The organism is Blautia sp. St.27G3, assembly GCF_059728505.1.
Window position 1 is genome coordinate 634,385 of record NZ_BAAGFO010000001.1, and the last position, 115,343, is coordinate 749,727.

The 115,343-nt window shown below is 45.0% G+C and carries 116 protein-coding genes, 2 tRNA genes and 3 pseudogenes (2 of these 121 running past the window's edge); 14 read left to right on the plus strand and 107 right to left on the minus strand.

Annotated elements, in window-relative coordinates:
• Both AC6I2O_RS02865 and AC6I2O_RS02870 read right to left on the minus strand, forming a co-directional pair.
• Positions 1-509 carry the 5' portion of an HAD family hydrolase gene (locus tag AC6I2O_RS02865; protein ID WP_120393394.1) on the minus strand. 151 nt of this gene lie to the left of the window's left edge, so the window shows 509 of its 660 coding nt (coding positions 1-509); it begins with the start codon at positions 507-509; its stop codon lies beyond the left edge, outside the window.
• 88 nt (positions 510-597) lie between these two features.
• Positions 598-933, minus strand: coding sequence for a hypothetical protein (locus AC6I2O_RS02870; RefSeq protein ID WP_497741745.1), 336 nt, complete (start codon positions 931-933; stop codon positions 598-600).
• A gap of 262 nt (positions 934-1,195) precedes the next feature.
• Here AC6I2O_RS02870 and AC6I2O_RS02875 point away from each other — a divergent pair, with 262 nt between their 5' ends.
• Positions 1,196-2,752 carry an ASKHA domain-containing protein gene (locus tag AC6I2O_RS02875; protein ID WP_497741746.1) on the plus strand — a complete coding sequence of 519 codons (1,557 nt, stop codon included), beginning with the start codon at positions 1,196-1,198 and terminating at the stop codon, positions 2,750-2,752.
• Positions 2,753-2,784: 32 nt separating this feature from the next.
• Here the strand turns inward: AC6I2O_RS02875 and AC6I2O_RS02880 are convergent, their stop codons facing one another.
• The 5 genes from AC6I2O_RS02880 to AC6I2O_RS02900 all read right to left on the minus strand — a co-directional run bounded on the left by AC6I2O_RS02880 (position 2,785) and on the right by AC6I2O_RS02900 (position 7,637).
• On the minus strand, positions 2,785-3,525 hold the full coding sequence (locus tag AC6I2O_RS02880) for an ABC transporter permease (RefSeq protein WP_120393304.1): 741 nt from the start codon (positions 3,523-3,525) through the stop codon (positions 2,785-2,787).
• Complete coding sequence (locus tag AC6I2O_RS02885) at positions 3,522-4,436, minus strand: ABC transporter ATP-binding protein (RefSeq protein ID WP_497741747.1); 915 nt, start codon at positions 4,434-4,436, stop codon at positions 3,522-3,524. Before AC6I2O_RS02885 ends, AC6I2O_RS02880 begins: the two co-directional genes overlap by 4 nt.
• Before the next feature lie 96 nt (positions 4,437-4,532).
• Complete coding sequence (locus AC6I2O_RS02890) at positions 4,533-5,264, minus strand: LytR/AlgR family response regulator transcription factor (protein ID WP_120393393.1); 732 nt, start codon at positions 5,262-5,264, stop codon at positions 4,533-4,535.
• Positions 5,265-5,319: 55 nt separating this feature from the next.
• Entirely contained in the window at positions 5,320-6,729 is a 1,410-nt protein-coding gene (locus AC6I2O_RS02895) for a sensor histidine kinase (protein ID WP_497741748.1), read from the minus strand.
• Positions 6,726-7,637, minus strand: a complete 912-nt coding sequence (locus AC6I2O_RS02900; RefSeq protein ID WP_497741749.1) for an AraC family transcriptional regulator — start codon at positions 7,635-7,637, stop codon at positions 6,726-6,728. Before AC6I2O_RS02900 ends, AC6I2O_RS02895 begins: the two co-directional genes overlap by 4 nt.
• 392 nt (positions 7,638-8,029) lie before the next feature.
• Here AC6I2O_RS02900 and AC6I2O_RS02905 point away from each other — a divergent pair, with 392 nt between their 5' ends.
• Complete coding sequence (locus AC6I2O_RS02905) at positions 8,030-10,288, plus strand: glycogen/starch/alpha-glucan phosphorylase (protein ID WP_497741751.1); 2,259 nt, start codon at positions 8,030-8,032, stop codon at positions 10,286-10,288.
• Positions 10,289-10,479: 191 nt separating this feature from the next.
• On the opposite strand, the gene AC6I2O_RS02910 is transcribed toward AC6I2O_RS02905, so the two are convergent.
• The 9 genes from AC6I2O_RS02910 to AC6I2O_RS02950 form a co-directional block, all read right to left on the minus strand.
• The gene (locus AC6I2O_RS02910) at positions 10,480-10,977 is read right to left on the minus strand and encodes a metallophosphoesterase (RefSeq protein ID WP_497741752.1); all 498 of its coding nucleotides are present in this window, start codon (positions 10,975-10,977) and stop codon (positions 10,480-10,482) included.
• A gap of 3 nt (positions 10,978-10,980) precedes the next feature.
• Positions 10,981-11,580, minus strand: a complete 600-nt coding sequence (rdgB, locus tag AC6I2O_RS02915) for an RdgB/HAM1 family non-canonical purine NTP pyrophosphatase (protein WP_120393298.1) — start codon at positions 11,578-11,580, stop codon at positions 10,981-10,983.
• A gap of 59 nt (positions 11,581-11,639) precedes the next feature.
• Positions 11,640-12,917 carry a lectin like domain-containing protein gene (locus AC6I2O_RS02920; protein WP_497741753.1) on the minus strand — a complete coding sequence of 426 codons (1,278 nt, stop codon included), beginning with the start codon at positions 12,915-12,917 and terminating at the stop codon, positions 11,640-11,642.
• Positions 12,914-14,077 (minus strand): THUMP domain-containing class I SAM-dependent RNA methyltransferase, encoded by a 1,164-nt coding sequence (locus AC6I2O_RS02925; RefSeq protein ID WP_497741754.1) that lies wholly within the window; start codon positions 14,075-14,077, stop codon positions 12,914-12,916. Before AC6I2O_RS02925 ends, AC6I2O_RS02920 begins: the two co-directional genes overlap by 4 nt.
• A complete protein-coding gene (gene yfcE, locus AC6I2O_RS02930) occupies positions 14,074-14,616 on the minus strand; it encodes a phosphodiesterase (protein WP_120393295.1) in 543 nt (180 codons plus the stop codon). The genes AC6I2O_RS02925 and yfcE overlap by 4 nt, the downstream gene beginning before the upstream one ends.
• A gap of 75 nt (positions 14,617-14,691) precedes the next feature.
• On the minus strand, positions 14,692-15,000 hold the full coding sequence (locus AC6I2O_RS02935; RefSeq protein ID WP_120393294.1) for a rhodanese-like domain-containing protein: 309 nt from the start codon (positions 14,998-15,000) through the stop codon (positions 14,692-14,694).
• A 111-nt stretch (positions 15,001-15,111) separates the two neighbouring features.
• A complete protein-coding gene (locus AC6I2O_RS02940; protein ID WP_120393293.1) occupies positions 15,112-15,297 on the minus strand; it encodes a hypothetical protein in 186 nt (61 codons plus the stop codon).
• A gap of 304 nt (positions 15,298-15,601) precedes the next feature.
• Positions 15,602-16,792: an LCP family protein gene (locus AC6I2O_RS02945; protein WP_120393292.1), complete on the minus strand. Its 1,191-nt coding sequence runs from the start codon at positions 16,790-16,792 to the stop codon at positions 15,602-15,604.
• Between the two features lie 171 nt (positions 16,793-16,963).
• Positions 16,964-17,047, minus strand: a tRNA-Leu gene (locus tag AC6I2O_RS02950).
• A gap of 166 nt (positions 17,048-17,213) precedes the next feature.
• Here AC6I2O_RS02950 and AC6I2O_RS02955 point away from each other — a divergent pair.
• Positions 17,214-17,298 (plus strand) — tRNA-Leu (locus tag AC6I2O_RS02955).
• Positions 17,299-17,425: 127 nt separating this feature from the next.
• Here the strand turns inward: AC6I2O_RS02955 and AC6I2O_RS02960 are convergent.
• The 21 genes from AC6I2O_RS02960 to AC6I2O_RS03060 form a co-directional block, all read right to left on the minus strand.
• On the minus strand, positions 17,426-17,812 hold the full coding sequence (locus tag AC6I2O_RS02960; RefSeq protein WP_497741755.1) for a MerR family transcriptional regulator: 387 nt from the start codon (positions 17,810-17,812) through the stop codon (positions 17,426-17,428).
• Positions 17,813-17,875: 63 nt separating this feature from the next.
• Positions 17,876-18,796 (minus strand): sensor histidine kinase, encoded by a 921-nt coding sequence (locus tag AC6I2O_RS02965; RefSeq protein ID WP_497741756.1) that lies wholly within the window; start codon positions 18,794-18,796, stop codon positions 17,876-17,878.
• A 75-nt stretch (positions 18,797-18,871) separates the two neighbouring features.
• Positions 18,872-19,546 carry a response regulator transcription factor gene (locus AC6I2O_RS02970; RefSeq protein ID WP_120393289.1) on the minus strand — a complete coding sequence of 225 codons (675 nt, stop codon included), beginning with the start codon at positions 19,544-19,546 and terminating at the stop codon, positions 18,872-18,874.
• A gap of 16 nt (positions 19,547-19,562) precedes the next feature.
• Entirely contained in the window at positions 19,563-22,337 is a 2,775-nt protein-coding gene (locus AC6I2O_RS02975) for an ABC transporter permease (RefSeq protein ID WP_497741757.1), read from the minus strand.
• Positions 22,334-23,152 carry an ABC transporter ATP-binding protein gene (locus tag AC6I2O_RS02980; RefSeq protein WP_120393287.1) on the minus strand — a complete coding sequence of 273 codons (819 nt, stop codon included), beginning with the start codon at positions 23,150-23,152 and terminating at the stop codon, positions 22,334-22,336. The genes AC6I2O_RS02975 and AC6I2O_RS02980 overlap by 4 nt, the downstream gene beginning before the upstream one ends.
• 114 nt (positions 23,153-23,266) lie before the next feature.
• Positions 23,267-23,443 carry a hypothetical protein gene (locus tag AC6I2O_RS02985; RefSeq protein ID WP_497741758.1) on the minus strand — a complete coding sequence of 59 codons (177 nt, stop codon included), beginning with the start codon at positions 23,441-23,443 and terminating at the stop codon, positions 23,267-23,269.
• 11 nt (positions 23,444-23,454) lie between these two features.
• On the minus strand, positions 23,455-26,235 hold the full coding sequence (locus tag AC6I2O_RS02990) for a glycoside hydrolase family 3 protein (RefSeq protein ID WP_120393286.1): 2,781 nt from the start codon (positions 26,233-26,235) through the stop codon (positions 23,455-23,457).
• A gap of 210 nt (positions 26,236-26,445) precedes the next feature.
• A complete protein-coding gene (locus AC6I2O_RS02995) occupies positions 26,446-27,153 on the minus strand; it encodes a response regulator transcription factor (protein WP_497741759.1) in 708 nt (235 codons plus the stop codon).
• Positions 27,128-28,645 carry a sensor histidine kinase gene (locus AC6I2O_RS03000; protein WP_497741760.1) on the minus strand — a complete coding sequence of 506 codons (1,518 nt, stop codon included), beginning with the start codon at positions 28,643-28,645 and terminating at the stop codon, positions 27,128-27,130. The genes AC6I2O_RS02995 and AC6I2O_RS03000 overlap by 26 nt, the downstream gene beginning before the upstream one ends.
• 2 nt (positions 28,646-28,647) lie before the next feature.
• On the minus strand, positions 28,648-29,595 hold the full coding sequence (locus tag AC6I2O_RS03005) for a sugar ABC transporter substrate-binding protein (RefSeq protein WP_497741762.1): 948 nt from the start codon (positions 29,593-29,595) through the stop codon (positions 28,648-28,650).
• A gap of 167 nt (positions 29,596-29,762) precedes the next feature.
• Complete coding sequence (locus AC6I2O_RS03010) at positions 29,763-30,626, minus strand: DUF362 domain-containing protein (RefSeq protein ID WP_120393282.1); 864 nt, start codon at positions 30,624-30,626, stop codon at positions 29,763-29,765.
• A 150-nt stretch (positions 30,627-30,776) separates the two neighbouring features.
• Positions 30,777-32,123: an MATE family efflux transporter gene (locus tag AC6I2O_RS03015; protein WP_497741764.1), complete on the minus strand. Its 1,347-nt coding sequence runs from the start codon at positions 32,121-32,123 to the stop codon at positions 30,777-30,779.
• A gap of 18 nt (positions 32,124-32,141) precedes the next feature.
• Positions 32,142-32,564 carry a MarR family winged helix-turn-helix transcriptional regulator gene (locus AC6I2O_RS03020; RefSeq protein WP_120393280.1) on the minus strand — a complete coding sequence of 141 codons (423 nt, stop codon included), beginning with the start codon at positions 32,562-32,564 and terminating at the stop codon, positions 32,142-32,144.
• Positions 32,565-32,820: 256 nt separating this feature from the next.
• Complete coding sequence (locus AC6I2O_RS03025; RefSeq protein WP_120393279.1) at positions 32,821-33,309, minus strand: prolyl-tRNA synthetase associated domain-containing protein; 489 nt, start codon at positions 33,307-33,309, stop codon at positions 32,821-32,823.
• Positions 33,310-33,372: 63 nt separating this feature from the next.
• On the minus strand, positions 33,373-33,894 hold the full coding sequence (locus tag AC6I2O_RS03030; RefSeq protein WP_120393278.1) for a GNAT family N-acetyltransferase: 522 nt from the start codon (positions 33,892-33,894) through the stop codon (positions 33,373-33,375).
• Positions 33,895-33,943: 49 nt separating this feature from the next.
• Positions 33,944-35,917, minus strand: coding sequence for a CotH kinase family protein (locus AC6I2O_RS03035; protein WP_497741766.1), 1,974 nt, complete (start codon positions 35,915-35,917; stop codon positions 33,944-33,946).
• An 84-nt stretch (positions 35,918-36,001) separates the two neighbouring features.
• The gene (locus AC6I2O_RS03040; RefSeq protein WP_120393276.1) at positions 36,002-36,673 is read right to left on the minus strand and encodes a DUF4956 domain-containing protein; all 672 of its coding nucleotides are present in this window, start codon (positions 36,671-36,673) and stop codon (positions 36,002-36,004) included.
• Between the two features lie 61 nt (positions 36,674-36,734).
• The gene (locus AC6I2O_RS03045; RefSeq protein WP_120393275.1) at positions 36,735-37,424 is read right to left on the minus strand and encodes a polyphosphate polymerase domain-containing protein; all 690 of its coding nucleotides are present in this window, start codon (positions 37,422-37,424) and stop codon (positions 36,735-36,737) included.
• Between the two features lie 235 nt (positions 37,425-37,659).
• Positions 37,660-39,090: an alanine/glycine:cation symporter family protein gene (locus AC6I2O_RS03050; protein WP_497741767.1), complete on the minus strand. Its 1,431-nt coding sequence runs from the start codon at positions 39,088-39,090 to the stop codon at positions 37,660-37,662.
• Positions 39,091-39,238: 148 nt separating this feature from the next.
• A complete protein-coding gene (locus AC6I2O_RS03055; protein ID WP_120393273.1) occupies positions 39,239-39,550 on the minus strand; it encodes an AzlD domain-containing protein in 312 nt (103 codons plus the stop codon).
• 53 nt (positions 39,551-39,603) lie between these two features.
• Positions 39,604-40,314 (minus strand): AzlC family ABC transporter permease, encoded by a 711-nt coding sequence (locus AC6I2O_RS03060; RefSeq protein ID WP_120393272.1) that lies wholly within the window; start codon positions 40,312-40,314, stop codon positions 39,604-39,606.
• Between the two features lie 239 nt (positions 40,315-40,553).
• On the opposite strand from AC6I2O_RS03060, the gene AC6I2O_RS03065 reads away from it, so the two are divergent.
• Positions 40,554-41,321 carry a hypothetical protein gene (locus tag AC6I2O_RS03065; RefSeq protein WP_497741769.1) on the plus strand — a complete coding sequence of 256 codons (768 nt, stop codon included), beginning with the start codon at positions 40,554-40,556 and terminating at the stop codon, positions 41,319-41,321.
• A gap of 145 nt (positions 41,322-41,466) precedes the next feature.
• Here AC6I2O_RS03065 and AC6I2O_RS03070 read toward each other — a convergent pair whose 3' ends face one another.
• From AC6I2O_RS03070 to AC6I2O_RS03245, 36 genes and pseudogenes are all read right to left on the minus strand, one after another.
• Entirely contained in the window at positions 41,467-42,507 is a 1,041-nt protein-coding gene (locus tag AC6I2O_RS03070) for a M15 family metallopeptidase (protein ID WP_497741771.1), read from the minus strand.
• Positions 42,508-42,697: 190 nt separating this feature from the next.
• Entirely contained in the window at positions 42,698-44,392 is a 1,695-nt protein-coding gene (locus AC6I2O_RS03075) for a VWA domain-containing protein (RefSeq protein ID WP_120393269.1), read from the minus strand.
• A 57-nt stretch (positions 44,393-44,449) separates the two neighbouring features.
• Complete coding sequence (locus AC6I2O_RS03080; protein ID WP_120393268.1) at positions 44,450-45,244, minus strand: hypothetical protein; 795 nt, start codon at positions 45,242-45,244, stop codon at positions 44,450-44,452.
• Positions 45,220-45,753: a hypothetical protein gene (locus AC6I2O_RS03085; RefSeq protein WP_497741773.1), complete on the minus strand. Its 534-nt coding sequence runs from the start codon at positions 45,751-45,753 to the stop codon at positions 45,220-45,222. The genes AC6I2O_RS03080 and AC6I2O_RS03085 overlap by 25 nt, the downstream gene beginning before the upstream one ends.
• Before the next feature lie 243 nt (positions 45,754-45,996).
• A complete protein-coding gene (locus AC6I2O_RS03090; protein ID WP_497741774.1) occupies positions 45,997-46,896 on the minus strand; it encodes a sensor domain-containing diguanylate cyclase in 900 nt (299 codons plus the stop codon).
• A 248-nt stretch (positions 46,897-47,144) separates the two neighbouring features.
• Positions 47,145-47,695, minus strand: a pseudogene (locus tag AC6I2O_RS03095) (ABC transporter permease).
• Positions 47,688-48,416: an ABC transporter ATP-binding protein gene (locus AC6I2O_RS03100; RefSeq protein ID WP_497741775.1), complete on the minus strand. Its 729-nt coding sequence runs from the start codon at positions 48,414-48,416 to the stop codon at positions 47,688-47,690. Before AC6I2O_RS03100 ends, AC6I2O_RS03095 begins: the two are co-directional and overlap by 8 nt.
• A gap of 171 nt (positions 48,417-48,587) precedes the next feature.
• Positions 48,588-49,337, minus strand: coding sequence for a MerR family transcriptional regulator (locus AC6I2O_RS03105; RefSeq protein WP_497741776.1), 750 nt, complete (start codon positions 49,335-49,337; stop codon positions 48,588-48,590).
• Positions 49,324-49,611, minus strand: coding sequence for a hypothetical protein (locus AC6I2O_RS03110; protein WP_147412317.1), 288 nt, complete (start codon positions 49,609-49,611; stop codon positions 49,324-49,326). The genes AC6I2O_RS03105 and AC6I2O_RS03110 overlap by 14 nt, the downstream gene beginning before the upstream one ends.
• 127 nt (positions 49,612-49,738) lie before the next feature.
• Positions 49,739-50,485, minus strand: a complete 747-nt coding sequence (locus AC6I2O_RS03115) for a hypothetical protein (protein ID WP_120393262.1) — start codon at positions 50,483-50,485, stop codon at positions 49,739-49,741.
• Between the two features lie 15 nt (positions 50,486-50,500).
• Complete coding sequence (locus AC6I2O_RS03120) at positions 50,501-51,358, minus strand: KilA-N domain-containing protein (protein WP_120393261.1); 858 nt, start codon at positions 51,356-51,358, stop codon at positions 50,501-50,503.
• A gap of 83 nt (positions 51,359-51,441) precedes the next feature.
• On the minus strand, positions 51,442-51,711 hold the full coding sequence (locus AC6I2O_RS03125) for a hypothetical protein (protein ID WP_120393260.1): 270 nt from the start codon (positions 51,709-51,711) through the stop codon (positions 51,442-51,444).
• On the minus strand, positions 51,711-52,076 hold the full coding sequence (locus tag AC6I2O_RS03130; protein ID WP_120393259.1) for a hypothetical protein: 366 nt from the start codon (positions 52,074-52,076) through the stop codon (positions 51,711-51,713). The genes AC6I2O_RS03125 and AC6I2O_RS03130 overlap by 1 nt, the downstream gene beginning before the upstream one ends.
• Positions 52,077-52,094: 18 nt before the next feature.
• Entirely contained in the window at positions 52,095-53,099 is a 1,005-nt protein-coding gene (locus AC6I2O_RS03135; RefSeq protein ID WP_120393258.1) for a virulence RhuM family protein, read from the minus strand.
• A gap of 225 nt (positions 53,100-53,324) precedes the next feature.
• Positions 53,325-54,524 (minus strand): annotated as a pseudogene (gene tnpC / locus AC6I2O_RS03140) (IS66 family transposase); the annotation flags it as partial.
• Between the two features lie 65 nt (positions 54,525-54,589).
• Positions 54,590-54,943: an IS66 family insertion sequence element accessory protein TnpB gene (gene tnpB / locus AC6I2O_RS03145; protein ID WP_497741777.1), complete on the minus strand. Its 354-nt coding sequence runs from the start codon at positions 54,941-54,943 to the stop codon at positions 54,590-54,592.
• Positions 54,944-54,957: 14 nt separating this feature from the next.
• The gene (gene tnpA, locus AC6I2O_RS03150) at positions 54,958-55,353 is read right to left on the minus strand and encodes an IS66 family insertion sequence element accessory protein TnpA (protein ID WP_497741778.1); all 396 of its coding nucleotides are present in this window, start codon (positions 55,351-55,353) and stop codon (positions 54,958-54,960) included.
• Positions 55,354-55,578: 225 nt separating this feature from the next.
• Complete coding sequence (locus tag AC6I2O_RS03155; RefSeq protein WP_120392752.1) at positions 55,579-56,163, minus strand: GNAT family N-acetyltransferase; 585 nt, start codon at positions 56,161-56,163, stop codon at positions 55,579-55,581.
• 14 nt (positions 56,164-56,177) lie between these two features.
• Positions 56,178-56,651: an SAM-dependent methyltransferase gene (locus AC6I2O_RS03160; protein ID WP_120392751.1), complete on the minus strand. Its 474-nt coding sequence runs from the start codon at positions 56,649-56,651 to the stop codon at positions 56,178-56,180.
• 119 nt (positions 56,652-56,770) lie between these two features.
• A complete protein-coding gene (locus tag AC6I2O_RS03165; RefSeq protein ID WP_120392750.1) occupies positions 56,771-57,583 on the minus strand; it encodes a MerR family transcriptional regulator in 813 nt (270 codons plus the stop codon).
• A gap of 120 nt (positions 57,584-57,703) precedes the next feature.
• Positions 57,704-58,255: a DUF3795 domain-containing protein gene (locus AC6I2O_RS03170; protein ID WP_120392749.1), complete on the minus strand. Its 552-nt coding sequence runs from the start codon at positions 58,253-58,255 to the stop codon at positions 57,704-57,706.
• A gap of 25 nt (positions 58,256-58,280) precedes the next feature.
• On the minus strand, positions 58,281-58,865 hold the full coding sequence (locus AC6I2O_RS03175; RefSeq protein ID WP_497741779.1) for a DUF6144 family protein: 585 nt from the start codon (positions 58,863-58,865) through the stop codon (positions 58,281-58,283).
• Between the two features lie 132 nt (positions 58,866-58,997).
• The gene (locus AC6I2O_RS03180) at positions 58,998-59,429 is read right to left on the minus strand and encodes a pyridoxamine 5'-phosphate oxidase family protein (protein ID WP_120392747.1); all 432 of its coding nucleotides are present in this window, start codon (positions 59,427-59,429) and stop codon (positions 58,998-59,000) included.
• A 66-nt stretch (positions 59,430-59,495) separates the two neighbouring features.
• Entirely contained in the window at positions 59,496-59,879 is a 384-nt protein-coding gene (locus tag AC6I2O_RS03185; RefSeq protein ID WP_497741780.1) for a GNAT family N-acetyltransferase, read from the minus strand.
• A gap of 30 nt (positions 59,880-59,909) precedes the next feature.
• Complete coding sequence (locus AC6I2O_RS03190) at positions 59,910-60,404, minus strand: VanZ family protein (RefSeq protein ID WP_120392745.1); 495 nt, start codon at positions 60,402-60,404, stop codon at positions 59,910-59,912.
• 51 nt (positions 60,405-60,455) lie between these two features.
• Positions 60,456-60,920 (minus strand): VOC family protein, encoded by a 465-nt coding sequence (locus tag AC6I2O_RS03195; RefSeq protein ID WP_120392744.1) that lies wholly within the window; start codon positions 60,918-60,920, stop codon positions 60,456-60,458.
• A gap of 56 nt (positions 60,921-60,976) precedes the next feature.
• Positions 60,977-61,390 (minus strand): DUF3788 domain-containing protein, encoded by a 414-nt coding sequence (locus AC6I2O_RS03200; protein ID WP_120392743.1) that lies wholly within the window; start codon positions 61,388-61,390, stop codon positions 60,977-60,979.
• 351 nt (positions 61,391-61,741) lie between these two features.
• Positions 61,742-63,127 carry a magnesium transporter gene (gene mgtE, locus AC6I2O_RS03205; RefSeq protein ID WP_120392742.1) on the minus strand — a complete coding sequence of 462 codons (1,386 nt, stop codon included), beginning with the start codon at positions 63,125-63,127 and terminating at the stop codon, positions 61,742-61,744.
• A gap of 209 nt (positions 63,128-63,336) precedes the next feature.
• Positions 63,337-63,612 (minus strand): MFS transporter, encoded by a 276-nt coding sequence (locus tag AC6I2O_RS03210; protein ID WP_497741781.1) that lies wholly within the window; start codon positions 63,610-63,612, stop codon positions 63,337-63,339.
• A 38-nt stretch (positions 63,613-63,650) separates the two neighbouring features.
• Positions 63,651-64,795 (minus strand): IS3 family transposase gene (locus tag AC6I2O_RS03215; RefSeq protein ID WP_497741782.1). Its coding sequence is split into 2 segments (ribosomal slippage): positions 63,651-64,552 and positions 64,552-64,795, totalling 1,146 coding nucleotides; the frame shifts between segments, so codons are not numbered across the junction.
• 68 nt (positions 64,796-64,863) lie between these two features.
• A complete protein-coding gene (locus AC6I2O_RS03220; protein ID WP_497742487.1) occupies positions 64,864-65,775 on the minus strand; it encodes an MFS transporter in 912 nt (303 codons plus the stop codon).
• A complete protein-coding gene (locus AC6I2O_RS03225; protein WP_120392740.1) occupies positions 65,768-68,335 on the minus strand; it encodes a PEP/pyruvate-binding domain-containing protein in 2,568 nt (855 codons plus the stop codon). Before AC6I2O_RS03225 ends, AC6I2O_RS03220 begins: the two co-directional genes overlap by 8 nt.
• A 2-nt stretch (positions 68,336-68,337) precedes the next feature.
• Positions 68,338-68,943 carry a TetR/AcrR family transcriptional regulator gene (locus tag AC6I2O_RS03230; RefSeq protein ID WP_120392739.1) on the minus strand — a complete coding sequence of 202 codons (606 nt, stop codon included), beginning with the start codon at positions 68,941-68,943 and terminating at the stop codon, positions 68,338-68,340.
• A gap of 349 nt (positions 68,944-69,292) precedes the next feature.
• The gene (locus AC6I2O_RS03235) at positions 69,293-69,721 is read right to left on the minus strand and encodes a DUF3788 domain-containing protein (protein WP_120392738.1); all 429 of its coding nucleotides are present in this window, start codon (positions 69,719-69,721) and stop codon (positions 69,293-69,295) included.
• Positions 69,722-69,735: 14 nt separating this feature from the next.
• Positions 69,736-70,665, minus strand: a complete 930-nt coding sequence (locus AC6I2O_RS03240; protein WP_497741783.1) for a helix-turn-helix domain-containing protein — start codon at positions 70,663-70,665, stop codon at positions 69,736-69,738.
• Positions 70,666-70,932: 267 nt separating this feature from the next.
• Positions 70,933-71,184, minus strand: a complete 252-nt coding sequence (locus AC6I2O_RS03245; protein WP_120392736.1) for a hypothetical protein — start codon at positions 71,182-71,184, stop codon at positions 70,933-70,935.
• 159 nt (positions 71,185-71,343) lie between these two features.
• On the opposite strand from AC6I2O_RS03245, the gene AC6I2O_RS03250 reads away from it, so the two are divergent.
• Positions 71,344-71,646 (plus strand): helix-turn-helix domain-containing protein, encoded by a 303-nt coding sequence (locus AC6I2O_RS03250; RefSeq protein WP_497741785.1) that lies wholly within the window; start codon positions 71,344-71,346, stop codon positions 71,644-71,646.
• Between the two features lie 272 nt (positions 71,647-71,918).
• Here AC6I2O_RS03250 and rlmD read toward each other — a convergent pair whose 3' ends face one another.
• The 6 genes from rlmD to AC6I2O_RS03280 all read right to left on the minus strand — a co-directional run bounded on the left by rlmD (position 71,919) and on the right by AC6I2O_RS03280 (position 78,144).
• On the minus strand, positions 71,919-73,235 hold the full coding sequence (gene rlmD, locus AC6I2O_RS03255; protein WP_497741786.1) for a 23S rRNA (uracil(1939)-C(5))-methyltransferase RlmD: 1,317 nt from the start codon (positions 73,233-73,235) through the stop codon (positions 71,919-71,921).
• A gap of 84 nt (positions 73,236-73,319) precedes the next feature.
• Entirely contained in the window at positions 73,320-74,240 is a 921-nt protein-coding gene (locus AC6I2O_RS03260) for a radical SAM protein (protein ID WP_120392773.1), read from the minus strand.
• A 148-nt stretch (positions 74,241-74,388) separates the two neighbouring features.
• The gene (locus AC6I2O_RS03265; RefSeq protein WP_497741787.1) at positions 74,389-75,282 is read right to left on the minus strand and encodes a DMT family transporter; all 894 of its coding nucleotides are present in this window, start codon (positions 75,280-75,282) and stop codon (positions 74,389-74,391) included.
• A gap of 48 nt (positions 75,283-75,330) precedes the next feature.
• Complete coding sequence (locus AC6I2O_RS03270; protein ID WP_120392772.1) at positions 75,331-76,248, minus strand: DMT family transporter; 918 nt, start codon at positions 76,246-76,248, stop codon at positions 75,331-75,333.
• 26 nt (positions 76,249-76,274) lie between these two features.
• A complete protein-coding gene (locus AC6I2O_RS03275) occupies positions 76,275-76,763 on the minus strand; it encodes an NUDIX hydrolase (RefSeq protein ID WP_120392720.1) in 489 nt (162 codons plus the stop codon).
• Between the two features lie 31 nt (positions 76,764-76,794).
• Entirely contained in the window at positions 76,795-78,144 is a 1,350-nt protein-coding gene (locus AC6I2O_RS03280) for a CCA tRNA nucleotidyltransferase (protein ID WP_120392771.1), read from the minus strand.
• A 167-nt stretch (positions 78,145-78,311) separates the two neighbouring features.
• Between AC6I2O_RS03280 and AC6I2O_RS03285 the strand changes: the two genes are divergently transcribed.
• Complete coding sequence (locus tag AC6I2O_RS03285; RefSeq protein WP_497741789.1) at positions 78,312-79,550, plus strand: trigger factor; 1,239 nt, start codon at positions 78,312-78,314, stop codon at positions 79,548-79,550.
• A 261-nt stretch (positions 79,551-79,811) separates the two neighbouring features.
• Positions 79,812-80,012 (plus strand): cold-shock protein, encoded by a 201-nt coding sequence (locus tag AC6I2O_RS03290; RefSeq protein WP_120392718.1) that lies wholly within the window; start codon positions 79,812-79,814, stop codon positions 80,010-80,012.
• Positions 80,013-80,096: 84 nt separating this feature from the next.
• Here AC6I2O_RS03290 and AC6I2O_RS03295 read toward each other — a convergent pair whose 3' ends face one another.
• The 7 genes from AC6I2O_RS03295 to AC6I2O_RS03325 all read right to left on the minus strand — a co-directional run bounded on the left by AC6I2O_RS03295 (position 80,097) and on the right by AC6I2O_RS03325 (position 86,981).
• Positions 80,097-80,711: a DUF3793 family protein gene (locus AC6I2O_RS03295; RefSeq protein ID WP_120392717.1), complete on the minus strand. Its 615-nt coding sequence runs from the start codon at positions 80,709-80,711 to the stop codon at positions 80,097-80,099.
• Between the two features lie 80 nt (positions 80,712-80,791).
• The gene (locus AC6I2O_RS03300; protein WP_120392716.1) at positions 80,792-81,073 is read right to left on the minus strand and encodes a DUF2325 domain-containing protein; all 282 of its coding nucleotides are present in this window, start codon (positions 81,071-81,073) and stop codon (positions 80,792-80,794) included.
• Positions 81,074-81,294: 221 nt separating this feature from the next.
• On the minus strand, positions 81,295-82,068 hold the full coding sequence (locus tag AC6I2O_RS03305) for a helix-turn-helix domain-containing protein (protein ID WP_120392715.1): 774 nt from the start codon (positions 82,066-82,068) through the stop codon (positions 81,295-81,297).
• Between the two features lie 202 nt (positions 82,069-82,270).
• Complete coding sequence (gene dnaB, locus AC6I2O_RS03310; protein WP_120392714.1) at positions 82,271-83,599, minus strand: replicative DNA helicase; 1,329 nt, start codon at positions 83,597-83,599, stop codon at positions 82,271-82,273.
• Positions 83,600-83,652: 53 nt separating this feature from the next.
• Complete coding sequence (gene rplI, locus AC6I2O_RS03315) at positions 83,653-84,099, minus strand: 50S ribosomal protein L9 (protein ID WP_497741790.1); 447 nt, start codon at positions 84,097-84,099, stop codon at positions 83,653-83,655.
• Between the two features lie 2 nt (positions 84,100-84,101).
• Positions 84,102-86,168 (minus strand): DHH family phosphoesterase, encoded by a 2,067-nt coding sequence (locus tag AC6I2O_RS03320; protein WP_497741791.1) that lies wholly within the window; start codon positions 86,166-86,168, stop codon positions 84,102-84,104.
• Between the two features lie 120 nt (positions 86,169-86,288).
• Entirely contained in the window at positions 86,289-86,981 is a 693-nt protein-coding gene (locus tag AC6I2O_RS03325) for a GTP pyrophosphokinase (RefSeq protein ID WP_497741792.1), read from the minus strand.
• Positions 86,982-87,216: 235 nt separating this feature from the next.
• Here AC6I2O_RS03325 and AC6I2O_RS03330 point away from each other — a divergent pair, with 235 nt between their 5' ends.
• Positions 87,217-87,954, plus strand: coding sequence for a heavy metal-binding domain-containing protein (locus tag AC6I2O_RS03330; protein ID WP_497741793.1), 738 nt, complete (start codon positions 87,217-87,219; stop codon positions 87,952-87,954).
• Positions 87,955-88,126: 172 nt separating this feature from the next.
• Here AC6I2O_RS03330 and rpsR read toward each other — a convergent pair whose 3' ends face one another.
• The 10 genes and pseudogenes from rpsR to AC6I2O_RS03380 form a co-directional block, all read right to left on the minus strand.
• Positions 88,127-88,390, minus strand: coding sequence for a 30S ribosomal protein S18 (gene rpsR, locus AC6I2O_RS03335; protein ID WP_120392711.1), 264 nt, complete (start codon positions 88,388-88,390; stop codon positions 88,127-88,129).
• A 38-nt stretch (positions 88,391-88,428) separates the two neighbouring features.
• Entirely contained in the window at positions 88,429-88,893 is a 465-nt protein-coding gene (locus AC6I2O_RS03340) for a single-stranded DNA-binding protein (protein ID WP_120392710.1), read from the minus strand.
• Between the two features lie 19 nt (positions 88,894-88,912).
• A complete protein-coding gene (rpsF, locus tag AC6I2O_RS03345; RefSeq protein ID WP_120392709.1) occupies positions 88,913-89,200 on the minus strand; it encodes a 30S ribosomal protein S6 in 288 nt (95 codons plus the stop codon).
• Between the two features lie 134 nt (positions 89,201-89,334).
• Entirely contained in the window at positions 89,335-89,520 is a 186-nt protein-coding gene (locus AC6I2O_RS03350) for a DUF951 domain-containing protein (protein WP_120392708.1), read from the minus strand.
• Positions 89,521-89,624: 104 nt separating this feature from the next.
• On the minus strand, positions 89,625-90,350 hold the full coding sequence (locus AC6I2O_RS03355) for an NAD-dependent protein deacylase (RefSeq protein ID WP_120392707.1): 726 nt from the start codon (positions 90,348-90,350) through the stop codon (positions 89,625-89,627).
• A 114-nt stretch (positions 90,351-90,464) separates the two neighbouring features.
• A complete protein-coding gene (locus AC6I2O_RS03360) occupies positions 90,465-90,719 on the minus strand; it encodes a hypothetical protein (protein ID WP_120392706.1) in 255 nt (84 codons plus the stop codon).
• A gap of 96 nt (positions 90,720-90,815) precedes the next feature.
• Positions 90,816-91,205 carry a hypothetical protein gene (locus tag AC6I2O_RS03365; RefSeq protein WP_120392705.1) on the minus strand — a complete coding sequence of 130 codons (390 nt, stop codon included), beginning with the start codon at positions 91,203-91,205 and terminating at the stop codon, positions 90,816-90,818.
• A pseudogene (locus AC6I2O_RS03370) lies at positions 91,190-91,759 on the minus strand (sugar ABC transporter substrate-binding protein); the annotation flags it as partial. The gene AC6I2O_RS03365 and the pseudogene AC6I2O_RS03370, both read right to left, overlap by 16 nt.
• Before the next feature lie 371 nt (positions 91,760-92,130).
• Positions 92,131-92,802, minus strand: a complete 672-nt coding sequence (locus tag AC6I2O_RS03375) for an alpha/beta hydrolase fold domain-containing protein (RefSeq protein WP_497741796.1) — start codon at positions 92,800-92,802, stop codon at positions 92,131-92,133.
• 8 nt (positions 92,803-92,810) lie between these two features.
• Positions 92,811-92,969, minus strand: coding sequence for a hypothetical protein (locus AC6I2O_RS03380; RefSeq protein ID WP_497741797.1), 159 nt, complete (start codon positions 92,967-92,969; stop codon positions 92,811-92,813).
• Between the two features lie 289 nt (positions 92,970-93,258).
• Here AC6I2O_RS03380 and AC6I2O_RS03385 point away from each other — a divergent pair, with 289 nt between their 5' ends.
• Positions 93,259-94,041 (plus strand): helix-turn-helix domain-containing protein, encoded by a 783-nt coding sequence (locus tag AC6I2O_RS03385; RefSeq protein WP_497741798.1) that lies wholly within the window; start codon positions 93,259-93,261, stop codon positions 94,039-94,041.
• Positions 94,042-94,088: 47 nt separating this feature from the next.
• Here the strand turns inward: AC6I2O_RS03385 and AC6I2O_RS03390 are convergent, their stop codons facing one another.
• The 4 genes from AC6I2O_RS03390 to AC6I2O_RS03405 all read right to left on the minus strand — a co-directional run bounded on the left by AC6I2O_RS03390 (position 94,089) and on the right by AC6I2O_RS03405 (position 100,213).
• Complete coding sequence (locus AC6I2O_RS03390; protein ID WP_497741799.1) at positions 94,089-96,020, minus strand: alpha-amylase family glycosyl hydrolase; 1,932 nt, start codon at positions 96,018-96,020, stop codon at positions 94,089-94,091.
• Between the two features lie 218 nt (positions 96,021-96,238).
• Positions 96,239-97,714 carry a sensor histidine kinase gene (locus tag AC6I2O_RS03395; protein WP_497741801.1) on the minus strand — a complete coding sequence of 492 codons (1,476 nt, stop codon included), beginning with the start codon at positions 97,712-97,714 and terminating at the stop codon, positions 96,239-96,241.
• Positions 97,704-99,260 carry a response regulator gene (locus AC6I2O_RS03400; protein ID WP_497741802.1) on the minus strand — a complete coding sequence of 519 codons (1,557 nt, stop codon included), beginning with the start codon at positions 99,258-99,260 and terminating at the stop codon, positions 97,704-97,706. The genes AC6I2O_RS03395 and AC6I2O_RS03400 overlap by 11 nt, the downstream gene beginning before the upstream one ends.
• The gene (locus AC6I2O_RS03405; RefSeq protein WP_120392689.1) at positions 99,257-100,213 is read right to left on the minus strand and encodes a substrate-binding domain-containing protein; all 957 of its coding nucleotides are present in this window, start codon (positions 100,211-100,213) and stop codon (positions 99,257-99,259) included. Before AC6I2O_RS03405 ends, AC6I2O_RS03400 begins: the two co-directional genes overlap by 4 nt.
• Before the next feature lie 201 nt (positions 100,214-100,414).
• Here AC6I2O_RS03405 and AC6I2O_RS03410 point away from each other — a divergent pair, with 201 nt between their 5' ends.
• A complete protein-coding gene (locus tag AC6I2O_RS03410; protein WP_497741803.1) occupies positions 100,415-101,944 on the plus strand; it encodes a hypothetical protein in 1,530 nt (509 codons plus the stop codon).
• A gap of 362 nt (positions 101,945-102,306) precedes the next feature.
• Positions 102,307-104,838 (plus strand): TIM-barrel domain-containing protein, encoded by a 2,532-nt coding sequence (locus AC6I2O_RS03415; protein WP_497741804.1) that lies wholly within the window; start codon positions 102,307-102,309, stop codon positions 104,836-104,838.
• A 93-nt stretch (positions 104,839-104,931) separates the two neighbouring features.
• Here the strand turns inward: AC6I2O_RS03415 and srtB are convergent, their stop codons facing one another.
• Genes srtB through asnS form a run of 4 tightly spaced genes read right to left on the minus strand, consistent with a single transcriptional unit; the run spans position 104,932 to position 109,039 of the window.
• The gene (srtB, locus tag AC6I2O_RS03420; RefSeq protein WP_120392687.1) at positions 104,932-105,816 is read right to left on the minus strand and encodes a class B sortase; all 885 of its coding nucleotides are present in this window, start codon (positions 105,814-105,816) and stop codon (positions 104,932-104,934) included.
• 15 nt (positions 105,817-105,831) lie between these two features.
• Positions 105,832-106,956: a sensor histidine kinase gene (locus AC6I2O_RS03425; RefSeq protein ID WP_120392686.1), complete on the minus strand. Its 1,125-nt coding sequence runs from the start codon at positions 106,954-106,956 to the stop codon at positions 105,832-105,834.
• Positions 106,946-107,641 carry a VanR-ABDEGLN family response regulator transcription factor gene (gene vanR, locus AC6I2O_RS03430; RefSeq protein WP_120392685.1) on the minus strand — a complete coding sequence of 232 codons (696 nt, stop codon included), beginning with the start codon at positions 107,639-107,641 and terminating at the stop codon, positions 106,946-106,948. Before vanR ends, AC6I2O_RS03425 begins: the two co-directional genes overlap by 11 nt.
• A gap of 9 nt (positions 107,642-107,650) precedes the next feature.
• Entirely contained in the window at positions 107,651-109,039 is a 1,389-nt protein-coding gene (gene asnS, locus AC6I2O_RS03435) for an asparagine--tRNA ligase (RefSeq protein WP_120392767.1), read from the minus strand.
• 236 nt (positions 109,040-109,275) lie between these two features.
• On the opposite strand from asnS, the gene AC6I2O_RS03440 reads away from it, so the two are divergent.
• The 3 genes from AC6I2O_RS03440 (at position 109,276) to AC6I2O_RS03450 (ending at position 113,106) form a co-directional block, all read left to right on the plus strand.
• Entirely contained in the window at positions 109,276-110,139 is an 864-nt protein-coding gene (locus tag AC6I2O_RS03440; RefSeq protein WP_120392684.1) for a YitT family protein, read from the plus strand.
• A gap of 72 nt (positions 110,140-110,211) precedes the next feature.
• Entirely contained in the window at positions 110,212-110,721 is a 510-nt protein-coding gene (locus tag AC6I2O_RS03445) for an RNA polymerase sigma factor (RefSeq protein WP_120392683.1), read from the plus strand.
• A gap of 186 nt (positions 110,722-110,907) precedes the next feature.
• Positions 110,908-113,106: a beta-propeller domain-containing protein gene (locus AC6I2O_RS03450; RefSeq protein ID WP_497741806.1), complete on the plus strand. Its 2,199-nt coding sequence runs from the start codon at positions 110,908-110,910 to the stop codon at positions 113,104-113,106.
• Between the two features lie 81 nt (positions 113,107-113,187).
• Here the strand turns inward: AC6I2O_RS03450 and AC6I2O_RS03455 are convergent, their stop codons facing one another.
• From AC6I2O_RS03455 to AC6I2O_RS03465, 3 genes are all read right to left on the minus strand, one after another.
• On the minus strand, positions 113,188-114,129 hold the full coding sequence (locus tag AC6I2O_RS03455) for an alpha/beta fold hydrolase (RefSeq protein WP_497741807.1): 942 nt from the start codon (positions 114,127-114,129) through the stop codon (positions 113,188-113,190).
• 92 nt (positions 114,130-114,221) lie between these two features.
• Positions 114,222-115,085, minus strand: a complete 864-nt coding sequence (gene rsmA / locus AC6I2O_RS03460) for a 16S rRNA (adenine(1518)-N(6)/adenine(1519)-N(6))-dimethyltransferase RsmA (protein ID WP_497741809.1) — start codon at positions 115,083-115,085, stop codon at positions 114,222-114,224.
• Positions 115,086-115,174: 89 nt separating this feature from the next.
• On the minus strand, positions 115,175-115,343 hold the final stretch of the coding sequence (locus AC6I2O_RS03465; protein WP_497741810.1) for a TatD family hydrolase. Its footprint extends 623 nt past the window's final position; only the last 169 of its 792 coding nucleotides appear in the window; its start codon lies beyond the right edge, outside the window; it ends in the stop codon at positions 115,175-115,177.

Genomic DNA, 115,343 nt, shown 5'->3' on the forward strand with positions numbered 1-115,343 from the left:
GAATCTCCTACGTACACAGCGCGCTCCCGCTCTACCTGAAGTTCCTCCAAAGCCTGCCATACCGCATCAGGAAATGGCTTTCTTCTGCAACCTTCCCGCTCTCCAATCGCAGCGGCAACCAGATCGCCAAAATACACATCGCGCAGTTTTTTGACTGCAAAATCGGCCTTATTGGAGACGATGGCCACCTGATAGCCTTCTTTATGAAGATAATCCAAAAGTGACATCACGCCGGGATATGGCTCTGTCTCATCCATACAATGCTTACCATAGTACTCGCAAAAAAATGTATACACCTCATCAAAATGCGGATTGTCCAATCCGTCCGGCAGCATTCTCTCGATCAGTTTACGAATGCCGTTTCCTACAAAACCACAGATCTCATCCAGCGTATAGCTCCCAAATCCGTACCTGCCAGCCGCTGCATTTGCTGCGTTTGTCAAATCAGCCAACGTATCAAGAAGTGTTCCGTCCAAATCAAAAATTACCGCGTCATACCGTCTGTTCATGCTCTCTTTCCTTTTTACAACAAATTCGATCACCCATGCCATTTATTGTAATGCAAAGCAACTGGATTTTCAACCTCTCTTTCGTTTTTCACGATGCCTTCGCATATACAGCGTCTTCTTTTGTCACCTGCAATGCTTCATCACAAACCTGTAACTCTGCTTTACATGCCGCAGGCTCATATGCTCCTCCTGAAGCCCCCCGCAACATACGCCACACTTCATCAATACCTGTCATACCGGCAGCTGTCACCACGGTAAACATAAACCACAGGACTACTGCGACAAACCCTGCAAGTAAAGCGGAACAGGCAAAAGACCGTATTCCAAACACCCAAAACGCCAAAAGCTCTTCCAGCACCCCGGCCAGTGCACATACTACCTTTCCTCTCGCGGTAAGTTCCCTGTATATTCTCTGCGTTTTCATTCCCCTTACTCCCCGTTTCCTAAATTTATAACTCGAATACTTGTTCGCAAACATTTGTTCTTTTCGTATTTTACTACACATGTTTCGACATTGCAACCCTTTTTTCGAACATTTATTCGAAATCATAAAATTATTCTTTTGCTCTATCCAAACAATTTTATGCTATACTTATCCGTATAAAAAACAGGCAATTTCCGAAACTACTCTCAGGATCAGAAGCAACTGCCTAATCCATTTAAAAACCGAAAAGGAGAAATATCCCTTGAAATCCACAGACACATTCAGTCAAAAAATACACCTGAAGCTCACCGCACCGACAGAGGAACGCCCGGAAGGCGACCGTGAACGCATTCTTGCCGGACTGGAACAAGCAGGCTATTATCCTGCGCGCATGACGCTGCACGTACTGCGGATGCTCTATCCGCTTGCCCGCAACAGTTCCTGGGACATCACAGTCACTGCAATCTGGCAGGAACACGAGTACCTTATTACCAATATAGAAAGCGGCGACACAACACAGGCCCATTACGGCCTTGCCGTCGATCTTGGCTCTACTACGGTAGTGATGCAGCTGATTGACCTAAATACCAGCCAGGTTCTTGCAGAATCGAAGCTTATGAACGGGCAGATTGCATTCGGGGACGACATCCTGACGCGCATCATCTATGGAAAGGACGACCCGGCACGCCTTCAAGAAATTACCAGGGCAACCTGTAATACCTTTTCAGCCTTATTGGAACAGATTGAAAAATCCTCAGGTATCCCGGCAGCCTCCTGCCCGATGATGATTGTTTCCGGAAACACGACAATGGTGCATTTCCTTCTGGGGCTCAATCCCTGGACTGTTTTTTCTTCTCCCTATGCGCCGGTTGCGTGCGATCCCGGTTTCTTTACCGGTACCGAAATCGGCCTGCCCTTCCCCGGCATTGTTTATTTTGTTCCGGCAATTGCCAATTATCTGGGAGGAGATATCACAAGTGGGCTTTTGATCACAGATTTCTATAAAAAAGACGGTCTTTCTATCTTTTTTGATATTGGGACAAACGGAGAACTCGTGCTTGGCAACAGCAGTTTTTTGCTCGCCGGCGCCGGCGCCGCAGGACCTGCTCTCGAAGGCGGTATCAGCAAGTATGGCATGCGTGCCCTTCCAGGCGCCATTGATACCGTAAAAATTGACGGAGCTTCCATCTGCTGTACGACAATCGGAAACACAAAGCCAGTCGGAATCTGCGGCTCCGGCATCATTGACCTGATCGCACAGATGCGTTTAAATGGCTGGATTGATGTCTCCGGAATTCTAAATCCTTCGGCCTCTGACCGCATTGTCTGGTTGCCGGAAACAGAAGAATATGCCGCAGTCTACACACTCCAGGAAGAATCTGCCAACGGACAGATGCTTTATTTTTCCCAGACCGATATCAGACAGTACCTTGACACGAAAGCCGCCGCCTATACCATGATTGACTGTCTGCTGGAAAATGCCGGTTTTACACCAAAAGATTTGACTGCCTTTTATACCTCCGGTGCATTCGGTACCTATGCAGATCTCGAATCCGCCATCACGGTCGGCATTTTCCCGGATCTGCCCCGCGCAACCTTCCACTGCCTGCAAAACAGCTCCCTCGCCGGAGCAAGAGAGCTGCTGTTACACAAAAGCCGTATAGAAGATATCCGCTACTTCCAACAGACGATTTACTATATTCAGTTTGGTTCCATGCCGGATTTCCTTCTGAAAATGCAGGCTGCAAAATTTATCCCTCATACGGACATGCAACAGTATCCCAGTATTGCCGCAAAACTTTTACAGAAGTCATCCTAGTACCTGCGTTCCTGCTCTGGTGCACAACAAACTCAGTCTTTTTCATACCCGTTTTTCCGGTATGCAAGCAGGAATACAAGGACCGCAATCACAAGCTCGCCGATCAGCACAGCAGTCTGAAATGCATCGAGGTGGTACACACGCCCCTGTGCGATTTCACCTGCTGCCTCGCTCAAAACCCCGGTAAACAAATATCCGGTAATTTTTTCCAGTCCTTCGATCAGGCCTGAAAACAGCGGAATCAATGTAAATACAAACAGAACCGGCATACACAGCATACTCGCACTCATCTGGTTTTTCGAATATATACCGATAATCATGCCAATCACGCAGCTTGTTGCAGCCCCTATCACAGTAATTACAAAATAAATCGCAAGCCCGGCGCCGCTTACCGTGCATCCTGTGATTGGCAAAATCAGCAGATTCACCCCCACAGTCAGCAAAAGCGGTACCAGGATCGTCCCTGCAAAATATTCTCCGCCGGTTACAGATGCCGTCATCAGGACACGAAGCGTATGTTTCTCTTTCTCTTCTGCTATGAGTGAGGACACCATTGCAACGCCATTCATACACATATTCAATGAAATGCCAAGTACCAGAAGACTGGCAAGCGCCTCCGGGTGAATGGTTCCGTCCGATTTGTCCTGGTAAATAAAACGCATCAAAAGCACCAGGCCGATCGTCATGAACGGTCCGGTCAATACCGCCATATTGTGCACAAGCGCCTCATATTTGATCGCAGCAACTGCCCACGTCTTTTTTATCGCCTTCATCGTACCACTCCTTTCCTGCGGGTTTCCCCTGAATGTTTCTGGTTATTTCCCTGATCTACATTCAGGCGGTAACCGGTTGCCTGTAAAAATACCTGCTCCAGTGTCGGTTCGCAGGAATGTAATGTCACCACTTTGTTTTCTTTCAGATACTCTGTCAGTTTTCCAATATCCTCGGGGCTCTCTGTCAGCGTAACCTCCGTGTTATTCTCGAGTCGTACCCGGTATTGTTTTTTTGTATTGTATTTGATACAAAGTGCCTCCGGAGAATCAAGCTCTGCAATCTGTCCCCGGCACAAAAGCGCTACCCGGTCGCACAAACATGCGGCTTCCTCCATGTTATGTGTGGTCAGAAAAATGGCCATTCCCTCTTTTTTCAGCGCAAGAAGCATTTCATGAATCTGCACTGCCGTAGCCGGATCAAGGCCGCTCGTCGGCTCGTCAAGGAACAAAATCCGCGGTCTGTGCAGCACTGCACGCGCAAGCACAAGACGCTGTCCCTGGCCTCTGGAAAGCTTTCCGGCCGGTTTCTTCCGGTGTTCATAAAGCCCTGTCTGCTGCAACACCTCCGTAACCCTGCTCTTTGGAACTTCCAGAATGCCTGCAAAAATCTCCAGGTTTCTCTGCACCGTCATCTTCTCATAAACTCCGCTGTTATCGGACACCACACCGATCTTTTCATAAATGGACGCATCCAGATTCTCTGATGCTGTCCCGAGAATTCTGGCTTCTCCGGAAGTCTGCCGAAGCTGCCCCGTAATAATTTTGATTGCAGTCGTCTTTCCAGCGCCGCTCGGTCCCAAAAACCCCAAAATTTCCCCTTCGAAAAGCGTAAGAGAAATATCTTTCAGGGCAAGCTCCGTCTTATACCGCTTCGAAACTGCGTTCAGTTCTAATACAATTTTCTGGCTCATAATTGCCTCCTTTCAAACACCAGGAGCATACCATATTTTATTTCTATACAGAAAAATACTGCCCGAACAGTTTCTTTTACTGCCCGGACAGCGAAATTACAGAGCCAGAAGCTTTCCTTTCATGCTGCGCGATACGAAACAGACCTCCCCATTTTTCATTCGTACCTCATTGTGCTTTAAATCAAGTTCCTGAATATGTTCTGGATTAATGAGATACGCACGGTGTGCCCGGACAAACCGGTTCCCCAGCTGCTTTTCAATCTCCTGAAGGCTTCCGATGAAATCCATCCGCTCGTTTACGGCATGGAGGATAATCCTGTGCGTACGTCCCCCAGTCTCAAAAAAACAAATATCTGAAATCGGAATATGCCGAACCGTATCCAAAATCCGCACCGTAAAATACGGCTGATTTTCCGCCTTCTCCTTCAGCAGACGTTCCTGGACAATCAGGAGGCATCTTCCTATCCCATCCAGCATTTCTTCCTGATTTTCCTTCACAATATAGTCCAGAGCCTCCAGATGATGCCGGAACGTCTCAAACGCCAGATCACGAAACGCAGTCACATAGATCAAAAAACCTCTCGGGTCCAGCTTCCGGATCTCCGCCCCCAGTGCAAAGCCATCCATGGATTCCCCCTTCAGCTCTACATCCAGAAAATAAACTCCTCTTTTCCGATTCCGTTTCACTACCTCCAAAAGCGCCTCCGGACGAGCCGTAACACAGGCAAGTTCCATATCAAAGCCCTGTATCAGAATCTGTTTTTCCAGCGCCTGTACCTCCATGGCACGAATGTTTTCATCATCCTCACACAAATATACGGGCAACATACCCCTTTCCTCTCTTTCCCTGTTTTTCCCCCTGCTGCAAACAGACACCAGATTTTTAACGTTTTCTGCCATGCCTGTCTTTACGTGTTGGGGCAATTCTCAGTTCCTGCACAAATTCGCCATCCTTCACAGCAGTAATTGCTGCAACATTTTCATATTGCTCTATAATCCTGCGGTAGCTGACCAGCCCCAGCCCGCGATCTGCGCCTTTGGTGGAATAGCCCTCCTGCCACATGCGGGCAGTATCTACCGTTTGACGGCAGCTGTTTTTTACCACAAAGGAAAGCATCGTCTTCTGGCTGACAATCAAAATGTCAAATTTCAAATCAGATGCCTTATTCTCTTCTTTTGACGTTAAAAGATCTTGCAATTCCTCCATTGCATTGTCAAACAGGATACCCAGCGCCCGGCATAAATCAGACTGATTCATCCCTATCACGTTCGCACCAACCTGCCCCGATACTTCAAGCCTGCAGGAAATCCCACGTTTCTGGGCCTCCATGATTTTCATCAGAAGCAGACTTTTCAGTTCCGGCAGCTCAATTGCCGCAAGACTTGAGGTCTGACGAATCTGCTCGCCTACCTGTGCATCAAAATCTGCCGTCATCCTCGAGATAAAATCGGTCACAGCCTGCAAATCACCTTCCTTTGCCTGAAGGTACATGCCCGCCATCATATTTTTATAATCATGCCGGAAGATACGCATCTCCGCCTGCACCTTTTCCAGGTTCTGCACATACAACCTCTGCTGGTACAGACTCGCTTTCTGTTCCTGAATCTGCTTTTCCAGAATTTCACTTCGCAGCACATAACTGAACATTCCATAGGTCAGAAGCAGCATAGCCAGCTCAACGACCGGATTGGAATTGTGAAACATGGAAAGTTTATTCGCCAGATACAAAGCCAGCTGATTCAGACATGGAAGCACAAAGAGGAAGATTCTCCAGAACCGGTTTACTCCCTTTTCCCGAATCAGATAATTCAGAGAATGCGAAAAGCCAAGTGATTTTAACAGATAACCGACCAGGATCGTCCAGATCGGCGCAAAAACATAATTCTCAACGGTATACACGATAAAATCCAAGGGCACTGACAAATCATAATTGCGGAACAAAATCGGCACCATCATTCCCGGAATTGCGATTCCCAGAAAACTAATCAGAAATCCATAATAAAAACTGAAGGACCACCGTTCTTCCTGAAGTAACCAAACCGCACATGACAGTAAAAACGCGTCAAAATATAAGAACAAGGTTTGAAACACCGGAAGTTCTGAGGCAAAAAGCCCCTCTTTAAAACAGTATGCCCCTGTCAGAGCCGTCACCGCAATATATATCACTCCTGCTGGTACCATACGGCGGAAGTTCCGAATCCTGCCGGTAAAAAAGACAAGCAGACACAACGATACAAAAAAACTGATCAGCTGGCTCAGAACATTCCACGCCAGCACTCCCTGTAAGCTCATAAACGATTATCCTTTCTGCTTACATATTGATTGCGGAACTGACCGGGACTCATCCCGTATTTCCTTTTAAACAATCTGTTGAAATAAGAAAGATTCTCAAACCCGCAGCTTCCGGCCACTTCCAAAATCCCTTCCTGTCCGGAGAGCAATCGCTGGCTTGCAATTCCAAGCCGGTAATCATTCAGATACTGGATAAAGCCCACGCCCATCGCCTCTTTAAAGAATTTCATAAAATGTGATTTGCTGTAATGGCATACTCCAGCAATTTCCTCAATTGATATCGCCCGCCCGTAATGTCTCTGAACGTATGCAAGCACCAGCTTCACCTTCTCCAGCGCTTTCCTGTGTCCAGTCTGGCTGCCCGTCTCCTGGATCATCGTATGGTTCGTGAGCAGCGCAAACAACAGCTGAAATAAGAACCCCTTCACTGCTATCTGATACCCGAACGGCCGCCTGCTGCAAACAGAATCAATCTGCGCGATGCAGCCGGATACCGTTTCATAATAAGTGCAGTGCTCTCCGATATAGGGTGAAAAGTTTACCAGACCTGAAAATAACGGCTGTAAAAAATGACTGCTGCACAGATCAACCCCTGATCCTTCAAGCAGCTCAGATCTGAACAGAATATTTTCGTATTCCATCACACATCCGCCTCTCTGGCGAATTGCATGCAACTGCCCCGGCAACACAAACACAATATCTCCCGCCGCCACCTCATAAGGACACAAATCGACCAGCACGACACCTTTGCCTTTTTTGATTACAATCAACTCCGCCTCCTCATGCCAGTGAAACGGAACCTCCAGAAAATCCAGCGGTATGGTGCAAAGATAGGTATTATACGGAAACTCTACCGTGGTATGTTCTTTTTTCTCATGATAATTTTCGTACGCTTTTCCGCGGTCCATTCCATGCCCTCCAAGTCGCGTTTTCCGGACTTTTCTCCAATTTTATCCATCATACGTTTCATCACGTTTCTGTTCTCAGTGTAACAAAAATCATTTATAAATTCAACCAGCCGTGTTTCCTGTGAATTACTTTGCTCCCTAAAATAATATACTCGTTCTGTCACAGAAAAATAAAACGTGTCAGAAAGCAATTCAGAAAACAGCTTAACAACATTCAGAAACGCTTCTTCTTTCATGATAGAATTGTACAAGTTCTTCGGAGTATACTGCAAGTCAAACCAGTAAAAACTAAGTATACTTCTAACTATAAAAATTGAAAAAATATATATAAAGTAACAGAATAAAATTTTTATAGAACCGGTCATGCGGACATTTACGAAAGGAGCACCATTATGAACCTGACAAAAATTTTGAAAACAGCCTGTGGCAAAGAGATCAGCGACTGTACCAATGAAGAGTTATATTTTGGACTTCTTGCCATGGTACAGAAAATGGCAAAAGAAAAAGAATCCAACGCCGGAAAGAAAAAACTGTATTATATTTCCGCAGAGTTTCTGATCGGAAAACTGCTCTCCAACAATCTGATCAATCTGGGCATTTACGACGATGTAAAGAAAGTCCTGGAGGAAAACGGAAAGAATTTAAGTCAGGTTGAGGAGACAGAACCGGAACCGTCTCTCGGAAACGGCGGTCTCGGACGTCTGGCAGCCTGCTTCCTGGACTCCATTGCCACCTTAAACCTTCCCGGCGACGGCATTGGCCTGAACTATCATTACGGCCTGTTTCAGCAGGTGTTCAAAAACCATCTCCAGACCGAAGAACCGAATCCGTGGATCGAAAATCAGAGTTGGCTGACCAAAACAGACAAAACCTATGAGATAACATTTGGAAATCTTACTGTCACCTCCCGCCTGTATGACATTGCAGTAACGGGATACGAGGGACGCACAAACAAGCTGCATCTTTTTGATGTGGAGAGCGTTGATGAGTCCATCGTCACAGAAGGCATTCAGTTTGACAAACACGACGTTGCCAGAAACCTCACGCTTTTCCTGTATCCGGACGACGGCGACGAAGCAGGACAGCTTCTGCGTATCTATCAGCAGTATTTCATGGTTTCAAACGCTGCCCGTCTGATTCTTGACGAATGCGAAGCAAAGGGCTGCAAGCTGTATGATCTCCCTGATTATGCTGTGATCCAGATCAACGATACACATCCGACTATGGTAATTCCGGAGCTGATTCGTCTTCTTTTGCAGCGCGGCATTTCCATGGATGAAGCGATTGATATTGTCAGCCGCACCTGCGCTTACACCAACCATACAATCCTTGCGGAAGCGCTGGAAAAATGGCCGGTACATTTCCTGAAAAAGGTAGTGCCGCAGCTCATGCCAATTATTGAAGTACTCGACGACAAAGTCCGCCGACGTTACAACGATGAATCCGTTGCCATCATTGACCGCGACGACCGTGTCCACATGGCGCACATTGATATCCACTATGGTTTCAGTGTGAACGGCGTGGCTGCCCTCCATACAGATATCCTGAAAGATAATGAGCTGCAAAATTTCTACCGGATTTATCCGGAAAAATTCAACAACAAGACAAACGGCATTACCTTCCGCCGCTGGCTGCTTCACTCCAACCCGAAGCTTACTGAACTGATCAGCTCCCTCATTGGACACGGATTTAAAAAGAATGCTGACGAACTTGAGAAACTCGCCGCTTTTACAGATAATGAAACCGTATTAAATCAGCTTCTTGCCATTAAGCAGGACAACAAAAAGGCACTGAAAGACTATCTCCTGCATACGCAGGGACTGGAAATCAATGAAAACTCGATTTTTGATATCCAGGTAAAACGTCTGCATGAGTACAAACGCCAGCAGATGAACGCACTTTATCTGATCGACAAATACCTTGAGATCAAGGCAGGCAATAAGCCGACTACTCCGGTCACTGCAATTTTCGGTGCAAAAGCGGCTCCGGCTTACGTCATCGCCCAGGACATCATTCATCTGATTCTATGCCTGCAGGACGTTATCAATCATGACCCCGAAGTAAGTCCCTATCTGAAGGTGGTTATGGTAGAAAATTATAATGTGACAAACGCAGAACACCTGATTCCGGCCTGTGATATTTCCGAGCAGATTTCACTGGCCTCCAAAGAAGCCAGCGGTACGAGCAACATGAAGTTCATGTTAAACGGCGCTGTCACTCTCGGAACAGAAGACGGAGCAAACGTAGAAATTCACGAGCTCGTCGGTGACGAAAACATCTATGTATTCGGAGAATCCAGCGACGCGGTCATCGCACACTACGCAAACAGCGATTACTGCGCAAGAAGCTACTATGAAAAAGATCCGGCAATCCGCCGCGCCATTGATTTCATCACCAGCGATACACTGCTGAAAATCGGCAGCAGGGAGCATCTAGAGCGCCTGAAAAATGAGTTGATCAACAAGGATTGGTTCATGACACTGCCTGACTTCCAGGCCTACAAAGCGAAAAAAGAAGAGGCGCTGCGTGACTATGAGGACCGTATGGCCTGGGCAAAAAAAATGCTGATCAACATCAGCAAAGCCGGATACTTCTCTTCTGACCGCACTATCGAGCAGTATAATAACGAAATCTGGAAGCTGGGCCAATAACCCGTTCTTCCTTCCGCAAAGCTTTCAATTACAGAATGCCAAGGACACCTGAATAAAAATTGATAAGCGTTATTCAAACAAAAAAGCTGTAACACAATCCTGTCATCTTTCCTGCTGACAAAGGCCTGTGTTGCAGCTTCTTTTTTATTGCCATATCCCGATTTTCCAGACGCGTTACTCAACCTTGTATATTAAAGATATTCCTGCCGGTACGTTACCGCTCCGTCACTTTCTATCTCCATCACCGCATAGCTGGCCTTACGGCCTGTCTGCCGTGGAAAAGAGAGGCTGCCCGGATTGAGCACAGTTACCTCGCTGTCGCTCTGGTCCAAAAACGGTTTGTGTGTATGGCCGAACATCGCCACATCACAATCATTTACCTTTGCCTCCTCTACCAGGTCCCGAATTCCTACTGACACATAGTGGTAGTGCCCATGCGTGATGAGGATTTTATGTCCTGCGATTTCCACAAAATCTACTTTAGGAAGACAGGAAAAAAAGTCGCAGTTTCCGGCAACGATGTGCAGCGGGCAGGCAAGCGTCTGGCTTAACCGGATGCCGCTATCCTCTGAGTCTCCCAGATGAATCACATGATCCGGCATTCCTTCGCGTTCTAAAACCTTCTTTACGTTCTCTTCGTGTCCATGTGTATCACTTATAATAACAATTTTTATTTTCTGATTTTCCAATATTCAATCCCTCATATTTCCCAGTCGTTCTTTCATGGCACGAAGCGCTTTTCCACGATGACTCAATTCATTTTTCTTTTCCGGCGATATTTCTGCTGAGCTGCATCCATACTCCGGCAGATAAAAAATCGGATCGTATCCGAACCCGTTCTCTCCACGTATCTCATAACCGATTCTGCCTTCCATCGTTCCATAACTTTCCAGCAGCGTTCCGTCAGGAAACACGCATGCAATCGCACACACAAACCGGGCCGTCCGTTCCTCATCCGGTACGCCCTTTAGTTTTTCCAGAAGCGCTGTGTTTTTGATCGTATAGGAGGTATCTTCTCCCATAAAACGCGCAGAATAAATCCCCGGCGCCTTATCCAGATAATCAATCTCAAGCCCTGAATCATCCGCCATAACAATCTCACCCGTCAGTTCCATAATCGCCCGGGCCTTGATAGCCGCATTCTCAGCAAACGTTTTCCCATCCTCCACGATATCTGCCGACACGCCGGCCTCCTTCATGGAAACTACGGGCACGCCAAGATCCGCCAGTATCATACGAATCTCTTTCATTTTCCCTTCGTTCCCGGTCGCAAAAATAATTCTTTTTTCCATAATTTTTTCTCCTCTACAGCATCCCTAACCGGGACGCGCCCTGGAATGGAATCACTGATTCACATCCCTTCAGACACAATATCTGCATTCGTGTACGCTTTCAGACACACGTTCGTCCCGAATTCCTCCTCCGTATTCTGCCAGTAGTCTCCGGTCTGGCTCAGATACCCTTCTTTGCCATCGGTTGTCACATTCTGCGTATACTCGTCCGATTTATATTCCACCGCCACCGGATTCCATTCGCCCGGTGTCGTCATTTTTATAACCACTGCAAAACGCTCCCCCGCTTCCAGGGCAACCGGCGTTTCCAGATCAATCGTATAGTAGCCTTTGGCATCCATCTCACAGCTTTGCAGGAATTCCTTTTTTTCGAACGATTCAGGCCCCGCAAAATCCGGTACAACATAAACTTCACAGGAAGCCTCTGCTGCTGTCGCATACACGCCGACAGCAGACAACCACTCATCGGAAACTGCCGTATACACATTTGCAAACCAACAGGTATCGTCGTCGTATCCCTGTTTCCCCTGCCAGCCACAGTCATCCGTCTGATAAATCCGGTCATAATTGTCTGTTCCCTCAATCCTGCTGTACGAAATGACCGTATCACCAGCATTACTGTCTTCATAGGAAACATAAAAAATACCATTTTCACCAAATGCTTCTCCCCAGGTGTTCTGACAAATAAAAGCTCCATCCTGCGCTGGCGGCGTCCGAAAATGAAATCTGGAATACGTGTCATCCCAGCCAAGAATCACTACATCGTGATTCTGAATCTCAGACCCATAATAATAGTATGCACTCTTATCCTGATTGTAATAAGGAGACTCCGATGATGTCGTATTGCGGTCCATGTACAGCGAAGTCTGCACAGCGCCGTATTCCTGAACCAGTTTTTTTATCTCATTTATAGCCCCATATTCCAGTACCTGAACCTCCTGCACATGAACCGCAGGAGACAGCCCGGGCGGCGAATACTCATCCCCATACGGGTCCTCTTCCTCTGTGACGGGTCCTTGCCAGCTACTCAGGTACGCCATCAGCATCAGATAATCCCCGCCATCCTCCGTATCCACGGTAAATGTATTGCCAAGTGAAAGGTGATCTGCTGAAAATATGATATGCTCATCCGGAAGCAACGCTGCCTCCATCGCAGATGCAGCGCTCAGTGCCCAGCATGTTCCATACTTTCCCTGATCGCGTACCACAGGCTTTTTTCCATAATCCCCGGCATACCACTGCACAGGCAGCTCACCATCCGCTTCTGCCCGCAAAAACATCCCTGTCATTCCCAAAAGCGCCGCTGCAAACCATACCATGCTTCTCTTTTTTCTCAAATCCGCTCTCCATTTCCCTTCTTCGGCGGCCGCGGCCCCAAAAACTGGTAATAATACGTCTTGATCATTCCATTGTAGATCTTCCTGTTTTTATCTGCCTTTTTACCAATATATTTTTCTGCCTGGTCGTAAGAGGTAATGACGTATTCCGACCAGGAATCGAGCCTTGAAAAGGCACGTCCAATCTCCTGATAAAGGCCAGGGAGATTTTCACGTTCCTCAATCCGCTCTCCGTAAGGAGGATTTGTAATGACAAAACCATATTTTTTCGGATGATTCAGCTCTGAAACCGATCTTCTCTGAAAATGTATCAAATGATCCACACCGGCCAGACGGGCATTCTCTCTTGCACTTCGAACCACATCTCCGTCAATATCGTAGCCCTGAATATCCGTCTCAACTTCTGTTTCTACAAGATCCTGCGCCTCCTCCACTGCATCGTACCACAGACGGCGCGGACTTAGGTTCGCCCAGCTTTCCGCCAGAAAGGAACGGTTCATACCAGGTGCGATATTGGCCGCTATCATGGCTGCCTCAATTGGAAAGGTCCCGCTCCCACAGAATGGGTCCACAAGAATCCGGTCTTTTTTCCAGGGCGTAAGCAAGATCAAAGCCGAAGCCAAAGTTTCCGAAATCGGCGCTTTCGCCGTAAGTTTACGATAACCGCGCTTGTGCAGGGACTCTCCAGTCGTATCCAGGGCAATCAACGCCTCATCCTTCATAAAACAGATGCGAATCGGATACTGCGCTCCGTCCTCCTGGAACCAGCTCACCCCATATACCGTTTTGAGCCGTTCTACGATCGCTTTTTTCACAATGGACTGAATATCTGAAGGACTGAACAGTCTGCTCTTTACTGAAGTCGCTTTGGCAACCCAGAATTTTGCGTCTTTCGGAAGATACTCCTCCCACGCAAGCGCTTTGGTCCGCTCAAACAGCTCGTCAAATGTCTCAGCATGCACGGTCCCTACTTTTAACAAAATTCGTTCTGCGGTGCGCAAAAAAACATTCGCATCTGCAATCGCCTGCGCATCTCCCAGAAATGTCACCCTGCCGTCTTCGACACTGCTAATTTCATAGCCAAGATCCAGAATCTCCCGCTTCAATACAGCCTCCAGGCCAAAATGACAAGGTGCTATCAGTTCGTATAATTTTTTCATATTATGATTTCCTTTACTGTATTTCCTTCAAAATCCCTGATGGTAAACCTTCCGTCTCGCAGCACTGCATACGTCGGTGGATTTCCGCCTTTCGGAAGCGCTGCGGAGCCCGGATTCAGAATCAGGATTCCTGCTTTCTCCTCTGCACACAGGACATGCGTATGGCCGTGCAGCAAAACATCTCCCGGTTTCATTGGCGGAAGATTCTTTTCATGGTACACGTGGCCATGCGTCGCATAGATTGCAGTTTCCCCATGAAACAGCAGCATATAATCAGCAAGCACCGGAAATTCCAGCACCATCTGGTCCACTTCTGCCTCACAGTTCCCGCGCACCGCGTAAATCTCACGCCGTTTCCCGTTCAGCATCCGTATCACTTCTTTGGGGGCATATTCTGCCGGAAGATCATTTCGTGGTCCGTGATACAAAATGTCTCCCAGCAGCACCATACGATCTGCCCCTTCCTTATCGTACACCTCCATCAGTTTCCGGCAATAAAAGGCCGATCCATGGATATCCGATGCAATCAAAAGCTTCATGCTCTCCTCCTTATGTACCTCATTTCCTTCTCTATCTTAATGCCCTCCTGCCTTTTTTGTCAATCGTTATATCATTTATCCCTTCATTGTACCAGATACGGCCCGGCCCCGGTAAGCCATAAATCCGCCTACCACGCTCATCGTTCGGCGCCCTTTCTGTTCCAATTCCCTGGCTACAGCCATACTGAGCGCTCCGCGGTCACAGTACAAAATCACCGGTTCTCCCGGACGTCCGGGTACCATACCGCGAAATTGTCCGTGCGGCACATTTACCGCCCCCGGCACATGTCCCTGTCTGAACTCAGCGCCTGACCTCAAATCTATAATAAGGTACTTTCCCTCCCGGGCATACCGTTCAAGTTCCTTCGCCGAAATTGTTTCCATGATTTGAAATACTCCTTTTTTCTTATTATATGACGCATATCTTTATATGATAGATATCCTGTAAGCGTGAAAACGGGGATGCCTTCGCATCCCCGTTTTTGAAATCTCATCTTAGTACTCGTAGTCAGCCTCGTTTTTGCTGTTCTTGCTGGAGCTATTTTTTGTGCTGTTGGTGTTGTGGCAGTTTTTAGAGTTGCTGTTTGTGGAAGAATTTGTACCACTTGCATTCTGGGTTTTGTTCTGAGAATTCGTATTCTTGGATTCTACATTTTCCATGTTATTCGCATTTTTAGCCATGATAATAGCCTCCTGTTTTTGTTTTTTCATTACACCGTTATTGTTCCAATATTTTTAAAAAATATGTATTGCAATTTTCTGGAAACTATATTATAATCTCTTTTGTAAAAAGAATTTACCCTTCAAAACAATTTTTTTTACAAACCCCTTATTAATTATTTATACTCCCCTCGAGACAGCAGGTAGCTCCCCTACCTGCTGTTTCATTTTGCCTAAAAATCCCATTTTCCTTTATAAAGTTACAAAAAACGCAGCCCCGGATTTACTCCAAAGGCTGCGTTTCCTTCTTCTATGATACAAACTGCTAACCATAAATGAAATCATGAAGCTTATCAATCGTCGGCTCCCAATCCGGAACAAGCATTCCCTGTCCTTTTACGTCGATCACATCATACATATTGTCATACGGAATACGGTCTGTCTCGAACTTGTATTCCAGCATTTCTGGAAGCTCTGGAATCATACTCCAGATCTCGCTCTCCGGAATATTCATCGTAACATGTCCCAGAATAGACTGCATCTTATCTGTCATCTGCGCGACGGACATACCTTTCACTTCGCCCATAAGCTGCTGAATCAGATAGCGCTGACGCTCGGTACGCTGATAGTCTGAATTTCCAACGTAACGGTTTCTTGCATACGCAACAGCCTGTACGCCGTCACAGTGGATGTACCCACCGCCCACAGGTACCTGATGTGCATAGCCGTCAACATTCATCAGATTACACATATCCAGGATATAACCGTTCATTACTTCCGCCTCGCTTGCGGTAATCTCCATATCCACGCCGCCAATAATATCAATAATATCAATCAGATCAAAGAAATCAACTGCGGCATAACGGTCTACTTGTACCTTATAAGTGTTCGTAATCGTCTCGCACAGAAGCGGACCTGCGCCCCACGCATAAGCGGCATTCAGCTTATCATAACCAACGTCCGGGATGTCCACATACGTATCTCTCATCAGAGAAACCATGGTCACCCGGTTGTCCTTCTTATTTATGGAAACAAGAATCATACTGTCCGAATTACCGTTCCACGTCTTGTCCCTGCGGTCTACACCAACCAGAAGGATATTGTAAATATCATTGTCTGATGCTGTCTTCTTGTCCGTCATACTACTCATTTTATTGTGAATGCTGTCCAGCTCGTCAGCACTGACCTTTACACCGCCAAGGCCATCTACATCTGATTCAGCCTCAAGAGCCGCTGCACGCGCCTCCTCCTCCATCTGCTTCACCACATGCTCCGGAAGTGTCTCAAGCCTCTTCACGTCTTCATCTGCAACATAATTTACATTGCTGTACAGGTCATGTCCCAGTTTGTAAATTACGCCGCCACTGATAAACACAATGCCCAGCACAATGCAAAAGCTGATCGCGAACACCTTTTTCATATTCATGCCGCTTTTTTTTCTTTTATTATCGCTTTCGTAACCCCCCCGTCCATTATAAGAATTGGGACGTTCCTCTCTTTCTCTTTTTCTTGACATATTGAAAATCCCTCCTGAGCTCTCTGGCGGATAAAATAAAGGTGTATGTGTGACACCTGCGCCATTTCGATCCTTTCAATTTGAATCAAATCAGAAATCCTGAAGATTTCTTAATATTACAAAATTTCTCAATATAACAAAAAAGCTTTCCAGTCACTCCGGAAAGCTTTATGCGGAGGATGGGACTTGAACCCACACGATATTGCTACCACAGGCACCTGAAGCCTGCGCGTCTGCCAATTCCGCCACCTCCGCGTATTGGTAAGTTTTTCAACTCACGAACGTTATAATACTACATGACCCACAAAATGTCAATAGTTATTTACAATTTTTTTCAAAATTTTTTCAACAAAAAAATTTTAATTTTCTTCAAAATAAGTATTGACTTTCTTCCTGTTTTTTGCTATTATACTGTTTGTTCGCGGAAGTGTCGGAATTGGCAGACGAGCAAGACTAAGGATCTTGTGATCAATGCGATCGTGTGGGTTCAAGTCCCATCTTCCGCACTAATTTCAAAACAGGGAAATCTTATAAAGATAAGATTTCCCTGTTTTTTGTTTTTTATCAACTTTTTCACAAAATATAAATATGCAAATTTGCCCATTCAGCTTTTGCCTCTGGGCCCTTCTGCTGTTACATCGTATGCTCTGTGTTCCTCCACTCTGCAAGCGCTTCCGTATAATACGCTACCTTAAACTGAATCGCTGCGCGATAACGCTCCATCTGCTCCATCTTTTCCTCAAAATCAATCTGATGGCGTTTCATGATCTCCAGCCGTTTTTCAAGTGTACGCTCCCCCTCTATGCAAAGACTGATAAATCCCCTGATTTCTCTGATCGACATCCCTGTATCTTTCAGGCAGGAAATCGTTTTCAGCCACTCAAAATCACTGTCCTTAAATACCCGCGTTCCATCTGCCCGCTTTTCCAGAAACGGCAGAAGTCCCTCCTTATCATAGTAACGCAGCGTATAAACCGAAACACCTGCTTTTTCTGCTGCCTGCGAAATCGTATACTCCATGTTCTGACCGCCCTCTCTTTTGTATTTATATCTTCAATTTTAAAGGCTACAGTGCGCTCTATGTCAAGCCATTTCTGTCCAGTACATTTTCACCCGAAATTCCGTTCCAACTCCCACCTCACTGCTTGCTTCAATCACGCCATTCTGCATCAGGAACACCTGCTTTGCCATTGCAAGGCCAATCCCCACACTCTCTCCCGAGGTATTTCCTCCCCGGTAAAACCGTTCAAAAATATGCGGTAAATGCTCTTTCGCAATCCCTTCGCCGTTGTCCCGTATCACAAAATTCGTCGCGAAATTATTCTGGCTCACCAGAATCTCCACCGCACCTCCGTTTGCAGTATGCTCCACGCAGTTTTTCACAATATTGGAAAAGGCCTCTGATGTCCAACGCACATCACAGACCATCTCCATCTCACTGCATTCTGGAACAATGAGCCGGATTCCTTTTTGTTCTGCCGCAACTGCAACCGGCTGGCAGGCATTTTGAAGCAAAGCCTCCACGCCCACCCGTTCCCGCTTCAATTTCAGCATATTGGCATCAAGCTGAGAAAGCGTCAGCAGATTTCGAATCAGCCACGTAATGCGCGCCACCTGCGAATCAATCTTTTCCGTAAACTCAGCTCGCTTTTCCTCCGGCAAATCCGGATTTTTCAAAAGATCAGTCAGAATCGTGACAGCCGCAAGTGGCGTCTTAATCTGGTGCGAAATATCCGAAAGCATTCCCGCCAGATACTCCTTATCCCGCATTGCCACGGATGACTGCTCTTTCGTCTGCACAACTAGCTTGTAAATCTCACTCTGTAAAATCCCGATCTTCCCTTCCATGCATTTCGCCGGCGGCATCAATTCCGGATAATCCTGCATCCGCATCAGATATTCTGTCAGTTCCTCTACCTGCCTCTTCTGTCTCCTTTGCCAGCCGAGAACAAATATAAGACAAACCCCCAGCCCTGCTGCCAATAGGCCAAACACCATACCCATGCTGTTTTCCTTTCCACTTACATAAAATCAGGTACGCTCATCGACTCTTCAAAGTAGGCTCTCCCACGTTTTTCCTCACTCCATACAGTATCCAACACCCCGCACAGTCCGAATCAGCGCCCCCTCTGCCGTATCCCCCAGCTTTCGCCGAAGCCGCTTCACATACACACTGAGCGTATTATCATTCACATAATCCCCGGCCTCATCCCAGATAAGCTGCAAAATCTGTCCTCTCGAAAGCGTCTGTCCACGGTGCCGCAGGAAAATGAGCAGCAACCTGTACTCCATTGCGGTCAAAATTATTTCTTCTTTATCAGCAAATATCCTTCCCGTCTGCAAATTTACCTGATTTTTCCCGACCGTCAACAGTTCGCCAGGAATCACTTCCTGCTTTGTACGGCGCAGAATTGCCTTCATCCGCGCCAACAGCTCCCGGATGCGGAACGGTTTCGCAATATAATCATCCGCGCCCTGTTCCAGGGCGCGCACGGTGCTCACTTCATCGTCACATGCAGTCAGAAACAAAATCGGCGTCCGGCTCTTCTGCCGGATTTCCCGGCAGATCTGATACCCGTCTCCATCCGGCAACATAACGTCTAGAAGATAAATATCTATCTCAGGCCTGCTGCCGATGAGCCGAAGCGCCTCCGAAACCGTGGAAGCTGCAAGCACTTCATAGCCCTCCTGTGCAAGCGCAAATTGCAGGCCATCCAAAATAATACTGTCATCTTCCACGATCAAAACCCTCATAGTATGTTCCTTTCCATCAGCCTTCCCGGCGGATATTTTCTAATATCTCTTCTTTTTGTACCTTTGCACAGCAGCGCAGCGTAATTCCAACCAGCACGCTGCCAGCCAGTACCACGGCGCCTGCAACCAGTCCAACTGGCAGCCAGATCACAATATTTCCAAAAAGCGTATGGAATCCGAAGCGAATCACGTAAATCAGCAGTGTGGAAAAAATACCTGCTACCAGCAGCGCCCTCGCAAAGATCCCAGCACACTCGTACAGCAGCATCTTTCGCAGCTGACCGCCCGACATACCGACTGACTTTAATACTGCAAATTCGCGGCTGTTGCCGGTCATCCATCCCTGGACGGAATTAAACAGATTCAAAAGACAAATTACAGAGGTCAACAGAACAAAGGAGATCAGCAGAACATTGGCAATACTCTGAATAGCGTCCCCGAATTCCATCTGGGCCTCGTTTCCGGACAGAAGCACTCCGGCATTATTTCCATCCTGCAACTTTTTCACACGCTCAATCAGTTGATTCGTCTCTCCGTTGGTCCGAATCATCAGCCGCCGATCCGACATACCATGCCTGCCGGTCTCGGAATCTATTATTTTGCCAATCTGCGCGTACACACCTTCATTTACAAACAGCCAGAGATAATTCGTTCCCACTTCCTCTACGTAATCTTTCAGCTCTTCGTGCGAACCCAGCCCTGCAATCTCCAAAGGCATCACCTGTTTTTTCTCTTCTTTTGGCGAATAAATGCTTACGGGAATTTCATCTCCTACCTGTAAATCTGTCATCGCATGAATGCGGTAATAGCGGTACCGCTCCGGTTCCCTGTCCCAAACGCTTATGCTGTCTGTAGACATCATCCCTTCGTTTAAAACCAGAGCTGCAGGCCGTTCCCGGTCCAGCAGCTTTTTCTTATCAGCGCCTGTCTTTTCCGCCATCCGCGCCAGCGTTTCATCATCTACCATCATGAAATTCACAACATAGGAATCAGTCGGCGCCTCCTGCTCATATTCCTCATCCGTTAATTCCCTGTGATAATACAGGTTAAATATATCACGGCGCGCCGTATCATATTCCGCACTGTATACAGAACCCGGCACTTCTCCCACAAACATCAGGTCGCCCCATTCCACCGCCTGCGTAATCCCCGGGTCTGCCTGGATTTCCTTTTTTACTGCCTCGTATATTATATCATCATTTCCATACATTACATAGTCGTAATTTTCCCGTTTCATGGTGAAATCAGATGCCTTTAATTTCAAAGTAACGACCCTGGACACAGCGCTGCTTCCAAAAGCCGTAACAATCAGAAGTACCAAAAATACAGCCGCCGCCCGCTGGACAGATCTCGTTTTCTGGCTGCGCCGCGTAAGATTGTTTCTGGCCAGCATCCCCTCTGCTGCCTTTGCACGATACAGCATACGGCTCATCTTATACTGTCTGCTCTTTTTTTCCACATTCCCGCGAATACATTCTACTGGCCCGATCTTTCCGATTTTACGCGCCGGAAGCCACGCGGAAATCACAGCAGTGAGTACGGAAAAAGCTGCCACCATAACAAGGTTTTCCGGTACAATCTTGATTGTAACCGGGCACGCTTCCACAAATTCCTCCATGTTCATCAAAGCGCCAATATAAGGCCGGAACACTGTCATTGCCACATAGATCACACCAATCCCAAGGCCAAGGCCGATTGGCAGCGCAAACAGCATCAGATAAAACGTCTCATAAAAAATGCTGCTTTTCTTCTGCCTTCCCGTTGCGCCCACGGAGCACAGCATGCCAAGATACCGGCTGCGCTCCTGAAAAGACATATTGAACACATTATAAATCAGAAGCACTGAAGCTGCCATGATCAGAACCACAAAAAATATTGTCATATACCGGACAAGACGATTCAATGTCATTTCGGAGGAATTGCCGGAAAACGCCAGTAACGTATCATTTGTGTCAAATTTAGAGCCTGCGGCAATTTTCACGATATCCATAAAATATCCGTCAGACACTTTGTCAAGGTCCATTTTCAACGTAAGATTGAATACATCCTCTGATAATATATCTGCTTCCAGGAACGTAAGCGCAGTGTAAGCGGCCGCAGATGAATCCTCATAGGATGGAGTCTCGATAAAACCTACCACTTCATAAGTGCCCTGCTGCCCCGTATATTCCTTATTTTCCCGAAAACTTTCCGTCTCTTCGTAATACGGGAAATTTTCCGGAACCTCTACGGTTTCCCCGTAATGCAAAATCAGCTGTTGAAACGGAAACACGGTTTCTTTGACTTCTGCATCCGTCCCTGTAACGGACCGTGTAAAAAAATCAGCCTCTATCACGTCTCCTGCGGCAATCCTGGCGCCGTCCTGGCGTGCACTTTCACTCACAACAATTTCTCCCGGCTTTTCCGGCAGACGCCCCTCCAGCAGTGTAATATTCATCCAGTCAAAGCAGTGCGAAGTATAGCCCTTTACATTAAGATAAGGACGCTCCTCATTTCCGGACTGCGCAAAATCGATACAGCCAAGCGTTTTTGAAAGCGCTGTCTCCTTCACCCAGGTGAGCGCCTCCACTTCCTCATACTGCTTCTTTGTAATATCAAACATGCTGACATGCCATTTTCCCTTTTTTAAAGAAGCGACTTCCTGCAAATAACCGATTCCGGTCTCCTTCCCTACAAAAACGCAGGTCATAAGCAGCACCATACACACAATCCCGGCAAACATGGTAAACGTGCGCCGTCTGTTTTTTTTCATATACTGTCTGGTGACATAAAATACAATGTTTTTTCTCACTGCCTGTCACCTCCGATTGCTGTACCGCGGCTGTTCGTATTTTGCTTCGGCAAAAATCCGTCTTTCCCTTTGCTTCCCGCATTAAATTCATCTTTGTGCTTGCCTGAATTTGATGCCTCCTCTGTGCTTTGTCTCATCCGAATCCGCTCATCCCGCGTAATCCGTCCATCTTCAATACACAGCATCCGGTCTGCCTGAAGCGCGATTCCCTCGTCATGCGTAATCAAAATCAAGGTCTGCTTCTGGCTTCGGTTTGATTCCTTCAAAAGCCGAATGATTTCCACCCCGGTTTTCCGATCCAGATTTCCGGTTGGTTCGTCAGCCAACACAATCGCCGGATGATTAAACAGCGCCCGCCCGATGGACACTCTCTGCTGCTGCCCGCCGGAAAGCTGACCAGGCAGATTATTTCTGCGTTCAGTAAGCCCCATACTTTCCACAACCATATCAAGGCGTTCCTTATCCATTTTCCGCCCGTCCAGCAAATGCGGCAGTACAATATTTTCATCCACATTCAATACCGGAAGCAGATTATAAAACTGATAGATCAGACCGATCTGTCTTCTGCGGAACACCGCAAGCTTATTCTCATTCAGCGCGTGAATATCCGTTCCCGCGATAAATACCTTTCCTCCGGTCGGTTTGTCCACACCGCCCAGAATATGCAGCAGCGTCGATTTCCCGCTCCCCGACGGTCCCACAATTGATACAAACTCCCCGGCCTCCACAGAAAAAGAAACGTCATCCAGAGCCTTCACCTGCGCGTCACCCGCGCCGTACACCTTTGAAAGGTTCTCACATCTTAAAATCTCCATAGCCACTATGCCTCCCTCTTTATTTACCGGACTGCTTTTCCTGTATCTTCTCATCTGACAGGTACCGTCCTTACTACTATATCATAGGTGAGCAAGATGACTCTACTGTGAATTCTATGGTGACAAAATTGTCATTTTATCAGCTAATGTTTTACAGCATGCGTCACGATTGCAGTACTTGGCGGCTGTTTTTTTCTTAAAAATCTGATAACACAGATCTGCATAGGCAACTATAAACATACAAAACAGGAAGAGCTGCGTCAGCATCTCTCCCCGCTTTGTTTTTCTCATATCTTATCTTCTTATGCTTCCGGTGCTACCGGCGCTCCTTCTACTGGTTCATAGCCGCCCACGCGGATGATCAGATTCATAATATTTTCCGCGCAGCGCTCCAGCTCGCCCAGGGACACATCGCCTGCCACATAGCCTGTGATCAGGCCTGTGCTGTCAAGCAGCCAGATGGAATATTCGCATACTTTATTTCCTTCTGCGTCGTAAATATAATCCGCATCATTTGTATAGCCTTCCGGAAGTACCGGGATTTCCGCCTGTTCATACGGGCGGTCACAGGACGCTACCACGCCGTTCTCGTCAAAGCACGGCTCCGTTGCCGGAACGTACATGTTGTTGATTTTGAACAGCTCATAGTCGCCGTACTGCGTGCCGCAGTGCTCACAATATACCTGCCCGGCATGGACGGTTCCATACCAACTGTCTGTCGCGCCTTCTGTTGTGAAGCCCTCCGGAAGTACCGGGTCTCCGCGACCTACCAGACTCGGCATACAAAGATCGCCCTGTGCGCGGATCATGCTGGCATTTCCTGCATCCTTCCCGGATGCCCAGTCTGTCATAACCGCGCCTGTAAAGCCCCACTCGTCACGCAAAACCGTAGTAATCAGTTCATAATTCGTAGCTGCATAGGAACCATTGATCCGATTGTAAGAAGTCATAATTGACCACGGATCGCTCTCCTCGGTGAGAATCTGGAACGGTTTCAGATAAATTTCTCTGAGCGCACGTTCTGTCACAATGGAGTCTCCGCCGCTGCGGCTGTATTCCTGGTTGTTTGCTGCAAAATGCTTTGCTGATACCGATACGCCGGCAGACTGTACGCCTTTTGTCATAGCTGCACCAATTTTTCCTGCCAGTACCGGATCTTCTGAATAATACTCAAAGTTACGTCCGCACAGCGGATCTCTGTGAATATTCAAAGCCGGTGCCAGCCATACGCTTACCTGGTTGTATTTTGCTTCCTTTCCGATCTCAGCGCCCGTCTGCTCGATCAGTGTTTCATTCCAGGTACATGCCTGCATCGTTCCGATCGGGAAGTACGTATTTCCGGCATCATCCTCATCCATGGTCAGACGGAGGCCTGCCGGGCCGTCAGCCATAACAGAAAAGTTCACGCCTCTGTTGCTCATGGTCTGTCCGATTCCGCCTGCCGCACCTGCTGCAGATTCCGGGAAGAAATGGTAATTGTCTGTACGTACGCCATAAATTCCTCCAAAGATCTGTGCAAGCTCTGCCAGCGTAAACTGAGAAATAAATTCTTCTACGGTTGCCTGTCCGTCTGCCACATGTCCAAGCTTAATTCCCTTATCCACACCAGTCAGCTCATAAGCCTCCAGGTCCGTATCCCATTTCTCTGTGATATCATTTGCAGCCTTGCGCAAAGAAGCTTTCTCCGAAGCCATCACATAGTTGCCCTCATCATCCTTCACTGCCTTGGCAACAACAAACGCAAAGTCCGGTGCAAGCACTTCCGTCAGCTCTTCGGTCACAACGGTCTCATCCACCGTATAAGTACCGGCCAGAGTCAGATTCTTAACCGTTGTCCCTGCATAAACAGCGTAGTCCCCTGCTTCCATTACGTAGCAGTTCTCATGGCCTGCAGCGCCGGAGTCATCATAAGAAGCCATATCCTTTGTCGCAAAACTCAAAGTCACCGTACAGGACTCGCCCGGTTCAAGTTCCGGAGTCTTGGCAAAAGCTCCCATCTCATAAGCCGGATTTCCAAGTGTGCCCACCGGCGCACTGTAATATACTTCCACAACTTCTTTTCCGCTCACCTCTCCGGTGTTCTTTACATTCACGTCCACGGAGATGGTGTTTTCATCCATCGTCGTCTCGGCAATTTCATAATCAAATGTGGTATAGCTGAGACCATATCCAAATTCATAACGCACTTCTTCCGGTGCAAATGTCTCAAAATAACGATAACCTACGTAGATGTCTTCTCCATAAATCGGATTAATTACGTCAATTCCGTATGTCGCACTCTGTACCGCATGTGCCGGATAATCCTCGTAATCATAAGCCCATGTGTCCATCATATGGCCCGACGGGTTGATCTCTCCGGTCAGAATTTTGCCGACAGAAATCGTGCCGTAGCCGCCCGGCTGCCATGCTTCCAAAACTGCATCCACTTCATATTTCTCAATCCAGCTCGTATCTACCATACTTCCTGTATTCAGAATCACCAAAACCTTGTCAAACGCCCCGCTGACCGCAGCAAGCGTAGCCTCCTCACTCGGAGAAAGATACCAGTCGCCGTCCCCTTCCTTCGCGGTGCGGTCATGGCCCTCACTCGAATTACGTCCGAAAACTACAACCGCCATATCATTGCGCGCTGCAATCTCTTCCATATTCAGATCATCCAGCGGCATCTCTACTCTGGACGCCCCGCTTCCCATGCTGCCGAAGGTGCTGTTTTCATTGTCATCTGAATTTTCCTCGCAGAACTTTGCATACACCTCATATAATTCCTGATCATAAGAAATGCCGGCTTCGGTAAACCCGTCAATAAAGTTGTATGAAGCGCCCGTATGTACCGTGCCGGAACCGCCGCCTCCTTTGTAAATATCAATCTGTGTCCGGCCAAATACGGCCACCTTTGTCTCATCCTTGTTGAACGGCAAAATCCCGTTATTTTCCAGCAAAACAGCGCCTTCTGCTGCCACCTGCAAGGACACTGATTTTGCATCCGACGCGGGATCAAGATTCCCGGCAAAGCTCACGCCCGGAACTGCTGTAAACGCGGTTGCCACTGCCAGAGAGATTGCCATAACCTGTTTCTTTTTCATCAAAAATCCTCCCTTTTCTATCCTGCATTCGATGGTTCATCCGTGCGCACCAGAACTGTACAGACATATCACCGGAACAAGCCATTCCTGTGTTTTCCTGCCTGAACCAACCGTCTTCCATAGAATAAAAAATTCGGAAACAGAAGTCAATCTTTCCGCTCCATCCTCAAAAGATCCCCCACTAAATCAAAATATTCCCCCCTCCAAACACTACTTTCGGTACTTAGCCGGAGAAATATTATAGAATTTCTGAAACACACCGCTGAAATGTTTTACGTCACGGTAGCCCGTCATCTCCGCAACCTGCGCAACCGTATAGGACGCATCGTCAAGAAGGCGCTTTGCATTTTTCATGCGGATGGCAGTCAGATATTCGCTGAAGTTCGAACCCGTCTCCTTTTTGAAAAGCGTTGAGAGATAACTTGGGCTCACATAAACCGTTGCCGCCACGCTCTCCAGTGTCAGGTGCTCCTCAAAATGTGCTTCTATATAGTTCTTCACAGCCCGAATTATTTTGCTGCACGATTCTGTCTGCGGCTCCGGACTTTTCAGCTTCTCCTTCACCACAGTCAGCGCTTTCATAAGCTCCGCCCGGTTGACCGGTTTGGGCAAAAAATCCTCCGCGCCCAGCTGCATCGCCTCTCTTGCATAAGAAAAACTCGCATAAGAACTGACAATCAGAAACCGCGTAGGCAGACCGGCTTCCAGCGTTTTTGCAATAATTTCCAGTCCGGAACGCCCCGGCATACAGATATCGGTTATCACAATCTCCGGCCGCAGCGTCAGAATCATCTCATACAGCTCATCCCCGTTTTTGGCGCACCCTGCCAGACTCAGCCCGAATCGCTTCCAGTCAATAATATGTTCCAGCAGTGTCAGCGCCAACGGCTCATCATCCGCAAGTACTACCCGCACCATTCGCATCCTTCTCCTCCATCGCATCCCGCGTTCGGGCCGGAATCCACAGGCTTACCTTGGTCTCTTTCCCCGGCTCACTCTCAATTGTATAATCCACAGGCTCCTCAAAAAAAACGTTCAGACGCCTCAGTATATTACTCAGTCCAATCCCGTTTGTATCATCATAATTCTCGTCTGCCATATCTTTTTGTACCTGCGCAAGGCGCTCCGGGGTAAAGCCAGTCCCATTATCCGCCACTGTAATTCTCACCCGTTTTTTGTCCCATACGGCGTCAATCAGGATACGGCCCCCCTGCGCAACAGGCATAATCCCATGAATCAGAGCATTTTCGCATAATGGCTGCAAAATCATTGACGGAATCCAAATTTGGCCGCATTCTGCCTCTTCCCGGATCTCATATTGCAGCCGATCTGCAAACCTTCGCTTCTGGATAGACAGATAATTCTCCACATTCTGCATTTCCTCCTGAAGCGTTACCGTCTTTCCCAGACGGCTCAGAGAATACCGCAGATAATCCGCTGTCTCAAAAATCATATCCATGGTCTTCGGCGCAGACTCAGCAGCCGCCTGTCCGCCGATCACATTCAATGCATTAAAGAGAAAATGAGGATTCACTCTTGACTGCAGCGTCAGCAATTTGGCCCGTTCCAGCTTGGCTGTCATCTGTGTTTCCCGCACCTCAGCCTCTTTGAGCTGCCGTTCCATTGCTTCCTTCAATTTCAGTTCTTCGATTTGATCCAAAATCTCATCCAGCATCCGATAAAAAGCCCTGGACAAAACCCATACCTCATCGTGCCCCGCCTCTGCTTCCGGCGGCATATCCACAACCCACTCTCCTTCGCAGATCTTTTCCGCACATCCAGTCAAAAGTGTCAGTCTTCTCGTAACGCCTTTTGAAAAACGCACCAGAAAAGCCATGCAAAAAACAATCAGTACTGCTGTTCCCCCAAGCAGTGTACGTTCCACATTTTTCTGCGTCGCCTCAAGCCGCGCCTGCCACTCTACGCGGTCCTGATTTACCACCTTCTGGTGCTGGTTCATCATCTTGTGAATCAGTTCCATCCGTTCTTTTGTGTCCTGGTACAGTGCCAAATATCCCCCTGTTCCCCCATTCGTTTCTTCCAACACCTTCCCTGCACAATCCGCATAATCGGCGATCAGATATTCCAGATCCGTAAAGATCGGTGCATCCAGCAGTCCTGCCAGCGCCTGCGCAGCCTCCTGCATCTCTTGCAACAATGCAGTGCACCGTATTTTTATGTCATCGTCCCTGTCAAGCGCATAAGAATACAGCCTGCTGTCACTCTCTTCAAGCCCATTCACCAGAGAAGCAAACGTTCTCTGTACTTCTAAAAGTCGGCTTTGCTGCCGAAACAGATACTGGCTGTTTTTCCAGAAGAACGAAAAAAACAACAGAAGCAGCATGCAAAGCATTCCCCCAAAAAAGAGCAGCCTTTGCCTGATCGAATGAATTCTCATCTTCCCTTTCATGATCATCTGCCCTCCAAATCCTGCGCTGTCAGCTCAATACAAGGAAATAACCGATCCTCCCCCATTTGTGTCCTGTCTGCCGCCAGTTCAACCAATGCCTGCGCACACGCTTCCCCGATTGTTTCCGTATCCTGCGTATATGTAAGATCAAGCGCGCCCAGACGCAGCGCATTTTCGATCTTTTCATTGCGGTCAAACGTAATCACCACAGTATCCCCGCTTCGCCCTCTTGCTTCAAGCACATCAGCAGCAGCCTGTCCGGACACTGCGTCCGCGCAGAACAGGGCCTTCAGCGCCGGATGCTCATCAAGAAGCGTCTCAACCGTAGAAATCGCTGTCAGCGAATCATACGAAGTGTTCATCTGAGCCACGATATTCACCCCATTTTCCTCTGCACCTGCAAAAAAACCATCCAGCCTCGCTCCCACGCTGCGCAACCCGGTCTGCAAAACCGGCGCCAGAACCGCCACCTCTGCTTGCGGTTCCAGTGTCTCAGCCAGAAAATCAGCAGCCTTTTCCCCGACGCCGTAATTATCTGTCCCGATATAAGCGTAACGTCCGCTCTCTTCCACATCTCCGTCTACCAAAATCAGCCGGATTCCCTCATCCGAAAGCGCCTGATAATATTCCAGGCTTGTCTCTGATCTTGTCCCTAAAAACAACAGCACGTCGGTCTTCATGCGTATGGCCAGCTTCACCACATGTTCCACGGAAACGCTTTCCATGCCATACCTGCTGAATGCCACCTCAGGATGCCCATCCAGATTTTTTTCAATTGCCTCTGCAATCTCATGCACAATATTAAAATCCTGCAGCCACGTCTGCTCATGATAAAATATAGCGGCGCGAAGCGGCTTCTCCTCTGTCTCATGCGCCTGCCCACTCATCTGCGCAAGCCCGTATAACACCCCGGCTGCCACTGCTGCTGCCGCTCTTTTCCCTCTGCCCATACACGCCTCCTTTTTGGAACCTCAATCCTTCCAACCTCTTCTCCAAATATATCCCACGCTTATTCTCACAAATGTAGTAAAAAAGAGAGCGCAGTTCCACCGATGAACACTCATCTGTGTGAAGCACTCCCTTCATTATATATCAGGCTTTTTTATATTTCAATTTCTTATACTTCAACCAGCTCATACTCTCTTGTTCCGATGCCGTGTTTTAATGCCGCATCAATCGTATGAATACCGTTCTTTGACTCAATACGCTCTACCAGATGATCTCTGCCCGGATCTTTAGAAGCATATACGAGATCAAGGCAAGCCTGATCAATCGCAACCGGATCAAGAGAAGCCAGAATACCGATATCCTTCATACACGGGTCCTCTGCCACTGCACAGCAGTCGCAGTCTACTGACATATTTGCCATTACATTGATATAAGCCAGATTGTCCTTAAAATAGTTTACTACGGACGCCGCCGCGTCTGCCATAGACTCCAGGAAAGAATCATGATCGGATGTCCAGAATGCATCAATATCTCCAACGCCGTGGATATATTTCTTGCCGTATCCGGAAGCCACGCCAATTGAAAGCTGCTTCAGCGCTCCGCCATATCCGCCCATCGGATGTCCCTTGAAATGAGAAAGCACCAACATAGAATCATAATTTTCCACATGTTTTCCCACAAAATTCTTTTTGATCTTCAGTCCATCTGGAATCGCAAGCTCCAGGTCCGGGCCATCTGCATCCATAATATCAACCGGGAAAATTTTCGAAAATCCATGCTTCTCCATGGTCGCCAGATGCTTTTCTGTCGTATCTCTTGAACCTTCATATGCGGTATTGCACTCTGTAACCGTACCCTTTACGTAATCCACCATCGGCTTCCAGAATTCACCATGCAGGAAATTCTGATTGCCCTCTTCGCCGGAATGTACCTTCACCGCTACCTTGCCTGGCAGCTCTTTTCCAAGCATTTTATACAACTCAAGAACCTTTTCCGGTGTAATCTCTCTCGAAAAATATACCTTTGCTTTCATATCGTAACCTCCTTTTAAGTTTTCTGTTTCACGCTTGTTTTTATTTTATACCTTAGAGTACACTATAGGTCAACTAAAATTTTATGAAAACATCCCTCGCTTTTGCTGCTAATGTGCGTGAAACATACTTCCCTGCCCATCCAAAATGTCCTACATATGTTTCAGATATTTCCGGTATGTAAATACAAACAACACCGCAGACAGCGCGGTTGCCAGATAATCAGTCACCGGCTGGCTCGCAGCCAGCATACGCGGCGTGTCGAAAATCTGTCGGAAGGCCAGCAAGATTGGAATATAAATAATCCCCTGTCTGCTCACAGACAGGATAAGCGCTGGAAGTGCAGCCCCTGTCGACTGAATTGCATTGACAAACACAAACATCAGGCCCAGAATGGGGCCGGAATAAATATAAATGCGGGCAAACTGGATGCCGAACTCATAGGCATCGGCGTTATCCAAAAATGCCTTTACGAGGCCGCCCGCCCCGAAATAGCAGATTGCTGTCATAATCAGGCTCAGGCTAAACGCAAGGCCCAGAGAAAACTTCATCACATCGGTATACCGCTTTTTGTTTCCGGCCCCGTAGCAGTAACCGAGCAGCGGCTGTATTCCACTTCCAAGTCCGATCAGAAGCATTACGACAATCATATTTACCTTCATGGCCACGCCGAGTCCAGCTACAGCCATATCTCCGTAACGCACCATCAGATTGTTGATAATGATGTTCGAGGTACTCATTAAAATACTGTTTAAAGAAGCCGGAATACCGATTGCCATCACGCCTGCGGCAATCCCGTCCCGGACCTTATAATCCTGCGGGCGAATCGAAAGCAGTGCCTTCTTTGACACGAGATGCCGTACATAAAAAGCAGCCGAAAAAACGTTTCCGATCACTGTAGCGATCGCTGCTCCGGCCACATTCCAGCCAAAGGTCAGAATCATCAGCGGATCCAGTACGATATTCATCAGGTTGCCGAGAATCATACCCATCATCGCAGTTTGTGCGCTTCCCTCGGCGCGGATGATGTTGCTGAACGAGTTGCTGACAATCAGAAACGGAATACCAAGTGCAACAATGTTTAAATACTGCACCGCATAATCCATCGTATCGCTGCTAGCCCCGACTGCCGCACAGATCGGCTTCACAAAGATCCAGATAACAATCATCGCGATGATTCCGATCACCAGACCGCTCCAGAAGCAAAAGGAAGAGGTACTTCTTGCCTTCTTCTCTTTTCCCTCACCGAGCATCCTCGAAATCAGGGACGTTCCTCCAATGCCAAAGAGCATGCCAACTGCCATAAAAAGCAGGAACACCGGCGTTGCCACCGAAACAGCTGCTACCATATAGGCATTTTTTGTCTGACCAATAAAAAAAGTGTCAGCCAGATTGTACACTAACACCATAAGCATGCTGATGATCGACGGAACCACATTGCTGATGACTGCCTTGGGTATAGGCGCATTTGCAAAAATATTTGTTGTTTTGTCTTTCATATTTCACTCCTCCTGTTCTCACAAAGAAAAGCCACGTTTCAGATTCTCGTATATCCGCTGCAAATACTGATCAAGCTGAAGCCGCTCCGTTGGCGTCATCCCGTCCAGCATAACACCGTATACGTATTCCAGCGCCTTTTTATCCTCCTCAAGAACGCGGTACCCTTTCTCCGTCAGAAAAATCCGCTTGCTTCTCCCTGTTTCCTCCCGGAAAATAAACGCTTTCTTTTCCAGAAGCTTTAGTACATGGATGGTACTGGTATGCTTGACCCCAAAATATGCTGCGATTGCAGACAGCGTATTCTCCGAATCCTCATGCAAAAGCAGATACACCAGCGTATCCATCTGAGGAGCCGTCAGGTCATATTGTTTCAAAAGCCTGTTTCGGCCGCGCTCCAAAGCTACCTGTATTTTTTTCAGATATATTCCTGTCTGAATCATGGTTACGCCCTTTCCTTATGTAGCTTGCTACATTTTATAACAACAATCTGGAAAAGTCAATCAAAAATCAATCCTTCCTTTTTCTATTTAAAGTACAGTAACCGCTTACTTTGTCGGAGCAGCCCGCGCTTTGTTCTATAATATAATTTACCATGCCCCTGTGGTTTCAAAGCAATACAAGGAAGAAGTAGAAAAAGGCAAATATCCGGTTATAGTTGTTGTAAATGGTACTGGTGTTTTGGAATTTGTATCTTGCTCAAATTGATACAATAGAAACCGTATTCCCGTGTTCTTCCAAAAGTGCAATGAGATCATCTGTCTTTAACCAGACGGTTGCCGTATTTTCATTCGGATGTACCCCAATAATGCCCGGTAACCCCATAAAGTCCTGATCGACGCATGCACTTACCGTTCTCTCACTATCATTTAAGATACCAAACGGTGATACAGAACCCGGCCTCAAATCCATAATATCCAGTAAATCCTGTTCCGACGCAAAACTCAATGGCCGGGTATTAAGCTTTTGCCTGAATTCTTTTAAGTTTACCTTTTTATCGCCTTTTACTATTATGAGATAAAAGTTTTTCTTTTTATCATCGCGGACAAATAAATTTTTTGCCACTGCTTCCGGATAAGGAATGTTGATTTCAGAAAGTTCCTCCATATTATAAACCGCTTCATGTTCTGTAATTTTATGCTGAATACCTTTCTTTTTCAGATATTCATAAATTTCCTGCCGGTTCATACTTCCTATCCTCTCTGATTTCAGGTTTCCAAGCCTCACGATTCTCACAATCCCACACTACGCTTACAGGCAAAGTTCTTTTATATAAAACTGATTCATCGTACTGTGGACAACTGCCTCCGGCTTATCAATCTGCTGAAATCCATTTCTTTTATACAACCGAATCGCCGTTTCAAGATTTGTATGGGTCTCGAGATATAATCTTTTATATCCCGCCTTTCCGGCAAAATCTTCTGCAATCTGCATTAGGTATCTCCCTATTCCTTTTCCCTTTGCCGGATCTGTCAGATAAAGCTTTTGCAGTTCTGCACAGTTCTCAAATCCATCAAATTCTGCCACGCCTACGCCGCCGATTACTTGTCCATTCTCGTCTGTCGCAATAAAATAGCCTCTTTTACCCGGAAGACTCCTGTAATACCTGCTGAGGTGATCCAACTCCGGATCAAAGTAGACCGTTCCCGGAATATCCAGATGAAATTTCTTTAAATTTGTTCTGATAATCTCTGCAATCAAAGAATCGTCTGCATCTGTAATCGGCCGTACATTAATAAGCTCCAAATATGTGCTGCTTTGCCTGTTTTTCATGCTTTTACCCGCTTTCTATTGCCTATACGTCATTTTTCAGAGAAGATCTTTATTTTACATATTTGCTTCTTCTGCGATAAAATGCAGCGAACAAAATTCCGCCCAATATTGTTAAAAGGCATACGGCATACATAATCAGATTTGCTGTTTGTGCCGTATTAGAGGTAGAACCAAGATCGGAAGCACCAGGCCCAAACCCGGACGGATCAAACCCTTCTGGAAATTCTCTCCGAAACTTTCCAGATGAAGATTCTGTTTCGGATTCTTTTCCAGACTCTGATTCTGATACTGATTCTGATTCAGATTCCGAAACCTGATTATCCTGAGTTTCACTGCCCTCTCCAAATCCTGTAAATTCGAAAGGCTTTCCACCCATTCCTCCCATATTCATGGTTCCCATTACCTCGACATTAATCGAAGACGCATCCACCAAAGCAGACGAATTTTCTCTTTGTCCCTCCGTTGTTGCCGGAACGGTGCCCTCCAACTGTCCCTGAATACTTTCCGCACGCAAAACAACTGTATCGTAAAGCATAGCTGCCCCGGTCTGATACTCTTCATATGAATAAAATGCAGTCGGATCTGTCTCGACAAGGGAACCGATCTGTTCCCCAATCCGCTGATACATTTCATCAAATATCCCACCGGATACATATTCCTCCACAAGCTGTTGCAAATAGGAATGATATTGGGCAAGGTATGTCTCATTCTCTAACAACGAATCAAAAAACTTTGTCCCTGAAAACGGAGTATCAATCGGATGATTCACTACATCAGAACCATTGTTTCCTCCCATCCCCATGCCTCCGAAGGCCAGATTATAATCCCACGGAAGAATATTCAGGCAGCCATTGGATTCATAAAGGTAATAATTATGTGCCATATTTCCCGTCAAGCTGTCCTGATTGACGACAAATGTATGAACCGCCATATATTTCAGAATATTGTCAATATCCAGATAACTCTTTAGTTCTGTCCCTTCACTGACATGTTTTAAAGCTTTTACCACTTTCTTATGTTCTTTGTCTCCGGTTTTCGTAACAGCCCCCTCCCAGATCGTTGTATAGCTATCCAGGTCATCATTGCTGTAATTCAGGTCAGCCCCACCGCTACGCGAGGAAAAAGCACCGCCCATATCCGGCATATTATTTGAAAAGAAATCTGGCATATTGCCGTCCGTATCCGGCATCTGATGCTCTGCTGTTCCTGTATTCGACCCTTCGTTTTCCGTTTCTTCCGGTGTTTCGCCTGCCACCTTGTTTGGCATTCCTTCCGCCATTTCTCCTGACGGCACGTCTGGCATTCCTGACATGGCAGGCATCTGCCCTCCAGGAAGCATCGCGCCTCTGCCAGGTCCTCCATCCTCTTCCTTCCTGTCACCGCCCATACCCATACTTTCTGGTTTGTACAGCGCGCCATTTCCTGTACCATAGTTCCGCATCAGAAAACTGTCCTCAACCGCTTCAAGCGCCAGATACACGCCCCAGTATTCCCCGTTTACAGATACTTTCGCATAATTATACAAAGAAGCATCCACATCCAGAAAACGATACATGTCGTAGACGATAGCCTCTTTCATGTTCGTCGCATCTGCATAATTATTATTCAGGATCAGCTTATCCAGGCCAAAACACGTCTGCCCCTCTACATACTGATCAAATTCGATCTTCAGACTGTACCGGTCTGTATTCGGATCAGTAGCAATAGCTGTGAGGCTCGTATTTCCTTTGGGGCGGATACCTACATTGCTCACTTTTGTCCCGTTAATTACAACGTCACATCTGTAATACATCTCAGAAATCGCATTGTCCAGAAGCTCCTGCCAGTCATCCTCATCTATTTCTATATTGACCTCCAGAATCTTATCCGTATCAAACAGCTTTGACTCATACTGCATCACAACACCTACACCACCGGTCGCACTCGCCAGCTGATCAGAAAAAGCCATCGCACACAGACAAATGACCGTCGCAACTGTCATCAATATGACTACAATCCTTGATATATACTTATTTGTAATCATAACTGCCTCCTTCTGTTATTCGAAAATTAGAACCAATTACAGTCTGAAATCAGAATCAGACGAACTGGAAATCCCCTTCCTTTCTTAAGACATATACTCCCCATTATAGCTGACCAGAGTCGTATGTTCCACGCCTGTAATCTCATTGATACGGTTCACAAAGGAAGTACCTGCATCTTTCATACGAATCTCTGCTGTCAGTTCTATGCCTCCTGCATTTACCGTTTTCGCCTTTACCACATATCGCTCGGCTGCGCTCTTCAGTACTTGTAATGCCGCCTCTTCCGCCGCTTCCGTCTGACAATTCAGCACCAGAAGGTAAGGATTATCATGGATTTTCCGGTTTGCAAACAGCAGCAGAACGATACCAATAAGTACAGAACCAATCACAGCCAGCGGGATCATACCTGCTCCGATCACAATACCTGCTGCAATTGCCCAGAACAGATACACGATTTCCATCGGCTCCTTAATCGCTGCACGAAAACGCACGATGGACAGCGCACCCACCATACCAAGGGAGAGCACGACATTAGAAGTTACCGCCATGATAACCAGCGTAGTTACAAGCGATAATCCAACCAACGTCATGGCGAAACCGGTTGAATACATAACTCCTGCAAACGTTTTTTTGTAAACAAGAAAAATAAACAGCCCGACCGCCACTGCAAACAGCATGCCGATTGCCATGTCTATCACAGAAAACTGCGAAACATTTTCCAGAAAACTTGATTTAAAAATATCATTAAATGTCATAACTTTAACTCCTCCTGCCTAAGTAATAAATCGAATTTGCCTGCAAACGATCTATTTTTCATTATCCAAATCGCCTACAAGCAGCATATTTTGAAAAAGCCTGCTGCCGCACTCCCTCGCTCTGAATCAGATGTGCAATAACCTCTGGAAGAAAACTGTCATATTTTACTTCCAGGATTATTGTCTGAGGTGCATCCGTTGCCCGGATATCATGCCGTTCTTCCAGAAAATTCTGATGATAAAGACTCGTCCGGATGTCCGAATCAAACGTAATACGCACATTTCCTGCACGGTAAATATAAGGTTCCCGAAGATACGAAACCATCACGCGCGGCCGCAAAAGCTGGTATTTCATTTTCGCATACATCTCCCGGATCAATGGGGATGGATGACACGCCATCCACAAAATCTCTCCCGCCAGCAGAGCATCATACTCCTTTTTTGTAAGCGGCGCATCAATCTTCATGCAAAGATTTCCATCCTTCATTTTCTTTTCCAGCATGATATACGAAAAGTCATCATTATAATAGCGAATCCGAAACTTTTCACGTTTTGCGGCTCCATCTATTTTTTCACGCAGCGCTTTATCGTTTAAATTATCAAAATAAATGCTGCGAATACGGTACTTTCCATCGGCTCCGACATGCCTGTCTGGATTCATGACACTGCGAAGCCGCTGCCGAAGCGGAAGATACGCCGCATAGTCAATCTCATATTTCAACTCATGCCGGTACTGTCCTGAAACATCCATACGCTCTACTCCTTTCCTGTTTTATCGTTTTAATAAGTATAAAATGGCAACCTGAAATGTAGCTGAAAACAGTTTGAACATTCTGTGAAAACAGGCGAACTCTACCATGGAAAATCCCCCATTCAGACCCAAAAAAGCCGCTGTACGTTTCAATTCATACAGCGGCTTTCTTCACTTTTATTTTTAATCTGTTTCTGTCCGGAGTAACCCTTATCACTCCTCACAATGTCTGTTTCTACTGCCTGTTTCCCCTGTGCATCTGTTCATAATCCTTCAATGCCTGGAATGCCTCTCCTGACAGAGGCAGCAGCGCTACCATGTTAAATACTGTCATCAACCCAATGCCAACATCACCGAGATCCCACACAAAAGTGTAAGCAGCCAGGCCGCCGATAAACAGCATCACAAGTGCCAACAATTTATAAAATGTCTGTGAAAGCCAGTTATCCCCAAAGAGATATGAAACATTGGATCTTGCGTAAAACAAAATACCGATAAACGTAGAAAAACTGAACAGCAACAAAATCACAGCAATAAAAATTACACCAAAACTTCCGAAGTGGAAACGCATTGCTTCCTGAAGCAGATCCATGCCAGCCAAATCAGCAATCCGCTCTGCCGGAGCCAGCAGCATGATCATCGCAGAACAGCTGCAAATCACAATCGTATCAATAAACACACCAAATGCCTGTAAAAGGCCTGCCTTAGCCGGATGGCTGACATCCGCTGCTGCCGCCGCACACGGCGCAGAACCGGAACCTGCTTCATTCGAAAACAGACCACGCTTTACGCCATTCATCAGCACCGCGCCAAAACCGCCTGCTGCCACCTGCCGCAAACCAAATGCTTCTGAAAAAATCCGTTCAAATACAGATGGCAGAGCGCCTCCGTTTTTCACGATCACAATGACCGTCATCAGTAAATAACAGCCTGCCATAATTGGCACCACCACATCAAGCACTTTTACTGTTGCATTTTTTCTCAGAACAATAATCGCTGACGCTAAAACCAATGCAATCGTCGTATAAAGCGGCGGAATCTCAAACGCATTATCCATTGCTGAAGTCACAGAATTGCTGATTACCTGGCTGATGCCACACCAACAGATCAGCCCTGAAATTGCAAACATTGCTGCAATGATACTGCGCCTTCTTGCATTTTTGCCCCGCTTTTCTCTTCTGCGCATCATAAATGCATGAATATAGTACGCCGGACCACCGCGATACCCGCCATACAGAGGATCTTTCTCTTTGTATATCTGTGCCAGGGTTGCCTCAGCAAATGCTGTGGAAGAACCAAGCAGCGCCATCAGCCACATCCAGAACACTGCACCTGCGCCACCTGCCGAAATAGCTGCCACCACACCCACCAGGTTTCCCATACCTACTCTGGTAGCCGTAGATACAATCAGCGCCTGAATTCCGGAGATACTTCCTTTTTCCGTCTGCCTGCGTCTTTCTGCCGAGATCCGCAGTATATCTGGAAACATCCGAATCAGCACAAAGCCTGTCCGAATTGTGAAAAAAATTCCAACCGGAACAAGAATCAAAACCAGCAAAGACAGCCCGGCACTTCCGCCTCCCGGAAGCGGAACGGTAATCAAATCCCCCCACATAAAATCATAAAGCGCACGAATCAGGTTATAAAATACTTGAAAAAACCCCATAAACACCTCTTATGTCAAAAATATTAGGCAACTGCAAAACGCTGTGATCATCTGGCAACTTATAGGCAGTTGTCCTGTATACAGTATAACAGGAAATCAAAAATTTGTATAATTAATAATAAAAATTCTATTCATTCATATTTTAGATTCAGACAGGAAGAATCCATTCCATGCAAAAAACAACGGCACACGACACAATCGACACCTGAAACAGACTCTTTTTGCAGTACGCCAAAATACTCCCAACCACAAGTGCCGCCGCACCGGACCATATACTTGCAGTTGCTGTCAAAATAGCCGGAAAAATCATGACAGACAGCGTCACATACGGAACATAATACAGAAAGGATCTCACCCACGGATTCTTAATTTCCTTTCGTATTAAAGTCAGCGGAAGCATTCGTATCAGATACGTCACACCCGCCATTACCAGAATATACAGATAAACATTACGCTCCATTTCAGCTCAAATCCTCCATCCTCTTTCATTCAACATCTCTACCTTCTTACCGGTTATCCCTTCTCCTCTTTTACCGGAAAAAGTGATGCCGCCACCCCCGCAATCAGTACTGTTAAAATAATAATCCTGAAACCCGACGATATATCTTTCAGCAACGGAACGACTGAAAACACAAAACTGGCCCCCATAGACACCAGAATGATACCGGCAAGTATCCGGCTTTCTCGCGCCGGAGGAATCACAACAGCAAGAAACATTCCATAAAGCGCCACGCCAAGCGCACTTAAAAGCCGGGCTGGCAGAAGATCTCCTGACACTGCTCCGAGAAATGTGCCAAACGTCCATCCTGGAACTGCTACACAAATCAGGCCATATGTATAAAAAGGGCTCAAACTCCCCTCCCTGCAAACAGACACTCCAAAAATTTCATCCGTGACTCCATAAGAAACCATAAAACGATGCAGAAATGGCATTCCTTTTTCCAATTTCTGTGACAGGGAACAGGACATAAGGCAATAGCGCAAATTAATAATCAGCTGTGCTGCCGCCATCTCCACAAAAGGCGCCCCGGCCTCAATAATCCCAAGAGCCGCAAACTGCCCCGCGCTTGTCAGATTCGTAAGCGACATAATAACCGCCGCAAGCGTACTGACCCCTGCTTTGCGAGCCATAATACCAAACGAAAACGAAACAGCCAGATACCCCAGCCCAATCGGCACACCATCCTTTAATCCATATCGAAACTGCCGTATTCTCTGATTCATACAACTTTCCTCCGAATCACATTTCTCATAAGTTATCTGCCACACAAAGATGTTACCCGCAGAACAGATCTATTCTAACACGCCGCAACCGCACCGTCAAATATTCTGCCACCATCGGAAAACAAAGAGAAAGCTTCACAAAATTCCCCCTACATCTTCCATATTTTTTATTGACATACCATACTGCTTTCCTGTATAATCCATATCATAGATAATTGGTAGGAAATGGAGGATTACTTATGAATACAATGAAAAAACAGCGTACAAAACTTCTTTTAACATTACTGATGATCTGTATCCTGTCCTGTGTTTTGCCACAGTCTGTACTGGCAGATTCCGCCCGCCTTAAATTCAGCGCCAAAACTTCCGGCTCTGGAAATAAAATAAAAGTCAAACGTGTCACTTACGACAAGAACTCTGATTATGAAAACCGGGAGTCCCTTCGTCCCGCTGAGCTTGAAGTCGACTTTTCCTCCCGTGTCACCTGGAAACGCGGCGCAAAGGTTACAGTTAAGGACAATAAAGGCAAAACATACCGTGCCTTTTTAACGGATAAAGACAGTGACGAATGTGACATCAATATCTATAATCTTAAAGAGGGCCGCACCTATACGATTACAATCAACGGCATAAAAAAGCGCGGCACGACCGGCTACCGCAAGTTGACCATCAAAGCCTCGGTCCCTGCGCCAAAACCAAAATCTCAAAAAGTAAAAGTGAAAAAAATAGAGATTGATGACGAGGATAACGAAATCGAAGTTTCTTTCGCCTCCAAGGTAGACTGGAAAAGAAATGCAAAAATCAGTTCCATCAAAGACAACACCGGCAAAACCTGCAAAGGATATCTGATTGATATCGACGACGATGAATGTGAACTTTACATTCCGAACATGAGAAATGGCCGTACCTACACCGTTCAGCTTTCCGGAATTAAAGCCAGAGGTGCTTCCTCATACGGAACCGTCACCTTTAAGGTCCATGTTCCGTCCTGGAGTCAGATATCGTAAATCCACTGAGTTCTTCACAAGATTGTTTTAATGTATTGAGTTTATACGGAATCATCGCCCAGTTTATACCGCGATGATTCCATTTTTTTCTCTCTTATCGCTGCATTTGCACGCAAAATCTACATTACAAATCACCACTGTCACCCTATGGTTCCATTGTTTTATTAGCAATGACATACCCATCCACATTATTGCCGGACACACGGTATTCACTCCCCTCCGGCAATGACACCGAAGTATTCATGGTAAAGAAAATCTCGAATGTCTCGTCCCCGCAAACCTGTGTAATTGGAGACAATTCACTGGTATTCTCCCGGAGCCAGTCCACATATTCCTCCAGACATAAATCATGCTCATACATATAGTATGCATGCGGGACACCCACATATCTGAAATGCCACTCTTCATTACTGATCCCTGTGATCTCTGTCTTACTTGCCTGATAGCGTAGTACAAATCCAAAACGGTACGAATTGTCTGCATACCACACGGCTTCCGCGCTGTTGCTAAAGTTGCCCTCACTGCCATCCTCATAAAAAATACTAAGATCCATTGCCAATCCTGTATGATGTTCACTGTAGCCGGGATTGGCCACATAAGCTCTGGCATATTCCAAGCCATACTGGTTGGTATATTCCTCATAAAGCTCCTGTTGTTCCTCCACAGAACGGTATGCACTTGAAATACCGCTTAGATAGCTCCCAGTTTCCGCCTCGCAAGCTGCAATCATCTGGTCAAGCGGATCAATCACCCTCCCGGCAAGCTGCACCTCAGGCCAGCTAACCGTGTAACCTCCACTCTTTGCCTCCTCCACACGTACCAGCTGCACAGATGCGCTGTTTTCCTCAACATGATACGGATACTCTGAATTCACCAGTATCAGGTCCCCTGTATACTTGTCAGCCTCGGACAGCTGCAAAAGTACATTTGCCGCATCAACAGGATTCTTTAAAATATTATGTTCATCCGACACATTGTCTTTCTGCGCTGTATCAGCCTTGCGGCTCGAAAATTTCACCGCCACAAGCGCCATTCCTGCTACTACAAACAGCAAAGCCAGGCCCAATATCATTTTTTGCTGCTGAACCCTTTTTCTTCTTTTGCGCCTTGCTTCTGCCCGCCGAATTTCTATCGGCTGTTCCGGCCTCTCTTGAGTGTTCCGTCTTTTTTCATTTCCATTTTCCATATCAATTCCCAATCATCAAATTTGTGTTCAAATATGTTATCTTGATTCCAGTAAAATTTTCCGCCCATACAGACAAAACAAAAAGGATGCAAATGCAAATCCTGTAGATTACATTTTGCATCCCTTTATCGTTTGTTGTTGTACAATCGCTTAAAACAGACCGTATTACCTGAATTCAAACCGGCTGCTGCTATACTGCCACATTAAAGAGATTGCGCAACTGATTTGCGATATCATCACTCGTCGCGTTCAACATAGCCACCTCATTAATATCAGACAGTTTATTCAATTCTCCATTGGTGTCATTATAATTGTATCCAATCGTATACACCGGCACTTTCATTCCTTCTACGATCGACGTGATCCGATTCAGGCTGTAGCCTTCGTTCTGCTGGCCGTCCGATAAGACAAACAGCATAAGCTTCGCATCCGGCACCTCTTTTGCCTTCTCGGCAAGCATATCCAACGCTACCAGCACCGCATCATACGTCGCTGTGCCGCCGCCATCCGATAAGTTTTTCACTTCACCGGAGAAATAAGCCTTCTGTGTCGCATCAAACTGTGCAATAGGCAGATTGATCGTCACATCGCTGGCATAGCTGACAAGTCCTACGTAATGGTCTGAGCCAATATACGAGGAAGCACTGATCAGGGATGCCTTCAGAGAATTCAGCGGAGCTCCTCCCATTGAGCCGGAAATATCTGCAACAAACACCGCGATAATCGGCTTACCGCCGCTCTTGTTTTTCTTCCATACCTTCTGAGCCGTCAGATATCCTGTCCCATCCAGTCCCGGATCCTGTGAAACGTAATCGTCATGACGGTTGAAACCTTTTTCAGTCGCCATTTTCTGATTTTCTTCCGTCAGACAGTATGCAGCAAACAGCGCAGCTGCCTCCTGCTCCTCTTCCGTACAGTAATCAAACGTGTACACCGGATGATCGTGACGGATACCGGCTGGAATATACTCATAATTCACGAGCTCCGGCGTATTGATATAGGCCTGTTCTTCCATTACCATGGCATTGATAATACCTTTCGAAGCCTGATTGCGGAGCACGCCTGTCGTGTATGCTACAGGAGGAGAATCTTTCTGATACTCCAGCAACTTTTCCTGTGCCTTATCAGATAATGGATTGCTGTCATCAAATGCTTTCAGCATGGCAGTCAGGATATTCAGACCTGTACTGGAAGTATACGGATTCGTATATGCAAATGTCAGATCACCTGCAAGCGTAGCCTCCAGCACATTTGCCACGGTTGGATCCTTATACTTCTCAACAAACTTATCATAGATATCTTTCTTGATCAGAATTCCGCCTGTATTTCCTGCAATACGCTCTTCAATCTGACTGACCCCGACCCCTGATGATTTCAGCATTTTACCCCATGCATCGTTCGATGGAATGAAAACATGCGGATGGTAAACACCGGCATTAATGTATGTGACAACTTCGCCCGAAGCCATTTTCCTGACAGAAACCGTAACCTTTTTCCCATTCACGGTCTGTCCGGACTTGTTGAAATCTCTGGCAACCATGTTGATCCAGTCGTCCGGCGCGTCAGAAGAAAGTTCTGTCGCTGCCGCAATCTCAATATCAATCGCTCCATCCCCGCTCACCGTGATCGGAAACGTATCAATATCTGCAAGCGCCTCTGCCTCTGATACATCATCCGAGTAAATATCAAGGACAGGTTTTTGTACCGTGTAGGTCTCAACTTTTTTCAACAGAGAACTTATTTCCGCTGTGGCATCCTCATAGCTCATCGACCTCTGGCTGTTCTCTCTCTCAGTCCTGACCGGCTGCTCATCCGAACATCCCCAAAGAAACATTGCCCCCACTGCCAGCAGACAAAGCCACCTGCTCTTCTTGTTCTTTCTCATACTGTTTCCCTCTTTCCTGTCAGCCCTTCGCCGACCATTGCTGTGTCCATTCAATCCTTAAGCATCCGGATCTTTCATCTCGCTTTCAATTGAAGACAGAATTGTAGATTTATAAATTTCCAGCATTTCCATGCTGTTATCATCTTCTCCCTGCTTGTTCAAAAACTCCGCAAGCGCAAACAGAAACTCCTGTACCTGCTGAAGCTGCTTCTGCCCTTCTTCATGGCAAATCTGCAATCTCCGCTCCACCTGACGGACAGCCTCATCGCTGTCATTGTCCGCCACATCCATATAATTCAATACTTTTCTTACATTTTTGCAGAGATACTGTTCTACGCGGTCCAGAACATCTTCCGTGTTGGCAAGCGCCGCTGCCCCGTTTACATCTAACAGATGCGAAAGCTTTTCCTCATACTCATCCATGATATTCATCTGCATCCGAATCTGCAGCAGCTGCTGTGACAGACCGTGCCACTTTTCAGCCGCGTTTTCCAGCAACAATTCCTGAATTTTCTGCGCATCCATTTTCTTGGAAACTGACAAAACCTCTTTATGCTTTTCCTGCTCTCTGAGCATCTCTTCTTTTCTGACCTCCATCTGGGCCGTCTTTTCATCTTTTTCCTTTTGCCAGATCTGTCTCCGTCTCCATTCCACGCCGTACAGAACAAGCATAAGAACACTAAGAATACCCCCGACTGAAAGAACGCCTGTCCGAAGCTTGCGGTAAAAGCGGATTCCGTTTCGGATAATAATACTGTCTGTCTGCAAATGCAGGTAAACACACGCTGCTGCAAACAGCCCTATGATAAGTATCACATAAATACCCTTTATTTTTTGTTTTCTGTCCTGCATAAATGCAGCTCCCTTCTCAGTGTACTTTCCAGCCGAGTCACTTCAGCTATATCCTGCATTTGCTCTGAAGCCTTTAAATGAACGTGAATCTCATCCGAATGAGCCAGAAAGCCATTTAACAGATCCTGCTTCTGCTCCAGCAGTAGGAGATTCTGACTGATGGTCTGCTCTGTCAAAACGATACTTTTTCTGATCTCTTCCATCCTGACATCGGCCAAAACATCCACCGGGTCTGCGAAATCATTCGCAAAATCAGACTGTCTCTGCCGGGTAACCGTCTCCTCTGTCTGCATCCTCCGCTTCGCATTCGCCAAATCCGTCTGGATCTGGCGCAGCTTTTTGCCCAATCCCTCGCAGCGCCCGATCATAATCCTGCACTGCATGTCGAATATTTCTTTTGGAGCAGTTTTATATAAAGGAATGATGTATTGATCCATATCATTGCTGATACGCAGCAGTTCATCTGCCCCCGCAGCGGCCTGCTGCTGTAATTTTCTTACGTTCATCATCTCATCACACAATCACTTTTGCTGTTTCTTTCATTATAACAGTTTTTTCTTATTGGTCAAACAAATTTGTCGCAGTATTCTCTTACTTTTATTCTGTATTTTGGCTGTTTTCACAAATCTAGTTTTCGACTTTCTTAATTTAACAAAGGAAGGTCGATTGGCACTCCAGCTATCTGCTCGATCTCCGCATAGGTCAGTTTAAAGTTAACTGTCCCGTTTTCTTTTATATATTCCCATGATAAGTCATATTTGCTCATATCTCTGTATACAATTCTTTGTCTTTTTGGCAACGTACAAGGCCTGATCCGCCTGTTCCAGAAGTGTTTCATATTTGCACAAACCGTCTGGTACAACAACATAACCAATACTTTTGGTTACCGGATAACTGCCAACGGAATCCTGCAAAAAGTCATTGAACGTTTTTTCCAGATAACACAGCTTAGAAAACGGAATCAGCAAAATAAATTCGTCCCCGCCAAAACGTCCGATCAGCGTCTGCTGCAAAAAATGCTTCTGAAGCTGCTTCGAAACATCGAGGAGCACCCGATCACCGGCTGCATGTCCAAATGTGTCATTAATATTCTTAAAATCATCCAGGTCAATGATCGCAAGCGCATAGCAAGGCTTGGGCTGACTGCACAGACATTCACGGCACAGTATATCAAACGAGGTTTTGTTGTATAAGCCCGTAAACAAATCCCGCATGCTCTTTTCCCTTGCATCCAAAATGTGTTCGTAAAGATTACTCACATTCGAAACCACACCGATCATATTTACAGACCCATCTTCCTTCTGATAAGGGGTTGCATGAACACGGCACCACATATAATCCCCCGGCGCAGTCCGCATCCGTGCATCATATATTGCCTGCTCCCCGCTTAGTACCTTCTCAAATGCGTCCGCTACAACACCCGCATCCGTCGGATGCACAAAATAGTTCGAAACCTTTTCCATATATAGTTCCGGATCAAGCGCAGCAAAACTCCGTACATCCTGAAGTATTTTCTCACCCGAAACACCATAAATAGCCTCAGCATTTACAAAGCCTAAATAAGTCTGTTTCTCAAGATCCACTTCAAATACACAAAGCCCTGCACTCTTGAGGACAAGCTCAAGATAATTTTTATAATTAAGTAACTGCAAAATCATTTCCTCCAATTAGTATCATATGCCGGTCATTCCCGGAAATGATAACAGTTATAAAACATTTCTTCAATATTCTCTATAAAAAAACTTTCTTTTTGTCACTTTTTCATCATGATCCATTTCATCCGCACCGCCTGTTCTTCATTATAAACCTTCACAAATATACGAGAGTCAAACGACTCCCGCACTTTGGTAGGTGACACTATAAATCTTCTCTAAAATAAAGTCAACTAAAAATTCCGCATCTACTCCCATTGGAAGAAACGGATGGCAAGGCCTCCGCAGACAACTGCGACCACCGCCATGATGGCAATTGGAAACCAGACCGATTCTAACGGCAGACCCAGCGAAGTTGCTTTCAGCACTTTAAGCCCCTGTGTCAAAGGCAAAATATCTGCAATCTTCTGCAATGCAGACGGCATCACTTCGTAAGGTAAGGTTGCCCCTGAAAAAATGAGCATCGGAAAATACAGGATGCTGGCAGCCACACTGCGAGCAGAAATGCAAGACTTGTAGGCGTAACTTTATATCTTTTTAATATCTTTTTCTGACGGTAATCGGAAATCAACAGCGGAAGCCCCATCACACCGCCTGCACAAATCGCAATGGTCGATAAGGCCCCGAAGGACTGTTCCAAAAAAGTATATTCTACTCCGGGAACCGCTGTTTTGGCTCCATAAATGACTCCCAAAATTACAGAAACCACTACCGGCATACAGAGAGCAAAAATAACCATGTCCATTCCCCGGAAGGATAACTTCAGTTCTGTTTTCAACATTGTAAAAAATTTATTCATTGTCCTCGTCCTCCTCTCCAGTAAACCATAAATACGCATCTTCCATTTTCTCATAAGGGCTTAATGCTACCGCTTCTTTCACAGTTCCTTCAAAGGCAAATCCGCCATCCTTCAGGATACCAATCCGGTCGCAGAGAATTTCTACCTCATCCATGAAATAAGAGGACAGAACTATTGTCAGGCCATTTTTCTTTAACTCCAGCAGGCTTTTCCAGACACCCCTTCTCGCTTTTGTGTCAAGTCCTGTGGTAAGCTCATCCAAAAAGACCACCCTGGGATTAGGAATGAGGGACAGCACAATAAATAATTTCTGCTTCTGTCCTCCGGATAACTCATTTACAAAAGCATTTTCCTTATCTGACAAACCAAATTTGTGCAGCAACTCTTTGTATGCCATTGGATACCTGTAAAGGCAGGTCGTCTCCTCGCACAATTCTTTTACCTTGATCTTGTCCGGATAATTGGCTTCCTGGAACTGTACCCCAACCTGCTTAAAAAGTTGCTTTCGCTCCGTCCACGGGTCTAATCCCAAAATACGAACCGTTCCAGAATCCGCCTTCTTTGTCCCAAGAATACATTCTATCGTAGTACTCTTGCCTACGCCATTTGCTCCAAGCAGACCATACACTTCACCCGCTGCAACTGAGAAGCTGAGATTCTCAATCACTTTCTTTCCGTCATAAGATTTGCTCAGCCCGGAAATTTGGATTGTTTTTTCCATTTCACATGCCTCCTTATTTTAATTCTGAGTTCAAATATCCTGCTGCAAACAACAGGATATTTGACTCTCGCGGCAGTCGCCAAATGGACATACAAGTATGTCCGTCTGGCTCGTTGCTCGCGTAAATAAAGATTAGCATCCAATCCAACTGTGGTGGGTAACTGTAGGGTTTTATTCGGATAATTTTTTCATCTTCTCAATCTGACAAGCTACATAAAAAGCATTGTTTTTTGCCTCATTCAATGAGGTCAATAACTTATCGCAAGCCCTTATGATATCATCATCCTTTGGCGTATCAATCGCTTTCCGGATATAGGTTTGCGGATCATCCGATAAGGCCTGAAGCATTCTCAAAATAGCAGAGAGGGAATAGTTGGCACAACGAAGAGATCGTATGATTTTCAAGCGAAGCATGTCTTCTTCTGTGTACACCCGGTATCTGTTTTCAGTCCGCTTGATGGTAAACAGACCATTCAACTCCCAATTTCTTAATGTATCAATCGTTACCCCTAAAACATCTGCTGCTTCCTTTCTTCTATATGTCCTCTGCATTCCAACATTTCTTTCACTCATACCCGATAAAATACTATGAGTAATCCGTATCGCTTCTTCTGCATTTGCTTTTTCGATGTCTATCTGAACAATGTATCGCCTGGTCAATTCCATAGCTTTCTCATAATTCCCCAAAGCAGAAACCTTAATAATATCAACCGCCTGTTTACGAAGTCCATTTTGAAGAACTTCCACCTGGAGGGCCGCCCGCGCTAATCTAAATTGCTCAATATGCTGATCAGTAAATACCCGATAACCATTATTTAGCCGTTCTGGTTTTGGAATGAAACCGCACTTTTCATATAAGCGGACTGTATTTACATGTATGCAGATTATCCTTGCTATGTCTATTGTCTTATATGTATTCATTCAACGCACCTCCATCCTTCATTATGGCATACTTTAGAAGTCTGGTGTTATAATGTAGGGTTTTTAGTTTACCGTAGAATACCCAGAATAGCAAGTCATATATTGCTCTCATTTTTCCAAATAGCAATCTCATCAACTCGACACCCCTTTTATCCATCCTGTCTGCACAACATGCCCAATATCTATCCTGTCCACTCAGCTCTTCGCCATTTTGCGGTAGGCCAGTTCCCACAGACTTCCAAAATGCAAAAAATCCGGGAATTGAAACTGCCAACCAAACAGTCCCAACGCCCAGAAAACCCTTGTTTTCTACACTTTTTCAGTTCCTTATTTCGTGGCCCTTGACATCAATACTACACACTCAACGGTATTCCCAGATTCCCACAAATTTGAAGTGTTTTCTACTGTTTAATTCTTAAAAGCTCTGGTGCAACCATAATATCCAACTTTTCTTTATCAATAAATTTCATAAAATCCAAGATAATCTCTTCACTGTGTTTCTGCAAATCAAATATTTGATTCTCTAACTTTTGATTCTCTTTGATATATTTGGAATAAACCGTCTTAATGACTTCCGTCAATTCAAAAATATGGATACACAAATACCTATCTATATAATATGCATTTATGTTTATTACCATGGACTTCGTATTCAATTTCATTTTGCATTTATTCTCTGCAATTGTTTCAAGATATATATTCCAGTTTACCTGTTCTGGTGTACAATGACTATAGCTATTCAATGACTTTCTAATCGTTTTTCTGTATTCCGAAAGATTCACCTCATCTGTGATTGAATCAAATGTCCATATTTTAGCCGCATCACTACTTTTCAGTTTACCTTCATTCCACTTAATCGCAGCATTTTCATCAATCCCGATAGCTGCAAAGCAGTCTGTAGCATCCTCTATGGCGCGCAAGAGAGTTATTGCTGATGAATGCAACCCTCTGCAATTTATCAGCCCTGCACTGGTTATCAATCCTAAAAGATGTGTTAAAATCAATGCACATGCCGATTTTGATTCAACTGTATTCGCAACTGTTTCTGGCTTAACTTCAGCAAAATGCCAAGCAATTTTTAGCATTTTTTGTACAGGACTTTTCTCTCCAATAATATCTGAAAATGGTTTCTGTAATTGATTACTCATATATACATTCTACCCTTATTCTTCATGACAGGTTGTTGCTAGTTTCGGCAAATTATTCAGGCTCACTGTCTCCAATGTCTGTAATTGCTGTACCGCCAACTGTCGAAGCAATTCCATTCGTTCTTTTTGACTTTTCCCTTGATTAATCAAAACCGCATTATAGCTTTCCAAATTCGCAAGTACCAATAACTGATTCAGCGTTGCAGCATCTCTCATGTTTCCTTTTACAGTTGAATTCTCGTCTTTCCACTGCTTCGCTGTTTTTCCAAACAGAACTACATTCAACATATCTGCCTCATTAGCATATGTATAGGCTATCTGTGCAGGAGTTAATTCTGGCGGAATCAAATTTTCTTTTATCGCATCAGTATGTATCCTGTAATTCAACTTAGAAATCTCTCTGTTCAAATTCCAATTCAGAGATAACCGACTATTCTCATCTGACTTTAATCTCCTGTAATCCTTCATAATATATAACTGAAATTCTGGAGAAATCCAAGTTGCAAAGGACATCGCAATATCACTATGGGCATAAGTTCCACCATAACGTCCTGCTTTTGAAACAATACCAATAGCATTCATCTGTGTAATCCACTTTGTCGGCGTCATCACAAAACGATTTAATCCTGCCTCATTTTTAACCGCCTCGAATTGCACACGGTTAAAATCAGGATTATGCAGTTCTTCCCAAACGCCTAAAAATTCTATTGTGTTACGATTGCGCATCCAATTTTGAATCACAAATCGTGGGTCATCCTCATTTCGATATTTTGCAATATCTGTTAATGAAATAAATTCATTTTCAAAATTCGTAGTATAAATACCAATATCTATACCTTTTGCATGGATAGTTTCCTTAACAATCTTCGCCATAACCATCCTCCTTCTTCTCATCATAAGCTCAGCTAAAATATCTCCTGAGCCATTTATCCTCTACCTAATTTATAACTCATTTTTCATCCCTCTTCCCACATTTCCCGATATGCTTCAATGTAAAGCTTAATGTAACTAGGGTATACATACAAATATCTTCTACACACCCTTTTATACAATTCCAATATTCTTTCATCACATGCAGAGTCCAGTAGATACTCCAACAAATATAACAATTCATCTTCTGACACGGTTCTGCTACACATATCTTCAACCAACGGCAAATAAACTTCATAGGCTTTTTGATGTATTTCAACTATCCGCTCTGCAATCTGATAAATCCTTTCATCCATTAAATTACCTCAAAATATTTAAGTGCATCCGTTATCGCTTCTACCTTCTCTTTCGGTGGATGCTTCCTCGGATGTTTTAATTCTTCTACCGCTTTAGGAGCATCATACATTGTCAATCCCAAAGACCTTTTCACCTCTACGACATAAGCGGTATGTACCTTAAATCCATATTTCCTCTCAACATATTCCTGTATCATTTTATAAGTAATTTTCGGTTTTGGCTGGTATTTCTTTGCACGCTCCGCTATTGCATCTAAAGGTACTTTCCCATCACCTTCTCCAAATTCCACCGTAACATTAATGACACTATCTGGTGATTTGTGGGACAAAAGTACGATACTTTCCACATATTCACTATTGTCCAAACCTCATCACATATCTTTTTATTTCTTATCTGCCTTTTGTTCCAGCATTTTTATAGAGTTCAAATAGTCCTCTTCTACATCACTAATAGTTCTGGCTTTATATTTCTTATATTCATCTGTTGCCTTATTAACAGCCTGCTTATGAGAGACACTTCCATTTCCCTGCAATAACTGCTCTCCAGTCATTGTAAGAATACGATCCAAATGTTCTGCCCAATCTTTCATGGTCATTGCCTGTTCACGTTCTGCCTGACGTTCCGCAAAATCTAAATACCCTGACACCAGTTGACCCATTGCTCGAAGTTCTTTTTCATCCAAATAATTTTTTGCAACAACAGCTTCTTTCAATGTCGGCTGATTTCCAACAAATGTTGTAAGTCCCATAAACTCTTTTTCAGCATCTGCCCTTGTGTAAATAACCTCTGCCGCTGTTTGACCATGAATCGCATAATGAATTTTATTCTGCACTTTTTTGAAAAAGAGAATGGATATTTCCGCTTTGGGATCGTAATCAATGCTAGTAGCGTAAATCTCCAGAACTTGCCTATAAAATACCTTTTCAGAAGCACGAATGTCTCGGATTCTTTCAAGTAATTCTTTAAAGTAGCCGCCGCCACCCAGATTTTTCAATCGTTCATCGTCCAATGCAAAACCTTTTCGCATATATTCTTTCAGTATATTAGTCGCCCAGATCCTGAACTGCGTGCCGCGTTTGGATTTCACACGATAGCCCACAGAAATAATGACATCCAAATTATAGTAGTCAACTTGATAGGTTTTTCCGTCCGATGCAGTTGTTGCAAAATTTGCAACAACTGACGCTCTCACTAATTCACCTTCAGAAAAAATGTTTTTAATATGCCTTGAAATTGTCGATTTGTTTCTTTGAAATAATTCAGCCATCTGGTCAATGGATAGCCATACGGTATCTTCGTCAAAAGTCGTTTCAATTTTTGTCAAACCATCTTGTGTTGTATAAATAATGATATTAGATTTCTGCTCCACGTTCTCCCGGTTATTCACTCGCACACCTCAATTCTACTATATTGTGCAACACCCGTTGCTCTTTTATTATTCAATTGCTTTTTCATACCATTCGCACTCTAATTCTACGTAACTACACATAATTATTGCGTTCCAGAGTTTTTCTTTCTCGCTTGTAAAAAATCATTTCTCATATACATTTACTTTTAAATTCTTTTGTCAAATCTCTTATTTATGATTTGCCAAATCAAACTTATCGGTATGGAGTTTCGACTTTGGCAGTTCTCCGTCAGAGTTTATCTCTGCCCATGACCAGAAAGCCTCGAGAAGCGGTTTCTCGCGGTTAAGCCGTTCTTTTTTCTTCTGCTCCGGGGGAAGGCCGTCCAATTCCTTTTCTATCTCAAACAACTTATTCAGCCGCAGGACTGCTTCCGCGGGTTTGGAAGCTTCCGGGTCATGGATGTCTTTTGGCAGCGCGTCCACAAAAGCCCGGCGCAGATGGGTATAGCACAGGCATCTTGTGACCTCCCTGACTCCATTGTATCCGGAATAAGCATCCGTATGGATATATCCGGTGTAGCCTTTTAAAAACGCTTCGGGATATTTCCCACCCCTCCCCGGCTGGTACTCAAAATATCGGACCGGCTGTTTGCAGTCCCTGATGCTGCAGTAGACCCACATATAAGAATCCGAAGTATTCTTCCTCCCTGGTTCCATCAGCACTTGTACGCGGGTTTCATCAATGTGCAGATACTCCTGTTTCAGAAGTTCCTGCCTGAGATGACCGACCACATGGGAAAGCCAGTCCCGATAGACGACCATGAGCCAGTTCGACATCGTCGCCCTGCTTAATGACAGTCCCATGGCCTCCCATTCCTTTTCCTGGCGGTATAAGGGGATACCCAGTTCAAACTTCTGGTGGATGAGCCACGAAATCGTGGAAGCAGATGCAAGGGAGTGCATGACCGGGGGACAGGGCACCGGAGACTTCTCCATATAAGGTGTTCCGTTTTTTCGGCATGCCCTGCATTCATAAGTTTCCCGGTAATGATCGACCACTTTTAGGCTGGCAGGAATGAACTGTACTTCAGTACGGACAAACTCCTCACCGACTTTTACCATGGCGCTCCCGCACCTTTCACAGATCTGTTCACGCTTATCGATCGTGTGGAGCACTTTGCTGCGGGGAATGTCTTTTATCAGCTTCTCCCGCTGGCCGGCATATTTCCTTTTACGCAGATGTTTTTCGACCTCCACCAAATCCGGCTCATGGGCATCCGGATCAGCACAGGATTCCATTTCATTAAAAAGAGACATCTGTCCCTCTATTTCAAGGGCAGACGTCTTCTCTGACTTTGTCCCATAAAGTTTACGGGTAAGGAAATCAACCTGCTCCTTAAGGAGCAGGACCTGCTGTTCCAGTTCTTTGATCTGCTTTTTGTACTCCTGTGCTGTATCCGGCATGGGCTGAAAACCTTCTTTTTTCTGATAGGTTCATTATACCATAAAACAGCAGGATTTTCCAGCACTTATAAGGAATTCCCGGTTTTTCCGGGCTTTGTAGGAGCCCATTTGCGCACTGCTTTTGGCTGTTCCGGGTTCAGACCCTCCAGCAGCCAGCGCAGCTGCTGATGGGAGATCTGTCTGGCTTCTTCACCTGTGCGCGGCCACTTTAGACGGCCGTTTTCGTAGCGCTTATAGAAAAGGCAGAAGCCGTCCCCTTCATAGTGGACTGCCTTGATCCGGTCCGCACGCTTCCCGCAGAAAAGGAATAAGGAATTGCTGTAAGGATCAAGCTGAAAGCTGTATTTTATGATATCTACCAGGCCGTCCAGCTGTTTTCTCATATCCGTGTACCCGGCGTGCAGATAAATTTTTTCCACCCCGGAGAGGTCTCCTAACATGACCGCACTGCTTTCAGGACAGCCTCCAGCAACTCCCGGGGAGTATCTTCAAAGAGTTCAACAGTCACAGTACCGGTATGGAGCACTGCTGCAGGAGTGGTGCAGAAATCCTGTCTGCCGCGAAGGGATACTTCCGTAAATTCCGGAGCCGCATCCGGCATCAACGCAGTCTGCTCCATTACCGGCCTGCATCCATGACTCTTTCGGGGCAGTTCCTCAAGCGCCAGCTTCCGAATCTTTGCGATCCAGTAATAATAGCTTTTTAAAGAGATATCATGCTGTTCGCACCATGCCTGGTTTGTCAGGCCGGAGGCTCTGCATTGCCGGATCACGTCCAGCCAGTACTGAAGTTTTACCTGTTTATCAGGAGTTAAAGATGAAATATCCATGGGTTCGCCCCTTTTTCTTAGATTTAGAGTTTCGAGAGCGGACTCTAAAAACTCTAACCCTAAGTTTACAAGAGAACGCCAAATATTTCACTACACGTTCTTATTTGACGCTTACAATTTAGGGCTTGCCAGTTATAAATCAACGCTCATCAAGCGTATGATTTTTCTTTTGCCGTCGTTCAGCAGATTGGGGCTATATGGATTTAGTTCTTTCGGAAAAAGCGTTCAAAGTGCTCGTAAGGGGGTAGCCCCCTTATCGGTGATTTCAATATAATCAGCTTTAGTCATACCGTACAAATAGTAATCGCAGTATGTGTTTACCATTTTACCCTCACGGATAAGTCCCTCACGCTTGAAGCCTGCTTTTTCCAAAGTTTTATACGATGCAATATTTTGTACATGAACATCAGCCCAAAGACGCTGCAATTCTGTTTCTTCAAAGCAGAAGATAGCTACTCTCGCCAGCGCTTCTGTCATAAGTCGGTTGCCTTGATAGGCAGGAGAAAGGCGAAATGCTACTTTTGCCATGCGGTCATTTTCAATGAGATACACCCACATATCCCCAATGACTTTATAATCTTGTTTGTGAACAATACCCCAATGAAAACTTTTTGTGGGTTTCTCCGGCTTTTGAAAAAGCAATTCCGGGTTTAAGTCACTTTTCCCGGGGCGTTTTCCCCAATACTGATAAATGGAACTGTCACCCAACCATTCTTTCAAATCTGAAACATCTTCTTTTCGCAGAGGGCGTAGGATAAGTTGTTCCGTTTCAAGAACAGGCTTATTCTGCGCATAATCCTGTAATTTCATAAGCCACCCCCTTCTTAAAATTTGAACACCTGTACCCAATTAAAATAACCGGACTCTTCTGTGCTTTTCGGCCATTCGCTGCACCATGCGGGAACACCGGGTGTTTCAACCCTGTCAAAACTCGGAGTGTACGGCTTGATGTCAAGCACGGGCGTATTGTCATTTGCGTCAATGAATGTAACACGAATCATGCCGTTGGTGAAATCAATGTTGATAATTTCGGACGCTGTTAATGCAATAGGGTTCGGACGCGCAGGAGATCGTGTCGCAAATACACCCATGACTTCGGGCGCGCCTTTATAGGGCTGTTCTGTCTGTAATTCATTCCGGTCTGCGTCGTTGTCGCAATCGCTGAACCACCAAAGGACATTGATGTGGCTGAAGCCCTCTAAGGCTTGCAGTCCGGGAATGTACCCCGGCTCTAACTGAATAAATGTGCCGAATTCATCATTTTTTACTCTGCCAATGGCTTTTAATTGATAGGTCATATTTTTCCTCCTTGCTTTTGTTGGTAAAACCAGTATAAGACCTCACATCATGTGAGATGCAATAGGGAAAAATAAAAAATGCCCTGCATTTTTAGCAGGATATTTCAAAGTCTATACAATCATGCGTGTTCCAGCGGTATTTGAAGCTCAATCAAATATTTTTCAGAGTTATTCTCATTCCACGGACCTCTATGCACGATTTGGCGCATCGGGTTAGACATTTTGTATTCGCTGTTTTTCTGCAACCATTGGGCAAAGGCAAGGTAGGCACCTTTTATATTTGCAAAATCACCATAAACCATTGCATAGGCCATATATGGGACTGGTTCTGTCATGTGGAAACAAAATGGCTCTTTTGCCATTCCCATTTTCTTTACCGGGGCGCATAGCTCAATATCAACATCGGTCTCTCGAAATTCTATATCGTGATAAATGGAAAATGTATTGCCCGTTATTTCGATTTTTTGCGCTTCTGTGAAAGTAGAAAGTTCCTTCCATAAGTCACCCTCGGAATAGTAGTTTGGTACAATTTTCCGCAAGGATAGCACCTGATACGAAGGGATTGACTTAACGGAGATGTTATAGTGCAGTTCTCCTTTATTACCCTGTATTTCACTTTTTGCCAGTTCGATCTTCCGCAGTTTTTTTCGTTCAGCCTGTATTGCGTTTTCTATCTCTATGCGCTTCTTGTCAAGTTGCACAAGAAGTGATTGCTCGTCCATCGTCAGGGCAAGCGCAATTTCCGAAACATTCAGCCCACTATCCCGCAAATACAAAATCTTATTTAGACGCGGTATTTGCTTTACTGAATACAGTCGGTGTCCCGTCCACTTGTCAACCTCTGCCGGTGTCAGAAGTCCTACCTCGTCATAGTAGCGAAGCATACGAATAGATACCTGCACCAGCTTTGAAAATTCACCTATTCTAAACATTCTATCACCACCTATCTATCATTATATCCATAGTTTTTGATACTTCAAACAGAAATTCGCTTTAAGTAATATAGATTTATTTTGGCTAACTGATAATGATGTGGCGCTTTTTCAAATACATTATCTCTTTTTCTTGTGTAGCTTTAAGTCAATATTTTTCGTTGCCGCTGCATCCTGCAGTAATCCAGCGACAAAGGCGCTTTTTTCTTTGAGCGTCAGTGTCTCCATATCAGGTTTACGATCCATTTCCCTAAGTACCGTTTGCAATTCTTGCAGTTCCAACAGGTTGACGGCTACACAAAAGAGTGTCTTTTTGCGGCCATCATTATAGTTGGACAAGAAAACCTCCAGCATTTTTGCTTTTTCCGCCTGCTCTGCATTATAAACATCTATCCCGAATCGTTTGGCCTTTTCCATATCGGATCTTCGGCTTCGGTGTGTTATAAAGGAATCAAAGTCGTCAATATGATCGTATTTTCCGCAAGGGTATTCACTGCATTGGAAGCAGTATTCAACACTGTCATGTTTCATGCTGCACCTTGCGATTTTGCACGACTGATTTCCTTCACCGCCGCCGCAGCCAGGACAGTTTTTATTCAAGAACATGGGGCAAAGCCCGCAATTCAAACCGCAGAGGGAAAATAATTGATTTGGTCGGTTAAATCCTTTCATGGCATCTCCTAATGTAAGATAAATCCTAATCTTTGCTAAACGTGACTCTCAGCAGACAGTAATCAAATCCCTGTCGTATGCTTTGCAATATTTCCACATCCACGGGAGTCTCAAAAACAAGTTCAAAAAGTTTCTTATTATATCCTGCAGTACAGTGGCACCAAGTTAGGGATTGTGAAAGAGCCGCCTCCTCTAACATCGGACACTCACAAGTAAACATTTTCGTATATAACTGATTTTCTTCTATATACCAGCCGGCACCATTTTTATTTAATGCAGATACAAAGCGGTGCAAATCTTTATTAAGGGATTTATATAACCGTTTCAGTTCCTTAGCCGTATCTTTCAATCTTCCATTTTCATTACAATAACAATTCTGACGAATTTCTTTGACGATATTTCCATCAAACCTGTTTTCCAGAAGAGACGATAGCTTTTCCACCCATTCCGCGCGTTCTGCAGGTGTTGAATTTGGTGTTAACGGCAATTCAAACATTACACTATCTGATGACTCTTTTGAAACTGTCGTTTCCAAACTGCGTTTCAGTCTCATAAGTTCATCCAATTCTAAAGTCGGTGATATGTGCTCCGGCATAGAAAAATTTCTCATATTTGGCACCTCCCTCGGCTCAAAATTTGTATTCCAGATCAAAGAATTTTTTTATTCCAAGTCCAGCATACTGATTGATTCACATTTTCCCTTCTCAATCACAATAGCAGGCATAGCTTTTGCAGGCCGCAATCAGTTACCAAAGAAGTCTATATCATACCTTGTCCCATGTGAGAAAAGAATTCCTTCTGTTAATTGAATACATAATATAATCGTATTTTCATCGTCAAAATCAGTATGGCCGTTATCGATCCATTCAGCAAAGACCTTTTTCAATTTGTCAGCAATCAGACAATTTTCCGTTTTCCCGAAATATCCTAAGCTAACGCCTTTCCCATGGGCTGTAAACCACTCACCGGCGATTGCAACAACAGGGTTATCCTTTATGTGTTGCATTTTATTTGAAAGCGCATGGGTAATGATATAAAATGCTCCATTTTCGTAATAAGCATTTACATATCGTACATAAGGCATCCCGTTTTCTGTTGTTGCCAAGGCGATAATTGTGTCTTTCCCGAAACGCTCAATCATGACCAGTTCTGCTTCTTGACTAAATTCTTTCATTAAATCTTTCTCCCTTCAAATTATATTTTTCGGATCTGTTCAAAGTCTCGACAAGCTGGAATTTAGCTATTGTCTTTTCTTTTCTATTGTGTAGGATTGCAGACCCTTCTGACAGCCATTCTTTTCATAAAATCCCTCTACTCCCGGTTGTGAACCAAAATATAACATAGTAGGCGTATTATCCTTTGCAAGTTGAAGAAGTCTACTTCCTACTCCTTGTTTTTGATATTCTGGAAGAACAAGCAACTCTGTAATTGTTCCAAAATAATAACCATCTGAAAGAATACGCAAACACCCTATCAGCACTTTGTCATCATAGGCGGTTATATTCAGCGTTTTAGATAATGCCTCCTTTGTTCTTTCGATGTCATAATCGCCTTGCCATACTTGATTAACAAAGGAGAGAAAAGTTGAAGCATTAAGTTTTTTATCACCCACTTTGTATTCCATTATTATACCTCCACAACTCCGAATCGTTTTTCAATTTGACAAAAGCAGAAGCCATATAAACATCACTAAAATGATAGCCCCTATTAAAGAAAAAATGTTTACAACTTTATTTACTTTTGCCTTAAATATTTTCGATAGAATGAAGAAGACTCCCATGCCTATTACTCCGCCCAAAGTGTTTGCTAAAAGGTCAGTAATATCACTTGCCCCAATAGCAAAAACAAATTGTACGGTTTCAAAAAACAAACTTGTCAGAAATATTGGAATAAACTTTTTAAGGAAAGGCTTCTCTTGTTGCAATGCACATAACAAAATTCCGAAAGGAATAAAAGCAAAAACATTATTATATATCTCACCAAAACTTATTGTTCCGTTGACGATAACAGAACCTCGGAAAGGAATTAGATTCACACTTCTCAAGTGATCTATATCTTTAAAAGAAAATTGTAGTTTAAATATTATAATCCATGTTAATGCTAACAGATATACAATAAGTAATCCTTTGGTTATTTTTTTTGATTGCATTTTATCGCTCCTTTCTATAAAATTCCGGTTAGTTTATCCGTCCACAGTACATTAACTATTCAGAAGTTTTGTCAAATCCTCCACGGAAGCGTCCATTTTCACAGAAACTTCTTCCATTGTCATACCGGTAGCAAGAAAACGCTTTATAACCATTTTCATATCCTCGCCAACCTCAATGATATGTCCGTCCAAATCGTAAAAGCGAATCACCCGCTGGCCCCAGCTATGATCGATCACTTCTCCCAGATATTCAATATCCGGGTATTCTTTCAACTTGTTCAAAAAACCGTCAAAGTCCTGTTCCTCAAAGACGATTTCCGCATTGTTGGATTTCTTTAATATCTTTTCTTTTGGCAGATCTACAAGCCAGTCAAAATCCTGCTGCAATGCCAGTCCGCAGGTAAAAGCAATGTTTCTGCCATAATCCTGGAACACCTCTAATCCAAACAAATCCTCATAAAAATTTCTTGCGGCACTGATGTCCACCACCGAAATCACAGTACATGTATATTTCATAATGATAATTCCTCACTTATAGATATATTTTCGTGGCTCAACAAAACGGAAATTTGTCATTTTCGGTTCGGTTTTCTTTTGATAGCCAACAATTTCATGTAATCATCAAAATCAGCCGTATTAGTCGGTTCAAACATAACCCATTTCCCGTCATGATAGGTTTTCGCCTCATCATACTGCTTACAAACAGCATTAGAAAGAGTATCCCTTATCGCTTCAAATTTGGCTCGTTCATCTTTGCCTAAGATTACCATAAAGCCCATACAGTTTTCCCTTGCATATAGGGCGCAAAGTGTTTTTCCGCCTCTGCGATATTTGTATTCATAGGTCCAGGACTTGCCACCGCTGTTCCATATGCGATCCATATCGTATTTCTCGTCAATCGCAGCGCATAGCCTCTGCCATACGTCATATAAAGATTGTCCAATCAAGGCAATCATATCATTCTCATCTGGTATTATGTTGATCATAACTTAGCCTCCTCAAAACACCACTATCGATCCTGTTTTCAAAGATTGCGCTATTCCTCATTTGCTCATCAACCATATTGCCGCAACCCTTTGATATAGTCAACATGATATAGTTTCCACACATGAACTGAAATTCTTTCTATGTGATTTCTGTTCGTCAGACCAGAGGTTTGCTCTCCGGGTTAGTACTTTCCCCGAAATCCGGCTTCCTTCAGATTCAACTTCACGATGGACACCCTTGCCTTCGGCTATATCCTTCCCACTACCGGGCGGATTCCAGACTTTCATTGGTTAGAAACGTGCGCCGCCAGGCGCACCACTATAAAAAAACAGGTTTGAAAAACTGCTTTTTTATATATGAAGTATCATTGTCGCCAGCCAGAAATAAATTAAAAGTGAAAGCGCATCCATAACCGTCGTAATAAACGGAGATGATATTACAGCCGGGTCAAGCTTCATTTTTTCTGCAAGAATAGGAAATACGCATCCAACCATTTTGGCAAATATAATTTCGATTATAAGTGTCAGACTGATTACAAGATCAACCTGAATAGTAATAGCACTCATACCGAGCAATATTCTGTCAACAAACCATATTTTAACAAAATTGACAGTGGCAAGTGTAATTCCGCACAGAACACCTACTCTGAATTCCTTCCATATCACTTTAAAAATATCTTTAAAATTTATTTCTTTAAGTGAAAGAGCACGGATAATAACGGCACTCGCCTGACCTCCCGAATTACCGCTTGTTCCCGTAAGCATAGGTACAAACGAGGTCAGTACAATCAGTGCCGAAAGCTTGTCCTCAAAAGCATTTAAAATCATACTCGTAAATGTTGCACTTATCATAAGAAACAAAAGCCACGTAATTCTGGATTTCCATGTTTCAAAAATGCCTGTTTTGAGATAAGGTTTCTCGTTAGGCAGAATAGCGTGCATCTTCTGGATATCCTCAGTATTCTCTTCCTGCAATACGTCAATAGCATCATCGACTGTAATGATACCCACAAGCCTGTTTTCCATATCCACAACAGGAAGAGCAAGGAAGTTATACTTATCAAGGAAATTTGCCGCTATTTCTTTATCATCATGCGTGTTTACAAAAATTATATTTGTTTCCATAAACTCTTCAATCTTATCGTCATAATCGTGTAACAAAAGTTCCTTTACTGTAGTTACACCAATAAGATGCCTTGAGCTGTCAGTAACGTAACAAGTATAAATTGTTTCCTTATCAACACCTGTACGTCTTATTCTTTTAAAGGCATCCTCAACAGTGTTATCCTTTTTCAGATCAACAAACTCAGGGGTCATAATTGAGCCTGCGCTGTCCTCAGGATACTTTAAAAGAGTGTTAATTGATTTTCGTGTCTGTGCATCAGTATTTCTGAGTATTCTTTTTACAATTGTTGCAGGCATTTCCTCAATAATATCAACTGTATCATCAAGGTAAAGCTCGTCAATAACCTCACGAAGCTCTGTATCTGAAAAAGCATGGATGAGAGCCTCCTGCGTTTCACCGTCAAGCTCAACGAATGTTTCAGCCGCCTCTTCTTTAGGAAGAAGACGGAAGAGCAAAATCCTCTGTTCATTTGGAAATTCATCAAAAAGAACAGCAATATCAGTTGGATTAATGTCTGCTAAAATGCTTTTAAGCTGTGAATATTTCTTCTCTCTGTAAAGAGTGGAGATTTGCTCTATAAGCTTTTCAAATTCAAGTTTTTCAAGATTCATAGTCCGTATCTCCTTTCGTTTTTTATTTTATTCCATAGTATTGTTACCTCCTTATGTATCAAAACTGTTGAATTGGAATTTGTCATAATAAATTAAGGATATTATAGGTTTAAGTAGTAGCAAGACTTTAATAAAGTAGAAAAGCCTCAATTGAATTTCTATACCAGATTAGTTACTGTGTATAACCTCCATATAAACGTCCTCTTCCATCATTTGTTCTTTTGATTTTTTATCCAGATATAGCAGATAACCACTCCGATTAAGGCTATCCCTCCTGTGGTTATATATGGTAATTCAATATTGCTTTCATACAGATACCCAGTTAATAAAGGAGCAATAACTTTGCTAAGATTTCCGGCGGTACTGGCAAATCCCATCAGTGTTCCTTTATGCTGATTGTCAGTTTTTGAAAGGGTTGCGTTTAATGTGGGTACTGTAATAGCAGAAGATACCGCAAATAAGCCAAAAATGTTGTGGTCAAGCATTTTTGTAACGCTTATGACTAAAAAAATCAGCTTTTAATTTAAGATGCAAACCGTACCTGATAAGGGGTGCGGTATCCATTATAGCTGTGAGGGCGGATGTGATTATACGTGACATAAGCAAATTCTTCCACTGCCCGATACAGTGCCTCCTCTGTCTGGAAATCGTACAGATTCACACATTCATTTTTCAATGTATTGAAATATCTTTCCATAGGGGCGTTGTCATATGGACATCCTGCTTTGCTCATACTCTGTGTCACATGGACAGATTCACAGAATTCTACAAATGCCTTTGACGTATACTGGGAACCCTGATCGCTGTGGAGTATCAGTTCTCCATTGATCCGGGACTGTGATTCCAGTGCTTTCTTCAAAGTCCGGATAGCAAGACTGCTGGTGATCTGGCGGTCTGTCTCGCTTGCAATGACACTCCGGTCATACAGGTCAACAATGCTGCAATTGTAGCGCACTTCTCCATTTTTCAAAAACAGATACGTGAAATCTGTACACCACTTCTGATTCGCCCTGCCTGCACAAAACTTTTGCTGCAGCCTGTTTTCAAAGATTTTGTGCGGTTTTTCACGCCGGCAGCCCGGTTTCTTTGGGCGGACAAGGGAATACAGCCTCATTTCCGTATTCATGTACTTATGTACGGTAACCGTGCTGTAATGGCAGCCCCTGCGCGCCAGATAGACAGTCATGGTCCGGTATCCTGCTACCCCGTTATGCACATGGTAAATTTCCCTGATCTGCGCTTTTACTGCTTCTTTTTGGGCATGATAAGCCGCCTTCCGGTGTTTCCGGTAGTTGTAATACGCATTCGGACAGATGCCAAGCCGCCTTAGCAGCCAGCGGACCCCGAATTCTCTGTGATGTTCTTCTATAAACCGATAAGCCTCTAATCGATTTCTTTTGCGAAGAATGCCGCTGCTTTTTTTAGAAACAGGTTCTCCTTTCGGAGCTCCTCATTTTCTCTTTTGAGCTTAAGCATCTCCTTCATGTTATCATACTCTGTTTTTGTATCGGGGCTTGTCCGGCATTCTTCTTTGAATTCATTGCACCAGCGGCGCAGCGTTTCTTTGGAGATGTTATACTCCGCGGTGATGCTTTTGATTGTTCTTCCTTCTTCCAAACGGAGACGGACAATCTTTTTCTTAAACTCGGGAGTGTAATTCTGTGGCATAATAGGTACCTCTTTTCTTGTGATTTTGATTATATCTTATTAGCCACTTCTGTTACAACCTTACTTTATCACAACAAAACCACCAACACACTAACAAACCCAGTTGTCAATACCATGGCAAACGCTACTAAGGCTTTGCAAAACACACCTATCAGTATTAGTGGCTTCTCACCAATTTTTTTTGCTAAAGGACCAGTCAAAAAGCCTTGTACTACAATCAAAATACCTGCTAGAGCCATCCAAATAACACCAACTTGCTTAGTGGAAAATCCAAACTTATCTACGACATACAGCCCCGTAATTCCTTGCAAGCCTGTTTGACAGAAATGCACAACGAAAATAAGTATCAAAACCATTCCTGCTGAGCCCAAAATTATACTTTTCAGGTCTGAAAAATCAAAGGGTTTTCTTTTTTCCGTCTGTCCTGAACGCTCAATTGACTCTGGCAAAAGTGTTAGAATTAGTAGAAAGGCAATAAATGAAATGCCAGCGCCTGTAAAAAATGGGAGCGCAAGCGAATAGCCTGCAAGAATGCCTCCCAATAATGGTCCCATCATTACGCCAATGCTCATTGAAGCTCCAAGTTGACTCATATTCTTGCTTCTTTCTTCCTCCGAGCTGGAATCTCCAACATATGCCAAAGATGCAACGGACGTAGCAGATGACAAAATACCCGATAAACTGCGAGCTATAAATAGTGTCCAAAAGGATGAAGCCAAACCGAACAGGAACAAACTGATGGAATATCCTATAATACCAATGCTGATAATCGGCTTTCTACCAATTCGGTCGGACAGTGCACCCCAAAAAGGTGCGCATACTGTTTGTGCCAGAGCATATACGGCAGTGAGCCATCCAAGCTCACGACCGCCAGCACCTAGATTTTCCATGTAAAATGGCATGACCGGAAGAACTAAGCTATATCCTAACGCAATCACCAAAGTAGCAAGATTTAAAGCGAAAATTGGCTTTTTATTCATCAATCGTCACCGTCCCCTCTGAGCCGTCCACCGTTATCATTTGTCCATTTTTAATACTTCTCGTGGCTGTGTGTGTCGCCATAACGGCAGGGATACCACATTCCCGCGCAACAATACTTGAATGACTGAGAGGACCTCCAATATCCGTTACAATTCCACTTGCAGAGGCAAATAAGGGTGTCCAAGCCGGAGTTGTAGTAACGGCAACCAAAACACTTCCTGGCTGGAAATTTTTAAAATCTGCCGGACTATTTAGTATGCAGGCACGAGCTGTCACAACACCAGAACTGGTTCCTATACCCCTCAACACGGTTTTTCCATCTTTTTGTTTCTGTGGTGCATGTGATATGCTTTTTACTTTCTTCTCAGGTAACTGAGCTGGTGACACATAGCCCTGATACTTTTTGAGTTCCGCTTTTCGCTCAAGTATCGAATTTTTTCTATCGGATAAAGGTATATTTTTGTCTAACTGTACTATGAGTTTTTCCAATTCCAATTTTGTGAGCCAATATATATCATCTATATGCGAAGTAGCTCCGCCACGTATAAGGCGTGCTGAAATTTCATGAAACATCTGGCGAATCAGAGGATGCCCCATTCCCATGCAATAAATAGCATTTTCACGCATAGGAGCAGTTTCCTGCGCCCAATGGAGCAACTTCAAAAACAGTTTTTTGCGTGAGCCACCTATATGTTGTAAAATTTCTTCTTCTGCCTGTTTCCTATGCTTTTCAAATTTGGATTGACGTAAAAAAGGACTTTCACCTTTGCCTTCTACAAAGGTTTTTATGGATTCAAAGGTTGGTGTAAGTGTTTCCTGCGGTGTGGAATATGCAAAATCAAATTCATAAGCGGTACGACCGAACTCTTTAAAATACTGATTGATTCGATTTTTCCATTCTATCCATACTTCCAGCGAAACTTCGTCAGGCGGAACTGAGGACATAAAATTTTCCGCTATCTTTGCTGTTGGATTACTTTGCAGATAAAGGTTGAGAGTATTATTTTGCTTTACCCATTCCGAGAGACTCCACAGGTTCTTTTCGGCTTGCAGAGCAATCGTATCAAATCCAAGCAGGAAAACAGAAGTATCTGTCATACCAGCGCGACGAGCCGCTCCCTGAAAAAATTTTGTAAATAATGTTTCGCTGATAGAGGCGGCTGGCAATGTAAGCTGAATTCTTGTAAAATAAATACAAGCGGCATAAAATACAGTCTGAATCCCCTTCATTATTTGATGGGCATTCAGCGTATGCAGGGGCTTTTCTTCCCATTGTTTAATCACATCCTCAAATTCTTTTCGTGCTGTTTCCCAGCGTGCAACACTGTTCGTAAGCGCACGGCGTAAAGATCGGGGTGAAAGGGATTTGACAGCAATCAAAAGAGGCTTTGAATTAGCGGAAAGATAAACATATCCGTTAATAATCGTATATGCTCCGTTTTCTGGCAGTAGCTTTTTCGCACTTTTACCAAACATATCTATCCATAAAAGCGCCGACGCACGGTTGACTATTTCAAGCCCAAGTGTGGCGAATAAGGGCGTAACAGGATTTGGCAAGTGTTCCGCTAGACTGCCTTTTGTATATATAACATCCTTTTCCGGTAACGTCCATTCCGGCGGTAGGACAGTAATGGGGCGAGCCTGAACAATATACAACTTATCTTTTTCCAGTGCCCACTCTACATCCATAGGCATTTCATAATACTTCTCAATTTTTTTTCCAAGTTGTGTTAATCGCATAACTTGATTGCGAGTAAGAGCATGTTTTTTCCTCAACTGTTCAGGAGTTGGGATTTCTTCTGTTCCATCTGAGTTGCGGACTGTCATAATTTCTTTGTTTGCTACTTCATATGATACAATTCGTTCAGCATTTTTATCTACAACAATTGTATCAGGGGTGACTAAGCTAGAAACAACCGATTCGCCAAGTCCCCACGCGGCGTTAACAATCATTTCGCTACGTCTGCCATTGATAGGGTTTAGCGTAAACATAACGCCGGACGCATCGGAAAACGCAAGCTTTTGTACTACAACAGCAAGTGCGACAATTTCCTGCTTTATATCATTCTTCATGCGATAAGCAATAGCGCGAGCTGTCCATAGGGAAGCCCAGCACCTCTTTACAGCGTCAAGAACTTCATTCTCACCTTGTATGTTAAGATAGGTTTCCTGCTGGCCTGCAAAAGAAGCGTCGGGCAAATCCTCGGCGGTTGCGGAGGAACGGACAGCCACTGCTATATTTCCCAATCCGGCATATGCGGTTTTAATTGCATCTGATACTTCCTGCGGCATTTCTCCATCATGGAAAAGCATCCCTATCTGCGTAGATACATTTTCAAGCTGACTGGTATTGTTAGAGTCAATACCGTCCAGCAACTTATTAATGTGAGGTTGAATATGGTTCTTTTCAACAAAAATCTTGTATGAGGTAGTCGTAACATGAAAGCCCTCCGGCACAGGGATGCCCGCTGTCAAAAGTTTTGATAAAGACATACCTTTTCCGCCGACCATTTCAAGGGTTGCCTGTTTATGCAGCAAGGGTAGGGTATAATAAATCATAATTATTCACCTTCATCATTCATAATTCCGTGTAGAAATATATCCATTGTTTCATCAAGCATTTTCTCCGGACTGGCTGATGGTCGGGATGTGTAAATGATTGATATAATGGAGTTAATTAACAAACGCGTCATTAAATCGGCATTTGTCTTACGGAAGACGCCTGATTTCACTCCATTTTCAATTACAGATTTTATAATATCCTGATATGCGTAACGCGCAGTTTTCAGCCGCTTTCGATAATCTTCTTCTAAATAGTCAGATTCTGTATTTAACCACATCAGCACCGTTCGATACTGCTTTGGTACTCCAAGATGATTCAGCATGATTTTTCTAAGACACTGTTCCGGCGAGGATTCATCGGCAATAATCCTATGAACCTTTTTAATTATTTCTTCTATTTCTTTCTCAACTGCATATACAACAATCTCGTCTTTCGTTTTGAAAAAATCATACAGACTGGACTTTCCCATGTTTGCTAAAATCGCAATTTCCCTCATTGATGTTTTTTGGAATCCATTTTTCTCTATGAGCTGCAAAGCAATACTGATTATTTCTTCTCGACGCTCTTCTTGTTGTTCTGGTGTAAGCATAATTCCTTTTGGCATATTATGATACCTCCTTATAACGACCATCGGTCGCTTCTTGTTTTGCTATCATTATATAGCGACCGATGGTCGCTTGTCAAGGCTAATTTTTTTCCTCTTTTGGCATTCGGATTGCTTACAGAGAATTTTGACCATGAGTATATTCCTATATATTCTGCACATAGTCAAGTTGAATATCATCCCAAGCGCATCCGCATAAAAGCTACAAGATTACCCTCCCTCTAGTTGCTTGTAAATGCACACAATTACAGATTCGGATACCAACGTAACAAATCAGACAGCCCTTCGGATTCCAGTTTCCTGATCACATAACTCAACCACTCCTCCGGCGTGGGCATGTCACCTGCTATTATAGTGGCATACGTTTCCGAAGATTGATAAGGCTAAAAACATCCTCCATGATCCTTTCGTTCTTGACATCCAGCATTACCCATTTCTGTCCATTTCCAGCTTTAGTAGCTTTGAATACCGTTTGTACATAGTTCGAGCATAGCGGCATGAGAAGCTCTGCCTCTGCAAGTTCATGACTTCCTATGACCACGAGGGCGATAAAATAGCCTTTCATTGGATAGAGCGTACAAAGGGATCTTCCGCTCTTTTTGTACTTAATATTCCAGCCAGCCTGCATGGAACAACGGCTGTGTTCCATGCAGGGCTTGATCTGGTAGGCGGACTGGATACGCTCATTGAAGTCCGCCCATAACGGGCTACAAATATATTCTGTGACCTGCTCCCACGTTGGCGGCGTTACATTTGAATAGAGCATATTCCAATCCATCCTAATTTCCCTCCTTAGGCCCGACTATCCAGCGGCAAAGGCTTGACCCAAATTTCCATGTATGCCATGTCCTCTGCATCCCGGTAATACTTTTCCGCAGAGAAGGGTTCCGTGGCCAGGTTATGGTGCGACAGCCATGTGCCAAAAAGATACTTGCTGGCCTGATCCAAAGCAACCGTCACCAAATCCTCAAATTTTTCTGCTTCAATTTTGCAAACGATGTATTCGCCTGCAGGAAGTTCTTTCTTTATGAAACCGTCCTGCAACTGGCCCGGTACATTTTTAGCAAAGCCACCTACAAAATAGGCGAAAAGGCCTTGCGTAGCATCTTCCGTATGGGACATTCCCATTTCTACGCTGGTATCGAGGGTGGACAAAATTGAGGCGTTCTCCGTGTGATACCGTTTCCAAAGCTGACCCGGCGCATCCACGCCGGTGCTTTCGCCAGCCGGAACCTGCTCAGAAATACGAACTTCGGTCTCCAGACCAAGGTAGGTCTCCGGGGTCGCCAGCGATTTTCTCTGAATTTCCAAAACGATATCTCCCGCTACCAGCGGAACCCCTTCGTCAACCAGAACGTAGTTCATGGAAATCTCCGGCTTTTCAAATGTGTTAAGCATTGGTGAATTCCTCCTATAGTCTTCGGGAGTGATCCCATACGTTTCCTTGAAAGCCCGTGTAAAGTTTGCGTGGCTGGAAAAGCCGTAGTCTAAGGCGACGTCAAGAATTCTCTGCTCGGAGTCCCCCAGATTCTCGATCACCTTTGCCAAACGGCGGAGCTTCACATATTCCTGCACCGATTTATTCACCAGTCGCTTGAACAAGCGCTGGAAATAAAAAGGGGACAGGCCAACGGTGTTTGCCAATTCCTCCGTCGAAATTTCTTCAGCCAGGTGTTCCTCGATAAAAGTCAAGGATTGTTCGATTGTTTCCCATGTGTGCATTACAGCACCTCCTATGATTAATGTTCATAGCTATGAGCAAAATGTCGTTTAGCTCATCCCTATGATGTTCACATCATACCACGTTATTTCCGGCTGGGCTTTTCACACAATGCCCTTTTGATGTGCGGCGTTGTTTGAGATGCCCCTCGACCATGAGTATATTGCCGTACATTGCACACACAGTCAAGTTGAATATCGTTCCACCTTTTTCATTGCAGAAAGAGAGAAAATTTGCTCGACTTTTGATTTTCATGTAAATACACAAAGTCAAAGATTGGGATACCAGCGGAGCAGCTCAGACAGTCCCTCGGATTCCAGCTTTCTGACCACATAACTTAACCACTCTTCCGGTGTAGGCATATCCCCTGTGTGGGGAATTTTCTCCCATTGTGCCCGTCGTATTGGGTCTGGGTCATTCATCCCCGATTTTATGCGGGCTGAAATAATCGCCCTCATCTCTTCCACTGTAATATTCCTGTCTCTCGCCAGCTTCTCAAAAAACGTTCTATACTCCGGCATATGCCTGCCTCCTTTCGTTCCATACGAGTAGTATGCCATATCTGAGGCATAATATAAACGGTTTTATGCCCGTGAAAGGATATAGTTTATCTACCAATCAAGACTATTATAGCACCACTCAAGGGCTTAAAATAGACATAAGGAAAGGCGGACTACAAAATGGATGTACAGAAACGAATCAAAGACCTGATGGAATTGAGAGGCTGGACAGACTACCGGCTGGCGAAGGAAGCCGGTCTTTCCCATTCCACAGTTACAAATATGTTCAACCGCAGCAATGCTCCAACTTTACCGACCCTTGAAGCTGTATGCAGAGCATTTGGCATTACGCTGTCTCAGTTCTTTGAGGATTTTGAAGACAATGAGACGCTACAGGAACAGAGGCTGCTATTTTCAAAATGGAGTACCTTTACCCCAGAGCAGAGAAAAATCTTGCTTGACCTTATGAATATCATAAAATGATGGAAATCGCAGTCGCCCCATAGAATGGAGTCTGCGGTTTTCGATTTTATAGTAATGTCTTACAATGTCCATCTTGTCAACTCAACCATCCTATAACAATCCTATCTCCACAACCTACCCAATATCCAACCTATCAACTCAACCCCACGCGATTTTTTGCCGTAGACCAGTTTCCATAGAACTACTAAACGCAAAAAATCCGGGAGTCGGAACTACCCGTCGGCAATTCCCAACTCCCGGAAACCCCTTGTTTACTACACTTTTTTGTACTTCTATTTCTCAACCCTTGACATCAATACTACCGTCTCAACATGCCCCGTCCAAGGAAAAAGATCAAACGGCCATCCCCCCACCGCGCAATACCCACACTTTGTCAAATACCCAAGATCTCTTGCCTGCGTTTCCGGATTACAGGATATGTACACGATTTTCTCTGGCGATAATTTGACGACAGAAGCCAGAAACGCTTCATCACTGCCCGAGCGAGGTGGGTCCATAATCACAACATCGGCCTTCTCTCCCGCTTCAGCCATCTGCACCATAAACATTCCTGCATCATTCTGGTAAAATCGAATATTCGTTGCTCCATTTGCTTTTGCATTACGGATCGCATCGCGAACTGCATCGCGATTCAATTCCACACCAATCACTTCTCCGGCCTGTTTTGCTGCTATCAGACCGATCGTGCCAATCCCGCAGTATGCATCAATCACACGCTCTTTTCCGGTCAGATTAGCCAGCTCCATAGCCTTCGCATAAAGCTTTTCTGTCTGAATGGAATTAATCTGATAAAAAGATTTTGCCGAAATTCGGAAACGGCATCCGCAAAGGATATCCTCAATATATCCTTTCCCATAGAGAACCGTCTCTTTCTCTCCCAAAACCATACTTGTTTTTTTGTCATTGACATTAAGTACAACTGTTGTAATCTCCGGATGTAACGCAAGAAGAGCTTTCACAAAATTGTTCTTGGATGGCAAAATGGGCGAGCCCAGCACAAGTACCACCATGATCTGTCGCGTCTGATGCGCAGTACGAACCAGAGCATGACGAAAAATACCATAACCGGTATCCTCATTGTAGATTTTAATTTTGAAAGATTTTAATAAAACCCGGATGCTTCCGATAATTTCATCTGCCTTTTCATGCTCAAGTAAACATGTTTCTACCGGTACCACATCATGCGTTCCTTCTTCGTAAGTTCCGGAAATGACAGAACCGTCGCGGCGATGTGCAAAAACTGCATGCACTTTGTTCCGATAATGAAACGGATGCTCCATCCCCTCAATTTTATGTACCGGACAATAAGAAGACAAAAGTTTTTCTACCTGTCTCTGTTTCAGAGACAGCTGCTTTTCATATGAAATATCCAGATACTGACATCCGCCGCAACGCGCTGCCACCGGACACTTCCCGGCTCCCGCACTCGGTGTTTTCTCTCGTGCTTTTTTCTTTCTCACCTTTCCTCCGGTCTTTTCCTTTTCTTCTGGCTTTCGCGTCTTCGCCTCGGTTCCTATCTTCTTTTCTGCTATCCTTTTCCCGTTTTTTTGTTTCTGCTTCTGTTTCCTTTTTCCAGTCACTTCTGTCATAGCTTCTCCCTTTCCCTGTTTCTTCCTTAGCTCTCTTGTTTTCTATTCTACCTATTTCAACAGATTTCCGCCTTTTTTCTACGCCTATCGCTTTGCTACTCCCTGACAATCAAACGCCGGAATAAAACTTTCCTCTGCCGTGTCTCCCTCCTGGTAAAACCCCTGCGTAATGCCAATTTCCCCGGCAAAGTCCAACAGACGTTCATACTCTCTTTTTGTAACCCTGCGGTATAAAAGCGGATCATTTTCAACGCCAGCCCCTGGTGTGTACTGATTCATCATACTGATATAAATCTGTTTCCTGTACATTGTATACAAATATTCAACAACACTTTTCGCCTCCCGCACATGGCCCGGAAGCAGCAAATGGCGTACCACAACGCCCTTCGTCATCCTGCCACGCTCATCAAACCGCGGCTCTGGCTGCTGCCGCACCATTTCCTGAATCCCAGCCTTCGCAATTTCCGGATAATCGCTGGCACCGGAATACTGTTCGGCCAGCTTTGAACTTATATATTTAAAGTCCGGCAGATAAATATCCACCAGACCTTCCAGCATACGTAAAGTCTCCACTTTTTCATAACCACTGCTGTTATAGACAATCGGAATGCCAAGCCCCGAGTCTTTTGCCATTGTAAGCGCCTGCACAACCTGCGGCACATAATGTCCTGCGGTCACAAGATTAATGTTATTTGCCTTTTGCGCCTGCAACTCCAGAAAAATCTCGGCAAGGCGTGTAACCGAAATATCCAGCCCACTCTTCCCACCGGAAATTTCACGATTCTGACAATAAATACATCCAAGAGAACATCCTGAAAAAAATACGGCGCCGGAACCCTCTGTACCTGAAATACAAGGCTCCTCCCACATATGCAACGCCGCCCTGGCTACACGAACCACCGCCCCGACATGGCAACGCCCCACTTTTCCTGCTGCGCGGTCTGCCCTGCATTCCCGCGGGCATAAAGTACATTCCTTAAAAATTTCTTCCGCTCTTGTCTGCATACCCTCTATTCCCAACGCTTCCTGCTCCTTCTGTTTCGATACAGTTACTTATCTCGATTTTCTCTTAACAGTCTCTTGCTTTTATGTTTCTTCTTAAGCTGCTTTTCCTTGTGTTTCTATATACAATACCCTTTGCCCCCTGCCAATACTATTTCGTTTTTCCAGTTGGAATCGCAAGGATAAAAATCGTCGCTAAAATCATCAAAAAACCCAGCAGATCAACCGCAGTAAAACGCACCTTCATCCATACCGCAGAAAGCAGCGTCGCTGCCACCGGCTCCACGCAGGCAAACAGAGAGGCCTTCACCGAACCAATCAGCTTTACGCTGTGCATGTACATCGAAAACCCTGCCATTGTACCAAATACAATAATATAAAACAGCACTGCCAGCATCTGACTGTCCAGAACAGGCATGTGCTTCCACGGCTGAAACACTGCGCACAGCGCAATCCCTCCAATCAGCATTCCCCACGCAAGAATCAGCGGTGCGTGAAACTGTTTCAAGAGGCGTTCTGGCTGAACGGTATAAATAACAACGGAAACAGCTGACAGCAATCCCATAATCAGCGCCTTCTGAGACAGTACAAGCGTACTAGGATTTCCATGTGTCGCAATCAGAAAAATACCGCCAAGCGCCAGCAGCACAGAAACCACCTCCTTGGCTTCCGGCCGTCTGCGCGCCGAAATACAGACATAAACGACAATGAGCGCCGGTCCGAGATACTCGATTACAGTTGCCGTCCCGGCATTGGACCATTCAATCGTCTGAAAATACGAAAACTGGCAAAACATCAGGCCCGCAAACCCGTAGATCACAACATCCCGCGCATTTCGTCTGTCCTTCCAGACTTCCACTGCCTGCTTTCTGTCCCGAATCAGGAAATAACAAAGCAGAAAAAAACCGGCAAAAAGCAGCCGGACCGGAACCAACCAACCGGCTGTAACCTCTTTATTCTGAAATAAAAACTGACCGCACACTCCGGAAACACCCCAGAGTATGCCGCCAACAATGGCAAAAAACATGCCCATCAAATTTGTCATTCTCACTTTTCTCTTTCCGTCCTCTTCCTTCCATCTTTTATCATCTTTTTACGTGTTCTCTTCCTTTTTCGGCTTCTTCGGAATCTGTGCCAGAATAATTGCCACAAACATCAAAACACATCCCGCCAACTCGCGAAGACTGAGCTTCTGATTCAGCAAAAGCCATCCAGAAAGCACTGAAACTACTGATTCCAGACTCAAAATAAGAGAGGCAACGGTCGGGTCCATTCCCTTTTGTCCCACAATCTGCAACGTATACGCTACACCACAGGACATAACGCCCGCATACAAAAGCGGCATCCAAGCCGTCAGAACTGCATGGAACTCAAACTGTTCCGTAAACACCATCGCAATTCCCGAAAGCAGGCCGCACACAAAAAACTGAATACACGACATCCGCACACCGTCTACTTTGGGTGAGAAGTAATCAATAATCAGAATATGTACTGAAAAACAAAGTGCACAGAGAAATACCAAAAAGTCGCCGGTCCCCACTGAAAAGCCTTCTGTGATACACAGAAGATACAGCCCGGCCACCGCCAGAAGCACACTGAGCCAAATTTTGTACCCTGTTGTCTTTTTTGTAAAAACTCCGATCACCGGAACAATAACAATATACAATGCGGTGATAAACCCTGCCTTACCCACTGTTGTATACTGAATACCAAACTGCTGTAAATTGCTGGCTATAAATAAGGCCACACCGCAGCAGATTCCGCCGGCAAATAATTCTTTTTGATGCCAGGTATATATTTTTTCACTGCCTGCTCCATCCAGCCCCCGAAACCTGTCAAGCAAAAAAACACACGGAATCAGCACTGCTCCGCCAATCACACTTCGCACAAAGTTAAACGTAAACGGCCCCACATAGTCCATTCCGACACTTTGGGCAACAAAAGCCGTCCCCCATATAATTGCTGTCAAAAACAACAGAAGGGGACTCTTCACAGACGACGTCCTTTTCATAACATTCTCCTCTTTATCATTCGTAATCAAATCCAGGCTTCCGGCGTAATTTCTCTTCCGTCCAGCGACGCATACGTCAGTGTATCTCCGTCATACATCAGCTTCAGAGAAAAAAACGGAGCATCCTGTGCCATGAGCTTCAGAAAAATTTTGTCACCTTCCCACAGATTCAGATTCATAAGCTCTGACTTCGGCACCCACTCCAGCGTTCCTTCCGTACAGGAAATCATCTCGCCTGTAAACCCGTCTGCCGTGTACAGACACATATATTCCGGCGGCCATCCGTTCGCAATAAAAGTCACAATACCCCGAAATTTCCACGCAGTAAGCGTCAGCCCGGTCTCTTCCTTTGCCTCACGCAAAAGACACTCCTCCGGACTTTCTCCGTCCTCAAAATGTCCACCGATTCCGATCCATTTATCTTTATTTACATCATTCTTTTTGCTGATCCGATGCAACATCAGATACTGCTCGTCCTTTTCTACATAACAAAGTGTTGTAAGCGGTGATTTCATGATTTACGCCCTCATTTTCTATCGTATTTTCCTATTTCATATTTCTGGCAATCCGCAATTCCCTGCTTCTTTCCAGAAGATATTCGCGTTTATTGCGCTCTGGATACTCCAGCACTTCCAGCAGCAACAGATTGAGAAGCTTCCCAACCTCCGGCCCTGGCTTCATGCCGTCTGCAAGCAGATCTTTCCCACCAAGCTCCATCTCCCTTAAAGAAAGGCAGTCTCCGTGCAGGCGGATATCGGTCCAGATATGTTCCACCTCTTTCAGATAAATCAGCTTTTGTTCTACAACATCCGGATGATGTGCCATAATATCCGCCCGCTTCACAAGCAGAAACAAATCAAACAACTCCGGTCCTATCCGGTAGGCACACAACCGCACATCCTTGCCGGTCAGCTGCGGGTACCACGAATGGTTGCGCACCAGATTGCACACCTTACGCATCGTATCATTATCAAATTTGAGGTTTCTCATGATTCGTTCTGCAATCTTTTCGCTACAGACAGCATGTCCCTTGAAATGATCCTTGTCATTTTCATCTGTCACACAAACCTCCGGCTTGCCCATATCATGAAACAGCATCGTAAGGCGCAGCACCTTATCCGCCGGGATATTTTCCAGCGCCACAAGTGTGTGTACCCCCGTCGTATAAATATGATGCGAATTATTCTGTCGCTGTACCATAATCCGGTCAAATTCCGGCATCATCACAGAGGTGATTCCGCATTCATACGCCAGCCGGAACCAATGAGGGTTCGGTGATGTCAGCAGCTTTACCAGTTCCACCTGAATCCGCTCCGCACTGATCTGATCAAGTGCATCCGCCATCTCACGAATTGCCTCCCGCACGTCATCCTCCAGTGAAAATCCAAGCTGCGCCGCAAAACGAACCGCGCGCATCATGCGTAAAGCATCCTCGGAAAAACGCTCCCGTGCGTTTCCCACACAGCGGATTTTTCTGTTTTTCAGATCTTCCATGCCCCCAAATTTGTCCACCAGACCTGTCTCATGAGAATATGCCATAGCGTTGATGGTAAAATCGCGCCGCTTCAAATCTTCCTCCAGATTCGGCGTAAAAATGACCTCCTTGGGATGACGACAGTCCTCGTACGCCCCGTCAATACGATACGTGGTCACCTCGAAAGCCTCTTTCCCCAAAAGCACTGTAACCGTTCCATGTGCAATCCCTGTATCAATCGTCCGTGCAAACAGAGCCTTTACCTGAACGGGAGAAGCCGAAGTTGTCACATCCCAGTCCTCAGGATTGCGTCCGAGAATCGAATCACGGACACAGCCCCCTACCACGTAGGCTTCAAATCCGTTCTGATGCAGCGTCTGCAAAATCTGCTCTGCCTTTTCGGGAATCTCAATATATGCCATTTTGCCCTTTCCCTTCAGTTTTTTCTTCATCATAGCACAGCAGACTTTCTCTGAAAAGCAAAAAGTGAAAAAACTGTGTTTTCCAGAAAAACTATTTACAATTCCCCGCCAAAAATGTTATATTTCTATTAAAAATATATTTCAAAATATCAGAAAGGAATCCCAAAATGTCTAGAAAATATTTACTTTTTCTTTCAGGAATTATAGCCGCCGTAACACTCTCAGGCTGCGACCAAAAAGAACAGCCAAAGGAACCTGTTTCTACTGAATCCTCTGTTTCCGGCGAGAATGCCGCAACTGAGGATATGACCGAGACACCCGCTACTGCTGAAGCCCTTGCATCCATTATACCATCTGATTATCTTGTTAAAAATTCTTCCGAATACGTGACCCTGGGCAACCTTGAAAATCTGGAAGTGACACAGTATGTTTTTGAAGTTACCGACGATATGATTCAGGAAAGAATTGAGAGTGATCTTACCGAAGTCGGCGAAGAAGTTGAGGTGGACCGTGCCGCAGCCGAGGGGGACGTGGTTTATGCCGATGTCACCTCCACTGTTCACGGTGAACCAGACACCACCGCTACCGAGAGCACCTATATCACGCTTGGTTATGCGGAATACAGCGAAGATTTTGACAAACAGATCACCGGCGCCAAAGCAAACGACCTCCTCACATTCACCTGCTCTTTTGACAATGATGCTATCATGGACGAATGGGCCAACAAAGCGGTGGACTTCGAAGTAAAAATCACCAGTGTCTGTGAAATGCAGACGCCCGAATACAACGATGCTTATGTAAAAGAATTCACGGATTATTCAACTACAAAAGAATACGAAGAAGCAATACGTGAACTGCTCACAGAAGAATACGAAGAAAATGGCTACAGTGATACCGTTGAGGCTCTGTTCCAGGCAGCAATTGATGCCTCCACATTCTCCGGTTATCCGGATGAACTCTATGACGCCTGCAAAGAAGAAGTTCTCTCTCTTTATGGCGGCTTTCTCGGAACTACGGACGAGCAGGAGATCTACGAAGCATTTGATCTTTCCCCGGACGATGTGGAAACAGAAGTACTCTCCATGGTTAACCGCCGCCTGATTGTCAGCTCAGTTTGCGCCGACCAAAACCTTGAAATTACACAGGAAGAGTACAATTCCTTTGTAATGGAAAACGCGGAAGCTTTCGGCTACGAAAGTGCTGTACAGTTTGAGGAAGAAAATACACGCTCCTCCCTTGTATGGTCTCTGTATGAAAATGCAGTTGCAGCTCTGTTATATGATTCTGCTAAAATTACTCCGGTACCGTACGAAGAAGAAGAGATTGATGCAGATGAAACCTTTGAGGAAACTGAAACAGAAACCACAGACAACACTGATGAATTTGACGCCTCGAACGCAGACTGAACTTGAAACAGCAGCATCAGCCTAAGCATTACTATGACTGGTGCTGAGCAAAAATCATTGATAAGAACTGCGTAAATTAACTGAATTTTCTTCCATTTTACTTGACACTATTTCTCATTGTGCTATAATAAGAATGCAACAGATTGCCTGGTTAAAATATTTCACTAACTGTCCTAGATTATGAAATATACCTTCGTAGTCTACGATAGTTAGTGGAACTTTTTAAGGGTACATGTGGAATTCAATTAGGAGGTACCGAACATGAATAAGGGTACGGTAAAATGGTTTAATGCAGAAAAGGGGTATGGTTTCATTACCGGAGAAAATGGTTCAGACGTATTTGTTCACTTTTCTGCAATTCAGGGTGACGGATTCAAGACACTCGAAGAAGGACAGGCTGTTTCTTATGATTTGACAGAAGGCGCTCGCGGAATGCAGGCAGCTAATGTAGTGAAGCTTTAAGAATATGAATGTCTGAAGCGGAGCATCCCAGAGGTGCTCCGCTTTTTATATAAAGTTTAGTTCTTCTTTGTAATGTCTGTAAGATCACACACGACTCCTCGTTCTTTCCAAAACTCTCTGCACTTTTTCTCCTGTTTTCCAATCGCGGCAGACACGGCAGATATCCGAAATGCACACCCCTTCGCGGCAAAGTTTCAGCACTATATGTTTCACACATTCATAGAGATAAAACACCTTCCCGGCATAATCCACATCATCGTACACCTTCCAGTATCCGGACAATTTAAAATTTTTTCCTTGATTTTCAATAAATCCCTGCACATCTTTGAGCGGATATCCAAACAGAATCCCCATTTCATGAGGAAATTCTTGTTTATTCTTCTTATATTCTGCAAAACGCCAGGCCAGGCGCCGTAAAACTTCTTTTACATTGTTGGAAACATATCCGCATTTTCTTAAATATTCATTGACTTCCTTTTCTCTGAGAAGCTTCTGAAGCTTTTCCTCCTCAAACAAGAGCAGGTAATCCTTTTTTCCTGAAGCATACAGGCAACAGCTCCGGATTCCCGTGCCACGCAGTATACAGCTTAATTCCTTCTGATTTCCCGGCTCCACAATCAGAAGATTTGACGGTTTAATCCCCGCCAATATCGGTGCGCACTGCTGTCCGAGCAGATAACCGATTTCCTCCGATCTCATACACGTTCACCTCCGTGCGTTCATTCCTGATTCTATTCTTATTGTCCGCATACATCTTTCTTTTATGCTGGAAGGAACTGCTATGCGCAATGTTCGCTGAGCAGTTCCTGCAACGCTGCCACACTGCTGCCATGACATCGCAACACCGGAACTTTATTACGTTTTGCCTCCTGTAACATACTCCGAACCATTTTATGAGATACGGTATTTACAAAAAGTATAAAAAAATCCGGACTACCCAGTTTTTTGCGGATCGCTCCGCTTTCCTTTACAAAAATCTTTACCCTGCATCCGTAATTTTTGCAAATTCCTTCATACTGACATACCATTCCTTCATTTCCTCCGACAATGACAACGCTCATAAAATCCTCCTCGCTATTAGTTAGTTTTAACTAACTTTAATGTAAAAAAAATGACAGTATTCTGCCGCAGTTTTGTTTTCCTCCATCCATATGTAAGGAACAGAAATTTCAGTTAGCTTACACTAACTAAATATAACATGAGAAACCAATACTGTCAAGCACTATACTGCCATTTGAAGATCTGTCAAATCAGCGAGATCAAACTTAGCTGCAAAAATTTCCTACTTTGTACCCGGAAAAAATCTGCGGAATATTTTCTTTATTTTCCCTTCTTCTTTTTCCCTCGAAGCTGCCGCTTCCTGCATAGCCTGAAGATACTGTAAATACAAAAGCTCCATCTCATCCCGCAACTGTTCTATGAGCTGCTCTTCCAGCTTTTTATTTTGTTCCCCGACAACTTCTTCCATCATCTGTTTCAGAAGCTGAATCGCCTTTTCCATATCATCCTGTGGTTCTTCGGTCGAAATAATTTCATATATCAGTTCTCTTCGTTCTTCGTCGCTTGCGTTTTCCCAGTTTTTCCCTTCTGTATGATCTGTCGCATTCTTCTCCTCGTTTTTATGATGTCCTGTCGGAGTAGAAGCACTGTATTTTTCCCGCTCTATAGCCGATCGCGTATTTTTTATCTCAATGCGCTCTGTCTCAACAACGTCTGCTTCTTTTTTCTCAAATCTACGATTCTCTGCCACATTTCTCATCTGTGCAGGTTCCGGATTTGCGCCGTGTTCTGCTTCCCGGTACGCAACCGTATGAAGCGCACTTTCCATTTCCGGCGTTTCTTCCAGCAACAGCCGAATCGCTTTTAGCTGAATGCCTTTTTGTTTCCAGTCCTTCACCTGTCGAAATGTCTCAATATTTTTTTCACTGTAAGTGCGATGTCCAAGGCTTGTCCGCTGAATTGGAATGTTCAGCTCCTCCTCCCAATAACGCAAAACGTGCGACTCCACACCTATGAGCCGCACTGCTTCTGAAACGGAATACAATTTTTCATCCATAATAATTTCTCCCTTATCTGTATCTAAGCCTTTTCCGCCGCTTAGAGCGCGTCTGAACTATTATTTTCAAACACGCTGCGCCTGCCGCGAACTTTTCCTGGTAACCCCGGAATCTCCTTGCGCGTATCGCAGCAACGCTTCCGCATATGTGCTCTTCTACAAATATATGAAGAATTCTCTTAAAATAGAACCTGTTTTTTATTTATTTTTTCATATTTGCAAATTTTGTGAAACGCGGCAGCCACGCCAGCTCGATCGTACCAATGGCGCCATTTCTCTGCTTGGCAATAATGACTTCTGCCACATCCTTTTTTTCTGAATCATGGTTATAATAATCATCACGATATAAAAACATCACCACATCCGCGTCCTGCTCAATCGCCCCTGATTCACGCAAATCCGAAAGCATCGGTCGATGATCCGGTCTCTGCTCCACCGCACGCGAAAGCTGAGAAAGCGCCACCACCGGCACCTGAAGCTCCCTCGCAATTTCTTTCAGAGAACGGGAAATATCTGAAATTTCCTGCTGTCTCGACTCAGATCGCTTACTGCCCTGCATAAGCTGCAAGTAGTCAATCATAATAATCCCCAGGTTGTGTTCCAGCTTAAATTTCCGGCATTTGCTCCGAAGCTCCGAGACAGAAATACCCGGGGTATCATCAATAATCATATTTGAACGCCCAATTACGCCAGCCGCCTCAATCAGGTTCGCCCAATCGCCGTCGCTTAAATTTCCGGTACGCAAAAGCTGAGAATCCACTCGCGATTCCATCGCAAACAGACGGTTTACAAGCTGCTCCTTAGACATCTCGAGACTAAAAATCGCCACAGTCTCATTGTTCCGAAACGCCATATATTCTGCAATATTCAAAACGAACGCCGTCTTTCCCATAGAAGGACGCGCAGCGATCAAAATCAAATCCGAGGGCTGAAAACCGGAAGTCTTGTAATCCAGATCTATAAAACCGGTCGCAATCCCGGTCACACTTCCTTTCGAACGGCTCGCCAGCTCGATTTTATCGAGTGCATTCAGAACAACTTCCTTGATCGGAACAAACTCATCGTTGGAACGGCGCTGTAATACCTGGAAAATTTTCTTCTCTGTATCCTCCATGATATCTTCCACGCGGTCCTTGCCTGCATAGCACGATGCCGCGATATCCTCATTCACCTTAATGAGCCTGCGCAGCAAAGCCTTTTCCGCAACAATTTCCGCGTGATGCTTTACATTTGCAGAAGTCTGCACCGCTATCACAATATCCCTGACAAATTCCAGGCTGCTGATCTCCGCCGGCACATCCTTTTCTTTTAAACGGTTCTGTAATGTAATCAGATCAATTGGCTTCCCTTCACTGTAAAGCTCTGTCATCGCTTCAAAAAGAATGCCATACTGTTTCTGATAAAAATCATCTGCATTCAGTATTTCCGAAGCCACTGTAACGGCATCCCGGTCCATAATCATGGCACCAATCACCCACTGCTCCGCCTCAACACTGTGCGGCATCACCCGCTTGAGTAACCCTTCTTCCACCGTATTTCCCCTTTCGTTACAGGTACCTGGCAACCGCCTTCTGATCGCGAAGATTACAGCTCTTTCACGTGTACTTTCACCTCTGCAGTCACCTTCGCATGCAGCTTCACACCCACGTTTATCACGCCAAGCTGTTTGATCGGCGTATCCAACAGAACTTTCTTTTTATCCACGTCATAACCAAGCTGTTTTTTGATCTCCTCCGCGATCTCTTTTGAGGACACAGAACCAAACACCCGGCCGCCTTCGCCTGTCTTGACTGCTATCTGAATGGATTTACCCTCCATCTCTTTTCCAAGTGCCTGAGCAGCCTCGAGCGTTTCGCGCGCAACTTTCTCTGCATTGGCCTTCTGAAGTTTCAGATCATTCATATTCTGTCCCGTCGCTTCCTTGCCAATTCCTTTTTTCAGCAGCATATTGCGGGCATAGCCCTCACTCACTTCAACAATCTCTCCTTTTTTTCCAAGCGCCTTTACATCCTGTAATAAAATAACTTTCATAACTAAATAGCTCCTTCCTTCGTCATCTGTGTCAATACTTCCTTCAGACGGACGCGCGCTTCCTCCGCGTCTATACCTTCCAGCTGTGCTCCGGCAATATCCATATGACCGCCTCCGCCCATCCGTTCCATAATAATCTGTACGTTCACCTCATCCATGGCACGCGCACTGATATAAACCTTGTTCATATACTCTGTCAAAACAAAGGATGCCTTGACGCCGACAATGTTCAGCAGCTCATTCGCTGCCTGTGCGCCTGTCACTGTCGGATTTTCCAGACCATCGCTGGGACAGATACTGATTGCATAGCACCCCATAAATGCTTCGGCGTGACGCACTGCCTCCGCTCTTGCCTTGTACGTGCTCATATCGTCCCTGAAGGACTTGCGCACCCTCGTCATATCTGCACCATTTCTGCGCAAAAATGCCGCTGCTTCAAAAGTCCTCATTCCTGTCTTGGCCACAAAATTCTGCGTATCCACAACGATTCCTGCATACATACAATCCGCTTCACTTTGCTTTAGCCGGATGCCGTCATCATAATACTGCAATATTTCTGCCACCATCTCACAGGCTGAAGAGGCAGACGGCTCAATATATGAAAGCGAAGCATTCTGAATCTTTTCCGCTCCCTGACGATGATGATCCAGCACGACAATCGTACGCGTCAGATACAGAAGCTCTTCGCATTCCGTCATGCTCGGACGGTTCGTATCAACTACAACCAATGTGGTATTGTAATTTATCATTTCAATCGCCTGCTCATGGTCGAGAAACAGCCTTTCTCCGCCATTCTCGTTTGCCTCAAGCACGCTGATCCAAGGCCGGATGCCACTGTTGACATCGCCAAGCACAATATAGGCCGGCTTATTCACCTGCTTGGCTGCGCGGCAAATTCCCACACACGCGCCCAGGGAATCAATATCCGTCATTTTGTGCCCCATAACAATCACACGGTCACGTGAATTGATCAGCTCGCGCAAAGCCTGCGCTTTCACACGTGCACGGACTCTCGTGTTGCGCTCCGCTCTCTGCGTCTTTCCACCAAAGAACGACAACTTGTCCTGCTCCTTCACTACCGCCTGATCTCCGCCTCGCGCAAGAGCCATTTCCATAGCCCCCCGGCCGGCTTCAAAATTCTGTACGTAATCTTCGTTGCTGATACCAATTCCGATACTCACAGTCATATTGATGGAATTACCGATATTGACTGTCTTGACATCTTCCAATACAGAAAAACGGTCCTCCACCATCGTCTCAAGTCCTTTGCGGTTCACAACCAAAAGGTACCTGCCCTTTTCCAGTTTACTGATCAGACCACCGACAGAAGAGACATACTTCGTAATTTTCCTGTCTACCAGTGCCTCCAGCATAGAGCGCCGGATATCTTCCACGCTCTCCATCACTTCATCGTAGTTGTCCATATACAAAAGGCCGACCGCGGGCTTCTGTTCATAATTCTCCTGTTTGAATGCCAAAAGCTCTGTAATATCAAAAAAATACAGCGCAACGATACAGCTCTCGCCGCCAGTCTGCTCCACCCCTTCCAGATCTTCAAGCATAGAACTGAGCCATACCCTTTTCATGTCCACCCGGTACCTGCGTTCATTATACTCAATCTCAAGGCTTCTCGCCTCTTCATCCAGCGGAAAATGCGCTGCATTCATAGCCGGAAACAACGTAGATATATTTTTATGATAATCTGCATCCTTTCCAGTAAGCTCTGCCATCATATCATTCATCCAGACCAGCTTTCCATCTGGCTGAACAATCGCATACGGAACCAGAAAATTCTTCAGCATTTCTTTTTCAATTCCGCTGAACTTATGCGCAAAATCCATCAGTTCAATCAGAACCCGTGACCGGTAATGCACATCCAGCAAAACCAGCGACAAAATCAGAACAACTGTAAATCCTCCCACAATACATCCCGCCAGCGTATTTACATACAAAACAGCCGCGGTAAGCACCAGCTGCAGAAGAACTACCAGAACGCACCAATACCAGTGCCGCATAACCTTGCCACTGTATCTCAGCTGTGCTTTGTTGTCCATTCTATTTTTGTCCATAACAGTCTCCAATCTTTCATGAAGCAACACAAATCCGCTTTACGGTTGTATTGCAGCAGGAAAACAAAAACAAACCTGACATTGTATTATAGCATAAAACATAGTCTTAATAAAGTTCTTTTACGAAAACACAGAGGCTTCCCCTTCCTGCTCAATCATATTTCTGATTTCCTGCATCTCACAGTCCAGTGCTGTGATGGCATCTGCACATCTTTGCAGCTTTTCCACAATCTCCGCCTCATTCGGCAAATCCTTTTTATAACGCAGCTTATGATCCACGCTCGCCCAGAAATCCATCGCAATCGTCCGAAACTGCACCTCTACCTTAACAGCAACCTTGCCTTCCTCCAGAAAAACCGGTATCTCCAGAATCAGGTGCAGACTGCGATATCCGTTCGGCTTCGGATTTTTTATATAATCCTTTGTTCGAATCAACCGGATATCATCCTGATTCACAAGCAGCTCCGCCAACCGGTAAATATCCTCCGGAAATGCGCAGACCACACGAATCCCCGCCACATCATAAAGATACTTCTCGATACTCTCTCCGATCTTGTCCTCCGTCAAATCCGGTACCTTCCGCTCCAGCTTTTCAATAATGCTGGCCGGACTTTTCAGACGGCTCTCAATTGATTCAAACGGATTACGATCGTATTGCAAGGAAAACTCCGCATTGAGTACATTCAGTTTTGTCTCAACCTCCATAATGGCACAGCGGTATTTATTCATGATCTTCATGTACTGACGCCCGTTCTCCAAAATACTGACAAATTTATAACTCAAATCACTTAATTCTTTCTTTGTATCTTCCACTTATTTCCCACCTTTATCTCATGCTTCAGAAATTATGCTGCCCAAAACGCCCGGACCCTTCCACAATTTTCCGCACAATCCCTGAACACATTGTACCAGAAGCATAGCAGTATGTATAATTAAAATTGTATTAAAAAATTCATGACACCAGCTTTATGTTTTGATTGATATATTCAAAAAATATCTTACAATAATTTTGCAGAAATATAAAAGCAAAAGAATTGAGGTAAAAATTGTGAACAATATCTTACTGACATCCGGCTATAATTTCGAAGAGTATTCTATCTCAGAATATCTCGGAGTATACTCCGGAGAATGTGCGCTGGGAACAGGTTTTCTGAGTACTTTAGGTGCCAGTCTCGCAGATTTTCTTGGCTCCAACAGTACAATGTATTCTGACAAATTAAAAACAGCCAAAACATATGCAATGGAACAATTAATGACTCGAGTAGAAAACGCCGGCGGCAACGCCATTATTGGCCTTGATATCGACTACACGACTTTTTCCGCAGACATCATGGGAGTTATTGCCAACGGTACAGCTGTTAAGATAACGAAAAATGTGAACGCTCCTTTGACCAAACCAAAAACTTTCCCAATACGGGCAACCAATCCAGGAATGCCTTTTATTCCTGCATACGTATTGATTGATCTGTCTCAAAATTTTGCTTCCATTTCTCTTGATATTTATTGCCCTGTTTCTTTTGATTTGGAAACGGCTGCTTCTGCTCCCAAAGACAGTGACATGTGGGTTTTCAATTTCGAGGCATTTATGAAAGCCGTTTTAGCATACAATACGGCCAAAGAGATATTAGAATTTTTAAACGAATACAACGAAGAACACCCCAACACTGTAAGTCCTCTTTTAATAGAGGAAATTGTAAATCTCGTATCCCTGGAACGTATATACGGAAATATGCAAAAGTCCGCAGTAAACAAGATTCAGGATTTCTTCCTGACACATGATGCCTGAATACATAGTGCCTATATAATAAGCCCACAAAAAAGAATGCGCAAAAGCGCATTCAGCCTGAGGCTTTTTTCAGATACGAAACGAAGTTTGGCCCATTTATACAAAAAAACGCCGCAACATGTTTACACATCCTGCGGCGTTTCTGTTTTTTATCACGGTTCTTTTTATCGAATTAGTCCTGAACGTATGGCATAAGGGATACGTGACGTGCTCTCTTGATGGCTACGGTCAGCGCTCTCTGATGCTTTGCACAGTTTCCTGTGATTCTTCTCGGAAGGATTTTTCCTCTCTCAGATACATATCTTTTCAGCTTGTTTACATCCTTGTAATCAATCTCATTGTTTTCCTTGCCACAGAAAACGCAGACTTTCTTTCTTCTGCGCATACCGCCTCTTCTTTTCATAGAAGCATCGCCTCTGTCTTTATTGAATGCCATTTGGTTATTCCTCCTTTTACGCAAAAATTCCAGGCGCTTTAGTTAAACGGGAGCTCTTCGTCGATTCCGTCCGGAATATTCATGAAGCCGTCTCCTGCTGATGCCTGACTCGGTGACGGCATCGGCGCCGCCGCCATTGGTGAAGGCTGACGCATCATACCGCTGTCTGCGGACGCCGCCTTGCTCTCAGCAAACTCCTGATCCTCCACAACCACATCGGTCGTATATACTTTCTGGCCATCCCGGTTTGTATAGCTGCCGGTCTGAATGCGGCCGGTCACTACAACTTTTGTTCCCTGACGCAGATACTTTTCTGCAAACTCCGCACTTCTGCCGAACGCCACGCAGCCAATAAAATCTGCACTCTGTCCGTCGTTTCCATCACGGCGGAATCTGCGGTCAACCGCCAGCGTATATCTGGCAACTGCGGTTGAGTTATCCCCTGCGGAATAACGTACTTCAGGGTCTCTCGTCAAACGTCCCATTAAGATGACTTTATTCATTCTATCTCCTCTTTTCTATTTATGCATCCTGTCTCACGCATAAATATCTGATTACGTTTTCCATGATACGGATCCGTCTTTCAACTTCTGCCGGACATGTAGCATCAGACTCGAAACGAACGAAATAATAAAATCCTTCACGCATTTTCTGGATTTCGTAAGCGAGCTTTCTTTTGCCCCACTCGTCTACCTCGGTTACAGTACCGCCAAAACGTGTAATGATCTCTTTTACCTTTTCGATTGTAGCGGCTCTGTCTTCGTCTTCAATTTTTGCGCTGACAACCACTGCTAATTCATACTTGTTCATGCTTCTCGCACCTCCTTATGGTCTCTGGCCCCTTTTCGATGAAAGGAGCAAGGAAATAATATATCACAAGCACTGATTTTACCATAGTTTGTCTGCAAAAGCAAGCAGTTTTTGCCCAAGCCCCACGGCGTCCTTCAGCCTTCTTTTGCCCGCAGTCCCTTCGTATTTTTCTCTACCAGTTTGCGGGCAACCATAATCTGGTGGCCGCATCCCAGACACTTCAATCGAAAATCTGCTCCCACGCGCAAGATTTCCCATTCCTGACTGCCGCAGGGATGTTTTTTCTTCAATTTTACAATCTGTCCCACTTCATAATCCAAGATCGCTCACCTGCTTTCTGCTTTTCCATTTCCATAATGGTCATAACGATTCAGAATAACTTCTTTTATTCAGCATTTAGAGGTCTTTTCCCTCTGTTCTTCTCTCACACCTCAATCTGCGCAAGCACCTTGCCGATCCTGTCAGAAATCAGCAGTTTGGCTTCCTGATCTCTGGGGGTCGGAGATTTGTTGATTACCACAAGATGCCTGCCCCTGAAAGAATCAACCAGCCCCGCTGCCGGATAAACAGCCAGAGAGGTACCTGCAATGATCATTACATCCGCATGGGAAATATAGTAAATTGAATCCTGTATCGTCTGCTGATCCAGCCCCTCTTCATAGAGCACCACATCCGGTTTTATGACACCTCCACAGGTACAAAGCGGTACTTCACCCTGAAACTCCAGCATATATCTGGCGTCGTAAGCCTTTTTGCAACGCTGACAGTAGTTGCGGTGCACGCTGCCATGCAGCTCCAGCACCCGCCTGCTCCCTGCTGCCTGATGCAGCCCGTCAATGTTCTGCGTCACAACCGCCCTTAGCTTTCCTTTTTCCTCCAGCTCAGCCAGCTTTTTATGCGCTGCATTTGGCTGTACATCGAGGCAGAGCATTTTATTCCGGTAAAACCGGTAGAACTCCTTTGTATTCCGCACAAAAAAGGTATGGCTCAGAATCGTTTCTGGTGGAAAATCATACTCCTGATGATACAGACCATCCACGCTTCGAAAATCCGGAATCCCGCTTTCCGTAGACACACCTGCGCCGCCAAAAAATACAATGTTATCACTGCCGCTGATGATCTCCTGTAATTTATTTATCTTCTCTTCCATTCTGCCAAATCTCCTTTATCTGAAATCCGTATCCCGGTAGACTCCAATCTCTGCCACTGTCTCCATATTCTCAACATTCTCAACTAACTTACTCTTAATTTCCAATTCCTGTAATCACTTTACCATGAATCTGCATGTCCAACAACTAGAAAAATTCTGCCTTGCTTCTCCACGACTCACCCTTGTCACTTTTCTGCTCCGGTCAGCAGCGCACGCATCCTGCCAACTGCCATACCTGTATTTTTTTAATACCTTATAAAAATATGTCTCTGAACTGTACCCGGCCATTTTTCCGATATCCCGGATACTCAGTTCACGGTTCTGCCGGATCAGATCAATTGCCGCATTGATCCTCCAGCGCCAGGTCATCAGTGAACTGCTCTTTCATAATCCGGATCGCTTCCCGCACGTACTGAGCCCTCGTATCGGCCGGTTCGGCAATACTGCAACACCTTTTAATCGCCTTTATACATTCTGCTGCGATTTCCTCTGGTCTGCTGCATTCTTCCACCTGATATATGGCCAAAACCCATGTTCGGCCGAAAACATCAGATCTGGCCGATATGCACCGCACTGTCTTGCCAGGCATGAAAGCAAAACATACTGTTCCTGTATCTTTACGCCGGTTCCTGAAAACTCCTGGTCAAGCATTTCCCTTATCCGGATAATCTGCTGCTGATACCCTTCCACAAGCGCCGCCATATCTAAAATGTCCCATGAAAAAGCCCGATTCACTTTTGCCTTTGATAAACGGTCGATGAGCATGGTAAGCGCCCCTGTAAAAATAGAAATCAGATCACGCCGCAGGATAGAGTGAATCGTATCTTTATATTTTTTCTTCAGTATACATGCCATGATAATTCCCCACTGATATACGGCTCTGTCACGCTTTCATTCCAGGCTGTTATAATCTCCGGCTTCAGAAGCACATCCTTTTCACGCTCCATACTGCCTCCCTCCGCCACCTGATTACAATGTTCATATAAAACCCGCACAGCCTCCGTTCCCATCGTCTGCGGACGCTGTTCCAGAACAACATCTACATAGCCGTTTTGCAGCGCCTGGCTTGTATCGTCATTCAAATCAAAAACCACCTTGTGCATCTGTGTATAACTTTCCGGATGTTCTTCCATAATCAGCGAAATCGCCCGTGAAGAATACCCTTCGATGCAAAACAATCCGTCAATCTCGGGATTCTGGTCCAAAAGCTGTGTAATCTGATCCTTCAGCGCAATAATACTTTCACCTCGTTCCAGCACAGCAGTAATCTCCATATCAGGATATTGTTCCAGTCCTTCTTTCAGGCCACGCAGCCGCTCCGCCTGATTCGACTTTTCAATTTCAGACGCAACAGCAGCTATCCTTCCCTTTTCCCCGGTCAGATCCGCGAGTAATCGGGCAGCAGTCTGCCCGGCTGAAAATTTATATCAATGCCGCGCTCCTTACACGCCTCGGAAACTGCCAGAGCCGCCTGCTCCCAGTAGCCATAATTTGCCGTCGGAGCCACAAATGTAAACTTAACTTTTTCAGCTATCCGGTTATCACTTTCCTTCTCATAGACCAGACCAACATTCAGCTATGCTATTCCGAGCAACAGTACCGGGATCATCCATTTTTTCAACGGCTTTGCCCTCCTTTTTTGCCTTTGCGGGTAGTTCATTCACCTCTATCGCGATTCTCTCTTCATTTATCATAACAAGAAAATCGCTGAGCCGTCAACAAAAGACCGCGGTATCTTCGGGGCCGGATGCCTTTTGGATACCGCGGTTATTCAAAATCCTTAATTCATACCAAGCTTGTCACGCAGGAAGCTTAATGCCGCCTCATTGATATATGTTCCAAGATTATCACGGCCTGCCATGGAGTTCACCATGAGGTATGCCTCAAGGCCTGCTTGAATGTATAATTTGTGAAGACGCTCTGCCTGTGCAACAAATACACGCGGGTCCTTTCCCCCCTGCCCCATAAAGATCGGTGCATCATCTGTTGTCACATAATTGATCGGACTCGCCATTTCCACAAGCTTCAGCTCCTCTTTGTAAGGCGTATCCGGATTATACTGTTCTGCACGCAGAACGCCCATGCCTTCTCCCTTTTCCTTAAACCCGATAAGCTGAGAACGTGCTGAGTTATATGCGTCTATCTGATTATAGGCATCCATTGCATTGATGTGATACGGGGCATCATACAAATCTGTACTCAGAATAATAATATCTGTCATACCATAAAAGTCTGCGCACACCTGCACCCGACTGGACTGTTCCAGATTTCCTCCTGTCTCTCCTTCCAGCTCCTCCACATCGCCTGTAACAGCAAGCAGAATTGCCAGATGTGCACCTGCTGAAGTTCCGGAACAAGCAATCCGCTCTGGATCAATTCCGTATTCCTCTGCATGAGCACGCAGGAACCGTACTGCACCCTTGCAGTCCTCGATCTGTGCCGGATAAGCCATTTCCTGGCTCAGGCGATAATCAATCGAGCCCCTTCCTCTACAAGAGAAAGCACGTATGCAAGCTGCTGATTGGACCAAGAACCTGTAAATTCTTCTTCACATTTGTAGGATGCCTCCCACCATGCACCACCGTGGATAAATACAATAACTGGAGAATTCTCTGTCACATCCTCTGATTACAGGAAAAGATAGCGCATGTAATCTCAAAATACCTGCCCTGGCACTGACCGTTTTTGCATTGAAATCTGATAATTCTTTCTCTCACTGCCAGATTTTGCACCGATTGCCTGTTTCTCATTTATAACATTTTTCTCTGTTAACAATGATTTTGCCCCAATTTCCGGCAATTCTACTGCCAGTCGGTTGCTATTTGGGGACGAAACAGGTAAACTGAAAACGATTTCCCTCGTACTAAAATCTCCAATAAATAATTTATCAGAAAGCAGGTAATAAAACATGTTTGAGCTTAACAAAACTGCATTTGCAGAATTTTTATGCCAGGAGCGAAAAGCAAAAGGCTATACCCAAAAAAAACTTGCCGAAAAACTGTTCGTGTCTGACAAAGCGGTCAGCAAATGGGAGCGTGGCTTGAGTATGCCGGATATCTCTCTTCTGATGCCGCTCGCTGACATCCTCGGCGTTTCCGTCACAGAACTGCTTGAAGCACGGCGTCTTGATACCGCTTCTGATATGGAGCTTTCGCAGGTAGAAGTCCTTGTCAAAAAAGCCCTCACCTTCTCAGAAGAAACACCGGAAAAAAGAAAAGAACAGCGTAAAAAACACGCGGTTCTTTTTGGCAGCTGCACGCTGCTTTCCTTATTGGAGCTATTGTTAGGAATATGGTTTTTATCCGGTAGAAAATCAATACTCTATCCATTTGCAACCACATTTCTGACATTTGAGCTGCTTAGTTTTATCTTTGGAGTCTATTTCTGGTTTTTCATGAAAAACAGACTGCCTGCTTATTATGACGAAAATGAAATCAGTGGCATCTCGGACGGATTTTTTCGTATGAATGTGCCTGGTCTGTATTTTAACAACAGCAACTGGCCGCACATCGTAAGGGCATTGCGTATCTGGTCGCTCGTCACCCTGCTGACCATACCGCCGTTTTACATTTGTTGCACTGCCGCTGCTTCCAGTTTATCCGTAAATCTGTTTCTGCAAAGCATTTTACTGGTTGTGTATCTGGCGGGATTATTTGTCCCTGTTTATGTTGTGGGGAGGAAATACGGCTAACCGCCGTATTTCCTCCCCGTATTCTCTTCCTGTATAATCACAGAAACTTACTCAAGAATAAGCATAGAGTAAGGTGCAAGTGTCGCTGTCTGTCCATCGAAGCTGCTAGTTTCATCTACTGCAGACTGGAATACCACATCTGTAAATTCACCGTAGTTCGGATCTGCAGCAATCTCCTGAGTCAGTTCTTTGCCGGTCAGATTGATCAGTACCAGCACACGCTGATCCTTAGTCATGCGAATGTAGGATACGATTTCCTGGGAATCTACAGCATATTCATCAATGTCACCATTCATCAGAGCCGGAATTTCTTTTCGTGTCTTAATAACCTCTTTATAATGAGACAACATGGATGTCGGATCCTCCTGCTGAACTTCTACAGAAGATTTTCCGCCGAGACTGTAATATACAGTATTATAGTTTGCAAGTCCATCCTTTGCAAATCCGCCTTCAAAAGGCTTTTCAAACCATCCCATACACTCACGGATACTGGAGTCAGGCTTTGCGCCGTCCATTCCAATCTCTTCTCCATAATACAGGAACGGTTTTCCAGGCAGTGTCAGCAGCAGGTTTGCCGCTACCTTTGCATGGCTTTCTGCCTTTTCTGCATCATCTCTTGGCACCGGATTCTCATTCGGATCAAGAAGAACAGGTGCTGTCAGAATATCATCCGCACTCTCATCAAATTTATAACGCAAAAGGCTGATCAGACGGTTCTGGTCATGATTTGTTATGAATGGACAGTCAATGAATTCATAATTAGATCCTTCGCCAAGCTTATTATAATAATCAATCAGTCCTCCTACGATATCCAGATCCGTTTTTTCACTCAGACGGTTCGTTTCTGATGCGAGTTCCGGATTGTAAGCAGTTGTCTCGTTGGAAACTGCTTCATAGATCTTACCGGAAAGATTGAAGTCAAAAATACTGTGCAATCCGCCGTCAGTAAGGAACGGAACCACATTATCTGTATTTTTCTCCCAAACTTCACCTACCAGGTAAACCTCCGGATACTCTGCTTCCAGGGATGCACGGAAGTCTCTCCAGTAATCCATATTTTTCTCAAATATGTAATCTGTATAAATATTTGAATAATAGTCTCCATAAATGTGGCGCGCTGCGTCCAGACGGAATCCGTCAATTCCTGCCTCAAGCCAGAAAGCCGCCACATCCTTCATTTCCTCCCGAAGCGCCTCGCTCTCATAGTTCAGATCAGGCATTCCTGAGCTGAAGATGCCTGTGTAATTGTATCCCGAAATGATATTATCGGCATTTTCAATAATACCGCGCGATACCATCCTCTCTGCTGTCTCATCCGTACTGCGCCATACCGTTTTATCTGGACCCGCTGTTGCATTATCATAGAGAGGATACTGTGCTTCATATCCTTCCATGCTTCCATGTTCTTCGAGATAAGCCGCCTCTTCTGCATGGATCTCATCTGCTGTTTTCTCTACATAATTTGCATCGGCAGGAACAAAGGTAAAATAATCCCAGTATGGGTTTGCACTGCCATCCTCCAAGGTCGGCCCTTTCAGTGCTTCCTGGAACCAGACGTTCGACCAGCTGCAGTGGTTAACGACCAAATCCATGATAACCTCAATGCCATATTCATGACAGGTAGCCAGCATGCTTTCAAAATCTTCCATTGTTCCATAATCGCTGTTTACTGCATAATAATCAACTACATCATAGCCATGCGCACTGCCTGATCCTGTAATCGGCATCAGCCAGATACCGGTGATCCCCAGATCTGCCAGATACGGAACAGCCTCCTCAACTCCTTTGAAATCACCGATGTGATCCCCGTTTGAATCCCGAAAAGCACGTACAAAAATTTCATAATATACGTCGCCTTCCTGCTCGTCAATGACCCCGTCTTTCGCAGTAAAAGCCTGCGGCTCCGCTGCAAATACAGCTGCCTGACTTCCAAACGCCATGATTACTGCAAGCCCTGTGGATAAAAATTTTTTACACATGTTCTTCCTCTCCTTTTCCTTTATTCGATCAGCAAGGTTCTCTGCCAGATCTTACGAGAGGTATTCTATATTCATTTTTTTGTACTGTCTATTTAGTTTTTTTATACGTCCCATTACATTTTTAAACAAAATCACCCATTTTTGCCTGGACATTCCATTCATTTTTTGTGCATCTTGTTCATTCCTTTACACTGTATGGCAAAAAATCAACATGCGAATCACCGTTTCAGCCCTGCCTCCGGAATACGGAAGCCGATAACCGTCCTGATATAGGGCGTACTCTCAATAAAAATTTCCACTTGTTCCTGAAAATATAACTGCATCCGACGGAATACATTAATCAGTCCGATTCCGGCTGTGTGAGTTTCCGGAGATATGCTTTGAGCCATGATACGCAGTTCATTTACCTTTTCCGCTTCCATTCCCGGTCCATTGTCCTCCACATAAATAGCGATCCCCTGCGCCTCCTTTTTTATGTTGCAGCTTAGCTGAATCCCCCTGGCACAGCAATCCACGCCGTGGGTAATCGTATTTTCCACAAGGGGCTGCAAAATCATAAATGGCACGTATAAAGAAAAACACGACGAGTCACAGTTTATCTCATATTGAAAACGACTGCCAAAACGAATTGTCTGAATATCTAAATAATTTTGTATCTGCTGCAGTTCCTGCTCTATGGTTACGATTTCCCGCTCCTGGTCCAACACACTGCGAAGATAACGGGCAATCGCCTTTGTGATATGCTGCGTATGAGACGCCGCTTCAATATATGCCTGCTTCGCAATCATATTCATGCAATTAAATAAAAAGTGAGGATTTATCTGATTCTGAAGAGCTTTCAGCTCCAGCTGTACGTTTCTGTACTCCAGCTGCAGCTTTTTTTCATTTGCCTCTTTACGCTCCATTTCCACCTTCTGCTGCTGCTTTAATATTTCAATCTGCTCCTGAATCGTCTGTACCATATGGTAAAAAGAATTGATCAATACACCTGTTTCGTCCTTTTGCGGATGATGCCACCCCGGGAGATCCCATACATTCTGCATTACCAGATTTGCCATTTCCGTGAGATGTAAAATCGGCCGCACGATGTTGCGAATGCGAAGAAAAGATAAAACAGCCAGTACGATAATAACACTGCAAAAAACTAACAGCATATTGCGCTGACGCTCCGCCTGCTGGCTTCCGATACGACTGATTTCCTGGACAGATAATTTATCAATGGATTGCTGGACATACACCGTGTATTTATTTAAAAGGGAATACTCGGAAGAAAATTCTGTATATGCGCTTTTTGCTGCTTCTGTTTCCCCTTTTTTTGTTTCTGTAATAATCAGCATTCCCTGTCTGGAAAGATTTTCAGATAAATAGGACAAATTTTCAATATAGGGATCCGGGAACGCCTCAAAAAGCTCTGTTGCAATTCGTACTAATTTTTCCTTGCTTTCCAAATACTCCTTCATACAGTTCAAATCCTTTGTCATATTCGAGTATTTTTGCAGGGCAGAACGATATTCTGACAGTGCTTTCATATATTGAGGCATAAGCTGATTCTGTTCAATCAGCAATGTGTATTCCTCGCTTACTATACCTGCTAAATAAAAATTTCCGAAAAAGAAAAGCAGGGAAGTCAGTGCAATCATACTGACCAATAAACCCAATTTTCCCTGCAGGGTATGAAATTTTTTATTCTTCATCTTCTATCCGCCTTTGATATTCATTTACAGTAAGTCCAGTCGTTTTCCGAAAAAGAGAGCAAAAATACGTTTTACTCGTATATCCGCATAATGCCGTCAGTTCACCGATCGTAATGCCTCTGTTTTCTGCAATTAATTCTTTCGCCCGGTTCATCCTTATCTCAGTCAGCACAGATACGAAGGTCTTCCCTGTTTTGTTTTTAAAGATACGGCTAAAATACGTTTGTGTCATGCCCATCCGATGAGCAATCGCTGCCTGGGACAGATCCGATGAATATTCCGTACGCATAATCCGGAGAATCTTATCGATCGACGCATCTGCTCCTTCCTCATTGACAGTCGGACGAAAAGACAATATCTGATGAATTATCTCCTGTTGCTTTTCCGGATTTTTCAGGAGCTCTGTATGATTGATTTCCTCCTGAACGCGAGAAAGATCCCACGAATCAGAAAACGAGATCACTGCGTCCACAAAAATCCGAATATATTCCCAAAATTTTTGCGGCGCCCTTTCGGCATATTCCCGCAACTCTGAGAGAATCATGGATTCCAGATATTTCATCCGATTATCCTGCAAAAGACGAAGGATTTTGTGCATATGAAATACATACTTATCCTTTGAAAATGCACGCGGACAGCGATCAAAACACGTATACCCAATAAAATCCCTGCTGGTCATCTGCAGCGAATACAATTCTTCGGGAATTTGCCTTCCGGCTGCTTGCATTTCTTCCAACGATATACATACCGGCCCTACATAGCAGGGCTGTTTCTGACCAGTAAGCTGCTTGAGCGACCAGATATAGCAGCGCAGCATACTGTACAGTTGAAACAATTCCCTCGTTTCCTGCGGATGAATGAAAAGAAGAAGCCTGTCCTTTTCTATCCGGGCAAATACAAAAAAAGCACGCTGAAAGATCCGACAAACGGATGAATGCAGACTGAGTGCCTCTCGCGTGCCTGTATCTTCAGAAATATCCAATGCTTGGGCAATCCATACTGCCTGCCATTCCCCGTCCTGTGGAAGCCCGACCTCCCTCAGCTTCGGTAATATCTGTTCATTTCCGGATAGCACATGGTGGATAGACCGCCTGTCTGCCTCATATCTGGCCTGACACATATGTTCCTCAAGTCTCTGTTCCTTTTCCTTTCGCTGTTCATCCTTTTCCAGTATAGAAACACACCGGTCTAATACAGACAAAATCTGCGTCTCACTGGTTGGCTTCAACAGATAATCCAATACATTTAGCTTGATTGCCAGATAAGCATAGTTAAACAAAGAATAAGAGGTGCTAATAATGATTAACCCTGCATACCCCTCCTGCCGAAGTTCCTGGCACAGCTCCAGTCCGGAGCGCTCCGGAATCTGAATATCAACAATCAGGATATCCGGAGTATACCTGTGCACCAACTCCAACGCACTATTCCCGTCTTCTGCCTCGAAAACAATCTGCAGAATTGGTCGGTTTTGGATCAGAATTAGTTGAAGTGCCTGGCGTTCGATAACTTCATCCTCTACAATCCCTACCGTATAATATTTATTCATTCGATTTTCCCTCCATCCAAAGCCGGAAGATCCTTGTGGCTGATAACTGAACAATCTATATATATCGTGTCCTGTTCCGGCGTTCCTCCATTTGCCAGGCATCCTGCAATTTGTGCGCTTTGATAGCCTACCTCGTAACTTTGCTGTACAATTACTGCGTCAACAATGCCATCTGCAAGAAGCTCCAGAGTTTCCTCCGAACGATCAAAGGCGATCAAATGTACCTTTTTTTCCAGGTTAATCTGTTTCAGAATTTGTGCGTACAACATCGTTTCTGATTCCATCAGGCCAAAAATCGCCTGAATGTCCGGATTTTCCAGAATCAGATTTTCCAGGCTGGAATTGGATACCCGCTCTGAATACCAGGGTGTCTCAGGAGATTTAATTTCTACATCCGGCCATTTCTGCCTCAATGCCTCACAAATTCCATAAAAACGATCGGAAACAGCAGCGTTCGTTTCATTATCCTGAATCATAACAGGATTGTTGCTGATTCCATACAGCTCGTCCAGTATCTGTGCCGCCAGGTAACCTGCCTGCACATTATCTGTTCCTACATAGGCGTCGCGCAGTTCCTTTCCGGCATCAGAATCTACCAGAACAATCTTGATTCCTTTCTCCCGCGCTTCCTTTATCACTTCCGTATCCGGAAGATTGCCTTCAGCAATAATCACATCTACATCGGACATCAATACCAACCGCCAGGCATCCAGCACGTTCCAGGTCATAGCATCCTTGTCCTGCAGCGAAATATCCAAAGCAAAAAAAGAAAGCCCCTGCTCCCTGCAGCCTTCCTCTATACCCTGCAGCATTTCCTGCCAGTAGGTTGATTTTGTAGAAAGGATACCTGCAATCCGCGGGCTGCATACTTCCGTCGCATCTACTGTCTGCGTAAATCCACAGAGTATACCGCAGATTATTGTAATAAGCGTCCTTTTTTTTAATCTGTTCATGGTTTCCCCCTGAATCTCCTTTTGTTTCTCTGGTTAAATTGATTATATCATACCGCAGCCGCTGGCTGCAATCAAACTATAAAAACAAAAGAATCATCCTATTCGTAGATGCACGTGCTATAATGCACTTATACGGTATCTGCGTACCAATCCATCGGGAACTAAATTCCCCTGCAAGCATTCATACGAAAGGATGATCCTATGAACACTATTTTAGAACAATATAAAGATAAAATCAATGGCACATTCTCCTTTTTTGACAGGATGATCATCAAAGGCCATATCCGCCAGTTCTTTTCCACTTCCGGAAAAGGATTTTTCCTCTCTGAACAAAATGTCCTGCTTAAAGATTTTTCGTCTTATGCCAATCAGGTAACTGCGGATATTGTCTCCTATGCAGAAAATATGGCTGCTTCTGATAAACGGCCTTTGATTTACCTTACATCTTCTAAAACTTCAAAGGAACAGGCAGCTTTACAGGCTCTTGAAGAACATCCGGTGGATGAGGGCCTCATCTGTATCCTCTCAGTAGTGGAATACTGCCAGACTCTGCAGCCTAAAAAACATGACAACGGGCTGCTTTCCCTTGACACAGTAAACCGCAAATGCAAATACTATTACTTCTATTTCCTTGATAAGCATTTCGGCTTCATGCATGTCAAGCTCCAGACATGGTTCCCTTTTCTTATCCAGGTCTATATCAATGGGCGGGAATTGATGAAGCATGTCTTTGAGCAAAACGGCATCTCTTACCAGATGTATGACAACTCCTTTTACGAAATCAGCGACATAAAAAAGGCACAGGAGCTTGCCGACAGGTTTGATTCCAAAAGCCTGTGCAGGCAGCTTGACCTCTTTGCACATAAAGTGAACCCTTATCTTGATACGATTGAAAAAACCTTCCACCAGGGATACCACTGGTGTGTGGATCAATGCGAGTACGCTACCGATGTTATGTTTAAGAGCCGGGAGGCTTTGGAGGATATTTATCCATCCCTGGTAGGCCACGCATTCTATGACTTCAACTGTACGGATATTTTTTCTTTTCTTGGGCGTAAACTTCACCATAAGTTTCAGGGAGAGGCAGTCTCCGATTACCGTAAGCGCCCAGAAGGCTGGAGGATTAAATTCAAAATGAAGTCCAACAGTATCAAGATGTATGATAAATTCAGCTGCCTGCGGGTAGAAATGACCATTAATGACCCGAGGGAATTCAAGGTCTATAAGGATGTACAACATGAAGACGGAACTACATCCAAACGGTGGGTTCCCATGGGTAAGTCTATCGCTAACTTATACCGGTATGCTGAAATTTCCAAAGCAGCAAATAAGCGTTTTCTGGATTCCATGCAGAACATAATCCCGGCAAAAACCATTGAAAAGGAGATCAACAGTATCTGTTGTCGGAAAAAACTGGGAGGGAGAAACTACAGCGGATATAATGTCTGGTCTGCCGAGACGTTTCTTCTCTTTGAGTCCGTTTCGGATGGGAAATATCTCATCCGTGGGTTTACGAACAGGGAAATCCGCCATTCAACCAATAGGGCTAATCCCGATTCTGCCAAGGTAAAAGGAAAAACCAGCAGGGAATTTACAAAATTAAGGGCGCATGGACTGATTCGGAAAGTTCCTCATTCAAGAAGGTATCTGGTCAGCGATAAAGGACGCCGTGTAATGGGTGCGCTGATCGAAACCAAAAGAAAAATCTATCCGGAACTTGTAGCAAAATAAACATCCAGCCTGTTAATATTCTTTGAAAAACCTGCCTGACGGACAGGTAGAATACTTGTGTTTTCATACAGGTATTACTGTTTTATTTTTATGTTTTTCTAAATCAATAGCATATATTTTGATTAAAGTCCTAACGTTAGAGGATTGGTTTTTTTACACTTTCTCCAGATTTTAATATGCACTTTACATAAAAAATCCATGGAATAACGCACGATTTATTGGCATTATTTTATAATCATTATCTTTTATAGATAAAATAATCGAGTTGGCACAGCGGATAAAATCGCTTATAGTGCAATTGCAGTAACAGGAACGGAATAACTGAAACTGATAAACTGTAAAGAAAAATGGAGGAATCAAGAATGAAAAAGAAACAAGTTTTAGCACTCCTATTAACTTTATCCGTACCGCTCGGCCTGACTGGCTATGCCAACGCCGAAACTGGCGAGGTGACCTTTAGTCATACCCCTTATGGCATTCAGCAGGTCTATTCGATCGAAGTTGTGGATCCGGTAACAGCGGTACGAAATCCCACCACTCCCATCTCAGGCGAGGAAACTGCCATTTATGTTTCTGCCAAAATGGATTCTGAAGATTTCATGATCCGCAATGTAACACTGGAGTGGACTGTAAATGGGGAAAAGCAGGAGCCCATAAAGATGGGCCTTGTAGAGGACGTATTCAGCCTGCCCTTTGCTATCCCGGGATTTACCGCAGATAAGGCAGATCAGGTAGATCTGAGTAAAGTAGACCGGGAAATCTATTCCTGCAATCTTCCGGCTCTTGAAAAGGACGACGTAGTTACATATCATTTCCAGTTTGGCGATACCGTCAGCGAGGATTATGAAGTAACCGTTATGGCTCATCAGAATTATACAAACATGAAACGCAATCCGGAAAAAGCCGGTCTCGTATTAGAAGCAGAGGACGGTTTCCAGATACAAATGGTATTCGGAGAAAAAGGCGGCATTCATTTAAATACCGGCTTCGGCGAACTTATACCAGACGAACAGAGCGCTGAGATCATCGAAAATGAGAACGGTCTCACGGCCAAAACTTCCGACTGCCGCGTTGAAGTAAACTATAATCCTTTCAGTATCCGTTTTTATAATGAAAATGGCGATTATGTTACTGCAATCAACGGAATTTCCGCAATTTCAGATTCCGCTGGCAATGTAGAACAGATTCAGTATGATCTCGACAGCCAGGATGACGATCAGTATATGGGATTTGGTATGCAGTTTGCCGATTTGAATCAACGCGGAAATACCGTTCATATTCAAACCATAAACTGGTATCTGGAGCAGTATAAGAGCGGTGCCACCTATGCGCCGGTTCCTTATTATACGGTTCCCGATAAATACGGTCTCTATATTGATGAGTCCGATCAGATTTCCTTCCAGATGGCCTCTGAAAACAATGACATCCAGATTATTGACCGCGTTTCTTCCAGAAAAGAGAATCAGACTGATCTGCATATTTTCCTTGGAGATAATGAGGAAATTGCAGCTGAATACGCTGATGTAAACGGTCATGCAGCTATGCCGCCTGAATGGTCCTTTGGTACCTGGCTGTGCGCAAATGAATGGCGCACTACCGCTGAAATTGAAGACGTAATGAACAAGGCTGAGGAATACAGTGTAAAATATAATGCTATTATTACAGAGGGATGGAAAAATAACTTCTACATCTTCAGCGATTCCTCTTATACGCCGCAGTCCGGAGACTATTATTTCAGCGCCTCTGATTTCATCTGGGGTGACCGCTGGACCGATCCGGTGGCTCTCGTAGAAAAAATGAAGGAAAAGGATGCCCACTTTATTCTGTGGCTGGTTCCCTCTATCAAAGAACCTGCCCTGGATGAAGACGGAAATTCCACAAATCCGCAGATGACCGCAGACATCGAATACCTGATTGAAAACAATATGGTTATTATGAATGAAGACGGCACTCCTTATCGGCAGCCAAACGACTGGTTTACAGATAATATGATTCTGGACTTCACCAACCCGATGACAAAAGAATGGCTGAAAGGAAAAATGGGCTACCTGTTTACCGAAATCGGAATCAGCGGATTTAAAACGGACGGAGGAGAATTCCTCTGGGGACGTGATGCCGTTGCCTTTGACGGACGCCGCGGAGATGAACTCAGAAATGATTATCCGGATCTGTATGCACAGACACTCTACGACATTGCCAATGAACTGACTGGTGGAGATGCAGTCATGTTCAGCCGCGCTGCAGGCCGCCATATGAACCAGCATCCGTGGATGTGGATGGGCGATCAGAATCCAACCTGGGAAGAGTTCAGATCCGTACTGAATGCACAGATGAATCTCGCCCTCTCCAATGTTCCTTTCAATACCCCGGACATGGCCGGATTCGGAGGAGATCTGCCAGGATATGAATACAAGGAGCTGTATTTGAGAGCCCTTGCGCAGGTAGCATTCTCTCCTGCCATCCAGCTTCACTCTGAGGGCCGGAACCGTGAAAACCCGGATTTGAGCCGTACCAGAATGCCTTGGAATTTGGCAGAACGCTATCACGATGACAGCATTATTGATATCTTTAACATCTTTAATGATATACACTATGAGCTTCAGGATTATATTTTGGAAAACGCAGAAAAAGCAAGCGAAACCGGCTATCCGATGATGCGCTCACTGGCTTATGAGTATCCGGACGATCCGGAAGCACGAAAAGCTGAAACTCAGTATATGTTTGGGGATAAGTATCTTGTATGCCCGGTAACTGAGCAGGGCGCAACCACCTGGGATGTTTATCTGCCTGTGGGAAATTGGCAGCACTACTTTACCGGAGAAACCTATGAAGGCAATCAGTGGTATACCGTGGATGCCCCTTTAGATCAAATTCCTGTTTTTGAAGCAATATAAAACTACCGACTGTCAATCCAACGCAAAATAAGCAGGCTGTCCATCTTAAAGTATTACAAGATGGACAGCCCCTTATTATTAAAAAGATTTATTTTATTTCTTTGAAGCATAAATCTGCACCAGCTTGCCCATCACGACAAACCGCGTTGCATCGTCTCCGGTACACGTCGAAAGCGTCATAATCCGGTCGTTCATATTGACATCCACATCGGAACCGTCGATCACTGACGTCTCAAACGCATGCTGCATCAGCGTATCAAAATCCTCCTGCGTGAAGAAGGACTGATATGTAATTCCGGTCTTATCTACAACCGTTGCGGAGAAAATCCGGTATTCATAGATCAGGTCCGGTGTGAACATCCAGAAATATTTGCTCTTATCAAAAACACCCTCTTCCCGAAATTTCTTCAGCTTTCCAAACATGGAACCATCTTTCATATTGTGGCCGTAGATGATGGTGTTCTGGTCAGTGAAATTCCCGCTGTTGTCACAGTTCACAAAAATACAGCCAGCAAAGTTGTCTTCTTTTTCAAAGGTGCGGTGCAGATAAAAATCATTATCCTCCCCCTGTACGACCGGGTAGGAAATGCCGAGCGCACGGATACGCAACCAGCCGACAATATCTTCATTTTTCTGTTTCAACTCTGTAAAATCAATGGGGTTGCGCATAGTCGGTACCGTAATCTGTTTTCCATTTTCCATAACGGTCACAACTTCTTTTCCGCTGATATTCTGCTTGTTCTGTAAATCCTGTACTGTCTTATCATCCTCAAGCGCATCAAAATCCTCGGTTTCATCTGCTTCGTCCACAGATGCATAGTCATTCTCCAGGTTGTCATATTCTACGGAGCTTTTGCGATATTCCTGATAAAAACCATACAGGGTATACGCAGAAAAAACAAATACACCAAGCGCAACGAGCATCAACAGTGTACTGAGCACGTCTCCAAATGTTTTCTTTCTTTTTTTTCCAGACATGTGATATCCCCCTTACTATTCCTGAACCGGAAAGCTTACAATAAAACGTGTATTCCGGCTGTCGCTTGTCGCAGAAATGGTTCCGCCATGGAGCTCCACGATCTGCTTTGCAATCGCAAGTCCCAATCCGGCGCCTCCGGTCCGGCTTGATCTGGCATCATCAATCCGATAAAACTTTTCAAAAATCATTTCCAGCTTTTTCTGCGGAATCTGCGGCCCTTCATTCGTAAAAATAATCGTAATATAATCGTTGCCTCCTCTGGCCTGAATCAGAATCTGCGTTCCTTCATAGCCATACGCAGCGGCATTGCGCAGAAGATTGTCAAACACACGCGCAAGCTTATCCGGATCTCCCTGGAACATCAGCTTCTCTTCCACATCCACGGCACAGACCATGTTCTTCTCGCTCAACATTCCATAGCTCTCGTCCGCCAGCTGTTCCAGCAAAATCGAAAGATTCAGCCGTTCTTTGTCCAGAACAATATTCTGCAAATTAAATCTCGTAATATCAAAAAACTCACTGATCAGCTCTTCCAGCCGTATCGCCTTTTCCAGCGTGATATGCGTGTACTTTGCCCGGTCTTCCTGCGGCATATCCGACTGCTCATCGAGCATCGTCAAATAGGCAATCACAGAGGTCAATGGCGTCTTAAGGTCATGTGCAAGATAAACGACCAGCTCATTTTTGCGCTGCTCACTCTCCGCGGCTTCCCTCTCGCGGCATTTCAGCTTCATTTTGAGTGTGGAAAGCGTCTCAGCCATCGGCTCCAGCTCAGGCACCAGAATAATTGGCTCATCTGAAGGGTTCAGCGTCTTTTCCAGGGCACCGCTGATATCGTTCAGATACTTCGTCAGACGTCCCACGGAAACATAAAAATAAAACAGGAACAAAATCCCCAGACTTCCCACCACAAAAATGGATTTGTTGTAGACAAATATACGGTTGTAATACTCTACTGCCTTCCATTGCTCAATGCCAAATCTCGTAAAAATAGCCATGACAAACCGTGCGAAGCTGTCCTGAAAAACTCCGTCCACCAGAAATGTCAGGATGCCGTATCCGATTGCCGCTACCAAAACGGAAATCAGAAGTGAGCGGATCAGTATTGTTCGTTTTAACTTTCCATAATTATTTTTCAACCTTATATCCTACTCCCCAGACGGTTTTGATAAAATCACTTTTCCTTCTGCCATCCCCCATCTTTTCGCGAAGATGACGGATATGAACCATCACGGTATTATTGCTGTTTTTGAAATATTTTTCCTTCCAGATCTGTTCAAACAGCTGCTCGGAGCTAATCACCTTGCCACGGTTTTCACACAGAAGCCACAAAATATCAAACTCAATTGGCGTCAATACCAGCTCCCGTTCGTTGTAGGTACACTCATGTGTATCACGATTCATCAAAAGCCCGGCAAAATCAATGAGATTGCCCTGCTGCTTGTTGTTTTCGTTGTACTTTGTGTAACGACGGAGCTGAGCCTTGACCCTCGCCACAAGCTCCAGAGGATTAAACGGCTTTGCAATGTAATCATCCGCCCCCAGTGTCAGCCCGGCAATCTTATCCGTATATTCTGTTTTGGCAGTCAGCATGATAACCGGAAATCTGTATTTTTCCCGGATCTTCTGAAGAATTCGAAAACCGTCGATATCAGGAAGCATCACGTCGAGAAGCGCCAGATCCGGCTCTCCCTTCTCAATCAGTCCCAGCGCCTCCCGGCCGCTGTAGGCTGTCTCCACCTCATAACCATCGTTACGCAGATAGAGTGCGATTACGTCTGCAATCTCCTTCTCATCGTCCAGAACTAAAATCTTGCTGCTCATACTTCTCCTTTACTCGCAGTTGCCCACGGTACGCGGATATGGGAGCACGTCGCGGATATTTGACATTCCGGTCAGGTACATCACGCAGCGCTCAAAACCAAGCCCGAATCCTGCATGGTGCGTGGAACCGTATTTCCGCAGATCCATATAGTATTTGTAATCCTCCGCGTTCATACCCAGCTCTTCAATACGCGTCTGAAGCTTTTCCAGATCGTCCTCTCTCTGACTTCCGCCAATAATCTCTCCAATGCCCGGAACAAGACAGTCCATAGCTGCAACGGTCTTTCCGTCCTCGTTCAGCTTCATATAAAACGCTTTGATCTCCTTCGGATAATCGGTCACAAACAGCGGCTTTTTAAATACCTGCTCGGTCAGATAACGTTCGTGCTCGGTCTGGAGGTCACAGCCCCAGGATACCTTGTACTCAAATTTGTCATTGTTCTTCTCAAGAATCTCAACTGCTTCCGTGTAGGTCACATGGCCAAACTCAGAGTTGAGGACATGGTTCAGACGCTCAATTAGTCCCTTGTCCACAAACGAATTGAAGAAATTCATCTCCTCCGGCGCATGCTCCAGCACGTAACGAATCACATATTTAATCATGTCCTCCGCCAGAATCATATCATCTTTCAGATCTGCAAACGCAATCTCCGGCTCAATCATCCAGAACTCCGCCGCATGACGCGCCGTATTGGAATTCTCAGAACGGAACGTCGGACCAAAGGTATAAACGTTGCGGAAAGCCTGCGCAAATGCCTCAACGTCAAGCTGACCGCTGACTGTCAGCTTTGTTGCCTTTCCGAAAAAGTCCTGTGCAAAATCAACTTCCCCTTTATCATTCTTCGGAATATTGTTCAGGTCAAATGTCGTCACCTGGAACATCTCTCCTGCGCCTTCACAGTCGCTGGCTGTAATCAGCGGCGCATGCACGTAAACAAAGTCGCGTTCCTGGAAAAATTTGTGTATTGCATAGGCAATCAGGGACCGCACGCGGAACACGGCCTGGAAAGTATTCGTTCGCGGACGAAGATGCGGAACGGTCCGCAGATATTCCATCGAATGGCGCTTCTTCTGCATCGGATAATCCGGTGTGGATGCGCCTTCTACTTCCACACTTGTCGCCTGAATTTCAAACGGCTGCTTTGCACCCGGGGTCGCAACCAGGGTACCTTTTACAATAATCGCCGCGCCGACATTCAATTTGGAAATCTCTACAAAATTCGCAAGGCTGTCTGAATAAACAATCTGAAGCGTCTCAAAAAAGGTGCCGTCGTGCAGAACGATAAAACCGAACGTCTTAGAATCACGGATGCTGCGCACCCATCCTCCGACTGTAATTTCCTTATCTGTGTAAGTGCCGCTGTTGCGGTATAATTCTCTGACTGTGGTAAACTCCATAATATAAGCTCCTCTTCTATTTTTGTACAAAGCTGCCGCATACACCTGCCGCAACCCGGCCCTAAAAGCCCTCTTTCCGGACATTATACCTTTTTTCCTGCGTTCCTGCAAGGCATAAATGTACAGGCCATATGGCTTTTAAAATTCCTGAAATTATGATAGGATAACTGATAGATCATTCCCTGCGTTACGGAAAAATGATGCAGGCTTTTTAATTAAGAAACGGAGACTTGACCATGAACCTGAAAAAAAGTACAAAAAACTTACTTCTTGATTTTTTATTCGATCTCATTGGCAGTATCTGCTATGCAATCGGCATCTATACTTTTGCACGGGCCGCTGACTTTGCGCCCGGAGGTGTATCTGGTCTGGCTCTGATTATCAATTATTTATGGAAGTTTCCGATCGGTATCACATCCCTGATTCTGAATATTCCGCTTATCCTGATCAGTTATCGGGTTGTAGGAAAACAATTTCTTCGAAAATCCGCGCGAACCATGCTGCTTTGCACCTTTTTCCTGGATATTGTATTCCCGTACACTCCGTCTTATACTGGTTCTCCTTTTATGGCGGCTTTATATTCTGGCGTATTTCTCGGTATCGGGCTTGGCCTGTTTTACATGCGCGGCACTTCCTCCGGAGGCGCCGATTTTCTGATCATGACGATCAAGCGCCTGCATCCGCATCTCTCGCTCGGCGCTGTGACGATGGTTCTTGATCTGCTTGTAATCCTGCTCGGATGGCCCGTATTTCAACACGTGGACGCGGTACTGTATGGATTAATTACCACTTTTATCACCTCCCTCGCGATTGATAAAATCATGTATGGCACATCCGCCGGGGCACTGGCTGTCATCATTACGGACAACGGCCTGGAGATCGCTGAAAAAATCAGTGAAATTACGGACCGAGGCTCTACGGCAATCCGCGCCATGGGCACCTACACTCGTCAGGAACGCGACGTATTGTTGTGCGCCTGTTCCAAGGTACAGACCCATACAATCTTAAATGCCGTGCATGAAATTGACCCGAACGCATTTATCATGATGACGGAGACCCGTGAAGTATACGGAGAAGGTTTCATTGAAAAAAATGAATAAATTTTAAGATCCCTGCAACAGTTCAGGGATCTTTTTGCACTTAGTATATAAACACAGAGAAAGGAGATTCTCATGAATACAACGACTGAGCTGATCCGCCTGGCGCAAGGCGGGGATGCGCATGCATTTTCCAGGCTGTATGAAGCTGTCTACACAGATTTATATCGCTTTGCACTTTATACGCTGCGCCACGCACAGGATGCTGAAGATGCAGTAAGTGAAACGGTGCTGGATGCTTTCTCCGGAATACATATGCTTCGGGAGGCATCTGCTTTCAAATCCTGGATTTTCCGTATTTTAACCGCCAAGTGCAACCGGCGCATCCGCCAATACACCACTGCCCCTGCGCAGCTGGATGAGGATTTGGGCGATGAAAGTAAAAAAGAAGAGGCTATCTGCCAGCAGACGGATATTCAGCGTGCACTTGGCGTGCTTTCCAGAGAAGATCGGCTGATCATATCCATGAGTATTTTTGCCGGCTATTCCAGTCAGGAGATCGGCGAACAGCTTCAGATGAATCCCAATACTGTGCGTTCCAGGCAGAGCCGGGCGCTGAAAAAGATGGAGGAGCTGCTTGTCTGAATTTTTTTATTTTGAATATTGCGAGACTTTTTGGAAGGCGGACGAACCCTGAGCAACGATACAAAAACGGGGTTCCGAAGCAAACAAGTCACCCCTTATTTTGTATCGTTGCTCAGGGTTCTGGATTTGATAAAAGTTTTGTAATTAGCTATTGTAGGTATAATTTAGCAGGGAAAGGAGATTTCCATGAACGAAAAAGATATGTTACAGAAAATCAAAGAGGATGCGCAGCAGGTAACGCCGCCTTCCTCACTGGCTCCTGATGCCGTAGAACAAATGCTTCGGGAGCGCGCCAAACAGGAAAAATATCAGGGCGAGCAACCAGAACACGAATACCCAGAGCCGGTTTTGTTTGATAAAAAGAAGCGCCGTTATCGTGCGCTGACCCGTTATGGGAGCATTGCCGCAGTTTTCGTCTTTGCCATGGCCGCTATGTGGCAGTCACAGCGTATCTCAAAACGCAGCGAGCATGATGCTGCTCCGAAGGACACTGTCATTTTCCAGACAGAGGAAAACACTGTAAAAAAAGCTGGCCAGACTGGGCATGTACAGTCCGAAGATTCTACACAGACAGAGCGTACGCCGGATGTAGAGAAACCAAAAACACAGTTCAAAGAGTCTTTCACGTACGCTTCCGATCCGCAGGCCATTTATACTGCCCTCTATGAACAGTTTCGCCAGAATTCTATGGACGCTGACGGATACGGCAGCATATCTTCAAAAGGTACTAATCTAATACGCGGTGAAATAGTCGAAGATTCCGCACCGATGCAGATGGAGATGGAAATGGCCCGCTCAGCAACCATGGATACAGCTGACACTGGTGGGAGCGGCGAGGCAGGCGCCGACTTTTCCACTACAAATCTGCAGGAACTCAGCGTAGATGAGGGAGATATCGTCAAGACAGACGGACAGTACATTTATATTCTTCGCCGTGATCTGTCTCTGAGTATCCTCAAAGCCGACAAAAAAGAACCGCAGTTCATCAGCACTACGTACCTTGGCAGTCAGACAGAGGGTGCGATCCAGGAAATGTATCTCGATGCGGAAAAGGAAACGCTTTACATTATTTTAAGTGAGTATATTACTTCTCTTGAAAATAATGAAAATATTTATTATACAAGTGCAAACCGTCAGGCAAAACTTCTGACCTATGATATTGCTGACCGGAAAACTCCGGTTCTGACAGGTACTGTCACACAGGATGGTTTTTATGAAACATCCCGTAAAAATGGTCCGTATATTTACTTATTCACCAGCTATCATCCGGACATTCAGGATACGTATGAAAACAGTACGATTATGCCGCGTATCAACGGAACAGAAGCTGCAGCAGGTGATGTCTTCCTTCCGGAAAACCTCTCCGACAGCGCTTATCTTGTGATCTCCTCTGTCAATACGGCACAGCCGGATGCAATTGCTGACAGCAAGATCCTGGTATCCGGAGCTTCCAATTACTATGTAAGTGCAGAAAACATTTACATTACGAACACAAAATATGAATCCGGACAGCCGCATACGCAGATCACAAAATTCCATTATTCAGACGGACAGATCGTCGGCGTAGCTGCCGGTTCTGTAAAAGGATACCTGAACAATTCCTTCTCTCTGAATGAATATAATGGAAACCTGCGCGTTGTCTCCACGTACACCGGAGATGATGCCAACGCAGTCCGTGATCTTGCCAGCAGCATCACCGGCCAATACTACGAACAAAACTGGACAGAACACAATGCACTGTACGTCCTCGACGAACAGTTAAAGCAAATCGGCAAGATTGAAGGACTTGCTGACAACGAAACAATCCGTTCCGCCCGGTTTTTCGGAGATATCGGTTACTTTGTAACCTTCCGCCAGACAGATCCCCTGTTTTCTGTTGATCTGTCCGATCCGGCAAATCCACAGATACTCGGCGAGCTGAAGGTCAGCGGTTTTTCCTCCTACCTGCATTTTTACGGAGAAAATCACCTGCTTGGTATCGGCTACGAGGCAGATGAAGCCACGGGAATGATCACAGGTTTAAAGCTGTCCATGTTTGACATTTCCGATCCGAAACAGGTTACAGAGGTAAACCGTTTCACAATCCCAGGCATTACCTGGTGTCCGGCCATTGAGAACTACAAATCCATTCTCGTGCAGTCTGAAAAAAATCTGATCGGTTTCTACTGCGACAACCGCTACCTCCTGTTCTCCTACGATGAAGAAAAAGGCTTCGTCCAGGAAATGGTCTATGATTTTTATTCCGACATGCTGACAGGACAGGCAGAATATGATACCATGCGCGGTCTTTACATTGAAGATGCCTTCTATCTGGCAGGAAATACGTTCTTGATCTCCTTCGATATGGAGAAAGATTTTGAAAAGACAGGAGTATTGCAGTTCTAACAATAAAACAGAATAATGATACCAAAATTTCCCATCCATCCGGATGGGAAATTTTTATACAGCCTGTGCAATTATCTTATTTTAATTCTGTAAAAGCCCGCTCTCTTCCAGCCACTTTACAATATCCTTGTATACAGTCTTTTTATCCAGCTCATTTAACAGCTCATGCCGGTCTTCTGGATACAGTTTACATGCCACATGCTGCATCCCAATTTTGCGGAACTCCTTTTCCACACGGCGCACGCCTTTGCCAAAATTCCCAACCGGATCGCTCTCGCCTGCGATAAACAGAACCGGAAGCTCCTTCGGCATCCTCTCGAGATATTCCGGACGCGCAATTTTAGAAATGCCTTTCAGCATATTATAATAACCATTTACGGTAAATGCAAAGCCACAAAGCGGATCACGGATATACGCCTCCACCACAGCGTAATCCCGGCACAGCCAATCACAATCCGTACACGTATCCTTAAATTTTGCATTGAAGCTTCCAAAGGTCATCCACCAAAGCAGACGGCTCCGGTATTCCCAGCCGTGCAGAAACGCCTCGCTTTTTGCCACCAGCATCCCCAGCCGAGCTTCCGCATAGGAGTGATAACCTGTCCCGCAGATAATGGCTCCATCCAGCTCGCCGCCATGCTGACACAGATACTGTCTTGCAAGAAAGGAACCCATGCTGTGTCCCAGCAGAATATACGGAAGCTTTTTATAATCGCGCTTTGTCATCCGCACCAGTCTGTGAATATCACTGACGAGAATTTTATTTCCATTTTCCTTTGCAAAATATCCGAACTCTTTTTCAGAAGGCACAGACCCTCCATGCCCCAGATGGTCATGTCCGACTACCAGAATGCCAAACCCGGCCAGATACATCGCAAAATCTCGGTAACGCTCAATATGCTCTGACATTCCATGCGTGATCTGAAATACTGCTTTTACCTCACCTTCTGGAACCCATCGCATACCATGAATTTGCATGGTTCCTTCCGCAGAAGGAAAATAAAAATGTTCTTCTTTTATCATACAATCACTCCTTTCTGTTTTGAGCACTGCGTTTCTATTTTAATCGTTTTATCTTTTAATCTTTTTATCTGCCAGTCAGTAAGCGAACGGATCTATTCCCGAATCAATGCATCTGCAAGCTGCGCAAATTGCTCCAGCGTCAACGCCTCGCCTCTTATATTTTCCGGCAAGCCTGCTTTTTCCAATGCAGATAATAATTCCTCTTTTCCATACGGCAGCTCCGACGAATTTTTCAGTCCGTTCACGAGCGTCTTCCGACGCTGATTAAAGGAAGCGCGAATCAGGGCAAACAGCAATTTTTCATCTTTTACCTTCACCGGAGGCTCCTGATACCGAGTCAGGCGGATTACCGCACTGCCGACATTCGGACGCGGGATAAAACAGTTCGGCGGTACGTTGGCTGCAATATATGGTTCCGCATAATACTGAACGGCAAGGGAAAGTGCTCCATAATCCTTCGTTCCAGGGCCTGCCTGCATCCGCTGCGCCACCTCTTTTTGTACCATGACCGCAATACAATCCACCGGCACATGACTTTCCAGAAGCCCCATGATGATTGGCGTTGTAATATAATACGGAAGATTTGCCACCACTTTAATTGGCCTGCCTCCGTTTTTTTCACGCGCGATCGCTGCGATATCCGTCTTCAGTACATCCTGATTTAAAATTGTAACATTATCATATTCCGCCAGCGTCTCATGGAGGATGGGAATCAGATTTCGGTCGATCTCCACTGCTGTCACTTCGCGGGCCGCCTCTGCCAGATACTGCGTCATCGTTCCGATGCCCGGTCCGATTTCCAGCACAAAATCATCCTTTGTGATCTCCGCTGCCGCAATAATCTTGTCCAGCACATGTGCGTCAATCAGAAAATTCTGCCCGAATTTTTTCTGAAAATAAAAACTGTATTTTTGAATCACCTCAATGGTTTTCTGAGGATTTGAAAGCTTTTCCATTTTTTGCTCCATTCGTTATGTCGTCAGAAAGAACAGCTCTAAAAACCGCGCTCCTGTCTTTCTGGTATAAGCCTCATCACTTCGCTATTTCAGCTTTGCAGTCTCATGTCACGCTCTGCCTTCGGATAGACGCGCAGCGCATTTCTCCAGGTGGCCTCTTCCACCTCCTGCGGCGTAATCTTCTTTACCGCAGCAATCGCTTCAATCACATATTCGAGATAAAGCGAAGAGTTCCGCTTCCCGCGATGCGGCGTCGGC

What these genes read in the sequence shown, in the direction of transcription:
- AC6I2O_RS03320 (WP_497741791.1), bottom strand. Translation starts at nt 86,168, where the DNA reads ATGGACAAAAATAGAATGGACAACAAAGCACAGCTGAGATACAGTGGC.
- AC6I2O_RS03235 (WP_120392738.1), bottom strand. Translation starts at nt 69,721, where the DNA reads ATGGATTGGAATATGCTCTATTCAAATGTAACGCCGCCAACGTGGGAG.
- AC6I2O_RS02925 (WP_497741754.1), bottom strand. Translation starts at nt 14,077, where the DNA reads ATGAAAAAATTATACGAACTGATAGCACCTTGTCATTTTGGCCTGGAG.
- AC6I2O_RS03375 (WP_497741796.1), bottom strand. Translation starts at nt 92,802, where the DNA reads ATGGCTTATCCGGCACAGATCGAGGACTGCAAGGGTGCAGTACGGTTC.
- AC6I2O_RS03010 (WP_120393282.1), bottom strand. Translation starts at nt 30,626, where the DNA reads ATGAAAGCAAAGGTATATTTTTCGAGAGAGATTACACCGGAAAAGGTT.
- AC6I2O_RS03025 (WP_120393279.1), bottom strand. Translation starts at nt 33,309, where the DNA reads ATGAACCGGCAGGAAATTTATGAATATCTGAAAAAGAAAGGTATTCAG.
- AC6I2O_RS03280 (WP_120392771.1), bottom strand. Translation starts at nt 78,144, where the DNA reads ATGGCATATATTGAGATTCCCGAAAAGGCAGAGCAGATTTTGCAGACG.
- AC6I2O_RS03155 (WP_120392752.1), bottom strand. Translation starts at nt 56,163, where the DNA reads ATGAAATTACAGGATTATGCGCAGAATAAGCCTGTTCTTGAAACGGAA.
- AC6I2O_RS03230 (WP_120392739.1), bottom strand. Translation starts at nt 68,943, where the DNA reads ATGCCAAAAGGAATTATGCTTACACCAGAACAACAAGAAGAGCGTCGA.
- AC6I2O_RS03450 (WP_497741806.1), top strand. Translation starts at nt 110,908, where the DNA reads ATGAACGAAAAAGATATGTTACAGAAAATCAAAGAGGATGCGCAGCAG.
- AC6I2O_RS03200 (WP_120392743.1), bottom strand. Translation starts at nt 61,390, where the DNA reads ATGATCAACATAATACCAGATGAGAATGATATGATTGCCTTGATTGGA.
- AC6I2O_RS02880 (WP_120393304.1), bottom strand. Translation starts at nt 3,525, where the DNA reads ATGAAGGCGATAAAAAAGACGTGGGCAGTTGCTGCGATCAAATATGAG.
- asnS (WP_120392767.1), bottom strand. Translation starts at nt 109,039, where the DNA reads ATGGAGTTTACCACAGTCAGAGAATTATACCGCAACAGCGGCACTTAC.
- AC6I2O_RS03395 (WP_497741801.1), bottom strand. Translation starts at nt 97,714, where the DNA reads ATGAAGAATAAAAAATTTCATACCCTGCAGGGAAAATTGGGTTTATTG.
- AC6I2O_RS03080 (WP_120393268.1), bottom strand. Translation starts at nt 45,244, where the DNA reads ATGCAGGACAGAAAACAAAAAATAAAGGGTATTTATGTGATACTTATC.
- AC6I2O_RS03340 (WP_120392710.1), bottom strand. Translation starts at nt 88,893, where the DNA reads ATGAATAAAGTCATCTTAATGGGACGTTTGACGAGAGACCCTGAAGTA.
- AC6I2O_RS03165 (WP_120392750.1), bottom strand. Translation starts at nt 57,583, where the DNA reads ATGTTTAGAATAGGTGAATTTTCAAAGCTGGTGCAGGTATCTATTCGT.
- AC6I2O_RS03405 (WP_120392689.1), bottom strand. Translation starts at nt 100,213, where the DNA reads ATGAACAGATTAAAAAAAAGGACGCTTATTACAATAATCTGCGGTATA.
- AC6I2O_RS03415 (WP_497741804.1), top strand. Translation starts at nt 102,307, where the DNA reads ATGAAAAAGAAACAAGTTTTAGCACTCCTATTAACTTTATCCGTACCG.
- AC6I2O_RS02900 (WP_497741749.1), bottom strand. Translation starts at nt 7,637, where the DNA reads ATGGACCGCGGAAAAGCGTACGAAAATTATCATGAGAAAAAAGAACAT.
- AC6I2O_RS02890 (WP_120393393.1), bottom strand. Translation starts at nt 5,264, where the DNA reads ATGTTGCCCGTATATTTGTGTGAGGATGATGAAAACATTCGTGCCATG.
- AC6I2O_RS03240 (WP_497741783.1), bottom strand. Translation starts at nt 70,665, where the DNA reads ATGCACACATGGGAAACAATCGAACAATCCTTGACTTTTATCGAGGAA.
- AC6I2O_RS03250 (WP_497741785.1), top strand. Translation starts at nt 71,344, where the DNA reads ATGGATGTACAGAAACGAATCAAAGACCTGATGGAATTGAGAGGCTGG.
- AC6I2O_RS03045 (WP_120393275.1), bottom strand. Translation starts at nt 37,424, where the DNA reads ATGGATGTTTCAGGACAGTACCGGCATGAGTTGAAATATGAGATTGAC.
- AC6I2O_RS02905 (WP_497741751.1), top strand. Translation starts at nt 8,030, where the DNA reads ATGAACCTGACAAAAATTTTGAAAACAGCCTGTGGCAAAGAGATCAGC.
- AC6I2O_RS03120 (WP_120393261.1), bottom strand. Translation starts at nt 51,358, where the DNA reads ATGGCGAAGATTGTTAAGGAAACTATCCATGCAAAAGGTATAGATATT.
- AC6I2O_RS03005 (WP_497741762.1), bottom strand. Translation starts at nt 29,595, where the DNA reads ATGGGCAGAGGGAAAAGAGCGGCAGCAGCAGTGGCAGCCGGGGTGTTA.
- AC6I2O_RS03285 (WP_497741789.1), top strand. Translation starts at nt 78,312, where the DNA reads ATGTCTAGAAAATATTTACTTTTTCTTTCAGGAATTATAGCCGCCGTA.
- AC6I2O_RS03400 (WP_497741802.1), bottom strand. Translation starts at nt 99,260, where the DNA reads ATGAATAAATATTATACGGTAGGGATTGTAGAGGATGAAGTTATCGAA.
- AC6I2O_RS03060 (WP_120393272.1), bottom strand. Translation starts at nt 40,314, where the DNA reads ATGAATCAGAGAATACGGCAGTTTCGATATGGATTAAAGGATGGTGTG.
- AC6I2O_RS03440 (WP_120392684.1), top strand. Translation starts at nt 109,276, where the DNA reads ATGAACCTGAAAAAAAGTACAAAAAACTTACTTCTTGATTTTTTATTC.
- AC6I2O_RS03015 (WP_497741764.1), bottom strand. Translation starts at nt 32,123, where the DNA reads ATGAAAGACAAAACAACAAATATTTTTGCAAATGCGCCTATACCCAAG.
- rsmA (WP_497741809.1), bottom strand. Translation starts at nt 115,085, where the DNA reads ATGGAAAAGCTTTCAAATCCTCAGAAAACCATTGAGGTGATTCAAAAA.
- AC6I2O_RS03445 (WP_120392683.1), top strand. Translation starts at nt 110,212, where the DNA reads ATGAATACAACGACTGAGCTGATCCGCCTGGCGCAAGGCGGGGATGCG.
- AC6I2O_RS03455 (WP_497741807.1), bottom strand. Translation starts at nt 114,129, where the DNA reads ATGATAAAAGAAGAACATTTTTATTTTCCTTCTGCGGAAGGAACCATG.
- AC6I2O_RS03300 (WP_120392716.1), bottom strand. Translation starts at nt 81,073, where the DNA reads ATGAGCGTTGTCATTGTCGGAGGAAATGAAGGAATGGTATGTCAGTAT.
- rlmD (WP_497741786.1), bottom strand. Translation starts at nt 73,235, where the DNA reads ATGACAGAAGTGACTGGAAAAAGGAAACAGAAGCAGAAACAAAAAAAC.
- AC6I2O_RS02990 (WP_120393286.1), bottom strand. Translation starts at nt 26,235, where the DNA reads ATGAAAAAGAAACAGGTTATGGCAATCTCTCTGGCAGTGGCAACCGCG.
- AC6I2O_RS03085 (WP_497741773.1), bottom strand. Translation starts at nt 45,753, where the DNA reads ATGATGAACGTAAGAAAATTACAGCAGCAGGCCGCTGCGGGGGCAGAT.
- AC6I2O_RS02965 (WP_497741756.1), bottom strand. Translation starts at nt 18,796, where the DNA reads ATGGGTATGGTGTTTGGCCTATTGGCAGCAGGGCTGGGGGTTTGTCTT.
- rpsF (WP_120392709.1), bottom strand. Translation starts at nt 89,200, where the DNA reads ATGAACAAGTATGAATTAGCAGTGGTTGTCAGCGCAAAAATTGAAGAC.
- AC6I2O_RS02885 (WP_497741747.1), bottom strand. Translation starts at nt 4,436, where the DNA reads ATGAGCCAGAAAATTGTATTAGAACTGAACGCAGTTTCGAAGCGGTAT.
- AC6I2O_RS03055 (WP_120393273.1), bottom strand. Translation starts at nt 39,550, where the DNA reads ATGGAGCGTAATGTTTATCTGTATATTCTGGTAATGGCGGGTGTGACG.
- rpsR (WP_120392711.1), bottom strand. Translation starts at nt 88,390, where the DNA reads ATGGCATTCAATAAAGACAGAGGCGATGCTTCTATGAAAAGAAGAGGC.
- AC6I2O_RS03185 (WP_497741780.1), bottom strand. Translation starts at nt 59,879, where the DNA reads ATGGAATACAAAGTGGGTGATAAAAAACTTAATGCTTCAACTTTTCTC.
- AC6I2O_RS02995 (WP_497741759.1), bottom strand. Translation starts at nt 27,153, where the DNA reads ATGGTGCGGGTAGTACTTGCGGATGATGAGCCGTTGGCGCTGACACTG.
- AC6I2O_RS03245 (WP_120392736.1), bottom strand. Translation starts at nt 71,184, where the DNA reads ATGCCGGAGTATAGAACGTTTTTTGAGAAGCTGGCGAGAGACAGGAAT.
- AC6I2O_RS02895 (WP_497741748.1), bottom strand. Translation starts at nt 6,729, where the DNA reads ATGAGCTTACAGGGAGTGCTGGCGTGGAATGTTCTGAGCCAGCTGATC.
- AC6I2O_RS02980 (WP_120393287.1), bottom strand. Translation starts at nt 23,152, where the DNA reads ATGGAGATTTTAAGATGTGAGAACCTTTCAAAGGTGTACGGCGCGGGT.
- AC6I2O_RS02985 (WP_497741758.1), bottom strand. Translation starts at nt 23,443, where the DNA reads ATGAGAAAAACAAAGCGGGGAGAGATGCTGACGCAGCTCTTCCTGTTT.
- vanR (WP_120392685.1), bottom strand. Translation starts at nt 107,641, where the DNA reads ATGAGCAGCAAGATTTTAGTTCTGGACGATGAGAAGGAGATTGCAGAC.
- AC6I2O_RS03410 (WP_497741803.1), top strand. Translation starts at nt 100,415, where the DNA reads ATGAACACTATTTTAGAACAATATAAAGATAAAATCAATGGCACATTC.
- AC6I2O_RS03275 (WP_120392720.1), bottom strand. Translation starts at nt 76,763, where the DNA reads ATGAAATCACCGCTTACAACACTTTGTTATGTAGAAAAGGACGAGCAG.
- AC6I2O_RS03050 (WP_497741767.1), bottom strand. Translation starts at nt 39,090, where the DNA reads ATGGGGTTTTTTCAAGTATTTTATAACCTGATTCGTGCGCTTTATGAT.
- AC6I2O_RS03295 (WP_120392717.1), bottom strand. Translation starts at nt 80,711, where the DNA reads ATGAGATCGGAGGAAATCGGTTATCTGCTCGGACAGCAGTGCGCACCG.
- AC6I2O_RS03225 (WP_120392740.1), bottom strand. Translation starts at nt 68,335, where the DNA reads ATGATTTATTATACCCTACCCTTGCTGCATAAACAGGCAACCCTTGAA.
- AC6I2O_RS03035 (WP_497741766.1), bottom strand. Translation starts at nt 35,917, where the DNA reads ATGATTACAAATAAGTATATATCAAGGATTGTAGTCATATTGATGACA.
- srtB (WP_120392687.1), bottom strand. Translation starts at nt 105,816, where the DNA reads ATGTCTGGAAAAAAAAGAAAGAAAACATTTGGAGACGTGCTCAGTACA.
- AC6I2O_RS03125 (WP_120393260.1), bottom strand. Translation starts at nt 51,711, where the DNA reads ATGGATGAAAGGATTTATCAGATTGCAGAGCGGATAGTTGAAATACAT.
- mgtE (WP_120392742.1), bottom strand. Translation starts at nt 63,127, where the DNA reads ATGAATCTTGAAAAACTTGAATTTGAAAAGCTTATAGAGCAAATCTCC.
- AC6I2O_RS03115 (WP_120393262.1), bottom strand. Translation starts at nt 50,485, where the DNA reads ATGAGTAATCAATTACAGAAACCATTTTCAGATATTATTGGAGAGAAA.
- AC6I2O_RS02935 (WP_120393294.1), bottom strand. Translation starts at nt 15,000, where the DNA reads ATGGAAACAATTTCGGCGAAGGAACTTGAACGGTATGCCCGGGAGGGA.
- AC6I2O_RS03385 (WP_497741798.1), top strand. Translation starts at nt 93,259, where the DNA reads ATGTTTGAGCTTAACAAAACTGCATTTGCAGAATTTTTATGCCAGGAG.
- AC6I2O_RS03070 (WP_497741771.1), bottom strand. Translation starts at nt 42,507, where the DNA reads ATGGAAAATGGAAATGAAAAAAGACGGAACACTCAAGAGAGGCCGGAA.
- rplI (WP_497741790.1), bottom strand. Translation starts at nt 84,099, where the DNA reads ATGAAAGTTATTTTATTACAGGATGTAAAGGCGCTTGGAAAAAAAGGA.
- rdgB (WP_120393298.1), bottom strand. Translation starts at nt 11,580, where the DNA reads ATGGAAAAAAGAATTATTTTTGCGACCGGGAACGAAGGGAAAATGAAA.
- AC6I2O_RS03260 (WP_120392773.1), bottom strand. Translation starts at nt 74,240, where the DNA reads ATGCAGACAAGAGCGGAAGAAATTTTTAAGGAATGTACTTTATGCCCG.
- tnpA (WP_497741778.1), bottom strand. Translation starts at nt 55,353, where the DNA reads ATGGATATTTCATCTTTAACTCCTGATAAACAGGTAAAACTTCAGTAC.
- AC6I2O_RS03195 (WP_120392744.1), bottom strand. Translation starts at nt 60,920, where the DNA reads ATGAAATATACATGTACTGTGATTTCGGTGGTGGACATCAGTGCCGCA.
- AC6I2O_RS03270 (WP_120392772.1), bottom strand. Translation starts at nt 76,248, where the DNA reads ATGAAAAGGACGTCGTCTGTGAAGAGTCCCCTTCTGTTGTTTTTGACA.
- AC6I2O_RS02940 (WP_120393293.1), bottom strand. Translation starts at nt 15,297, where the DNA reads ATGGCTAAAAATGCGAATAACATGGAAAATGTAGAATCCAAGAATACG.
- yfcE (WP_120393295.1), bottom strand. Translation starts at nt 14,616, where the DNA reads ATGAAGCTTTTGATTGCATCGGATATCCATGGATCGGCCTTTTATTGC.
- AC6I2O_RS03105 (WP_497741776.1), bottom strand. Translation starts at nt 49,337, where the DNA reads ATGAATACATATAAGACAATAGACATAGCAAGGATAATCTGCATACAT.
- AC6I2O_RS03000 (WP_497741760.1), bottom strand. Translation starts at nt 28,645, where the DNA reads ATGAAAGGGAAGATGAGAATTCATTCGATCAGGCAAAGGCTGCTCTTT.
- AC6I2O_RS03265 (WP_497741787.1), bottom strand. Translation starts at nt 75,282, where the DNA reads ATGACAAATTTGATGGGCATGTTTTTTGCCATTGTTGGCGGCATACTC.
- AC6I2O_RS03065 (WP_497741769.1), top strand. Translation starts at nt 40,554, where the DNA reads ATGAATACAATGAAAAAACAGCGTACAAAACTTCTTTTAACATTACTG.
- AC6I2O_RS02960 (WP_497741755.1), bottom strand. Translation starts at nt 17,812, where the DNA reads ATGGAGTATACGATTTCGCAGGCAGCAGAAAAAGCAGGTGTTTCGGTT.
- AC6I2O_RS03305 (WP_120392715.1), bottom strand. Translation starts at nt 82,068, where the DNA reads ATGGATGAAAAATTGTATTCCGTTTCAGAAGCAGTGCGGCTCATAGGT.
- AC6I2O_RS03040 (WP_120393276.1), bottom strand. Translation starts at nt 36,673, where the DNA reads ATGACATTTAATGATATTTTTAAATCAAGTTTTCTGGAAAATGTTTCG.
- AC6I2O_RS03180 (WP_120392747.1), bottom strand. Translation starts at nt 59,429, where the DNA reads ATGAAAGAATTTAGTCAAGAAGCAGAACTGGTCATGATTGAGCGTTTC.
- AC6I2O_RS03170 (WP_120392749.1), bottom strand. Translation starts at nt 58,255, where the DNA reads ATGAAAGGATTTAACCGACCAAATCAATTATTTTCCCTCTGCGGTTTG.
- AC6I2O_RS03210 (WP_497741781.1), bottom strand. Translation starts at nt 63,612, where the DNA reads ATGCTTGACCACAACATTTTTGGCTTATTTGCGGTATCTTCTGCTATT.
- AC6I2O_RS03390 (WP_497741799.1), bottom strand. Translation starts at nt 96,020, where the DNA reads ATGTGTAAAAAATTTTTATCCACAGGGCTTGCAGTAATCATGGCGTTT.
- AC6I2O_RS03100 (WP_497741775.1), bottom strand. Translation starts at nt 48,416, where the DNA reads ATGGAAAAAACAATCCAAATTTCCGGGCTGAGCAAATCTTATGACGGA.
- AC6I2O_RS03365 (WP_120392705.1), bottom strand. Translation starts at nt 91,205, where the DNA reads ATGGCATGTATACTGAAGAAAAAATATAAAGATACGATTCACTCTATC.
- AC6I2O_RS03220 (WP_497742487.1), bottom strand. Translation starts at nt 65,775, where the DNA reads ATGAATAAAAAGCCAATTTTCGCTTTAAATCTTGCTACTTTGGTGATT.
- AC6I2O_RS03075 (WP_120393269.1), bottom strand. Translation starts at nt 44,392, where the DNA reads ATGAGAAAGAACAAGAAGAGCAGGTGGCTTTGTCTGCTGGCAGTGGGG.
- AC6I2O_RS03355 (WP_120392707.1), bottom strand. Translation starts at nt 90,350, where the DNA reads ATGGAAGAGAAGATAAATAAATTACAGGAGATCATCAGCGGCAGTGAT.
- AC6I2O_RS02945 (WP_120393292.1), bottom strand. Translation starts at nt 16,792, where the DNA reads ATGTCAAGAAAAAGAGAAAGAGAGGAACGTCCCAATTCTTATAATGGA.
- AC6I2O_RS03020 (WP_120393280.1), bottom strand. Translation starts at nt 32,564, where the DNA reads ATGATTCAGACAGGAATATATCTGAAAAAAATACAGGTAGCTTTGGAG.
- AC6I2O_RS03160 (WP_120392751.1), bottom strand. Translation starts at nt 56,651, where the DNA reads ATGACCTATCAATTAAAAGCCATTGGCAGAGTAAAAAATGATGAATTC.
- AC6I2O_RS03030 (WP_120393278.1), bottom strand. Translation starts at nt 33,894, where the DNA reads ATGAAAAACAGGCAAAGCAGCACATATTTGGAGCTTATTAATGTACGG.
- AC6I2O_RS03290 (WP_120392718.1), top strand. Translation starts at nt 79,812, where the DNA reads ATGAATAAGGGTACGGTAAAATGGTTTAATGCAGAAAAGGGGTATGGT.
- AC6I2O_RS03360 (WP_120392706.1), bottom strand. Translation starts at nt 90,719, where the DNA reads ATGACCTGGCGCTGGAGGATCAATGCGGCAATTGATCTGATCCGGCAG.
- AC6I2O_RS02870 (WP_497741745.1), bottom strand. Translation starts at nt 933, where the DNA reads ATGAAAACGCAGAGAATATACAGGGAACTTACCGCGAGAGGAAAGGTA.
- AC6I2O_RS02970 (WP_120393289.1), bottom strand. Translation starts at nt 19,546, where the DNA reads ATGAGGGTTTTGATCGTGGAAGATGACAGTATTATTTTGGATGGCCTG.
- AC6I2O_RS03175 (WP_497741779.1), bottom strand. Translation starts at nt 58,865, where the DNA reads ATGAGAAATTTTTCTATGCCGGAGCACATATCACCGACTTTAGAATTG.
- AC6I2O_RS03190 (WP_120392745.1), bottom strand. Translation starts at nt 60,404, where the DNA reads ATGCAATCAAAAAAAATAACCAAAGGATTACTTATTGTATATCTGTTA.